At 59.8% G+C, this 85871-nt stretch carries 88 protein-coding genes, 2 tRNA genes and 1 pseudogene; 49 read left to right on the top strand and 42 right to left on the bottom strand.

What is annotated here, in order from left to right; translation table 11 throughout:
- The first annotated feature begins 170 nt into the window (after nt 1-170).
- The 4 genes from J5M73_RS27405 (at nt 171) to J5M73_RS27390 (ending at nt 3359) form a co-directional block, all read left to right on the top strand.
- On the top strand, nt 171-1523 hold the full coding sequence (locus tag J5M73_RS27405) for an LLM class flavin-dependent oxidoreductase (RefSeq protein WP_242553910.1): 1353 nt from the start codon (nt 171-173) through the stop codon (nt 1521-1523).
- A gap of 63 nt (nt 1524-1586) precedes the next feature.
- On the top strand, nt 1587-1925 hold the full coding sequence (locus J5M73_RS27400) for a YegP family protein (RefSeq protein WP_102861551.1): 339 nt from the start codon (nt 1587-1589) through the stop codon (nt 1923-1925).
- A gap of 262 nt (nt 1926-2187) precedes the next feature.
- Nucleotides 2188-2832: a hypothetical protein gene (locus tag J5M73_RS27395; RefSeq protein ID WP_207167201.1), complete on the top strand. Its 645-nt coding sequence runs from the start codon at nt 2188-2190 to the stop codon at nt 2830-2832.
- Nucleotides 2832-3359, top strand: coding sequence for a hypothetical protein (locus J5M73_RS27390; RefSeq protein WP_207816548.1), 528 nt, complete (start codon nt 2832-2834; stop codon nt 3357-3359). The genes J5M73_RS27395 and J5M73_RS27390 overlap by 1 nt, the downstream gene beginning before the upstream one ends.
- A gap of 69 nt (nt 3360-3428) precedes the next feature.
- On the opposite strand, the gene J5M73_RS27385 is transcribed toward J5M73_RS27390, so the two are convergent.
- Nucleotides 3429-4316 carry a dihydrodipicolinate synthase family protein gene (locus tag J5M73_RS27385; protein ID WP_102861554.1) on the bottom strand — a complete coding sequence of 296 codons (888 nt, stop codon included), beginning with the start codon at nt 4314-4316 and terminating at the stop codon, nt 3429-3431.
- 31 nt (nt 4317-4347) lie between these two features.
- Nucleotides 4348-5130: an aldolase gene (locus J5M73_RS27380; RefSeq protein ID WP_102878683.1), complete on the bottom strand. Its 783-nt coding sequence runs from the start codon at nt 5128-5130 to the stop codon at nt 4348-4350.
- A 161-nt stretch (nt 5131-5291) separates the two neighbouring features.
- Between J5M73_RS27380 and J5M73_RS27375 the strand changes: the two genes are divergently transcribed.
- Nucleotides 5292-5834, top strand: a complete 543-nt coding sequence (locus J5M73_RS27375) for an XRE family transcriptional regulator (protein WP_102861556.1) — start codon at nt 5292-5294, stop codon at nt 5832-5834.
- A gap of 87 nt (nt 5835-5921) precedes the next feature.
- Here J5M73_RS27375 and J5M73_RS27370 read toward each other — a convergent pair whose 3' ends face one another.
- Complete coding sequence (locus J5M73_RS27370; protein ID WP_102861727.1) at nt 5922-6941, bottom strand: DUF4917 family protein; 1020 nt, start codon at nt 6939-6941, stop codon at nt 5922-5924.
- A gap of 157 nt (nt 6942-7098) precedes the next feature.
- Between J5M73_RS27370 and yiaY the strand changes: the two genes are divergently transcribed.
- A complete protein-coding gene (gene yiaY, locus J5M73_RS27365) occupies nt 7099-8247 on the top strand; it encodes an L-threonine dehydrogenase (protein WP_102861557.1) in 1149 nt (382 codons plus the stop codon).
- Between the two features lie 51 nt (nt 8248-8298).
- On the opposite strand, the pseudogene J5M73_RS31955 reads toward yiaY, so the two are convergent.
- A pseudogene (locus J5M73_RS31955) lies at nt 8299-8430 on the bottom strand (type II toxin-antitoxin system RelE/ParE family toxin); the annotation flags it as partial.
- Between the two features lie 128 nt (nt 8431-8558).
- Between J5M73_RS31955 and J5M73_RS27360 the strand changes: the two are divergent.
- The 7 genes from J5M73_RS27360 (at nt 8559) to J5M73_RS27330 (ending at nt 14286) form a co-directional block, all read left to right on the top strand.
- The gene (locus J5M73_RS27360) at nt 8559-9296 is read left to right on the top strand and encodes a hypothetical protein (RefSeq protein ID WP_102861558.1); all 738 of its coding nucleotides are present in this window, start codon (nt 8559-8561) and stop codon (nt 9294-9296) included.
- A 10-nt stretch (nt 9297-9306) separates the two neighbouring features.
- Nucleotides 9307-10038 (top strand): hypothetical protein, encoded by a 732-nt coding sequence (locus J5M73_RS27355; protein ID WP_102861559.1) that lies wholly within the window; start codon nt 9307-9309, stop codon nt 10036-10038.
- Nucleotides 10039-10041: 3 nt separating this feature from the next.
- A complete protein-coding gene (gene fos, locus J5M73_RS27350; protein WP_102861560.1) occupies nt 10042-10458 on the top strand; it encodes a fosfomycin resistance glutathione transferase in 417 nt (138 codons plus the stop codon).
- Between the two features lie 126 nt (nt 10459-10584).
- The gene (locus J5M73_RS27345) at nt 10585-11223 is read left to right on the top strand and encodes a LysE family translocator (protein ID WP_102861561.1); all 639 of its coding nucleotides are present in this window, start codon (nt 10585-10587) and stop codon (nt 11221-11223) included.
- A gap of 108 nt (nt 11224-11331) precedes the next feature.
- A complete protein-coding gene (locus tag J5M73_RS27340; protein WP_102861562.1) occupies nt 11332-12681 on the top strand; it encodes a GGDEF domain-containing protein in 1350 nt (449 codons plus the stop codon).
- 157 nt (nt 12682-12838) lie between these two features.
- Nucleotides 12839-13363, top strand: a complete 525-nt coding sequence (locus tag J5M73_RS27335) for a DUF4142 domain-containing protein (protein WP_102861563.1) — start codon at nt 12839-12841, stop codon at nt 13361-13363.
- A 149-nt stretch (nt 13364-13512) separates the two neighbouring features.
- On the top strand, nt 13513-14286 hold the full coding sequence (locus J5M73_RS27330) for a GNAT family N-acetyltransferase (protein WP_207816547.1): 774 nt from the start codon (nt 13513-13515) through the stop codon (nt 14284-14286).
- Between the two features lie 7 nt (nt 14287-14293).
- Here J5M73_RS27330 and J5M73_RS27325 read toward each other — a convergent pair whose 3' ends face one another.
- From J5M73_RS27325 to J5M73_RS27305, 5 genes are all read right to left on the bottom strand, one after another.
- A complete protein-coding gene (locus tag J5M73_RS27325; protein WP_102861566.1) occupies nt 14294-15070 on the bottom strand; it encodes an AraC family transcriptional regulator in 777 nt (258 codons plus the stop codon).
- A 113-nt stretch (nt 15071-15183) separates the two neighbouring features.
- Nucleotides 15184-16452, bottom strand: a complete 1269-nt coding sequence (locus tag J5M73_RS27320; RefSeq protein WP_207816546.1) for an FAD/NAD(P)-binding oxidoreductase — start codon at nt 16450-16452, stop codon at nt 15184-15186.
- Nucleotides 16449-16688, bottom strand: coding sequence for a (2Fe-2S)-binding protein (locus J5M73_RS27315; RefSeq protein WP_205413463.1), 240 nt, complete (start codon nt 16686-16688; stop codon nt 16449-16451). The genes J5M73_RS27320 and J5M73_RS27315 overlap by 4 nt, the downstream gene beginning before the upstream one ends.
- Nucleotides 16679-17800: an FAD-dependent oxidoreductase gene (locus tag J5M73_RS27310; RefSeq protein WP_102861568.1), complete on the bottom strand. Its 1122-nt coding sequence runs from the start codon at nt 17798-17800 to the stop codon at nt 16679-16681. Before J5M73_RS27310 ends, J5M73_RS27315 begins: the two co-directional genes overlap by 10 nt.
- Nucleotides 17797-18729 carry a 4-hydroxyproline epimerase gene (locus tag J5M73_RS27305; protein ID WP_207816545.1) on the bottom strand — a complete coding sequence of 311 codons (933 nt, stop codon included), beginning with the start codon at nt 18727-18729 and terminating at the stop codon, nt 17797-17799. The genes J5M73_RS27310 and J5M73_RS27305 overlap by 4 nt, the downstream gene beginning before the upstream one ends.
- A gap of 264 nt (nt 18730-18993) precedes the next feature.
- On the opposite strand from J5M73_RS27305, the gene J5M73_RS27300 reads away from it, so the two are divergent.
- The 4 genes from J5M73_RS27300 to J5M73_RS27285 all read left to right on the top strand — a co-directional run bounded on the left by J5M73_RS27300 (nt 18994) and on the right by J5M73_RS27285 (nt 24359).
- Entirely contained in the window at nt 18994-19914 is a 921-nt protein-coding gene (locus tag J5M73_RS27300; protein ID WP_102861570.1) for a dihydrodipicolinate synthase family protein, read from the top strand.
- 142 nt (nt 19915-20056) lie between these two features.
- A complete protein-coding gene (locus J5M73_RS27295) occupies nt 20057-21628 on the top strand; it encodes an APC family permease (protein WP_207816544.1) in 1572 nt (523 codons plus the stop codon).
- A gap of 26 nt (nt 21629-21654) precedes the next feature.
- On the top strand, nt 21655-23229 hold the full coding sequence (locus tag J5M73_RS27290) for an aldehyde dehydrogenase (NADP(+)) (RefSeq protein WP_102861572.1): 1575 nt from the start codon (nt 21655-21657) through the stop codon (nt 23227-23229).
- A gap of 116 nt (nt 23230-23345) precedes the next feature.
- Nucleotides 23346-24359 carry an Ldh family oxidoreductase gene (locus J5M73_RS27285; RefSeq protein WP_207816543.1) on the top strand — a complete coding sequence of 338 codons (1014 nt, stop codon included), beginning with the start codon at nt 23346-23348 and terminating at the stop codon, nt 24357-24359.
- A gap of 51 nt (nt 24360-24410) precedes the next feature.
- Here the strand turns inward: J5M73_RS27285 and J5M73_RS27280 are convergent, their stop codons facing one another.
- Together J5M73_RS27280 and J5M73_RS27275 are read right to left on the bottom strand one after the other, a co-directional pair.
- Nucleotides 24411-26567 carry a TonB-dependent siderophore receptor gene (locus J5M73_RS27280; RefSeq protein WP_207816542.1) on the bottom strand — a complete coding sequence of 719 codons (2157 nt, stop codon included), beginning with the start codon at nt 26565-26567 and terminating at the stop codon, nt 24411-24413.
- Between the two features lie 52 nt (nt 26568-26619).
- A complete protein-coding gene (locus J5M73_RS27275) occupies nt 26620-26766 on the bottom strand; it encodes a hypothetical protein (RefSeq protein WP_162884111.1) in 147 nt (48 codons plus the stop codon).
- Between the two features lie 28 nt (nt 26767-26794).
- Here J5M73_RS27275 and J5M73_RS27270 point away from each other — a divergent pair, with 28 nt between their 5' ends.
- The gene (locus J5M73_RS27270; RefSeq protein WP_102861575.1) at nt 26795-27331 is read left to right on the top strand and encodes a GNAT family N-acetyltransferase; all 537 of its coding nucleotides are present in this window, start codon (nt 26795-26797) and stop codon (nt 27329-27331) included.
- Between the two features lie 66 nt (nt 27332-27397).
- Here the strand turns inward: J5M73_RS27270 and J5M73_RS27265 are convergent, their stop codons facing one another.
- Together J5M73_RS27265 and J5M73_RS27260 are read right to left on the bottom strand one after the other, a co-directional pair.
- A complete protein-coding gene (locus tag J5M73_RS27265; RefSeq protein WP_102861576.1) occupies nt 27398-27772 on the bottom strand; it encodes a hypothetical protein in 375 nt (124 codons plus the stop codon).
- A gap of 223 nt (nt 27773-27995) precedes the next feature.
- A complete protein-coding gene (locus tag J5M73_RS27260) occupies nt 27996-28283 on the bottom strand; it encodes a hypothetical protein (protein WP_102861577.1) in 288 nt (95 codons plus the stop codon).
- Between the two features lie 559 nt (nt 28284-28842).
- Here J5M73_RS27260 and J5M73_RS27255 point away from each other — a divergent pair.
- Nucleotides 28843-30618, top strand: a complete 1776-nt coding sequence (locus J5M73_RS27255) for a sensor domain-containing phosphodiesterase (RefSeq protein WP_102861578.1) — start codon at nt 28843-28845, stop codon at nt 30616-30618.
- Between the two features lie 45 nt (nt 30619-30663).
- On the opposite strand, the gene J5M73_RS27250 is transcribed toward J5M73_RS27255, so the two are convergent.
- Entirely contained in the window at nt 30664-31392 is a 729-nt protein-coding gene (locus tag J5M73_RS27250; RefSeq protein WP_102861579.1) for a class I SAM-dependent methyltransferase, read from the bottom strand.
- Between the two features lie 261 nt (nt 31393-31653).
- On the opposite strand from J5M73_RS27250, the gene J5M73_RS27245 reads away from it, so the two are divergent.
- Complete coding sequence (locus J5M73_RS27245) at nt 31654-32079, top strand: SMI1/KNR4 family protein (RefSeq protein WP_242553941.1); 426 nt, start codon at nt 31654-31656, stop codon at nt 32077-32079.
- Between the two features lie 164 nt (nt 32080-32243).
- Here the strand turns inward: J5M73_RS27245 and J5M73_RS27240 are convergent.
- The 5 genes from J5M73_RS27240 to J5M73_RS27220 all read right to left on the bottom strand — a co-directional run bounded on the left by J5M73_RS27240 (nt 32244) and on the right by J5M73_RS27220 (nt 36108).
- A tRNA-Gly gene (locus tag J5M73_RS27240) sits at nt 32244-32317 on the bottom strand.
- Between the two features lie 156 nt (nt 32318-32473).
- Nucleotides 32474-33358 (bottom strand): alpha/beta hydrolase, encoded by an 885-nt coding sequence (locus J5M73_RS27235; RefSeq protein ID WP_102861581.1) that lies wholly within the window; start codon nt 33356-33358, stop codon nt 32474-32476.
- Between the two features lie 325 nt (nt 33359-33683).
- A complete protein-coding gene (locus J5M73_RS27230) occupies nt 33684-34376 on the bottom strand; it encodes a pseudouridine synthase (protein WP_102861582.1) in 693 nt (230 codons plus the stop codon).
- A gap of 33 nt (nt 34377-34409) precedes the next feature.
- Nucleotides 34410-34628, bottom strand: a complete 219-nt coding sequence (locus J5M73_RS27225) for a cysteine-rich CWC family protein (RefSeq protein WP_102861583.1) — start codon at nt 34626-34628, stop codon at nt 34410-34412.
- Nucleotides 34621-36108 carry a sensor domain-containing diguanylate cyclase gene (locus J5M73_RS27220; RefSeq protein WP_207816541.1) on the bottom strand — a complete coding sequence of 496 codons (1488 nt, stop codon included), beginning with the start codon at nt 36106-36108 and terminating at the stop codon, nt 34621-34623. Before J5M73_RS27220 ends, J5M73_RS27225 begins: the two co-directional genes overlap by 8 nt.
- A gap of 302 nt (nt 36109-36410) precedes the next feature.
- Between J5M73_RS27220 and J5M73_RS27215 the strand changes: the two genes are divergently transcribed.
- Nucleotides 36411-36854 carry a hypothetical protein gene (locus J5M73_RS27215; RefSeq protein ID WP_115581787.1) on the top strand — a complete coding sequence of 148 codons (444 nt, stop codon included), beginning with the start codon at nt 36411-36413 and terminating at the stop codon, nt 36852-36854.
- Between the two features lie 49 nt (nt 36855-36903).
- On the opposite strand, the gene J5M73_RS27210 is transcribed toward J5M73_RS27215, so the two are convergent.
- A complete protein-coding gene (locus tag J5M73_RS27210) occupies nt 36904-38016 on the bottom strand; it encodes an enoyl-CoA hydratase/isomerase family protein (RefSeq protein WP_207816539.1) in 1113 nt (370 codons plus the stop codon).
- 133 nt (nt 38017-38149) lie between these two features.
- Between J5M73_RS27210 and ung the strand changes: the two genes are divergently transcribed.
- Entirely contained in the window at nt 38150-38842 is a 693-nt protein-coding gene (gene ung / locus J5M73_RS27205; protein WP_102861587.1) for a uracil-DNA glycosylase, read from the top strand.
- A gap of 145 nt (nt 38843-38987) precedes the next feature.
- Here the strand turns inward: ung and J5M73_RS27200 are convergent, their stop codons facing one another.
- The 5 genes from J5M73_RS27200 to J5M73_RS27180 form a co-directional block, all read right to left on the bottom strand.
- Nucleotides 38988-40019, bottom strand: a complete 1032-nt coding sequence (locus tag J5M73_RS27200; protein WP_102861588.1) for an AbrB family transcriptional regulator — start codon at nt 40017-40019, stop codon at nt 38988-38990.
- Nucleotides 40012-41526, bottom strand: coding sequence for a tripartite tricarboxylate transporter permease (locus J5M73_RS27195; protein ID WP_102861589.1), 1515 nt, complete (start codon nt 41524-41526; stop codon nt 40012-40014). The genes J5M73_RS27200 and J5M73_RS27195 overlap by 8 nt, the downstream gene beginning before the upstream one ends.
- Before the next feature lies 1 nt (nt 41527).
- Nucleotides 41528-41986: a tripartite tricarboxylate transporter TctB family protein gene (locus J5M73_RS27190; RefSeq protein WP_102861590.1), complete on the bottom strand. Its 459-nt coding sequence runs from the start codon at nt 41984-41986 to the stop codon at nt 41528-41530.
- A gap of 58 nt (nt 41987-42044) precedes the next feature.
- Nucleotides 42045-43031, bottom strand: a complete 987-nt coding sequence (locus J5M73_RS27185) for a tripartite tricarboxylate transporter substrate binding protein (RefSeq protein ID WP_102861591.1) — start codon at nt 43029-43031, stop codon at nt 42045-42047.
- A gap of 108 nt (nt 43032-43139) precedes the next feature.
- Entirely contained in the window at nt 43140-44432 is a 1293-nt protein-coding gene (locus tag J5M73_RS27180) for an OprD family porin (RefSeq protein WP_102861592.1), read from the bottom strand.
- Between the two features lie 235 nt (nt 44433-44667).
- On the opposite strand from J5M73_RS27180, the gene J5M73_RS27175 reads away from it, so the two are divergent.
- Complete coding sequence (locus J5M73_RS27175) at nt 44668-45339, top strand: response regulator (RefSeq protein WP_102861593.1); 672 nt, start codon at nt 44668-44670, stop codon at nt 45337-45339.
- A complete protein-coding gene (locus J5M73_RS27170; RefSeq protein ID WP_102861594.1) occupies nt 45332-46735 on the top strand; it encodes a sensor histidine kinase in 1404 nt (467 codons plus the stop codon). Before J5M73_RS27175 ends, J5M73_RS27170 begins: the two co-directional genes overlap by 8 nt.
- On the opposite strand, the gene J5M73_RS27165 is transcribed toward J5M73_RS27170, so the two are convergent.
- Both J5M73_RS27165 and J5M73_RS27160 read right to left on the bottom strand, forming a co-directional pair.
- The gene (locus J5M73_RS27165; RefSeq protein WP_102861595.1) at nt 46721-47542 is read right to left on the bottom strand and encodes an HDOD domain-containing protein; all 822 of its coding nucleotides are present in this window, start codon (nt 47540-47542) and stop codon (nt 46721-46723) included. The two genes, J5M73_RS27170 and J5M73_RS27165, sit on opposite strands and share 15 nt — an antisense overlap.
- Before the next feature lie 38 nt (nt 47543-47580).
- Nucleotides 47581-48522: a folate-binding protein YgfZ gene (locus J5M73_RS27160; protein WP_102861596.1), complete on the bottom strand. Its 942-nt coding sequence runs from the start codon at nt 48520-48522 to the stop codon at nt 47581-47583.
- A 149-nt stretch (nt 48523-48671) separates the two neighbouring features.
- On the opposite strand from J5M73_RS27160, the gene J5M73_RS27155 reads away from it, so the two are divergent.
- On the top strand, nt 48672-48926 hold the full coding sequence (locus J5M73_RS27155) for a succinate dehydrogenase assembly factor 2 (RefSeq protein WP_011059785.1): 255 nt from the start codon (nt 48672-48674) through the stop codon (nt 48924-48926).
- Nucleotides 48910-49362, top strand: a complete 453-nt coding sequence (locus J5M73_RS27150; RefSeq protein ID WP_102861597.1) for a protein YgfX — start codon at nt 48910-48912, stop codon at nt 49360-49362. Before J5M73_RS27155 ends, J5M73_RS27150 begins: the two co-directional genes overlap by 17 nt.
- On the opposite strand, the gene nadB is transcribed toward J5M73_RS27150, so the two are convergent.
- Nucleotides 49325-50947, bottom strand: coding sequence for an L-aspartate oxidase (gene nadB, locus J5M73_RS27145; protein WP_207816538.1), 1623 nt, complete (start codon nt 50945-50947; stop codon nt 49325-49327). The genes J5M73_RS27150 and nadB overlap by 38 nt on opposite strands.
- A gap of 558 nt (nt 50948-51505) precedes the next feature.
- Between nadB and rpoE the strand changes: the two genes are divergently transcribed.
- The 4 genes from rpoE to J5M73_RS27125 all read left to right on the top strand — a co-directional run bounded on the left by rpoE (nt 51506) and on the right by J5M73_RS27125 (nt 55325).
- Nucleotides 51506-52087 carry an RNA polymerase sigma factor RpoE gene (gene rpoE, locus J5M73_RS27140; protein ID WP_007930230.1) on the top strand — a complete coding sequence of 194 codons (582 nt, stop codon included), beginning with the start codon at nt 51506-51508 and terminating at the stop codon, nt 52085-52087.
- A gap of 31 nt (nt 52088-52118) precedes the next feature.
- On the top strand, nt 52119-52706 hold the full coding sequence (locus J5M73_RS27135) for an anti sigma-E factor RseA C-terminal domain-containing protein (protein WP_102861599.1): 588 nt from the start codon (nt 52119-52121) through the stop codon (nt 52704-52706).
- A gap of 8 nt (nt 52707-52714) precedes the next feature.
- Complete coding sequence (locus J5M73_RS27130; RefSeq protein ID WP_102861600.1) at nt 52715-53671, top strand: MucB/RseB C-terminal domain-containing protein; 957 nt, start codon at nt 52715-52717, stop codon at nt 53669-53671.
- 223 nt (nt 53672-53894) lie between these two features.
- Nucleotides 53895-55325, top strand: a complete 1431-nt coding sequence (locus J5M73_RS27125; protein ID WP_102861601.1) for a DegQ family serine endoprotease — start codon at nt 53895-53897, stop codon at nt 55323-55325.
- A gap of 75 nt (nt 55326-55400) precedes the next feature.
- Here J5M73_RS27125 and J5M73_RS27120 read toward each other — a convergent pair whose 3' ends face one another.
- Nucleotides 55401-56834, bottom strand: a complete 1434-nt coding sequence (locus tag J5M73_RS27120; protein ID WP_102861602.1) for a M48 family metalloprotease — start codon at nt 56832-56834, stop codon at nt 55401-55403.
- 233 nt (nt 56835-57067) lie between these two features.
- Between J5M73_RS27120 and J5M73_RS27115 the strand changes: the two genes are divergently transcribed.
- Both J5M73_RS27115 and J5M73_RS27110 read left to right on the top strand, forming a co-directional pair.
- The gene (locus tag J5M73_RS27115) at nt 57068-57307 is read left to right on the top strand and encodes a sulfurtransferase TusA family protein (RefSeq protein WP_011059792.1); all 240 of its coding nucleotides are present in this window, start codon (nt 57068-57070) and stop codon (nt 57305-57307) included.
- A gap of 33 nt (nt 57308-57340) precedes the next feature.
- A complete protein-coding gene (locus tag J5M73_RS27110; protein WP_102861603.1) occupies nt 57341-58411 on the top strand; it encodes an AI-2E family transporter in 1071 nt (356 codons plus the stop codon).
- 37 nt (nt 58412-58448) lie between these two features.
- Here the strand turns inward: J5M73_RS27110 and J5M73_RS27105 are convergent, their stop codons facing one another.
- Both J5M73_RS27105 and J5M73_RS27100 read right to left on the bottom strand, forming a co-directional pair.
- Entirely contained in the window at nt 58449-58922 is a 474-nt protein-coding gene (locus J5M73_RS27105) for a peroxiredoxin (protein WP_102861604.1), read from the bottom strand.
- A gap of 10 nt (nt 58923-58932) precedes the next feature.
- On the bottom strand, nt 58933-59493 hold the full coding sequence (locus J5M73_RS27100) for a glycine cleavage system protein R (RefSeq protein WP_102861605.1): 561 nt from the start codon (nt 59491-59493) through the stop codon (nt 58933-58935).
- A gap of 326 nt (nt 59494-59819) precedes the next feature.
- On the opposite strand from J5M73_RS27100, the gene dapA reads away from it, so the two are divergent.
- From dapA to J5M73_RS27060, 8 genes are all read left to right on the top strand, one after another.
- The gene (dapA, locus tag J5M73_RS27095) at nt 59820-60698 is read left to right on the top strand and encodes a 4-hydroxy-tetrahydrodipicolinate synthase (protein WP_102861606.1); all 879 of its coding nucleotides are present in this window, start codon (nt 59820-59822) and stop codon (nt 60696-60698) included.
- 17 nt (nt 60699-60715) lie between these two features.
- A complete protein-coding gene (bamC, locus tag J5M73_RS27090) occupies nt 60716-61831 on the top strand; it encodes an outer membrane protein assembly factor BamC (protein ID WP_102861607.1) in 1116 nt (371 codons plus the stop codon).
- A 4-nt stretch (nt 61832-61835) separates the two neighbouring features.
- Entirely contained in the window at nt 61836-62594 is a 759-nt protein-coding gene (locus J5M73_RS27085; protein ID WP_102861608.1) for an MBL fold metallo-hydrolase, read from the top strand.
- A 28-nt stretch (nt 62595-62622) separates the two neighbouring features.
- Nucleotides 62623-63336, top strand: coding sequence for a phosphoribosylaminoimidazolesuccinocarboxamide synthase (gene purC / locus J5M73_RS27080; protein WP_102861609.1), 714 nt, complete (start codon nt 62623-62625; stop codon nt 63334-63336).
- Nucleotides 63337-63419: 83 nt separating this feature from the next.
- Nucleotides 63420-63509, top strand: a tRNA-Ser gene (locus J5M73_RS27075).
- 391 nt (nt 63510-63900) lie between these two features.
- The gene (locus J5M73_RS27070) at nt 63901-64581 is read left to right on the top strand and encodes a hypothetical protein (RefSeq protein ID WP_207816536.1); all 681 of its coding nucleotides are present in this window, start codon (nt 63901-63903) and stop codon (nt 64579-64581) included.
- Between the two features lies 1 nt (nt 64582).
- The gene (locus tag J5M73_RS27065; protein ID WP_207816534.1) at nt 64583-65026 is read left to right on the top strand and encodes a DUF488 domain-containing protein; all 444 of its coding nucleotides are present in this window, start codon (nt 64583-64585) and stop codon (nt 65024-65026) included.
- On the top strand, nt 65023-65622 hold the full coding sequence (locus J5M73_RS27060; protein WP_207816532.1) for a DUF4326 domain-containing protein: 600 nt from the start codon (nt 65023-65025) through the stop codon (nt 65620-65622). The genes J5M73_RS27065 and J5M73_RS27060 overlap by 4 nt, the downstream gene beginning before the upstream one ends.
- A 495-nt stretch (nt 65623-66117) precedes the next feature.
- Here the strand turns inward: J5M73_RS27060 and J5M73_RS27055 are convergent, their stop codons facing one another.
- Entirely contained in the window at nt 66118-66843 is a 726-nt protein-coding gene (locus J5M73_RS27055; protein ID WP_207816530.1) for a hypothetical protein, read from the bottom strand.
- 340 nt (nt 66844-67183) lie between these two features.
- Nucleotides 67184-67621: a hypothetical protein gene (locus J5M73_RS27050; protein WP_207816527.1), complete on the bottom strand. Its 438-nt coding sequence runs from the start codon at nt 67619-67621 to the stop codon at nt 67184-67186.
- Between the two features lie 421 nt (nt 67622-68042).
- On the opposite strand from J5M73_RS27050, the gene J5M73_RS27045 reads away from it, so the two are divergent.
- The 4 genes from J5M73_RS27045 to J5M73_RS27030 are packed head-to-tail and all read left to right on the top strand — an operon-like array spanning nt 68043 to nt 70355.
- Complete coding sequence (locus J5M73_RS27045) at nt 68043-68987, top strand: hypothetical protein (protein WP_207816525.1); 945 nt, start codon at nt 68043-68045, stop codon at nt 68985-68987.
- Between the two features lie 25 nt (nt 68988-69012).
- A complete protein-coding gene (locus J5M73_RS27040; protein ID WP_207816523.1) occupies nt 69013-69378 on the top strand; it encodes a hypothetical protein in 366 nt (121 codons plus the stop codon).
- Between the two features lie 15 nt (nt 69379-69393).
- Nucleotides 69394-69882, top strand: coding sequence for a hypothetical protein (locus J5M73_RS27035; RefSeq protein ID WP_207816521.1), 489 nt, complete (start codon nt 69394-69396; stop codon nt 69880-69882).
- Nucleotides 69883-69917: 35 nt separating this feature from the next.
- Nucleotides 69918-70355 (top strand): hypothetical protein, encoded by a 438-nt coding sequence (locus J5M73_RS27030; RefSeq protein ID WP_207816519.1) that lies wholly within the window; start codon nt 69918-69920, stop codon nt 70353-70355.
- A gap of 39 nt (nt 70356-70394) precedes the next feature.
- Here the strand turns inward: J5M73_RS27030 and J5M73_RS27025 are convergent, their stop codons facing one another.
- From J5M73_RS27025 to J5M73_RS27010, 4 genes are all read right to left on the bottom strand, one after another.
- Nucleotides 70395-71927: a relaxase/mobilization nuclease domain-containing protein gene (locus J5M73_RS27025; protein ID WP_207816517.1), complete on the bottom strand. Its 1533-nt coding sequence runs from the start codon at nt 71925-71927 to the stop codon at nt 70395-70397.
- Nucleotides 71924-72328 (bottom strand): plasmid mobilization relaxosome protein MobC, encoded by a 405-nt coding sequence (mobC, locus tag J5M73_RS27020; protein WP_207816515.1) that lies wholly within the window; start codon nt 72326-72328, stop codon nt 71924-71926. The genes J5M73_RS27025 and mobC overlap by 4 nt, the downstream gene beginning before the upstream one ends.
- A 62-nt stretch (nt 72329-72390) precedes the next feature.
- Nucleotides 72391-72684, bottom strand: a complete 294-nt coding sequence (locus tag J5M73_RS27015) for a hypothetical protein (RefSeq protein ID WP_207816514.1) — start codon at nt 72682-72684, stop codon at nt 72391-72393.
- A gap of 412 nt (nt 72685-73096) precedes the next feature.
- Nucleotides 73097-74671, bottom strand: a complete 1575-nt coding sequence (locus J5M73_RS27010; RefSeq protein ID WP_207816512.1) for a tyrosine-type recombinase/integrase — start codon at nt 74669-74671, stop codon at nt 73097-73099.
- A 328-nt stretch (nt 74672-74999) separates the two neighbouring features.
- Between J5M73_RS27010 and J5M73_RS27005 the strand changes: the two genes are divergently transcribed.
- Complete coding sequence (locus J5M73_RS27005; RefSeq protein ID WP_207816508.1) at nt 75000-75191, top strand: hypothetical protein; 192 nt, start codon at nt 75000-75002, stop codon at nt 75189-75191.
- Nucleotides 75192-75308: 117 nt separating this feature from the next.
- Here J5M73_RS27005 and J5M73_RS27000 read toward each other — a convergent pair whose 3' ends face one another.
- The 5 genes from J5M73_RS27000 to J5M73_RS26980 form a co-directional block, all read right to left on the bottom strand.
- Nucleotides 75309-76097 carry an IclR family transcriptional regulator gene (locus tag J5M73_RS27000; RefSeq protein ID WP_102861610.1) on the bottom strand — a complete coding sequence of 263 codons (789 nt, stop codon included), beginning with the start codon at nt 76095-76097 and terminating at the stop codon, nt 75309-75311.
- A gap of 462 nt (nt 76098-76559) precedes the next feature.
- Nucleotides 76560-77702: an acyl-CoA dehydrogenase family protein gene (locus J5M73_RS26995; protein WP_207816507.1), complete on the bottom strand. Its 1143-nt coding sequence runs from the start codon at nt 77700-77702 to the stop codon at nt 76560-76562.
- Between the two features lie 10 nt (nt 77703-77712).
- The gene (locus J5M73_RS26990; protein ID WP_207816499.1) at nt 77713-78900 is read right to left on the bottom strand and encodes an acyl-CoA dehydrogenase family protein; all 1188 of its coding nucleotides are present in this window, start codon (nt 78898-78900) and stop codon (nt 77713-77715) included.
- Nucleotides 78901-78910: 10 nt separating this feature from the next.
- Nucleotides 78911-80095 carry an acetyl-CoA C-acyltransferase gene (locus tag J5M73_RS26985; protein WP_207816495.1) on the bottom strand — a complete coding sequence of 395 codons (1185 nt, stop codon included), beginning with the start codon at nt 80093-80095 and terminating at the stop codon, nt 78911-78913.
- Nucleotides 80096-80111: 16 nt separating this feature from the next.
- Nucleotides 80112-82232 (bottom strand): 3-hydroxyacyl-CoA dehydrogenase NAD-binding domain-containing protein, encoded by a 2121-nt coding sequence (locus J5M73_RS26980; protein WP_207816494.1) that lies wholly within the window; start codon nt 82230-82232, stop codon nt 80112-80114.
- A gap of 323 nt (nt 82233-82555) precedes the next feature.
- Between J5M73_RS26980 and J5M73_RS26975 the strand changes: the two genes are divergently transcribed.
- From J5M73_RS26975 to J5M73_RS26960, 4 genes are all read left to right on the top strand, one after another.
- Nucleotides 82556-83272, top strand: a complete 717-nt coding sequence (locus J5M73_RS26975) for a GntR family transcriptional regulator (protein ID WP_102861729.1) — start codon at nt 82556-82558, stop codon at nt 83270-83272.
- On the top strand, nt 83269-84057 hold the full coding sequence (locus tag J5M73_RS26970; RefSeq protein WP_207167224.1) for an SDR family oxidoreductase: 789 nt from the start codon (nt 83269-83271) through the stop codon (nt 84055-84057). Before J5M73_RS26975 ends, J5M73_RS26970 begins: the two co-directional genes overlap by 4 nt.
- Nucleotides 84058-84156: 99 nt before the next feature.
- Nucleotides 84157-85089, top strand: a complete 933-nt coding sequence (locus J5M73_RS26965; protein WP_102861616.1) for a 3-keto-5-aminohexanoate cleavage protein — start codon at nt 84157-84159, stop codon at nt 85087-85089.
- Between the two features lie 79 nt (nt 85090-85168).
- A partial coding sequence (locus J5M73_RS26960; protein ID WP_207816493.1) for an MFS transporter occupies nt 85169-85871 on the top strand: 703 nt, incomplete at its 3' end.

Raw genomic sequence — 85871 nt, 5'->3', positions numbered from 1 at the left:
CCACTACTTTTCCGCGACGCCGCTGGACGATGCCCAGGGCGCCTTTCTCAACGGTTATCGCGGGGTGATGCTGTTTTTGGCATTGGCGACGCTGCTGGTCTGGACTGCGGTCAGCCTGTTGCTGCGCGCCGCGCCGAGTCCGGTGGCGGCGGCCGAGGAGGGCGCCAGCCATGGCTGAGCGCGGCGGGCAGATGGGGCTGGGGGCCTTTCTCTCCGGCTCCGGGGCCCACGGCGGCAGTTGGCGCCATCCCCGGGCGGATGCCGATGCCTCGTTGAATTTCCAGCGCTACCGACACTACGCCCAGACCCTGGAGCGGGGCTGTTTCGACGCGCTGTTTCTCAACGATAACGTGGCCGTGGGGGATCTCGATCCGCGGGTGCTGGCTCGCAGTTCCCACAGCCTGCGCTGGGACCCGCTGACCCTGCTGCCCGCCCTGGCGGTGGTGACCCGGCACATCGGCCTGATCGCCACCGCCAGCACCACCTACAACGAGCCCTACAACCTGGCGCGCAAGTTTGCCTCGCTCGATCACTTGAGCGAGGGCCGGGCCGGCTGGAACCTGGTGACGGGGCTGATCGGCGGGGAGAACTTCAATCACCCCGAGCCCCCCAGCCATGCCGAACGTTATGCCCGGGCCGAGGAGTTTTTCGCGGTGGTCAGCGGCCTGTGGGACAGCTGGGCCGATGACGCCTTCCCCCGGGACAAGGCCAGCGGCCAGTGGTTGCAGCCGCACAGGATGCACCTGCTGGAGCACCGTGGCCGGCACTTCCAGGTGCAGGGACCGTTGAATGCGCCGCGTCCGCTGCAGGGCTGGCCGGTGATCGCCCAGGCCGGGTCTTCGGGCCCGGGCTGTGAGCTGGCGGCCCGCTGTGCCGAGCTGGTGTTCACCGCCCAGACCGACCTGCAACAGGCCAAGGATTTCTACGCCAGGCTCAAGGAACGACTTCCCCATTACGGTCGCCATGCCGGGCAGTTGAAGATCTTCCCGGGGATTGCGCCCACGGTTGGCCGGACCCTCAACGAGGCCGAGGAGAAGTATCAGCAGTTGCAGGAGCTGCAGGACCCGGAGGCCCAGCTCAGGGCGCTGTCCTACTTGCTGGACCTGGGCATCGACCTGTCGACACTGCCCCTGGATGCCCCAGTACCGCTGTTGGCGGACGCGGCCCCCACCGAACGCCACAAGAGCCGCCGGCAACTGGTGGTGGATCTCGTGCGTCGGGAGCGGCCAACGCTGGCGCAGCTGCTGCGCAGCCTGTCCGCCAGCGGGCACAAGGTACTGGTGGGGACGCCAGGGCAGATCGTCGATGAACTGGCGACCTGGTACGAGGAGTACGCCGCCGATGGCTTCAATGTGCTGTTCACCCACCTGCCGGGGGCCATCGACGACTTTGTGCAATTGATCACCCCGGAGCTGCAACGCCGGGGCCTGTTTCGCCAGCGTTACACGGGGCGCACCCTGCGCGAACACCTGGGGCTTGCGCGAGTGGAAAACCGATTTTTCAGTCATCGGGGCAATGGCTGAATCGCGCAAAGAGTCTTTACTTTCAAGCCGCAACGCCCATCAATCAACGCAAGGAACAACAGCATGTCCGGATGGTATGAGTTGAAGAAAAGCAGCAACGGTCAATTTCGTTTCGTGCTCAAGGCGGCCAACGCCGAGACCATTCTCACCAGCGAGCAATACACCACTCGCGCGGCCGCGGAGAACGGCATTGCCTCGGTGCAGGCCAACAGTCCCCTGGAGGAGCGCTACGAGCGCAAGAGCACCAAGGACGGCCAGCCCTATTTCACGCTGAAGGCGGCCAATCACCAGATCATCGGCAGCAGTGAAGCCTATTCATCGGAGGCGGCCCGGGACAAGGGCATCGCCAGCGTCAAAGCCAACGGTCCGAGCCACAACATCAAGGACCTGACGGGCGCCTGAACCCGGTTCGACAAGGTCTTTGCCGCTTGGTCCGATCAGGGGCCAGGCGGCCTTGCTGCAGCGCCATCGGCCCTGTGGCAGCGGGTCGCCCGCGATGGCGGCGGGCTTGGGTTCGAGCCCCTGACGGGCGCCAGCCGATTGGCGACTGAATTCTGGCGAAATGCCATCACTTGTTTTATCCTCCGCGCCCGTCAACGGGCGCTCGGCAGGCCTGGCGCATGGGTTGACGTTATCGATCATTGTCCAAGGGATCTGCGACCTCATGATTCGCCCTCTCGTATTACTCGCCGCGCTGCTGGCGCTGAGCGGTTGCTACAGCCTGTCTTCCACGAAAATCGCCGAGAGCATGCGCCCCGACTCGCAGTCGGGGGTGGCCTATGTGGTGGGCGTGGTGGGCATCTGGCCGAAGGCGGTGCACACCGCCAACGAACAGATGCTGCTGATTCGCCCACGAGGCGGTGAGGGCTTCGCCTCGGCACGCTTGTACAACCAGATCTACGGCCGCACGCCACGGGATGTGCGCGAGACTTGGCACGGCATCGGCAGCCTGTTTGTGATGCCGCTCAAACCCGGGCGCTACGAGATCTACAACCTGCACTTTGACCGCGGCAACGCCACCGCCTGGAGCCGCGAAGACTTCTCCATCCCCCTGGAACTGGAAGCCGGCAAGGCCTATTACGTTGGTGATTTCCGCGCCGGCTGCCTGTCGGCGACGGGGGCCAAATGCGTGTTTCTGCACAGTGACCATCTGGAGCGCGACGCCGCCCTGGTACGGGCCAAGTACCCGCAGGTACCGAGCCTGCAGCGGGTCGATCTAGAGAAGATGGAAGACGTCACGTCGCTGATCGTCAAGGAGCAGGGACCCAAGGCGTCAATGCTCAAAGCCATGCTATCGGGGGATCTGTAATGCGCAGTCGGTTGTTGCTGATGCTGATGCTGGGACTTGGCGGTTGCCAGACCAGCCATAGTCTCAAGTCGGCCGAGGTGGATTATCAGCAGCGGTTGCCAGCGATCAGCGTCAGTGTGATGGGAGCCATCCCTGCCGGCCTGATCCGTGACGACCTGCGTCGTCGCGGCACCTTCGAACAGGTGCAGCCGGGGTTCAGTGCCGATGGCTACAACGTGATCGTGATGGCCGACAGTGACTACTTCGGCTGGCAGAACATTCCCATGGGGCTGCTCAGTGCGATGACCTTTTTCATCGTGCCGGGCCGGGTCACCTGGGACAGCCAGGTGATGTTCCATGTCAGCCGTGGCGACCAGCCGCTGGCCAAGTATCGGGTCAGCAATCAGACCCGTTCCTGGCGCGGTTGGGCCAACCCTGATGGCAGCCAATACCAGCATGTGCAGCGCATCACCGACGACTTCATCGCGCAGATGCTGCAGGACCCGCAGTTCAAGGCCCAGGCCCCTGTGGCGCAGAACAGCCACTGAGCCACGCGTGAACGCGGCCCATGGCAAAGCCCGGACGGTGTCAGCCGCCCGGGCTTTTTGCTCAGGGTTTCAAGCCAGGGTATGCAGCAGCCTCTGCAACTGTTGGCGTGCGCCCTGGTCCAGGGCAAACACCGGCCGGCGCGGCTCGCCGGCGTTCAGCCCGGCCAGTTCCAGCCCGGCCTTGACCGTGGCCGGCAAGCCGCCCTTGAGGATGAAATCCAGCAGCGGCAGCTGGCGGTAGAACAGCTCCCGGCCGCGCTGCAGGTCGTTGTCCAGCAGCGCCTGGTAGAGGTCGAGATTGAGCTGCGGGATCAGGTTCGCCGCCGCCGTGCACCAGCCGCTGGCACCCGCGGCGAAGGCTTCCAGGGCCAGCGGGTTGCAGCCGTTGTAGAACGGCACCTGGCCTTCGCCCAGCAGGTGCAGCTTGTGCATGCGCTGGATGTCGCCGGTGCTTTCCTTGACCAGGGTGACGTTCTCCACGCTGTGGAAAATCTTCAGGATCAGCTCCACCGACATGTCGGTGCCGCTGGTGGCCGGGTTGTTGTAGAGCATGATCGGCACGCCGATGCTGGCGCCGATGGCCTGGTAGTGGGTGAGGATCTCGGCTTCGCTGAGTTTCCAGTAGGAGGTGGGCAGCACCATCACCACGTCGGCGCCCCGGGCTTCGGCAAAGCGCGCGCGGCGGATGGCCTTGGCGGTGGTCAGGTCGGAGACGCTGACGATGGTCGGCACGCGCTTGGCCACGTGGCGGATGCTGAACTCGGCGACCTGGTCCCATTCCGCGTCGCTGAGGTAGGCGCCTTCGCCGGTGCTGCCCAGGGGCGCGATGGCGTGGACGCCGGCGTCGATCATGCGGTCGATGGAGTGCCCGAGGGCATCCAGGTCCAGGCCTTCGCCGTTAGGGCCGAAGGGGGTGACGGTGTAGCCGATGATGCCGTGGATCTTGGTGGTAGGCATGGTGCAACTCCTGCAAGGCATAGGGGGTGGATCAGTTCAGGCAGTCGGCGTGTTTTTTCAGGTTTTGCCGAGCGTAATAGTTGAAGGCGGCGCCGTGGCGCTTGGGCTTGGAGATCCAGTCGTGGGCTTCGCGGCCCAGCTCAGGGAGGATCGGCTTGATGGTGCCGGCGGCCATGGCCAGCAGTTGCAGCTTGGCTGCGCGCTCGATCAGTTGGGCGATGACACAGGCTTCCTCGATGCTGGCCCCGGTGGACAGCTGACCGTGGTGGGAAAGCAGGATCGCGCGCTTGTCGCCCAGGGCCGCGGAGATGATTTCGCCTTCTTCGTTGCCCACCGGCACCCCGGGCCAGGCTTCGAGAAAGGCACAGTCCTCGTACAGCGGGCAGAGGTCCATGTGCGACACCTCAAGCGGCACTTCCAGCATCGACAGCGCGGCAACGTGGGTCGGGTGGGTGTGGATGATGCAGTTCACGTCCGGCCGGGCGCGGTACACCCAGCTGTGGAAGCGGTTGGCCGGGTTGGGCATGCCGTGGCCTTCCAGGACTTCCAGGTCTTCGTTGACCAGCAGCAGGTTGCTGGCGCTGATTTCATCGAAACCCAGGCCCAGTTGCTGGGTGTAGTAGGTGCCGGGCTGCGGACCGCGGGCGGTGATCTGCCCGGCGAGGCCCGAGTCGTGACCGTTCTCGAACAGAATGCGGCAGGTCAGGGCCAGCTTTTGCCGGTCGGTCCACGTATTATCCGCCAGGGTGTTTTGCATCTGGGTCAGGGCTTGCTTGATCAGTTGGTCCTTGGGCAGTGCTAATGTCTTGGCCATATCGGGGTCCTTGGTGAGGGTGCAATGGACGTCGGGTTTGCACTTCACCTGTTACTTGCAAGGTTGTTGGGTGAATGCGAATGACACTAAAGAGGCTATATGACACTTTGTGTCATTGGCAAGCGCCAATCGTTGTTTTCTAGATGGATTAATCGCTCCACATGTCTATCCGTTTGAAATTATTGAGAAAAAAACTTGGCGTGACCCTGGAGGCCCTGGCCGAAAAATCCGGGATGACTAAGAGTTATCTGTCGAAAGTCGAGCGTGGGTTGAACACCCCGTCGATCGCGGCGGCGCTGAAATTGGCCAAGGCGCTGAACGTCAAGGTCGAGGAACTGTTCGCCGAAGACAGCCTCAGCCTCGACAGCTACAGCCTGGTGCGCAGCGATGAGCGCCAGTCACTGGCGGCCAACGACCAGACCCCGGGCTATGCGGTGCTGGCCCATCAGGTCAGCGAGCGCAACCTGCTGCCGTTCATCATCTACCCGGCCAAAGAGTTCAGTGACAAGACCTTCAAGGAACACCTGGGGGAGGAGTTCCTGTTTGTTCATGAAGGCCAGGTGGAAGTGGATTTCATGACCGAGCGGGTGATTCTCAACCGTGGCGACGCGCTGCACTTCAACGCCCAGAAACCCCACCGCATCCGCTCCCTGGGGGATGAGCAGGCGCAGTTGCTAGTGGTGGTACACAGCAACGAAGAATGAACCCGACCACTTCCTGTAGCCGCTGCCGCAGGCTGCGAACGGGCCGCAGGCCCGCAGCGATCCCAAGGACTCCCGCGCCCGGCGCAATCAGCGTTCCACGGGCACCGACAGGGCCGGGTTGCCCAGGGCGTGGGTCTTGGAATCGAAGAAGCGCAGGTTCAACTCCAACCCTTCGAACAGCTTGGCGTAGTGGCGCTTCTGGTGCTGGATGAACGCCGCGCTGCGCGGGTAGATGGAGATCGCCAGGGTCGTGACGGCCGACTGGCGGATCGCCTGCACCAGGTGCTGGTCCTGGGGGCCGAGGTTGTGGCCGAAGATGCACAGGGCGCCGCTGTGGTCCAGCAGTTGCTGGTAGCAGAACGACAGGTAGTCCGAGCTGCGGATGGTCTTGAGCTTGTCCGCCAGGGGGCCTTCGCTGACGAACAGCGGCACGTCGTCCAGGGTCTTGAGGGTGTTGTTGATGGCGAAGCTGCCCAGCAGGGTGCCTTCGGTGGAGCTCAGCTTGCGCGCGCTGCCGTCCAGGTTGCGCACCAGGTGCAGGCCGCCGTGGAGGTAGAGCAAGCGGGTAGCGGCGCTGGAGGTGGTGCCCAGTGCGAAGGCCGGATCGGCGCCGTGAAACAGGTCATCGATGCCTTGGTTGTCGTGCTGCACCGCCCAGTAGTTGAGCAGGTCGTAGTTGCTGGTGAACACCGTGGGATAGCGTCGCAGTTCCTGGTTGATCGCCGCCAGGCTTTGCGGCTGTACCAGGCGCCAGGGGATGTGCACCGCATGCACGGTGTTGATCAGGGCTTCCTTGATCGCGTAGTAGCGGTTGCGCGGCGCCGCCGAGCTGACGGCCAGGGCCTTGTTGACCCGGCTGGTGGTTTTCAATGCGCCCAGTACCTGTTCGAAGCTGCGGGTCTGCAGGGCTTCGAAGACGCTGAGCTCGGACTGGCTCAGGGGCTTTTCTTCCACTGTGCGAGCGTTTTCGAACAGCGAGTCGTAGGCAAAGTCTTCCCAGACGGCACGGCTGGCACCGTTGCCGATCAGCAGGCCATTGAACGGTGTGCTCGTGCCCAGGGCGTTCCAGTCTTCAAGTTCGGCGTCAAATTCCTGGAAATCCGTCATCGCGGTCATTGGTCTCAAGGCAGAAGGTCATCAGGGCGCCGACTTTATCACGACCGACCCTTGAGCCAGATCAAGATCGCCCGTGACCGATGAGTCGATCCTGTCGGGCAGACATGAATCGACACCCCGCATTGGGCATTCGCCTGGAGACTTCCTCATGAGCAGCACCTTCTTCATCCCAGCCGTCAACATCATGGGCATCAATTGCCTGGACGAGGCCATGAGCGCCATTCGCAATTATGGGTTTCGCAAGGCGCTGATCGTCACCGACGTCGGCCTGGCCAAGGCCGGGGTGGCGGGCATGATCGCCGAGAAGCTGGCCATGCAGGACATCGATTCGGTGATCTTCGATGGCGCCAAGCCCAATCCGAGCATCGCCAACGTCGAGCAAGGGCTGGCGCAGTTGCAGCAGTCGCAGTGTGATTTCGTCATCTCCCTGGGCGGCGGCTCGCCCCATGATTGCGCCAAGGGCATTGCCCTGTGTGCAACCAACGGCGGACACATTGGCGACTACGAAGGGGTCGACCAGTCGAGCAAGCCACAACTGCCGTTGATTGCCATCAACACCACCGCTGGCACCGCCAGCGAGATGACCCGCTTCTGCATCATCACCGACGAGTCGCGCCACGTGAAAATGGCCATCGTCGACCGCAACGTCACGCCACTGCTGTCGGTCAACGATCCGGCGCTGATGGTGGCGATGCCCAAGGGCCTGACCGCCGCCACCGGCATGGACGCCCTGACCCACGCGGTGGAGGCCTATGTGTCCACCGCCGCCAACCCGATCACCGACGCCTGTGCGCTCAAAGCCATCAGCATGATCAGCGCGAACTTGCGCCAGGCGGTGCACGACGGCAGCGATTTGCTGGCCCGGGAGAACATGGCGTATGCGCAGTTCCTCGCCGGCATGGCCTTCAACAACGCGTCCCTGGGCTTCGTGCATGCCATGGCTCACCAGTTGGGCGGTTTCTATGACCTGCCCCATGGCGTGTGCAACGCGGTGCTGTTGCCCCATGTGCAGAGCTTCAACGCCAGCGTCTGTGCCGAGCGCCTGACCGATGTGGCCCACGCCCTGGGCGCGGATATTCGAGGCTTCAGCCCGGAGGAGGGAGCCCAGGCGGCAATCGCGGCGATTCGCGCCTTGGCTCGGGACGTGGAAATCCCCGCCGGTTTGCGGGAACTGGGCGCCAAGTTGCAGGACATTCCGCTGCTGGCGGCCAACGCCCTGAAAGACGCCTGTGGCCTGACCAACCCGCGTCCGGCGGATCAACGGCAGATCGAAGAGATTTTCCGTAGCGCGTTTTGAGGAACGGGCAGGTCCGTTTCGCTGGCAAGCCAGCTCCTACAAGTGAAGCGTTCACCAACGTGCCGGGGGCTGACGGCGGGTATGGAAAATTCGCAGAATCTGTAGCCGGTCCCCGCGCACCCGGTAGGGAATTAGGTACAGCCAGCCGGATATCACCCACCCCCGGGTGCCGGGTAGCCGGCCTGAGGATCGGCCTGAGCAATAGGCGGCCTTATTCCCGGACCCGTGCTCCCAGCGTTGAAAGCGTCGACGGGGCAGAGGATAGTGCGACCTGAAATCGCGCTGTATCCGCCTGTCACAAGGAGTCGTGAATGTTCCGTCGCTCTTCTTTGATCCCGCTTCTGGGCAGCCTGGCGCTGCTGGCCGGCACCACATCCGTCGCGGCCCAGTGCCTGCCGCCGCCCCGCAATGCCGAGGTTCCGGGCTTTTCCCTGTGCAAGGACTGGCCGGCCTTCGACGACCAGAGCATCAGCCTGCTGTCGGAACAGGTCCCGGACCCCAGCGACACCGGCAACGGTGACGGCACCTACAACCTGCAACTGGCGGTGCTGGACCGCAACAGCGGCAAGCCCCTGGCCAGTTACAGACAGCCTGTGGCTTTCGTCTCCGACGCCTTCCGCCTGGAGAGCGTGAAGCTCGACACCGGGCGCTTCCAACTGGCGCCACAAGTGCGGGCCTTTGGGGTTCGGGCTGCGTTCGAGGGCTCGTCCCGGGTCAACCCTTTCAATCAGGTCTGGCTCAGCCTGTATGTGCGCGAAGGCAGCACCCTGCGCCCGGTGCTGGAGAAGTTCCTGGCCCATTCCTACAACGGCGAATGGGATGGCCAGTGCGCCGGCGAGGGCACTGAAACCACGCGTACCCTGGAGATCGCCAAGACCCGCAGCCACGGTTATGCCGACCTGATCGTGCGTTCGGTCAGCGTCAGTACCCGGAGCGAAAAAGTCGGGGAGGAGTGCCAGTCCAAGTCCGTGACCACCAAGCCGGTGCTCATCACTCTGCATTACGACGGCCAGCGTTACGTGCTGCCCAATGGCTACAGCGGTATCTGAGGGAGTTTTGATGAAGTGGCTTGAGTCATGCGGCCTGGGCCTGGCCCTTTGTGCCGGGTTGGGGGGTGTCACGGCGGCGCAGGCGGGGTGCGACAACACGACGGGTATTCCCGGAGAGTTCTATGTCTGCAAGCCCTGGCCCGCAGAGCCGGAGCTGAGCATCAGTGCCCGGGCGACGCCCATGCCCGGGAGCCAGGCTGGCGACGTCAGCAGCTACAGCCTGGACGTATCGCTGCAGGACATCGACTCCGGTTGGACCCTGGCCAGCAACTACAAGGATAGCGCTCTGTTCTCCGATGCCGTGGCCCTGCAGGGGCTGCAGATCGACACCGGGCGCTACCGTTTGAATAAAGAGCAGCGAGCCTTTGGCCTGCGGGTTCTCTATCACCACAGCTCCAGTGCCATGCCCTACGAGAAAAGCGTGCTGACCCTGTATCGACGTGAAGACAAGGAAGTCCTGCCGCTGCTGGAAGGATTGGTGATGGATGAGAGCCACGGCGAGTTTGGCTGGGGCAGTGAGTGCGAGGGCCGCTCCCGGACCCTGCACCGGACCCTGGAAGTCGGCAGTGGCCAGCGCAACGGTTACGCCGATCTGATCGTGCGTACCCGTGAAGTCAGCACCAGGCATTTCAAGGGCCGTGATGGCTGTGAAAGCCGTGATCTGCCGCCCAGGAACACGCTGGCGACCCTGCATTATGACGGCCAGCGCTATGCGCTGAGCAAAGCCCTGAAAGGACAGTAATCGATGCTCACCGGCCTCAATCACCTGACCCTGGCGGTCAGCGACTTGCCCCGCAGCCTGGCCTTCTATCACTCGCTGTTGCAACTGCGTCTGGAGGCCACCTGGGATGCGGGAGCCTACCTGTCACTGCCGGGACTATGGCTGTGCCTTTCCCTGGACCCGCAACGGCGGGCACCGGCGGTTGCCGATTACACCCATTACGCCTTTGGCGTCGGCGCTGTGGATTTTGCAGCGCTGGTCCAGCGCCTGCGTGAGGCGCGAGTGCCGGAGTGGCGCGACAACCGCAGCGAGGGTGCGTCGTTTTATTTTCTCGATCCCGATGGGCATCGACTGGAAGCTCATGTCGGTGATTTGGCTTCGCGATTACGGGCCTGTCGCGAACATCCTTACGCTGGGATGCGCTTTTACCCCGTCGACTGAGGCGCCGCTACCGGGAAGCAGCTGACGAAAGCCGCTGGTGGCAAGGTGCCTTGATCGTGCAGAATCCGCCAGATTCGTTCTGTGCCTGGCGTTGCCGTGAGGTGCATCCGTTCTGGAGTCTTGCTGATGACCTCATCGCTGTTGCTGGCTGTTATTGCCTCGGGTTTCATTTACGCGATCACCCCCGGGCCCGGTGTCCTGGCGGTCTTCGGTATTGGCGCTTCCCGTGGTCGACAGGCTGGCGCAGGGTTTCTCTGCGGGCACTTGCTGGGGGATGTGGTCTGGTGCAGTACGGCACTGATCGCCATTGTCGGCGCCCGGGAAATCGGCAGCGACGCCTTCAACATTCTCGGGGTGCTCAGCGGTCTGTACCTGTTCTGGCTGGGGCTGCGGGCGATCCGCAGTCGTGGTGGCAATGGCGATGAGCCTCAGGGTGCAGCGCGCAATCCGTTCTGGCACGGGATCATCTTCGGCCTGACCAACCCCAAGGCTTATCCGGTGGCGGTGGCGACGTTCACCGCCCTGCTGTCCAGTCGTGCGGAGCTGCTCAGCTGGTCCATGCTTCCCGGCCTGATTGCCCTGAGCTTCCTGGGCGGTCTCGGCGCTTACGCTATTCTCATCGGCGTGGTGGGGGCGCGGCAGGTACGCAGTTGGTATCAGCGTCACGAGCTGGCGATCACCCGGGTCTGCGGGGTGATGTTCATCGGTTTCGCGATCAATGCCCTGCTGCATGCGCTGCCGGGGCTGATCGGCAACAAGGCATAACGCCGCTCGCGGAGTGCGAGGGTGGTGTTCAGCCGGTGTTCGTCACTGGCTGACCGGGCTCAAGGGATGGGTACTCAGTGCATTTTTCATGGGTAGTAGCTTTCTCTGATGGCAACCAAGAACTCCGCGCCTCTGGCGAGTTTCATCGATCTGCTTCTGGACGTCGTGTGCGCCGTAGATAGCCAGGGTCGTTTCGTATTTGTCAGTGCCGCCTGCGAGCGGGTCTTCGGCTACACCGCCGACGAGTTGATCGGCCGGCCGATGATCGAGCTGGTGCACCCGGCCGATCGTGAGCGCACCCTGCAGGCCGCCCGGGAAATCATGGGGGGCGTGCCCAAGCCCAATTTCGAGAACCGTTACCTGCGCAAGGACGGGCGGGTGGCGCACATCCTCTGGTCGGCGCGCTGGTCGGAAGTGGATCAGTTGCGCATCGCCGTGGCCCGGGACATTACCGAGCGCAAACAGGCTGAATCGAAACAGGCGGCGTTGTATGCCATTTCCGAAGCGGCCCACGCCACCGAGGACCTGCTGGTGCTGTTCAAGCATGTGCATCGGATCATCGGTGAGTGGCTGCCGGCGCTCAATTTCGTTCTGGCGCTGTACGACGAGCGCAGCGATAGCCTGAACTTTCCCTACCATGTCGATGACTGCGAAAGCAGCCCGGAACTGCCCGGGACCCTGATCGGGCGTTTCTGCGCGCAGGTGCTGCGGCACGGCCAGTCCTTGCTGCTGGCACCGGAGTGTCCGTCGAGCCGGGATTTGTGGAACCAGTTCGCCGTCGTTCAAGGTCCTCGCTGCTGGTTGGGCGTGCCACTGAATTCGCAGAAGGGCACCATCGGCGTGCTCATGGTCAAAAGTGCACCCGGTGCCCGGGGCTACGGGGAGGCAGAGCTGGAATTGCTGCAGTACGTCAGCGCCCAGCTCGCCGCGGCCATCGAACGGGCGCAACTGCATGCGCGCCTGCACTACATGGCCGAGTACGATCAACTGACTCACCTGCCTAACCGTGAGCTGCTGCGCGAGCGCTTGCGTTCAGCCCTGGCTCGGGCCCGGCGCGACTCGGGACGCATGGCCTTGCTGTATGTCGACCTGGACAAGTTCAAGGAGGTCAACGACACCTGCGGGCATGCTGTGGGCGACATGCTGCTGCAAGCGGTGGCCAATCGCCTCAAAGGCTGCGTACGGGAAACCGACACCGTGGCACGCATGGGCGGTGATGAGTTCGTGGTGCTGCTGGAGAGCGTGCAGCACAGCGACGATGCCCAGCGTGTCGCCGAGAAGATTCGCCACGCGCTCAACGAGCCGCTGCGCCTGGATGGCCATTCGCTGAATATCCTGCCGAGTATCGGCATTGGCCTGTACCCCGAACATGGCCTGGAAGAAAAGCAGCTGTTCAAGCACGCCGATGAGGCGATGTACGCGGTCAAGCGCGAGCGCAAAAGCCGCTCCAGCGCCTGAGGTCCAGGCCAGGGGCGAGGCTCTGCTTCCGGCCTGAACGACTCGCCATTCGTCGTACCACCGGCGATTTTTCTAAACCTTTGCGGCTTCGGGTTTTCCCTATGCAGGCGGGTGCTGTGGCTCCCGCCGTACTGACTTGCAAGAGGAGACTCCCAGCATGAACCCCATGGCCACCATCCTCGGTCGTGCCGGCCTGGCCCTGCTGCTCGGCCTTGGCGCCAGCAACGCCCTGGCCCAGTCCCCCGCGGCCTTTATCGACGACGCCTCGGCCAAGGGCATGGCCGATATCGAAGCCAGCCGCCTGGCGCATCAACACACCTCGTCCAGGGCGGTCAAGGAATACACCATTCAGGTGATCAACGATCGCACCACGGCCAACCAGCACCTGGCCAAAATCGCCAGGCAACTGGACCTGCCGGTGGCCCCCCGAGAGCAGGTCATGGACCAGGCCAAGCGCTTGATGCCGCCGCTACCCGAGGGGACGGATTTCGACCGTGCCTATGCCGCCAACCAGATCAAGGCCACTGAAGCGGCGATCCGACAGATCCAGCAACAGGCTCAAACCAGTGACGTGCCGCAACTCAAGGCCTTCGCCGAGGAAACCCTGCCCAAGCTGGAGAACCACCTGCAAATGGCCAGGGCCATCCAGGCCGGACGTCACACCGAGCGCTTGGATGGTTGAGTGATGATCAACTAGCGCCGTCTGCTTACACCTCAGAACATCCCTTCGCACAATAAAACAGGATTGTGCTGGAGCCGCTGGGCCTGTGGGCTTAACGTGGCCCGGGTCAGGCGGCGCATGGCGCGTCGCGAGGCTCAAGGAGGTAGCAGATGGCGCAGGTGCCCAGCGCGTCGATCATCGATCTGTATCACCAGGCGGAAGACTATTTCTTTGTTTCCATCTCGCAGTTCCATCGGCGCTTCGGCGCCGATCTGAGTGCCTATTGCACCGGGCTTGAAGCCAGCAGCCTGAATCTGTTGATGATGAAGGACCGGCCTGGCGACAACAGCGAGCAACTGGCCGAGGGCGTGGCGTTCCTGCAGCGCACCGGCATGCCGTTCTGTGTGGTGATCCCTCAGGCGCAGGTGTCGCGGGTCAGTCTGCAGTTGCAACAGCGGCACCTGATGGCCGCGGACAAGACCGCTTGCATGGTGCTCGATCTGGCGACCTACGAAGCGCAGGAGGTATCGGCGCCACTGGCGGATGTGCGTTGCACCGATGAGCATCTGGAGGATTGGGGGCTGCCGGTGCAGAGCGCGTTCGAGCCCGATGGCGGAGGCATCGAGCTGTACCTGGAGCGGCACCGGGCGGCGTTGCTGGCCGGCAGGGCTCTGCGCCATTTCACTTTGTATGTCGACCAGCGTCCGGTCAGTGCCCTGACGCTGTCCCTGGGGCCGGGGGTGGCGCGGCTGGATGATATCGGCACTTTGCGCGAGTGCCAGGGACGGGGCTATGCCACGGCGCTGATCCACTCGGTGCTGCGCCTGATCCAGGCCCAGGGCGCGAAAATCTGTGTGCTCGAGGCCTCTCTCGACGGCCTGTCGATCTACCGCAAGGTCGGCTTCACGGGCTTGTTCGACTATTGCACCTTCTGCCAGGCGTAAGTCCTGGCTACGTCGTGGCGTTGAGCCGGAACTGCCGTGGGCTGAGTCCGGTCAGGGACTTGAACTGCCGGCTGAAGGCGCTGTGATCGGTGTAGCCGCATTGCAGCGCCACCTCGGTGATCGGCTCCTGGGTCAGCAGCAGCCGTGAGGCGTGTTCCAGGCGTGCCTTGTGGATCATCTGCCGGGGCGTGAGGTGGAAGATGCGCTTGCAGTAGCGCTCCAGCTGCGCCGTGGACAGGTTGGCGATGCGGGTCAGGTCCTGCAGGCGGATGGCTTCGCTGTAGTGCTCGCGGATATGCCGGTCCACGGCCGCCAAACGCTCGTAGGCCGGATGGGTGTCACGGGCTGCCTGCAGGTCCAGGGAGATGCCGGCCATGCCGATGATCTGTCGGTCGTGTCCATACAGCGGCAGTTTGTGGGTCAGGCACCAGCCGGGTTCGCGACTGCCGTACAGGTGCAATTCCAGTTGGCCCTTGATGGTGATGCCCTGGCGCAGCACGCGCTGGTCCTGCTCGGTGTAGACCGGGCCGAGCACCGCCGGAAAGACTTCGGCGGAGGTCTTGCCGAGCAATGGCCGGATGTTCTTGAAGCCGCAGCGCTGGGCCAGGGTCAGGTTGGCGATCAGGTAGCGGGCCTGCAGGTCCTTGATGAAAAACACGGCGCTGGGAATGCAGTCCAGCAGGGGGGTGATCGGGGCCATGCTGGCCAGCAGGCTGTTGATGTCCCCGAGGGATTGGGCGGCGATGGCCCTGGGCAAGTGGTGGAGCTGTGCGCTATCGATCATCGTCGGCCTCTCTCTAGGGGGCTTGGGGGATGGGTCTGTGTCGATAAAGCCAGGGGGTACAAAAGGGCTGTGCAAGCTGGCCGGGTGTTCCCGACCAGGGTGGGTTCAGGGGCTCAGTCTGCGGCGTCGTGGCAGGTCTCGTCGAGCATCAGGGTGGCGAGCCGGGCCGGCACCAGCGGCGTTCGCGGGGCCACCATGGGCCAGTTGAACAGGCGCTGGGCGGCGCTGGCGCAGACCCGGCCCTGGCAGGCCCCCATGCCGCACCGGCTGTGCAACTTGGCGCTGGGCCAATCGGCTGCCGCCGCCACCGCAGCGTAGGGCACATCTTCGCAACGGCACAGCAGTGTCTCGGGTCGGGCCAGTTCGAGGATCTGCGGTTGCAGCTCGAAGTGACGCTGCAACTGCCTGGCAAAGGCCTGCCAGTGCTGGCGCTGGCGGATCAGGCTGGCGGCGCGGGCGCTCTGGCCGCTGGCCACGCAGCCGGCAATCTCGCCTTCGATCAGGGCCAGTTCGCTGCCACCGATGCCGGTGCATTCTCCGGCGGCAAGGACCTGGGGCAGGCTGCTGCGCTGCTGCTGGTCGACCGCAATGGCGCCGTGTTCCAGGTGACAGCCCAGATGGCTGGCCAGACGGGTATTGGGCACCAGGCCGAAGCCGCAGGCCAGGTAGTCGCAGGGGATTTCCTCGCTGCGCCGACCCTGGCGGATGCGTACCCCTTGCAGGTGCCGGTCCCCCAGGGCCTCCACCACATGGGCGTCGCAACGGTAGGCCGGGGTGGCCAGCTTCAGGGCCTGGGCCAGCTTGCTTGGCCAGCGCCACAACTGGCCGGCGAAACCCAGCACGGAGGCTGCGGTGGCCTGTTCCAGCACCCGCACCACGCGGGCGCCGGCCTGGCGTGCGGTGGCGGCGCTGGCCAGCAGCAAGGGGCCGCTGCCGGCGATCACCAGGGTTTTTCCATTCACCTGCAGGCCATTCTTCAGCAGGGCCTGCAGGCCTCCGGCACCGGTGACCCCGGGCAGGGTCCAGCCGGGAAAGGGCAGCAGCAGTTCCTGGGCACCGCAGCACAGGATCAGCTGTTCAAAGTCCACCTGCCAGGCCTGTTGCGCGTCCTCCAGCAACAGGCGCTGCGGGCCCAGGGCGGCGATGATCCGGGTGGCGCTGAGGTAGCGCAGCGTCGGGTGCTGCAGGATCTTGAAGCGCTCGGCCTGGAGAGCGGTGGGCGGGTACCCGGGGCCATTGCGCCAGATCTGTCCGCCGGCCCGCGGGTTGTCGTCGATCATCAGGATCGAGGTGGCGCTGTGGCTGGCGGCCTGGGCGGCGGCGAGTCCCGCCGGGCCGCTGCCGACTATGACGATCTGGCAGTGCAGGCGTTGGGCGCTCATTGGCTGCGCTCCACTTGCATGCCATCCCGGCACAGGGTCTGGCAGGCCAGTTGACGGTGACCGTCGATGGTCATCCGACATTCCTGGCAGATGCCCATGCCACAGAACGGCGCTCGTGGAGCACCGCTGCAGGCGGTGCGGGTATAGGGCACGCCGCTGTTGGCCACAGCGGCGGCCACCGTGAGGCCGCCGCGGACCTCCAGCGCTTGCTGATCCAGGTAGATGATCACGGGCATTCTCCAGTCAGGGCGGCGAAGCGTCCGGGCAGATAGGGGCGCGGGTCGATTGCCGGGCATTCGCAGAGCATCAGGTCCACCAGCAGCCGCGCGCTGCCGGGGGCGGTCGTCACGCCCAGGCCTTCATGGCCAACGGCCAGCCACAGGCCCGGTTGTTGCGGGTGTTCACCCAGGATCGGCAGGCCGTCCGGGCTGGCGGCGCGAAAGCCGGTCCAGGCGCGGATGCCGTTGAGCGTTGCCAGCTCTGGCAGGTATTGCACTGCCCGTTGCAGCATGGGCGCCAGTACGGCCGGTTCGACTTGAGGGTCGAGGGTGTCGAATTGTCGGGACGAGCCGATCAGCAACTGGCCGGTCGGACGCGGCTGGACGTTGAAGGCCACCGAGGTGCCGTCACTGGCGTGGGCACTGGCGGCGTAGCCCAGTTCGACCAGTTGATGCTGGACCTGTTGCGGGTAGCGGTCGGTGATCAGCAGGTGGCCCTTCTTCGGCCGCAGGGGCAGGGCCGGCAGCAGTTCCCGGGCGGCGAAGCCGTTGGCCAGCAGCACCCGGGGGGCGCGCAGGACCCGGCCGTCGTCCAGCTCCAGCTGATCGCCGGCCACCCTACGCACATGGCCGCACTGGCGCTGGATCAGTGGATGGCTGCTGAGCATCCAGTGGGCGGTGGCCGGGGCGTAGAGAATGCCGTCTCCGGGGATCTTCAGGGCGCCGCCCAGGCCCGGGCGCAGCATCGGCTCCAGCGCCGCCAGCTGCGGGCCGTCGAGCAGGTGGCCGGTGACGCCGTGGTCTGCCAGGGTCTGCTGCTTGGCTCGCGCCAGGTCCATTTCCTCGCGGTCGGCGGCCAGCCACAGGGTGCCGCAGTTGCGATAGGCACAGGCCTCGGGCAGACGTTCGCGCAACTGCCGCCACAGGCCGATGGAGTAATGACTCAGGGCCAGCTCCGCCGGGTTGTCGTCCATGGCCACAAGATGCCCCATGCCGGCCCCGGTGGCACCGCCACGGGCGTCGTCCAGTACCTGCACCCGCAGGCCGCGGCCGGCCAGTTCATGGGCGCAGGCGGCACCGATGATGCCGGCGCCGACCACGATCACGTCGGCCTCGCCCTGGGCATTCACGAGCCGATGCCCCAGGCGAACGGGTCGCTGTCATCGAGCAGCAGGGTCGCTTCGGCGCTGATGTGGGCGCTGCCACGCAGGGTGGGAATGATCCGCTCGCCGGCCTGCTCGTAGTGGGCGCTGAACTGACTGCCGATGACGCTGGCCTGGCGCCAGGTCTGGCCGGGAGCGAGCTTGCCGTCCGCCGCCAGGCAGGCCAGCTTGGCGCTGGTGCCGGTGCCGCAGGGGGAGCGGTCGTAGGCCTTGCCGGGACAGAGCACGAAGTTGCGGCTGTCGGCCTGTGGGTCGTCGGCGAACAGTTCGATGTGGTCGATGACTTCGCCCTCGGCCCCGGTCACCCCGGCGGCTTCCAGGGCCTCGCGCACGCGCCAGGTGTATTGGGTCAGGGCTTCGACATTGTCCAGGGCAATGTCCTGGCCGTGATCGCTGATCAGGAAGAACCAGTTGCCGCCCCAGGCGATATCGCCATGCACCGTGCCGTGCCCCGGCACTTGCAGCGCCACCTGGGTGCGGTAGCGATAGGCGGGGACGTTGCGCACGCTCACCGACAGATCGTCGTGCAAGGTGGCCTCCACCGTGCCCACCGGGGTTTCGATGCGGTGCACGCCGTAGTCGATGCGTCCCAGGTGGTACAGCGAACGCACCAGGCCGATGGTGCCGTGGCCGCACATGCCCAGGTAGCCGCTGTTGTTGAAAAAGATCACGCCGGCACAGGCCTCCCTGGCCTGTGGCTCGCAGAGCAGGGCCCCGACCAGCACGTCGCTGCCCCGGGGTTCGAGGACGCAGGCGCGGCGCCAGTGATCGTGCTGGCTGCGCAGGGTCTGCAGGCGCTCGGCCATGGAGCCACGGCCCAGCTCGGGAAAGCCGTCGATTACCAGGCGAGTGGGTTCACCTGCGGTGTGTGAGTCGATCACGGTTATTTTTTTCATGGCGGCACCTGACGGGAAAGAACGACAGAGTGGCCTTGGCGGGGGCGGCGTTGCTTGTGGGTTTTCGCTGTGGCAGATGACGAAATCAGCACAGTTTCGCCATGGCCGCTGTGGCGCTGGAGCTGCAATGGGGTGAGGGGCGAGTGTGCCGATTTCGTCTCTTGCAGGGGCGAAAAGCCTCAAGCTGCAAGGGGGATAAAAGGCGACTCTGGTCTGGGTTTTCAACGTCAGTCGGCCCGGCCGACCTCAAACAAGGACCAGACCATGAGCCGTAAAGCCATCCAATGGAGCGGTGTATTCCCCGCTGTGACCACTCAATTCAAAGCCGATTTCTCCCTCGACCTGCAGGCCACCCACCAGGTCATGCGCAACCTGGTGGACGACGGCGTATCCGGCCTGGTGGTGTGCGGCACCGTGGGGGAGAACACCTCCTTGAGCACCGCGGAAAAACTCTCGGTGATCGAAGTCGCCAAGGACGCCGCCGGCGGTCGGGTGCCGGTGATCGCCGGGGTGGCCGAATTCACCACCGAGTTCGCCCGCCATACGGTGCGCGAAGCGGCTCGGGTCGGGGTCGATGGGGTGATGGTGATGCCGGCCCTGGTGTACTCGGCCAAGCCCCATGAAACCGCGGCGCATTTTCGTGCGGTGGCCACCGGCACCGACCTGCCGGTGATGGTCTACAACAACCCGCCGATCTACAAGAATGACGTCACCCCCGAGGTGCTGATCGCCCTGCAGGACTGCGAGAACATCGTCTGTTTCAAGGACTCCTCCGGCGATACCCGGCGTTTCATCGATCTGCGCAACGCGGTCGGCGATCGCTTCGTGCTGTTCGCCGGTCTCGACGATGTGGTGGTCGAGAGCGTGGCGGTGGGGGCCGAGGGCTGGGTCTCGGGCATGTCCGTGGCCTTTCCCAAGGAGGGTGAGACCCTGTTCCGCCTGGCCAAGGAAAAACGCTTCGAGGAGGCCCTGGCCCTGTACCGCTGGTTCATGCCGCTGCTGCACCTGGACGCTCGTCCGGACCTGGTGCAGTGCATCAAGCTCTGTGAAGAACTGGTGGGCCGTGGCTCGTCCATCACCCGGCCGCCGCGTCTGGCGCTGCAGGGTGAAACCCTGGCCGAAGTCAAAGCCCTGGTCGCCAAGGCCCTGGCCACGCGCCCGAGCCTGCCGGACGTCGGCCTGTAGAAACGGGCCTGCAGGATTTGTCGGGTGCCCTGGGTGGGGGCATCCGCTTCTGCAATACCCCATGTGCTGCAAGCGTCGAGCGGCTCCGCCGACGTGACATTCGACTTGCCTATTCCAATAACCTCAAAAAAGGCGCAGCCCCATGTCAGGCAAAGGCAAATTCAAGAAACAACTCTCTCTGGTGGACCTGACCTTTATCGGTCTGGGTGCGATCTTCGGTTCCGGCTGGCTGTTCGCGGCCAGCCACGTTTCGGCGATTGCCGGGCCGGCGGGGATCTTTTCCTGGCTGCTGGGCGGGTTCGCCGTGCTGCTGTTGGGCATCGTTTACTGCGAGCTGGGAGCCGCCCTGCCCCGGGCTGGTGGGGTGGTGCGCTACCCGGTGTTCTCCCATGGCCCGCTGCTGGGCTACTTGATGGGTTTCATCACCCTGATCGCCTTTTCCAGCCTGGTGGCGATTGAAGTGGTGGCGGCCCGGCAATACGCCGCGGCCTGGTTCCCGGCATTGACCCACGAAGGCTCCAGCAACCCGACCATCATCGGCTGGCTGGTGCAGTTTGCCCTGTTGTGCCTGTTCTTCTGGCTCAACTACTACAGCGTCAAGACCTTCGCCAAATCCAACAACTTCATCAGCCTGTTCAAGTTCATCGTGCCGCTGCTGGTGATCGCGGTGCTGTTCACCTTCTTCAAGCCCGACAACTTCCATGTCCAGGGTTTTGCCCCGTTCGGCCTGTCGGGGATCGAGATGGCGGTTTCGGCGGGGGGCATCATCTTCGCCTACCTGGGGCTGACGCCGATCATCTCGGTGGCCAGTGAAGTGCGTAATCCCCAGCGCACCATTCCCATCGCGCTGATTCTCTCGGTGCTGCTCTCGACCTTGATCTACGGCCTGTTGCAACTGGCCTTTCTGGGCAGCATTCCCACGGAAATGCTGGCCAACGGTTGGAGCGGCATCAGCAAGGAGTTTTCTCTGCCGTACCGCGACATTGCCTTGACCCTCGGGGTCGGCTGGCTGGCCTATCTGGTGGTGGCCGACGCGGTGATCTCCCCCAGCGGCTGCGGCAACATCTACATGAACGCCACGCCGCGGGTGGTCTACGGCTGGGCCCGGACCGGGACCTTCTTCAAGGTTTTCACCCGCATCGATGAAGAGTCCGGCATCCCGCGTCCGGCGCTGTGGCTGACCTTTGGCCTGTCGGTGTTCTGGACCCTGCCGTTCCCCTCGTGGGAGGCGCTGATCAACGTGGTGTCAGCGGCCCTGGTGCTCAGTTATGCGGTGGCCCCCATCAGCGTCGCGGCGTTGCGCAAGAGTGCACCGCAGCTGGCGCGGCCGTTCCGGGTCAGCGCCTTTGCCCTGCTGGGTCCGGTGTCGTTCGTGATCGCGGCATTGATCGTCTACTGGTCCGGCTGGGGCACGGTGTCCTGGCTGCTGGGGCTGCAGATCCTGATGTTCGTGATCTACCTGCTGTGCAAACGCCTGGTGCCCACCGACCACCTGAGCCTGGGCGAGCAGTTGCGCTCATCGCTGTGGCTGATCGCCTTCTATGGGCTGACCATTGTCATTTCCTACCTGGGCAGCTTCGGCGGCATCGGCGCCCTGACTCATCCCTACGACACCCTCACCGTCACTCTCATGGCCCTGTGCATCTACTACTGGGGCGCCAATACCGGAGTGCCCAGCGCCAAGCTGGTGCTGGACGGCGATGAGGTGGAATGACCACTTTCATGCAGACGAGGTTATCCATGACTGTTACTGGACAGATGCTGATAGGTCACACCGCCGTGCTTGGCGGCCAGGGCTCGATTCATGGGCTGGCCGCCGCCAGTGGCGAGGTGTTGCAACCGGCTTTCGGTGGCGCCTCGGCCGCTGAACTTGAGCGCGCCTGTGCCCTGGCGGAGGCGGCGTTCGATCCTTATCGCCAGTTGCCGCTTGCACAGCGGGCGGCATTTCTGGAGAGCATTGCCAGCCATATTCTGGGCTTGGGCGAGGAACTGATTGAGCGCTGTCACTTGGAAACCGGCTTGCCCCGGGCTCGCCTGGAAGGTGAGCGGGGGCGCACCGTCGGCCAATTGCGCCTGTTTGCCCAGGTAGTCCGTGACGGCGGTTTTCTCGGGGTCAGGATCGACCCGGCGCAACCTGAGCGTCAGCCTCTGCCCAGGGTCGAGCTGCGCCTGCGGCATATCGGCCTGGGCCCGGTGGCGGTGTTTGGCGCGTCGAACTTTCCCCTGGCGTTTTCCGTGGCCGGCGGCGACACCGCTTCGGCCCTGGCGGCGGGTTGTCCGGTGATCGTCAAGGCCCACTCGGCGCACCCCGGTACATCAGAGTTGGTGGGGCAGGCCATTGCCCGGGCCGCACAGAGCCTGGGATTGCCCGAGGGGGTGTTTTCGCTGCTGTTCGACAGCGGCCGGGCCATCGGCCAGGGGCTGGTGGCGGACCCGCGGATCAAGGCAGTGGGGTTCACCGGCTCGCGCACGGGCGGGGTCGCGCTGATGCAGATCGCCGCATTACGTCCTGAGCCGATTCCCGTGTATGCCGAGATGAGCTCCATCAATCCGGTGCTGTTGATGCCCCAAGCCCTGGAGGCGCGGGCGGAGCAGATTGCCCCGGCGTTCGTTGCCTCACTGACCCAGGGCGCCGGGCAGTTCTGTACCAATCCGGGCTTGATCCTGGCCCTGGAAGGCTCGGCATTGCAGCGCTTTGAAAGCGCCGCCGCCGCTGCCCTAGCCACACAGGCAGCGCAGACCATGCTTACCCCAGGCATTCACCGCAGTTACTGCCAGGGCGTTGCCGCCCTGGCGGCCCATGCCCAGGTGCAGACCTTGGCCCAGGGCTTGGCGGGGCAGGGCACTCAGGCCCGAGGCGCGTTGTTCGCCACCTCGGCCGAGGCCTTCATGGGCTGCGCACAACTGCGGGAAGAGGTCTTTGGCCCGGCCTCGTTGATCGTTAGGTGCCCGGACTTTGCCGCCTTGCAACAGGTGCTGCAGAGCCTGGAGGGCCAGTTGACCATTGCGCTGCACCTGAGCGATGGCGATCACCCCCAGGTCCGCGCGCTGCTGCCGCTGTTGGAGCGCAAGGCCGGACGCCTGCTGGTCAACGGATTCGGCACTGGGGTCGAAGTGGCCCACGCCATGGTTCATGGCGGTCCGTTCCCGGCCACCTCCGACAGCCGCAGCACCTCGGTGGGCAGCCTGGCGATCCAGCGCTTTCTGCGTCCGGTGTCCTACCAGGATCTGCCTGAGGCGCTGTTGCCTGCCGAGCTGCACCGCGCCAATCCGTTGCAGGTGCGGCAACTGCTCGACGGTCAGTTCTCCGGTTGATCCGGGGCGAGACGGCGCTCCTTCTGGAGCGTGCCGCCTCGCCCGTACCTGTTGCCCCCTCCATCCACCAAGACTCTCCCACAGGAGCGTTCCCCACCAGCCATAGAGGTTCCAGAATGTCTGAATACATCACCCTGTCACTGGATGAAGTCCGCGCCCAGTCGTATCGGGTCCTTACCCATCACGGCCTGTCCGAGGCACATGCTCGGGTGATCGCCGAGGTCATCACCCAGGGCCAGCGTGACGAGTGCCACTCCCACGGTGTGTACCGCCTGCTGGGCTGCGTGCGCTCGGTACGCGAGGGCAAGATCGACCCACAGGCCGAACCCAGCGTGCGGCACATTTCCGCCGGGGTGCTGGAGGTAGATGCCCATTACGGCTACTCGTTGCTGGGCCTTCACACCGGCTTGCCGTTACTGGCGCAAAAGGCTCGCAGCCAGGGGATCGCCGCCATGGTGATCAAGCACTGTTTCCACTTCTCTGCGCTGTGGCCGGAGGTCGAGGCGATTGCCGCCAGCGGCTTGGTGGGCCTGGCGATGAACCCCAGTCACAGCTGGGTGGCCCCGGCCGGCGGCCGCCATCCGGTGTTCGGCACCAACCCCCTGGCCTTCGCCTGGCCGCGTCCGGGGGGCCACCCCTTTGTTTTTGATTTCGCCACCAGCGCCATCGCGCGTGGCGATATCGAGCTGCATGCGCGCCAGGGCACGCCGATTCCCAGCCATTGGGCCATAGATGCCCAGGGCCAACCGACCACCGATGCCAGGGCGGCGTTGCAGGGCGCCATGCAGACCTTTGGCGGCCACAAGGGGTCGGCCCTGGCGGCGATGATCGAGTTGCTAGCCGGCGCCTTGATTGGCGATCTGACCAGCGCCGAATCCATGGCGTTCGACGAGGGCGTGGGGGCGACACCTTGCCATGGCGAGCTGGTGCTGGCGTTCGATCCCCAGGTGTTTTTGGGCGAGGGTTATCAGCAGGGGCTGGAGCGGGCGGAAGGGTTGTTCGCGGCCATTGCCCAGCAAGGCGCGCGGTTGCCGTCGCAGCGGCGTTTTGAGGCCCGGGCGCGCAGCCTGGAGCAGGGGGTGCAGGTTCCCCGGGCGCTGTGGAACGACATCCAGGCCTTGCTGCCATGACGCCCTGGGGGCGATGGAATCTCCATCGCCCCCAGGGGTCTGCGGGTCATGTCAGAAGCGCAGGTTGGCCGCCAGCTCGGCGGAACGCCCGGGCGCGACGGTGGCGAACAAGCCAACGTGGGACGCGTCGTAGTAGGTCTTGTCGGTGAGGTTGAGCACGTTGAACTGCAGGTCCAGGTTCTTGTTCACCCGATAGGCCAGCATGGCGTCGTAGCGCCAGTAGGCATCGAGGCTGCGGGTGTTTTCATCGTTGGTGTAGCGCTCGCCCACATAGTTGGCGCCGGCACCGACTTTCAGGCGGTCGGTGAGCATGTAGGTGCTCCACACCGAGGCGCTGTTGGGGGCGATGAATTTCATCTGGTTGCCGTTGAAGTCGGTGTTCATGCCTGAGGCGTACTTGACCGTCTTGGCATCCAGGTAGGTGTAGCCCGCCATCACCTCCCATTGATCGGTGAGGTAACCGGTGGCCCCGACTTCAAAACCTTTCACTTCGACATCGCCATCCAGGGTCACTTCGTTGCTGATCGGGTCGTAGGTCCGGGCGTTGGTCTTCTCGGTCTTGAACACGGCTGCGGTCAGGGCCAGGCGCTCGTTGAGCAGGTCCCATTTGGTGCCCAGTTCGAGGCTGCGGCTCTTTTCCGGGTCCAGGTTGCTGAGCCGGCCACCTGCTGCGCCATCGGCGCCGCCCGACTGCCCGGCGGTTTCGCCCGAAGGGTTGAACGAGGTGCCGTAGGACAGGTAGATGCTGCCGTAGGGCAGGGGCTTGAAGACGATGCCGCTTTGGTAGGTCCACATATTGCTGCGGTTGCTCTGGCTGGGGTCCCTGACGTGATAGGCGTCGTAGCGCAGGCCCAGGTTCAGGTCCCATTGCTCGTGCAGGGCGAGGGTGTCCATCACATAGACGGCGCGGTTGTTGTGTCGGGTGACGGTGTGCTGGCCGTCGTCTCGTAGCACCGGGGCGAATGGGTCTTTTGGATTGGGGTGATTGAGGTCGCCCAGGTTGCTGTTCTTGGGGCTTGCATAACGATTCTTGACGTCGATCCGTTCGCGCGAGAACTCCAGGCCCGCGCTGTAGCTGTGGCCGATAGAGCCGGTGTCGAATGTGCCGAAGATGTCGGTCTGGTTGATCAGCGATTCGTTGACCACGTTGCGCCCGCGAGCCGCACGTTGCACGGTGTTCGCCTGTTCCTGCGCCGCCGTGGATATCGGCCGGCTCATGACGTAGTCCTGCATGCTGCGGCCCTGGCGGGTGGTGTTGCGCAGGGTCAGGTGGTCGTTGAAGTCATGTTCCAGTTGCAAGGTCGCAAGGTCTGCCGAGGTCTTGCGGAAGTCGCGCTGGGTGAAGCCATAGAAGTTGTCGCGGTCGACCTTGATCGGCTTGCCGGAGATTTCCGATACCGGGATGCCCTGGTCGGGCATGTCGTCGGTCTGCAGGTGGTAGTAGCTCAAGGTGGCGCGGGTGTCGGTGTTCAGGCCGAAGGTCACGCTCGGTGCCACGCCCCAGCGCGACACTTGCACATGATCGCGCCCGGGGGTATCGGCTTCATGCTTCATGGCGTTCAGGCGCAGGGCCATGTTCTGTTCGGGCAGGTACTGGTTGAGGTCGAGGGTGCTGCGCCGCAGATGATCGGTGCCCAGGGTCAGGCTGCCGGCGCTGAAGTTCTCCTGCTGCGGTACTTTGCTGATCAGGTTGATGGTGCCGCCGGTGGAGCCGCGTCCCGAGTAGGCCGAACCCGGGCCTTTGACGATCTCGATCTGCTCGTAGTTGAAGACTTCATGGTTCATCCGGCCGACGTCGCGGATGCCGTCGATCATGATGTCGGTGCTGGCCTCGAAGCCGCGGATGAAGGGGCGATCCCCCAGCGGCGTTCCGCCTTCCCCGGCGCCGAAGGTGATGCCCGGGGTGGTGCGCAAGGCATCGGTCAGGGTCGACACGGCACGTTCCTGCATCAGGGTGTCGGTGATGATGGTCACCGACTTCGGCGTTTCCCGCAGGGGCGCGGTGAACTTCACCGAATCCGAGGCCTCGCGCTTGTAGCCGGGCTGATGCACCCCTTGCACATGGGTTGGCGCCAGGGTGACAGGTGTCGCCTCGGTGTGACGCTTGGCGTCTTCAGCAGCGGCTCCCAGGCTGGCTTCGCTGAGGGCCATCAGACCGAGAGAGGTGGACCACAACTTCCAGGGTTGTGGGCGGGCGGGACTGGACATTGAGATAGAGCCTCCGTTTTATTTGGAAGCGATTCTCATTAGATAATTATTATCATTCAATCAGATAGTTCTGAACAATGGTGTCGAAAAGTGTATGCGTGGCTGTATACGAAGTGAGGGGCTTGATCGGGTTTGCTGTGCGGAGCGACGTGTTTTCTTGCGGCGGGCCGTTTTCTTTTTCCGCCAGCCGCTGTTTCATGGTCGGCCATCAACCCAGGAGATCACGGATGAATCTGCACTTCGAAACCCCCAACCTGATATTGCGTCCACGCACGCTCGAACACTTCGAGGCCTGCTTGCGCATGGACCTGGACCCTGAAGTCACGCGCTTCACTCCGGGGATCTGGGACGGTGGGCAATGGCATCGGGATTTCCTGCGGTCGCGTATGACCCAGGACTTTGGTGAGCGATGCGGTTATTGGGCGATCTTCGCCAAGGAGGCCCCGGACGATTTACTGGGCTGGGTCTCGTTCATTCCTTTCGACGCCGTGGGCCCGGAACTGGAGATGGGCTGGCGTCTGGTGCGGCGGGCCTGGGGCCGGGGGGTGGCCTCTGAGGCCGCCAGGCGCATTGTCGAGCACGCCTTTGCCGACCCGGAGGTCGAGCGGATTGTCGCTGATGCTCACATCGACAATGGCGCCTCGTTGGCGGTGGCTCGCAAGCTGGGTTTTCGTTTCACTCACGACGGCGAGTTCGAAGGCCTGCCAAGCCGGTTTTTCGAAATGACCCGTGAGGATTTTCATCAGCAGACAGCGACCGGTTGAAGGGCTGCTGGCTCTGGGGAGACGGGGCGCCGTTGCGTGGCGCCCCGCAATGAAGACCGTTGCCGGTCAAAGGTGACGACTGACCCACCACAACACCAGGAAGGCGATAAGCGCGGCCAGGGCTGACAGCTGGAACAGATTGATCAGCCATTTCAGGCCCAGGGGGAAGTTCTTGTAGTCGCGCACATCCAAGCCGCCATTGCGCAGAAAGAGGTGGGGCATGGCGAACATTCCGCCGATGCACACCAGCATGCACAGACGGCTGAGAGGGTCTTTGCCCAGCAGTGGCATGCGAATGGCGACGACCCGGCAACGGGCCAGGTATTTGACCATGTCATCGATCTTGAAATAGCCCAGGTAGACCTGGATCACCAGGGACACCAGTCCGGACATGACCACCAGAATCCAACCCGCGGTGTAAATATCTTTGGCGTTGCACATATCTATTCAGTGACCTCCTCAAGCTTCACGACCAGGCGTTCAGCGTCGCACTCCTCCAATGAGCCCTGGCACGCAGGGCAGCCGACCACCATAGCACCCCTGGACCAAGGAGGGGCGCAGGGCTCCCCAGGGGCAGGAGAGTTGTAGCGACCCTAGCCGGGGGCTGGCCCGGTTGCCATGAGACGAGTACCAAAGGCACGGGGGGCGTGCTGGAGGAGAGGGGTCAGAGCTTGGCGCAACGTTCCACGTCGGCCTGGGCGGTGACCTGGGTGTCGATGCCCAAACGGTACTTGCAGTAGTCGATGATCATCTGCCGGTACTCGGGCGTGAGCTTTTCCACGCGCCGGTAGTCGCCGTCATTGGCGTGGATATTGAAGAACTCCAGGCGCAGCGTCGGGGACTGCTTGATAAACCAGCGGGTGTGGGTCTCGGCTTCTTCCAGCTCGGTGTAGTAGCCGACGTTGAGCACCACCAGCAGGCCGAGGAATAGCAGGAATACGAGTTTTTTCATGGTACGGCTCCATCCATGGGCAGGGCGGCGCATGGTTCCGGCTTTGCTCATGCTTGGCAAGGGCCTGTCATGAATTGTCACGCTTGCCGCCGGCAGGTTCAGCCAGCAGACAGTCGCAGGCTGTTAAAAGATTCGGACGCCCGGCAGGAGCAGGGTAGTGACAAGGGGGCAAGAAGGTCGGGACTCTGGAACTGGCCTGATGATGCAATAGCAAAGAAAGCGATCTGCGGATCGCTTTTTTTGTCTTCGCAAGGTATGCGCCTGCCGATCTGCCAGGGTTTGCAGAGAGGGGCTCGAGCAGGACGCAATGGCCGGCAAGGTCGCTTTGTCATGGGGCGCTAGCGCTCTGGAACGGTCTTTTCAAGGTTGCTATGTATTGTTTCGGGCAATACCGTTCGTCCGACGGATGGAATTGGCAAGCACTAGTCACTGCGTCATGCTGTCGATGGATGTCGTAATGCCACCATTTTGGGCTCAACCCGTTTCCAGGTGGTGTTTTCCCCCTGCGCTGCTGAGATAGGTTTTCTGATGAGTGTGTTGATCCTGCCTGAGGCGCGGTATGCCCGATAAGGCGTTGGTCGAGGAGCAGCGCCTGGCTGCTCTGTATGCCCTGGAACTGCTGGACACGGCCCGTTGTGAGCGTTTTGATCGTATTTGTCGTCTGGCGGCGCAGTACTTCAAGGTACCCACGGCCCTGATCACTCTGGTGGATCGGGATCGCCAGTGGTTCATGTCGCGGGTGGGCTTCGTCGCCGAGCAGACCCCCATCGATCAATCGTTCTGTGCCTACACCATCAAGTCCGGCGATGTGTTTGAAGTGGAAAACGCCCGCCGGGATGTGCGCTTTCATGCCAATCCCCTGGTCACCGAAGATCCGTGCATCGGCTTTTATGCTGGCGCGCCGCTGATCACATCCACCGGCCATGCCATCGGCAGTTTGTGCGTCATCGATAAACAGCCCCAGCGCTTGAATGCCGTCGAGCGCCAGCAACTGCGGGACCTGGCGTGCCTGGTGATGGAGCAGATCGAGCACCGTCAGCGCCAGACCCGTCGCGATCCGGTCAGCAGCCTGCCCAATCGGGAGCAATTCCAGAGCGATCTGTACGACCTGGCGGAACAGCATCCTGGTGAAAAGCGCGTGCTGGTGCTGGTGGATGCGGTGGACATGACCGTGGCTCACGAGCTGACCCTGGCCATGGGCATGGCTCCGTTTGAAATCATCGTGCGCTTCCTGGCCCAGCAACTGCTCACCTACCTGGGGCGGCATGTCCGGGTGTATCACGTCTCGGTCAAGCGTTTTGGCTTTCTGCTACCGGCAGCGCCGGGCATCGAACGTTTTCTCGAAGGGCTGGTTCGGCGTTTGCGGCGCCAGCCGCCGGGCCTTGAGTTGCCGATGATTCCCGGGGTATGTGCGGGCACCGTGGAGTTCTCCACGGACCGCGACGCGGTGCCGGACGTGCTGCGCAAAGCCATGTTCGCCCTGGAGCTGGCGACCTTGAAGCGCAGCACCTGGGCGCCCTATGACGTGGTGCGGGACCAGGCCTATCGACGTGCCTTCAATCTGGCGTCGGACATCAGCGAAGCCCTCGACAGCGGACAGATCTACCTGATGTTCCAGCCGCGCTTCGCCCTGCCCGATGGTGCCCAGGTCAGCGCCGAGGCGCTGATCCGCTGGGATCACCCTTGGCTGGGACCGATTTCCCCGGCGGAATTCATTCCGGTCATGGAGCGCAACGCCCTGATCCACCGGGTGACCCATTGGGTGATCAACGCGGTGCTGGACAGGCTGCACAGCTGGAGTTCCAGCGATGTACAGCGCCTGTCGATCAACCTGTCCCCCCAGGATTTCGAGGACCAGGACATTGCCGATGTCCTCAGGGAGGCCTGCCAGCGTCACCGCATCGATCCCCGGCGCCTGGAGGTGGAGATCACTGAAGGTGCCTGGCTGCGCTCCAACCCCAAGGTGCTGGATCAGTTGAGCAAGATACGCGGCCTGGGCATGGACGTGGCCATCGATGATTTCGGTACCGGCTACAGCAACTTCGCCTACCTGCATCAGATTCCCGCCAATGTGGTGAAGCTCGACAAATCCATGGTCACGGACCTTGAGAGCAGCGCCCAGCACCAGAAGATCACCCGTTCGGTCATTGCCCTGGCCAGGGAGCTGGGCTATCGCACCGTGGCCGAGGGCATCGAGAGTTTCAAATGCCTGCAGATGCTACGGGCCTTTGGCTGCGACGAAGCCCAGGGCTATTTCCTGGCCCGGCCCATGGCCCAGGAAAAATTCCTCGCTCACAGCGGGGCCCGGCGTTTTCCGTTGCAGCAGGGCTTCTAGCAGGCAGGGCAAGCCTGCCGAGGTGGCCGCGCAACGGCGGCCGCCTCAGCGCTGGGCGGCCACCAGCAACATCATCGGTCGCTCGCGCTCTTCTTCCAGAGCCGGTTGCTCCAGCACTTGCTGGGCGCTCGGTCCCCACTCCTCGACATGGCGAATGCTGAACCCTGTGTCGATCAGGGTGTTGAGCAGAGTGCCCAGGGTCCGGTGCTGCTTGATCACGCCCTCCGCCAGCCAATGGGTCACTCGCTCGCCTTCTTGCTGGTAGCTGTCCAGCGGCCAGGATTTGCGGCCCTGGTCATCCACCTGCCAACCCGGGTTGCGCGGGGCCATGAAGATCGGGTGCTCGATGGAGAACACCAGACGTGCCCCGGGTACCAGGGCGGCATGGACCTGGGTGAACAGCCCGCGCAAGTCCTTGATGTAGTGCAGGGCCAGGGAGCTGTAGGCCAGGTCGAAGCTGCAGGCGGGCAGGCTCAGGTGTTCCAGATCGGCCCGCTGATAATCGATGTTGGGCGCCGAGGTGCTGGCGCGGGCGGTCGCCAGCATCTTTTGCGAAACGTCCAGGCCCAGTACCTGTCGGGCCCCCTGTTCGCTGGCCCAGCGGCTGAACCAGCCATAGCCGCAGCCCAGGTCCACCACCTTGAGACCGTTCATGGTGGGCAGCAGAGCTTGCAGGGCTGGCCATTCCGGTGCCGCATCGAGGCCGCCGAGGGAGCGGCCCATCTGGCTGTAGCCCTGGAAAAAGGTCGGATCGTCGTAAATATTCTGGGTCATGCAGCGTTTCCTTGAGGTTCGTGTGCAGCCGTGATGTCGGGCGGATGATGCAAAAGACGCGGCTGAGGTTTTTCCTCTGACCCGGTCACGGCGATTTTCACTCAGTGTGGGTTATGCATTATCGTGCGCCACGCCTCAAGCGATCAGCGTCGTCATCGACACCAAGCCAACCGATAGCGGTGGGTGTTCGTCTGTAAGGGCCAACCGAATCCCCCGAACCCGGGTCTGTACCCTAAGCGAGGCACCTTGGGCAAAGCGCGAGTGATAGGCACGACAATAGAGGCCATTCATGCTGCCGAGACGGCATTGGGGCGAACCTTGCCCGGGTCATTCGTGGACTGGCTGCTGGAGCACAACGGCAAGGCGCTGGGGGGGCTGGAAGTGTTTCCTGTCTTTGATGCGCGTGATCCCCGCAAGACCTGGGAGTCGATAGTCCGCCATTTCGAGCAAGGCTGGCGGGCTTGGCAAGACACTTTCTCCGGCATCGCGCTCGACTGCTCCAGCCTGCTGCCGTTCGCTCAATTTGGGACGGGCGACTATTACTGCTTCGATTACGCGGTACTGGGCGACGCCGGTGAGCCGGTCGTGGTGCTGTGGTCCCATGAGACGGGTCGAACCTGCGTCGTTGCGGATGACTATGCCGCTTTTTTGGCCAATCCCGATCAGTTGTGCCACGCACCCGGCTGATGGGCCGTTGGTACAGGTCGATGCTGAAACAGCGGCGCTCCAATGATCTGCACGAGGCTTGGGCTTGGTTCGCTAGGTTTGCTGCTGGGAGGGGAGGAGATCGTTTGAATCAACGACCTGAGAAGCTTCTACAGATATCTGCGGGAGCCCGCAGATTGGGGAAGTGGAGCGGGTGAAGGGAATCGAACCCTCGTTATCAGCTTGGGAAGCTGGAGTAATGCCATTATACGACACCCGCTCGAACGGCTGACTTTGTACCAGAAGTGGCCGGGGATTTGAAGTTTTTCTTTATCTGACTTGTGCTTGCGTGTCGGTTGAGGTCGCCACAGGTGCCTCACCCGCCAGGAAAAACAGGGTTTTTCAAGGCGGGGTGACGGCCTGTGGCGACGGGGTTTCAGATGGCCCGTGCATGCTGATCATGAACATAGTGTGGACGCGAGCGGTTGTCGTACTGGGCTGGCTTGAGGAAGCCCAGGAGTGCCTGGCGACTGTCGCGGCAGGCCGCCTTGTGTTCCATGTCGAGAAAATGCCCGGTGGCCTGGATGGTGCTGAAGCTCGCGTGCTGTACATGGTCGGCGAACAGCTTGGCGTCGTTGGCTGAGGTGTACTCGTCCCACTCACCGTTGAGAAACAGCACCGGCACCTGGATGTTCTTCGCCGCCCGCAAGTAGCACTGGCGATCGCCGTTGAGCACATGGCTGATGTGGAAGTGCATCTGCCCGTACTCATGCTCCGCCAGGCTGCTGACATGGCGATAGTTGAAGCGCTTGAACAGCGACGGCAGGTGTTTGCCGATGGTGTCGTTGACCAGGTGGCCGACGCGATGGCGGTCGAGGCTGCCGAGGTAGTCGACACCGCGCTCCAGGTAGTCGCGCATGGGTTCGTTGAGCACCGGCGAGAACGAGCTGATCACCGCCTTCTCGATGCGTCGAGGACGTTGGGACAAGGCCTGCAAGGCCGCGGCGCCGCCCCACGAGAACGACAGCACATGCTCGGCGGCGAAGTGCTCAATCAACTCCAGCAGGATCTGCCCTTCCACTTCCTTGGTGAGCATCCGTTCGTGCTTGTTGTGGGCCTTGGACCGGCCCGCGTAGGGCTGGTCGTAGAGCACCACGTTGAACTGCGGGTACAGATTCTTCACGGTCTGGGCAAAGGACGCAGTGGTGGCCATCGAGCCGTTGACCAGAATGATGGTCTTGTCTGCGGCATCTGCGCGATAGAACTCCGTGTAAACCCGATACTGACCCTGTATATCCAGCACAGCGATTTCTGGCCTCATGTCATAAGACTCCTGGCAAGCGGGTATGCGCGCAACATTGAGTGTGCACGGGCAATGTGACAGGTAGGCATACGCCTGGAATCGGAGCCCATGTCGATCCGGTAATGCAGGTCGACGGGTATTGTTATAGGCGGGCGATTTACCGGGTTGAATGCAGAGCAGGCAGGGCTCAGGCCGGCAAAAGGTTTCTTAGATGTGTATGGGTGACTCATCGGTCACATTTCGGCCGACGGACTGATTCAAGCAGGGCAACCGGGAACCTGCAAGTGCGTTGGGCAAATTGTTCGACAGCTTCTGCCCAGCGGTCATTCAGCGGGACGCGGCGTCAGATCAGGCGGATTTCGTCTGCGCTGAGGGGGCGGTATTGGCCTGGGGCAAGGCATTCATCCAGTACCAGTGGTCCCATGCGTTCGCGGTGCAGGCGCACCACCTTGTTGTTGAAGTGGCCGAACATCCGTTTGACCTGGTGATAGCGCCCCTCGACGATGCTCAGCCTGGCGCTATGAGGGCCGAGGATCTGCAATTGCGCAGGCAGGGTGGTGAGGTCCTCGAAGGCGAAATACAGACCCTGGGCGAAGGTCTCGATGTACTCGGGGCCAATCTCCTGCTCGGTTTCCACGTAGTAGAGCTTGGGCAGCTTGGTCTGCGGCTGGGTCAAGCGTCGCGACCAGCTGCCGTCGTTGGTGATCAGCATCAGCCCGGTGGTGTTGTAATCCAGGCGCCCGGCGATGTGCAGGTCCTGGGGATCCGGCTCGTGGATCAGCTCCAGCACGGTCCTGTGCTCCGGGTCGCGGGTGGCGCTGACACAGCCCATGGGCTTGTGCAGCATGAAATAACGCGCCGGCTTGCCGACCTGGAGCACTTCCTCATCCAGTTCCACGCGACTGAACTCACGGACCTCGGCCTTGGGGTCGCTGACCGGCTGCCCGTCGATGCGGATGCGGCGTTGCACCAGCAGCAGGCGCACCTGCTGACGGTTGAAGCGGGGCAGGTTGCTGAGGAAACGGTCAATGCGCATGGTGATCGGCGGTTGGGGGCAAGGTGAGGAGGTTCAGGAGCGTGGCAAGGTGCCGGCGCGCAACTGCGCTTCGACCCCGGCACAACGGGGGCACAGGCAGGAGCGGTCGCGCAGCTGTGGCGGCAAGGCTTCGATGATTGCCGGGTCGATGCTCACGCTGTAGCACCAGCAGGCTTGGTCCGCAGTACGCGGGTCGGCCAGGGTGCAGTCGTTGCGGGCACCGCAGGCCGGGCAAAGGTCAGGTTCATTCATGGCTGGAGTGGGGCATTTCCACACAGGTTCGATTGCGTCCGCTCTGCTTGGCGCGGTACATCGCATGGTCGGCACGGGACAGCAGGCTGTGCAGGGTGTCTGCCGATTGCAGAGCGGTCAAGCCGATACTGACGGTCAGTTGCAGAGGCTGCCCTTCATAGTAGTAGTGCTGTTGTTCGGTCTGCTGGCGGATCTTCTCGGCAATGACCAGGGCGGCGCTGCTCTGGGTGTCCTTGAGCAGGACAATGAACTCCTCGCCGCCCCAGCGGCAGACGATGTCGGACTGGCGCAGGCAGTCCTGCAGGTCACGGGCAAAACCGCTGAGCACCAGGTCCCCGGCCAGATGGCCGTAGGTGTCGTTGAGGCGCTTGAAGTGATCCAGGTCCAGCAGCAGGGCGCACAGTGGCGTCATGTCCCGCCGCGCTTCCTGCAGAGCCTGGGCTGCCAGCAGATCGAAGCCGCGACGATTGGGTAGGCGGGTGAGGCTGTCGAGGGTGGCCTGGGCCTCGATCTTGCGCCGGTAGCGACGCACCACGCCGCTGAGCAGGATCAGCACGATGCTGGTGACCACCAGGCAGATCAGCAGGTTCAGGTACAGCGACTGACGGATGCTGTTGAGGGCGCCGTCTTCGCGCTTGTCGACGAACAGGTACCAGTTCAGTTCGGGAATGAAACGCACATTGAGAAAGTGCCCCTGGCCCTGGGTCGAGTATTCATAGCTGCCGCTGTGGGGCTTGGGCAGTTGGGTCATGAGTTCCTTGAGGCTGTCCAGGTCATGCAGGGACTGGCCGCTGCGGGCGCCCTGGGGCCCACCGTCGGCGCCGGTAAGGACGATGCGGCCGAAGGTGTCGACGAAGTACACACTGCGCTGGTAGCGCTGCTGGTACTTGTCGATCAGCTTGATCACCGCGTCCACCGTCAAGCCCACTCCAGCCGCACCGATGAAGCGCTCCTGATAGTCGTAGACCTTGTAGTTGATGAAGAAGGTCAGTTTGTCCTGATTGGCCAGGTCCGGGTCGACGTTGATTTCATAGGGCGTGGCCATATCGCGTACGCGAAAGTACCAGGCGTCCCGGGGCTCATCGACCTTGACCTGCTTCAGCACGCCCTTGGCCTGGTAGTAGGTGAGGCTGGTGTTGGAGACGAAGAAGGCGGTGTAGGCGCCATAGTGGGTCATGACCTCGTTGAGGTAACGGGTCATCTGGGTAGGGTCGCGTTCGCCGGCTACCACCCAGTCACGCATGAAGGTGTCGCGGGCCATCATCGAGGAGATCAGGACCGGCCGTACCAGGTCCTTCTGGATTTCCGAGTACACGGTGTCGGAGGTCAGGGGCAGCTCGGTGTTGACGATGCTGTCGCGGATCGAGTCCCGGGAGGCGTAGTAGCTGAGCAGGGAAGTGGCGAGGAAGCCGCTGCCCAGCAAGGTGATCAGGACCATTACCAGCGAACGTTGCGAATACAAGGGAGAACGAAGCGGCATGGTAATTCCGTGATAGTGGCCCGATGACGCATTCTAGTGGCACGGCGCGCAAATAACTCGTTCATCAGCGCACTGAGTTGTCTCGGAATCGATACGCGGCATGGTGTTTTTCCGGCGCCGGAAATGCGACTCCGAGTCGTCCTGACAGGGCGGTTACCGGCGGTCGAAGGACTTGTATCAACGTGTTGCCAAAATCGCACCAGAAGGGGTTTTCGCGGTCAGATATTTCGTCAGTCGGCCTGTTGTCGACTGCCGCCTGCCAGCGTCGCTGGTGTGGCTTCTTCGCGGTCCAGGAGGCCGCCATGTATCGTCGACTTCTGCTTGTTGCATTACTGGGTCTGAGTCTTAGCGCGTGCGTCCCTTATTACGGTGGAGGTTCAAGCTATTACAGCTCCGAAGTCTACAGTTCTCCCTCGCCGGCCTATTACTACGGTGGTGGTTCTTCCTATTACTCCACTGGCCGCAGTTACTACGCACCGCGTTACTACCAGCCGGCACCCCGTTATTACCAGTCGGCTCCGCGTTACTACCAACCGGCTCCACGCTACTACCAGCCACCCCGGGCGGTGTACCGGCCTTATCCGAACCAGGGCTGGGGCGGGCACGATCGCCACAGTAACTGGGGCAACAACAATTGGGGCAACAACGGTGGCCATCGGGAATGGGGCGGTCACGGCGGACGTGGTGATCGTGGCCGAGGCGATCGTGACCGGGGCGACCATGGGCGAGGCGGTCGCGGCCATTGATCCCGAGTGGGCCAAAAGCCTGTAGCCGCTGTCAGCGGCTGCAGGCTTTTTAGTAATCCGTCAGGTCCGCCAGGGGATGACGGCCTTCCCAGGCCTTGTGGAAATGCGCTTGCACCACCGCCTCGGGCACGCTGTTGATATCCGACCAATGCCAATGGGGCTGATGATCCTTGTCGATCAGGCGAGCACGCACCCCTTCGGCGAATTCCGGGTGCCGGCAGCAGTTCAGGCTCAGGGTGTATTCCATCTGGAATACCTCGGCCAGGGACAGGTAGCGAGCACGGTGGATCTGCTCCCATACCAGGTGCGCGGTCAGCGGGCAGCCCTCGACCAGCGTCTTGGCCGCTCGGCTGTAGAGGGCATCGCTGTGGTTCTGCAACTGGCTGATGGCACGCCAGGCACAGGCCACGTCACTGACGTCCAGCCAGGCGTCGATCTGCTGCCGACGCGGCAGCCATTGGGCTTCGGGCAGTTGAGCCGAGGCTTCCTGCTGCAAGGCCTTGAGCAAGCTGTTGAGTTGCCTTGGCGTCTGTTCCTGCCAGTTCAACTGCAACAGCCCCTCAATCAGTGCTTCCTGTTGTTCGTCCAGCAGGAAGCGGTCGGCGAGGTTCAGGTCCAGGGCATCGCGGCCATTCATGTGGGCGCCGGTCAACCCCAGGAACAAGCCGAGCTTGCCGGGCATGCGCGAGAGGAACCAGCTGGCGCCGACGTCGGGATACAGGCCGATGCTGATTTCCGGCATTGCCAGGCGACTGCTGGGGGTGACGATACGAATCCCGGCACCTTGCAGCAGACCCATGCCACCGCCCAGCACATAACCGTGGCCCCAGCAGATCAAGGGTTTGGGATAGGTGTGCAAGCGATAGTCGAGACGGTATTCCGCGGCAAAGAAATGCCCGGCCAAGGCCGGTACTTTGCCAGGGTGATCGAGGCAAGCCTGGGCCAGGCTGCGTACCTCGCCGCCGGCACAGAAAGCCTTGGCGCCGTTACCCCGCAGCAGCACACAGACCACTTGCGGGTCCTTGGCCCAAGCATCGAGACGCTCGCTCAACTGCTGGATCATGGGCAGCGACAGGGCATTCAGGGATTTTTCCGCGTCCAGGGTGGCAATGGCGATGCGTGCGCCATCGGTGCCGGTGAGTTCTTCGACGTGCAGGTTCATCGTGACCTCGAGGGGAAATAGAAGCGCTCAGTATGATCGCTGGTAGGGAAAGTGCAGGTTCCGTGTCAGATCAATTGACAAGCGAAGTCGGCTTTCCTAGGGTGCGGCCATTGTTTTTTTCACGGGCATGGCCATGACTGCTGACGATCGTATCAAACTCGAACCGAGCTGGAAGGAAGCGCTGCGTGCCGAATTCGAGCAGCCCTACATGAGCGAACTTCGCGAATTCCTGCGCCAGGAACATGCCGCCGGCAAGGAAATCTATCCGCCGGGTCCGATGATCTTCAATGCCTTGAACTCAACGCCGCTGGACAAGGTCAAGGTGGTGATCCTCGGCCAGGACCCGTACCACGGACCGGGCCAGGCCCATGGCTTGTGTTTTTCGGTACAGCCCGGGGTGCCAGCGCCGCCCTCGCTGGTGAACATCTATAAAGAGCTCAAGCGTGACCTCAACATCGACATTCCCAACCACGGCTACCTGCAAAGCTGGGCCGACCAGGGCGTGCTGATGCTCAACACCACCATGACCGTGGAGCGGGCCAACGCGGCATCCCATGCGGGCAAGGGCTGGCAGTTTTTTACCGATCGGATCATCGAAGTGGTCAGCGAGCACCAGCCGCACCTGGTGTTCCTGTTGTGGGGTGCCCACGCCCAGAGCAAGCAGAAACTGATCGATGCCACCAAGCATCTGGTACTGACCTCGGTGCATCCTTCACCGCTGTCGGCCTACCGCGGCTTCCTCGGTTGCGGGCATTTCAGCCGCACCAACAAATACCTTGAGCAGAATGGCGAGACGCCCATCGAGTGGCGCTTGCCGCCGTTGTAACTATTGCTCGAAGGGGGGCTGCTTGGTGGCAAAACCACCTGCGACTTGAACCAAGGCATTTCTGTAGCCGCTGCCGCAGGCTGCGAACGGCCCGTAGGGACGCGGCGGTGAAGGCTGTGAACCTTGTCGCCGCCCGCGGCAGCAGCTACAGGGGGCCTTTGTTCCAGTGGCGGAACAGGGGCTCGGCGAGAAACAGTACGAACAACAACCTCATCACCTGCATGGCGGTCACCAGTGGCACCGACAGTTGCAGGGTCTCGGCCGTCAGGCTCATTTCCGCGATACCGCCGGGCATCATGCCCAATGTCAGCGAACGTAGATCCAAGTGGGTCAACACACTCAGGCCCAGGGCCGCAAGGCCGGCGATCAGCATGCTCAGGGCGGTGCCGATCAAGGTCCGTCCCATGAACGACGGCGCCCGGCGGAAGAACTGTCGATTGAAGTGACAGCCCAGGCCGCTGCCGATCAGCCATTGGCCCACCTGACTGCCGCCCTCGGGCAGGCCGATGTGCAGGTCCCAGGCGATGCTCACCGTAGCGCTGAGCAGCAAGGGGCCGAACAGCCAGGGGTTGGGTTGGTGCAGACGCTGCCAGATCCAGGCCAGCAGCGCGCCCGCGGGAAACAGCAGGGCCAGCCACTGCCAGTCCACGCTGGTGGCATGCAGGGCGGGGGTGCCTTCCCCCAGCAGATATTTGAAGGCCGCTGGAACACAGAGCACCACGGCCAGCACCCGCAGGCTCTGCCCAGCCGCCACGCGGCTGAGCACCGCTCCATTGCGCGCGCCGAGATTGACCATCTCCCCGGAGCCGCCGGGCATGCTGGAGAAAAACGCGGTGGCCCGGTCCTCTCCGGTGCGCCGCAGCAACCACACCCCGACCACGCTGGACAGGCTGGTGACCAGGGCGCCGAAGAAGATCAGGCCAAAGTGGCTCATGACCTGTTCCATCACCTGCGGCGTGAAGTGCAGGCCAATGCCGATGCCGACCACCCATTGCCCGCATTTACGGCCGCCGGGGATTTCCGCCAATTGCCAGGGCGTCAGGCAGCGCACCAGGATGATCGCCAGCAACGAGCCGACCATCCAGGGCAATGGCCAGCCGATCTGGCTGGCGAGATAACCGCCAGCCAGGCCCACCAGGGGCGTGCCCCACCATTGTCTGAAGCGGGCTTCAGACATCGGCCACGGCACGTTGCTGGGCCGAACGCTTGCGCCAGATGCGCAGCAGCGGCATGAACAGCATGAGGAGGGTCAACACCCAGACCCCGACCGTGATCGGGCTCGACCAGAGGATCTCCATCGCGCCATTGGAGATCGACAGCGCCCGGCGCAGGTTCTGCTCCATCAAGCCGCCGAGGATGAAGCCCAGCAGCACTGGCGACAGCGGGAAGTCCAGCTTGCGCAGGATGTAGCCGAAGATGCCGATACCCACCATCAGGAACAGGTCGAAGGTGGTGGCGTGCACCGCGTAGACGCCAATCCCGGTAATGATCGCGATCACCGGCACCAGGGCCCAGTTCGGCACGGCGAGGATGCGGGTGAAGAGGCGGATCATCGGGATGTTGAGGATCACCAGCATGATGTTGGCGACGAACAGCGAGGCGATCAGGCCCCAGACAATGTCCGGCTGCTGCTGAAACAGCAGTGGGCCGGGCGTGATGTTGTACAGCGACAGGGCGCCGATCATCACCGCCGTGGTGCCGGAGCCGGGAACGCCGAGGGTCAGCATCGGCACCAGGGCACCGCAGGCCGAGGCGCCGATGGCGGTTTCCGGGGCGGCCAGGCCGCGCTTGTCGCCTTCGCCGAAGGTGCCGCTGGCGCCGGCGATGCGTTTCTCGGTCATGTAGGCCACGGCGCTGGCCAGGGTCGCGCCGGCACCGGGCAGTACGCCCATGATGAAGCCCAGCAGGCCGCAGCGGATGTTCACCACGAACACCGAGGCCGCTTCCTTGAAGTTGAACATCATGCGTCCGGTGGCTTTCACCGCTTCCTGGCCGCGATGGGTCTTCTCCAGCAGCAACAGAATCTCGCTGATAGAGAACAGGCCCAGCACCAGCACCACGAACTGGATGCCGTCGGTGAGGTGGATGTTGTCCCCGGTGAAGCGGTACACGCCGCTGTTGGCGTCGATGCCCACCGCCGACAGGAACAGGCCGATCAGCGCCGCAATGAAGGTCTTAAGCGGCCGATCGCCGGCCATGCCGCCCAGGCAGACGATGGCGAACACCATCAGCACGAAGTACTCCGCCGGGCCGAAGGCGATCGCCCACTTGGCCAGCAGCGGGGCGAACAGCACCATGCCGCAGGTGGCGATGAAGGCGCCGATGAACGAGCTCCAGGCCGAGAGTGACAGGGCCACGCCCGCCAGGCCTTTGCGGGCCATGGGGTAACCGTCCAGGGTGGTCATCACGGTGGAGGCTTCGCCCGGAATGTTCAGCAGGATCGAACTGATGCGGCCGCCGTATTCGCAACCCAGGTACACCGCCGCCAACAGGATCAGCGCCGACTCCGGCGGCAGGCCCAGGGCGAAGGCAATGGGGATCAACAGGGCCACACCATTGATCGGGCCCAGGCCCGGGAGCAGGCCGACCACGGTGCCGATCAGGGTGCCGGACAGGGCGGTGACCAGGTTGTAGGGGGTCAGTGCAACGCCGAAGCCCTGGCCCAGATAACTGAGGGTATCCATATCAATTCTCCAGAACGTCGAGCAGGCCGAGGGGCAGTGGTACGTCCATGACCCGGTCGAACAACCAGTAGAGGCCGACACTGAGCAGGCTGATGATCACCAGGCTAGGCAGCCAGCGGCCGCCGTAGAGCCGTGCCATGGGTACGCCGATGAGGACACTGGCGACGATGAAACCCAGGGGTTCGAAGGTTCCGGCGAACACCAGCAGCAAGGTCACGCAGATCGTGATCTTGGTCAGGGTTTCCCGGTCCAGGGGCGGTTCATCTTCGCTGTGCTTGATGGGTGTCGGGCGAAACAGCATGTACAGCAGGGCCAGCCCCATCAGGCCGAGCATCAGCAAAGGGAAGGCCCGCGGGCCCACGGGTTCATAGGAAAAGGCCGCCTGATACGGCCAGGCCATCAGTGCCAGGCCGGCACAGGCCAGCAGCAACACCGCAGCGAAGAGACGTTGAACGAGCATGGCTAACTCCTGGGCGCGGCCCTCGATGCGCGAGGGCCGCGCCTTTAGCAAGGGACGGTCACTGGATCAGGCCGAACTCTTTGGCCAGGGTCTTGTAGTCGGCCACCTGTTTCTTCACATAGGTGTCCAACTCGGGGCCGGTCAGGGCGAAGGGGAACAGCTCGCGCTGGTCACGCAGCTTGGCGAACTCTTCGGAGGCCAGGAGCTGGTCGAAGGCATTTTTCCACCAGGCGTATTCCTCGTCGGTGACTTTCGGCCCGAGGTAGAAACCGCGTACCACCGGCCAGACGATGTCGTAGCCCTGCTCCTTGGCGGTGGGGATGTCTTTCATTTCCGGCTCGTCCAGACGCTGTTCGGAGAACACCGCCAGCAGGCGCATGTCGCCGGCCTGGATATGGGGCATGGAGTCGGAGATGTCGGTGCTGCCCACCTGGATGTGTCCGCCCAGCAGGGCGGTGGCGATTTCACCGCCGCCTTCCAGGGCGACGTAGCGCAGGTCCCGAGGGTTGATCCCGGCGGCCTTGGCGATCAGTGCGGTCTGCATCCAGTCCTGGCTGCCTACGGTGCCGCCGGAACCTATCACCACTTTGCTTGGATCTTTCTTCAGGGCTTGGACCAGATCGTCGAGGGTCTTGTAGGGCGAGTCGCTTTTCACTGCGATAGCGCCGTAGCTGGTGCCGACCGCTGCCAGCCAGCGCACCGCGCTTTCATCGAAACGGCCGAACTTGCCCTGGGCCAGGTTCAGCAGCGAACCGCTGGACCAGGCCACCAGGGTTCCGGCGTCGGCGGGACGCTGGGCCACCACGGCGTTGTAGGCCACGGCACCGACACCACCAGGCATGTAGGTGACGCGCATCGGCTTGGTGAGGAGTTTTTCGTTGACCAGGGCGCTTTGCGCCAGCTTGCAGGTCAGGTCGAAACCGCCGCCGGGGGAGGCCGGGGCGATGCATTCCGGGCGTTTGGGCTCGGCGGTCGCGGCCAGCAGTTGGCCGGCGAACAACATGCAGCCGGCGGCGAGGGCTAGTTTGCGCAGTGAAAGGTCCATGAACGTCTCCACAGGAGTTGTTGTTATCGGTATGTCCGGGTCATCCCCGACCCTTTTTCCGCAGGAGCTGGCAAGCCAGCTCCTGCGACGCAGTGTGATACGGGTGGCTTACCACAGGGCCACGCTGTAGCTCACCAGCAGGCGCACTTCATCGGCATCGCGTGCCGAATAGTTGGAACGGTAGGTGGCGTTGCGCAGGCGCACGGCGACGTCCTTGAAGGTGCCGCTTTGCACCACGTATTTGACCTCGGTGTTGCGTTCCCACTCTTTGCCGGTGTCGCCGTTTTTCAGGGCGATGTTGTCGCCGCTGAGGTAGCGGGTCATGAAGCTCAGGCCGGGAATCCCCAGCTTGGCGAAGTCGTAGTCATAGCGGGCCTGCCAGGAGCGTTCCTCGGCGCCGGCGAAGTCGTTGATCTGCACGAAGTTCACCAGGTACGGGTCGCTGCCATCGACATAGGGGAAGGCGCTGTCGCCGGACATGTGCTGGTAGCCGGCGCTGAGTTTATGTCCGTTCAGGGCATAGCTCACCAGGCCGTTGAGGGATTTGTTGTCGATCTTGCCGCCCCGGGCCTGGCCCTGGTCGTCGCTGATGGCCAGGCGCAGGTCGGTGCCGAAGGTGCCCGGTCCCATGGGCTGGGACGCTACCAGGCCGAGGAAGTGCTGGTTGTAGACATCGTCCAGTTGGGCGAAGTGGTAGCTGCCGGTGATCTTGTCGGTGAACTTGTAGTCCAGGCCGCCGAAATTGAAGTGCTTGCCGGCCACGGTGCCGGCGAAGCGGCTGTTCTTGTTGTTGAGGCGGATGTCCTCGTAGTTGCTGTCGTCGCGGTCCTTGGCCTTGTCCAGGCGCCCGCCGGTGAAGGTCAGGTTCTTGATTTCCTTGGAGGTCAGCAGGCCGCCTTCGAAGGTCTGCGGCAGGATGCGCCCGTCGTTGGGCTTGAGGATCGGTAGCTCGGGGATCAGGCTGCCGATTTTCAGTTCGGTGGCGGAGATCTTCACTTTGCCGGTCAGGCCGAGCTTGGAGTACTGGTCGGCGGCGCGTCCGTCATCATGGGTCGGCAGCAGGCCGGTGCCGGTGCGGTCGGGGCTGGAATCGAGCTTGACCCCGAGCATGCCCAGGGCGTCCAGGCCGAAACCCACGGTGCCTTCGGTGTAGCCCGACTGCAGGTTGAGCATGAAACCCTGGGCCCATTCATCGCGCTTGGATTGCTGGGCGCTGGTGCCGTCGCGAAAGTCGCGATTGAAATACATATTGCGGGTTTCGAAGGTGGCGCTGCTGTCTTCGAAGAAGGCGGCCTGGCTTAAGGGCGCGACACCGGCGAGGGCCGCGGCGCTGGCCAGGGCAGTCGGGGTCAGACGGGAAAAAAATACAGGTGTGACGGCGTGAGGGCGCGTGGACGGCATCCAGGGGTACTCCGTTATTGTTCTTATTTTGACGAAAACGCTTCGAGGCGTTTTGCGTATCAGCGGCCATCAGGGCCAGGGCAGTCGAGACTGTCCGTAGCCGGACTCTAAAGGGCCAACCTTTCGCTAACCTTTCAACGTACTTTCACGGTTTTCGGGCTTCACAGCGGCGAATGCAGCGGTACACTCCGCGCCAAAGAGCGGCGTCGATCCCCCCGGCACGAGGTAAGAAAACATGCGAGTCCTGCTCGTCGAAGACCATCTGCAACTGGCCGAAAGTGTCGCCCAGGCGCTCAAGAGCACCGGCCTGACCGTGGATGTGCTGCACGATGGCGTGGCCGCCGACCTGGCTCTGGGCAGTGAGGAATACGCCATGGCGATCCTCGATGTCGGCCTGCCGCGCCTGGACGGTTTCGAGGTGCTGGCGCGCCTGCGGGCCCGGGGCAAGAACCTGCCGGTGCTGATGCTCACTGCCCGCAGTGACGTCAAGGATCGGGTCCACGGTCTGAACCTGGGGGCCGACGATTACCTGGCCAAGCCGTTCGAACTGACCGAGCTCGAAGCCCGGGTCAAGGCGCTGTTGCGCCGTAGCGTGCTGGGGGGCGAGCGCCAGCAGCGTTGCGGAGTGCTGGCCTATGACCTGGATACCCGACGCTTCACCCTGGGCGAAGAACTGCTGACCCTGACGTCCCGCGAGCAGGCCGTGCTCGAGGCATTGATTGCCCGTCCCGGCCGGGTGATGAGCAAGGAGCAACTGGCCTCCCAGGTGTTCGGCCTGGATGAGGAGGCCAGCCCGGATGCCATCGAGATTTATGTCCACCGTCTGCGCAAGAAGCTCGATGGCCATGCAGTGGCCATCGTGACGTTCCGTGGCTTGGGTTATCTGTTGGAAAGCCGCGATGCATAGGCCCAGCAGCCTGCGCTGGCGGTTGCTGTGGAACCTGGCGCTGCTGCTGGTGGTGCTGATGCTGGCCAGCGGCTTGAGTGCCTACTGGAACGGCCGTGAGGCCGCCGACACCGCCTATGACCGCACCCTGCTGGCCTCGGCGCGGACCATTGCCGCCGGGTTGTCCCAGCGTGACGGTAGCCTCAGCGCCAATGTGCCCTATGTGGCCCTGGACACCTTTGCCTACGACAGTGCCGGGCGCATCTATTACCAGGTCAACGATATTCACCAGCAACTGATCTCCGGTTACGAAAACCTGCCTGGTCCGCCGCCGGGTACTCCGCGTACCGATGACTATCCGGCCCTGGCGCGCTTCTACGATGCCACCTATCAGGGCCAGAACGTGCGGGTGGTGAGCCTGCTCAAGGCGGTCAGCGAGCCGAACATGAACGGCATGGCGGAAATTCGCGTGGCGGAGACCGACGAGGCGCGGGTCGCCATGGCCCGTAGCTTGATGGCCGACACCTTGCTGCGCCTGGGAATGCTGGCCATGGGGGCGTTGCTGCTGGTGTGGTTTGCGGTGAGTGCCGCCTTGCGTCCGCTGGAACGTTTGCGCGGTGCGGTGGAGGAGCGCCAGCCCGATGACTTGCGGCCGCTGCCGCTGGTTTCGGTACAGCGTGAGTTGTGGCCCCTGGTGCGGGCCTTGAACCATTTCACCGAACGCCTGCGGGGGCAGTTCGAGCGCCAGGCACAGTTTATTGCCGAGGCCGCCCATGAGTTGCGAACACCGCTGGCGGCACTCAAGGCCCGTCTGGAGCTGGGGCTGCGTTCCAGCGAGCCGGACACTTGGCGTACGACCTTGGAAAGCGCGGCCCAGGGCACCGATCGCTTGACCCACCTGGCCAATCAGTTGCTGTCCCTGGCCCGGGTGGAAAATGGCGCCCGGGCGATCGCCGAGGGCGGCGCACAGTTGCTCGATCTCAGCCAGTTGGCCCGGGAACTGGGCATGGCCATGGCGCCTCTGGCCCATGCCAGGGGGGTGGCCCTGGCCCTGGAAGCCGACGAGCCGGTGTGGCTCAAGGGCGAGCCAACCCTGCTCAATGAACTGCTGAGCAACCTGGTGGACAACGCCCTGGCCCACACGCCGTCGGGCGGCAATGTGGTGCTGCGGGTATCGGCGCCGGGGGTGCTGGAGGTGGAGGACGACGGGCCGGGTATTCCCCTGGAGGATCGCGACCGGGTCTTCGAACGTTTTTACCGGCGTAATCAGCAGGTGGCCGGTTCGGGGTTGGGGCTGGCGATCGTGGGGGAAATCTGTCGCGCCCATCTGGCACAGATCAGCCTGCACGATGGCCTGCCTTCGGGGCTCAAAGTGCGGGTGAGTTTTATCGCGGGGTCAGGATCAGTAGAGCATTGAGCGGGATTCTTGCAGCTCGCTGCACATGGCCTGGTTTTCCGGGTCGATCCCCAGCTTCTTGAACGCCGGCACGCTGAAGGCGTCAATGCGCGAGAGGGAGTGATCTGTGTCTTTGTGGCAGTACAGGGTCGCCACCTGGACCAGGTCGACGTAGTCGATCCCGCTGGTCTGGCGGTTGAATTCCAGGTAGTGCCCGGGGATCTCCACCAGTTGCTCGGGGAACTCCCAGACCCGTAGCAGCTTGTCCCCCAGCAACGGGTGAATGCGTTCGATCACGTGATTGAGGCTGACCGGGTCGGAAAGCAGTTCGTAGTGGTCTTCGGCGTAGGTCAGGATCGGCAGCACGCCGATCTGGTGTACCAGTCCGCCGAGCGCTGCCTGGTCGGGCTTGAGCTGGGTGTAGCGGCGGCACAGGGCATAGCTGACTCCGGCCACTTCCAGGCTGCGGCGCCACACATCGTGCATTTTCTGTGCAACCACCTCGGAGCGGGCATTGAAGATCTGCTCCATCACCAGGCCGATGGCCAGGTTGCTGCTGTAGTTGACTCCCAGGCGGGTGATGGCGGTATGCAGGTCGGTGACTTCCTGGGCCGCCCGCAACAGTGGGCTGTTGACCACCTTGATCAGTCGCGCCGACAACGCGGTGTCGCGGCCTATCACTTTGCTCAGGGTGCTGACGCTGATTTCCGGGTCTTCGGCGGCCCGGCGAATCTGCATGGCCACCTCCGGTAGGGTTGGCAGAACCAGGTCATCGTTGTCGATGGCCTCCACCAAATCCTGTTGGACCTTTTGCGCCAGCTCAGTCATTTCAGTTCTCTAGGGTGTTGCAGGAAAGGGGGAGTCGGTCAGCGCTGGATTTCGCGATCGCGGTCCAGCTGGTACGGCAGGTCCAGCAATTGCAGACCGGGCCCTTCGAGTGCGCCCAGGTGCAGGTTGCCATCTTCTGCCGCTTCGGCCTGCAACACGGCCAGCAGTTCCACCTGGTCTTGTGCCTGGGCGGCCAGGACCACTTCACCGATGGAGCTGTTGTGGGTCGGGGAGAACAGCGGGGTGCCTGGAATGGGGAGTTCGCCGCTGGGCAATGCAAGTCGGTAGAGGCGACGCTTGAGCTTGCCCAGGTATTGCATGCGGGCGACGATTTCCTGACCGGTGTAGCAGCCTTTCTTGAAGCTGACGCCGCCCACGGCCTGGAGGTTGAGCATCTGCGGAATGAACAGTTCACGGGTCTGCGCCATGACCTGGCCGAGGCCCGCGCGGATCTGGCCCAGCAGCCACTGATTGAGCTCGCCCTGGGGCAGTTGCGCAGCCAGTTGCTGACCCAGGCTCTCGGCGCGTTCTGCCGGGACCCAGAGTTCGACGCGGTGGCTTGAGGCGCGCACCGCAATCAGACCGTCGGCGCGGACTACGGCGCCGTCTTCCTGGGGCAGTTCAAGGCCCAGGCCGCTCAGGCTGGAGTCGGCATGGCTGAGGCCGAAGCGCGCCCAGTTGGCGCTTTCATCGGTGAGCTTGGCCTTGGAGAAGACTGCGTATTTCTTCAGGTCCGCCAGTTGCGGCTCAAGCAGTTCGCTGGCCATGGCCAGCAGGCAGCCGTCACCTTCCAGGAGGATACGGAAACTGGACTGCATGCGGCCTTTCTGGTTGCAACGGGCGCCCAGGCTGGACTGGCTGTCGCTGAGGTAATTGAGGTTGCAGGTCAACTGACCCTGAAGGAATTTGCTGGCATCAGGGCCGCGGACGGCGAGGACGCCTTCGTGGGACAGGGGGCAGAAAAAAGCGGAGTCAGCCATGGTTCATCGCAGGGTAAAAAGTCTGGGGCACATCATAAGGGGGCGCCCCTGAAATGGATAGTTCACAAAGGACAGGTGGTGACCGACCAAAGCCGACTGTTCTCGTGTTCCCCGGGCTGTATACTTGCGCTCTATTTGAGGAGCGCTCCATGGTTGAAGATGTTGAACTGAATCGCCTCTACTGGCACAGCCGTCGCGGCATGCTTGAGCTGGACGTATTGCTGGTGCCGTTCGTCAGGGAGGTGTACCCGCATCTCAATGAGACCGATCGCGAGTGCTACCGCAAGTTGCTGGAGTGTGAGGATCAGGACATGTTCGGCTGGTTCATGGAACGCAGCGAGTCCGAGGATCCTGAGCTGCAGCGCATGGTTCGCATGATTCTGGACCGTGTCCAGCCCAAGTAGGCTGTTCGAGTGCCGCTGGCGTGCTTCACGGCAACTGCTGGCGGCTTACCTGCTGGCCCAGGCATTCGCTCTGGTTGCCATTTTCCTACTGAATATCCCGTCTTTGGCCAAGGTGCTGGGCATCCTGCTGTGCCAGTTGCACGGCGGCTGGGTGCTGCCTCGACAGATTTTGTTGACCCATTCCCGAGCATTCAGCCGCTTGCGGCATTCATCAGAGGGCTGGCAGCTGTGGAGTCCGGCCACGGGTTGGCAGGTGGTGCAGTTGCGGCCTGACAGCCTGGCATTGCCGCTGATCGTGGTATTGCGCTTCCGTCTGCAGGGCGAGCGCTGGGTGCGCTCCCTTTGTGTGCCGAGGGACGCGCAGACCGCCGATGAGCATCGGCGTCTGCGGGTGCGGCTCAAGTTCGGCCGGCGTAGGTGGGCGGCAGCAGAATAGTGTCGCGAGCTTCAGGCAGCAGCTGCGGATAGTCGAGGGTGTAGTGCAGGCCGCGGCTTTCCTTGCGCTCCATGGCCGAGAGAATCATCAGTTCGGCCACCTGGGCCAGGTTGCGCAACTCGATCAAGTCACGGCTGACCTTGTAGTTGCTGTAGAACTCGTCGATTTCGTCCAGTAGCAGGCGAACCCGGTGTTGAGCCCGTTGCAGGCGTTTGTTGGTCCGCACGATACCGACGTAGTCCCACATGAATCGCCGCAGTTCGTCCCAGTTGTGCGCAATGATCACGTCTTCGTCAGAGTCGGTGACCTGGCTGGCATCCCAGGCCGGCAGGGCGATGGGAATCGAGATCTGAGGCAACTGCTGGAGAATGTCGGCCGCTGCCGAGCGGGCGTAGACGAAACACTCCAGCAACGAGTTGCTGGCCATGCGGTTGGCTCCGTGGAGGCCAGTGAAACTGGTTTCGCCAATGGCATACAGGCCTGGCACATCGGTGCGCCCCTGTTGATCGACCATTACGCCGCCGCAGGTGTAGTGGGCGGCCGGCACCACTGGGATCGGCTGCCGGGTGATGTCGATGGAAAATTCCAGGCAGCGCTCATACACGGTGGGGAAGTGGGTCTTGATGAAGGCTTCCGGTTTGTGGCTGATATCCAGGTAGACGCAGTCGATCCCCAGGCGCTTCATTTCATGGTCAATGGCCCGGGCGACGATGTCCCGGGGAGCCAGTTCGGCCCGAGGGTCGAAGCGCTGCATGAAGCGTTCGCCGTTGGGCAGCTTGAGGTGGGCACCTTCACCGCGCAGGGCCTCGGTGATCAGGAAGCTCTTGGCCAGTGGGTGATACAGGCAGGTGGGGTGGAACTGGTTGAACTCCAGGTTGGCCACCCGGCAACCCGAGCGCCACGCCATGGCGATGCCATCGCCACAGGCACTGTCGGGGTTGCTGGTATAGAGGTAGACCTTGGCTGCACCGCCGGAGGCGAGGATCACGAAGCGGGCGCCGAAGGTGTCCACTTCACCCGTGCCGCGGTTGAGTACGTAGGCGCCCAGGCAGCGATCACCTTCCAGGCCCAGGCGTTTTTCGGTGATCAGGTCAACGGCAACCCGCTGCTCCAGCAGTTCGATATTGGGGTGCTGTCGGGCCTGGGCCAGCAGTGTCTTGAAAATGGCTGCGCCAGTGGCGTCTGCGGCATGGATGATCCGTCGGTGGCTGTGACCGCCTTCACGGGTCAGGTGGAACTCGAAGCCATTGTCATCGCTGCTGGCGTCTTCATCGCGGGTAAAGAGAACCCCCTGGTCGATCAACCACTGGATGGCCTCGCGGCTGTGTTCCACGGTAAATCGCACGGCATCTTCGTGGCACAGGCCGCCACCGGCGTTGAGGGTGTCATCGACATGGGATTCGACGGTATCGGTATCGTCCAGAACGGCAGCGACGCCGCCTTGGGCCCAGTAGGTCGAACCGTTGGCCAGATCGCCTTTGCTCAGGACGGCGATACGCAAGTGGCGGGGCAGTGTCAGGGCCAGACTCAAGCCTGCAGCGCCGCTGCCAATCACCAGAACATCGTGTTGAAACTGTTGGCTCATTTGAAGGATTCCGCTCAAAGCGACCCAATATGGGGTTGGCGCCAGACGCCTGAATCGGCGAGTCAAAGCAGCCACACAGCCCACTAGTATATAGAGGGGGGGATCGGCACAATAGTCGCGCCTTCATGGCGTTGTGCGACTTCGCTGAGCAAAAGCGTTGCTCTCGACCAGCCTCTACTCGCGGCGTTCAAGCTTCCGCGCGGGTTGATCGAAGAAGTAGGGCTGTTTTTCTCTTCACCGTTACACAATCTTCGTTCGGCGCAGCTATAAAGATTGGGAACTTTTGCCAAGGCCCCAAACTCAATAGAAGGTTGCCTGAAAGAAGGGACAGCGTCGGTTCTGGCCAGGGTTTGCAATCTGTCCCTTGGTGACAGAAATCGACGACAGGATTATTCGCGCAGCCGGCCTTGCCCGCGCTGCGTTTTTCGTGCGTGCCGGATCAGAGCCCGCAGGAAACTTGCTTGGAGGGGGAGAACTTTTGCGAAAAGCCCGAGTCTATGTTTGCAAGCCTGATCGATTAGTGATGCAAGCCTCCTCCGAGTTTATCGAGGAGTGTTCATGCTAACCCAGGAAGAGGATCAGCAGCTGGTCGAGCGCGTTCAGCGTGGCGACAAGCGAGCGTTCGATCTGCTCGTGCTGAAATACCAGCACAAAATTCTCGGGTTGATCGTGCGTTTCGTGCACGACACCCATGAAGCCCAGGATGTCGCACAAGAAGCCTTTATCAAGGCTTACCGTGCACTAGGTAATTTTCGGGGGGACAGCGCGTTCTATACGTGGCTGTACCGTATCGCCATCAACACGGCGAAAAACTATCTGGTTTCACGCGGCCGCCGGCCGCCGGATAGCGATGTCAGTTCTGAGGATGCGGAGTTCTATGACGGCGATCATGGCCTGAAGGATCTCGAATCGCCGGAACGTGCATTGCTGCGGGATGAGATCGAAGGCACCGTCCATCGAACCATTCAGCAACTACCTGAAGATTTGCGTACAGCCTTAACTTTACGTGAATTCGATGGTCTGAGTTACGAGGACATTGCCAGCGTCATGCAGTGTCCGGTGGGTACCGTGCGCTCCCGGATTTTCCGCGCTCGGGAAGCCATCGATAAAGCCCTGCAGCCGTTGTTGCAGGAAACCTGAGACAGCGGCGACAGCCAAGAGAGGAACCGCCATGAGTCGTGAAGCCCTGCAGGAATCGCTGTCCGCGGTGATGGATAACGAAGCGGACGAACTGGAATTGCGTCGGGTGTTGAATGCCGTCGACGAAGTAGAAACCCGTGAGACTTGGGCTCGTTATCAAATCGCCCGGGCAGCTATGCACAAGGAGTTGCTGCTTCCACGTCTGGACATCGCCGCTGCTGTTTCGGCAGCTCTGGCTGATGAGGCCGTACCAGCCAAAGCGTCCCGTGGACCTTGGCGCAGTCTGGGCCGTCTGGCGGTAGCTGCATCGGTGACTGTGGCGGTACTGGCCGGTGTGCGGCTGTACAACCAAGATGAGATCGCAGGCGTTGAACTGGCTCAGCAAGCCGCTCAACCTACCCTGGCGACTCCACAAATTAAGGGCCCTGCTGTACTGGCCGGCTACAATGAAAGCTCGGAAGCCACTGGCCCCATGGCTAATGGCGTATTGCAAGGGCAGCCAGGCTGGCACGATCAGCGTCTGCCAAGCTACCTGCGTCAGCATGCTCAACAAGCTGCACTCAAAGGCACTGAAAGCGCACTGCCTTATGCCCGTGCGGCAAGCTTGGAAAACCGCTAAGGAGGATCATGCGCGCCATACCTCTACTCTCGCTTCTGCTTAGTGGCTGGTTTGTGGTTCCAGCCCACGCCGATGAAGCCCAGGGCTGGTTGCAGCGTCTTGGGCAAGCGGAACAGCAGCAAAGCTTTCAGGGCACTTTCGTTTACGAGCGTAACGGTAGTTTTTCTACCCATAACATCTGGCATCGCGTCCAGGGTGGAGAGGTCCGTGAGCGTTTGGTTCAGCTCGATGGATCTGCTCAAGAGGTGGTGCGTGTCGATGGTCGCACCCAGTGCGTCAGCGGTACGTTGATGGCAGGGTTGGGCGATGCTCCGGACTCTGCGACCCGTGCGCTGGATCCGCAAAAGCTCAAGAATTGGTATGACCTTGCCGTTATCGGCAAGTCACGCGTGGCTGGGCGTCAGGCAGTCATCGTTTCGGTTACGCCCAGAGATCAACATCGTTATGGCTTTGAGTTGCATCTGGATCGGGAAACCGGCCTGCCGCTCAAATCCCTGTTGTTGAACGACAAGGGACAACTATTGGAGCGCTTCCAGTTCACTCGTCTGGATACTGCAGATGTTCCTGAAGATGCCGAGTTGCAAGCTGGGGCTGACTGCAAACCCGTGAGCCTGGATAGCGACAAGGCTTCGGCCATCAAGACTGCGCAAACCTGGCATTCCGACTGGCTACCTCCAGGTTTCGAGCTGACCAGTAGCTCCGCCCGCAAGGATCCGCAAACCAAGACCCTGGTCAACAGCTTACTGTATGACGACGGTTTGGCGCGGTTCTCGGTGTTCCTCGAACCACTCAACGGGGCGACGGTTACCGATACCCGCACCCAGCTTGGTCCGACTGTTGCCGTATCACGTCGCTTGACCACGCCTGAAGGCGAAATGATGGTCACCGTGGTCGGGGAAATCCCCATTGGCACTGCTGAACGTATTGCGCTGTCGATGCGTTCCGATGCCACCGCCAAGCAATGATCCTTTGTTGGTTGTGTAAGAGGTCGGTAATGCCTACTCCACAATTGAGAAGATGAAATGTTTGGTGAGCAATTTCATTTGCAAAATCCCCAAAGTTTTTTTATAGGTCAGAACCCCTCGGTTCTGACCTTATTTGTCGTTCCTGGAGCAAAAGTACCGCCCCTGCATTTTCGGTGCGACTTGCTCCATATCGCTTAACCACGCTCGTCGTAACGGGAGCCGTATGTCGATACCACGCTTGAAGTCTTACTTCACCATTCTTGCCACCGTGCTGGTGCTGGGGCAGGCCGTGTCTGCCCAGGCAGCCGAGTTGCCTGATTTCACCCAACTGGTCGAGCAGGCCTCGCCTGCTGTGGTGAATATCAGTACAACGCAGAAGCTGCCTGATCGGCGGTTTTCCAACTCGGCACAGATGCCCGAACTGGAAGGCCTGCCGCCAATGTTGCGGGAGTTCTTCGAGCGTGGCATGCCCCAGCAGCGCTCTCCGCGAGGGGACCGCCAGCGTGAAGCCCAGTCCCTGGGCTCGGGTTTCATCATTTCCCCGGATGGCTACATCCTCACCAACAATCACGTGATCGCCGATGCGGACGAGATTCTCGTGCGTCTGGCCGACCGCAGTGAATTGAAAGCCAAGCTGATAGGCACCGATCCGCGTTCCGACGTGGCGCTGTTGAAGATCGATGGCAAGGACCTGCCTGTGCTGAAGCTGGGTAAATCCCAGGACCTGAAAGCCGGGCAGTGGGTCGTGGCCATCGGTTCGCCATTTGGTTTCGACCACACCGTGACCCAGGGCATCGTCAGTGCCATTGGTCGCAGTCTTCCAAATGAAAACTACGTTCCCTTCATTCAGACCGACGTGCCGATCAACCCGGGTAACTCCGGTGGCCCGCTGTTCAACCTGGCGGGTGAAGTGGTGGGCATCAACTCGCAGATATACACCCGTTCCGGTGGCTTCATGGGGGTGTCCTTCGCGATCCCTATCGACGTGGCCATGGACGTTTCCAATCAGCTGAAAACCGGTGGCAAGGTCAGTCGTGGCTGGCTGGGCGTAGTGATTCAGGAGGTCAATAAAGACCTGGCAGAATCCTTTGGTCTGGAAAAACCTGCCGGTGCACTGGTCGCGCAGGTTCAGGACGGAGGCCCAGCGGCCAAGGGCGGCCTGCAAGTGGGGGACGTGATTCTCAGCCTCAATGGTCAACCTATTGTCATGTCGGCGGACCTGCCGCATCTGGTCGGGGCACTGAAGGCCGGAGCCAAGGCCAACCTGGAAGTGATTCGTGAAGGCAAGCGCAAGAATGTCGAGCTCACCGTGGGCGCCATTCCTGAAGAAGACAAGGATCTGAGCATGCTGCCCAAGTCCGGCGTCGAGCGCAGCAGTAACCGTCTCGGCGTAGCCGTTGTAGAGCTCAATGATGAGCAGAGAAAGGCTTTTGACCTCAAGGGTGGCGTAGTCATCAAGGAAGTCCAGGATGGCCCAGCGGCGTTGATCGGCCTGCAGCCGGGCGACGTGATCACCCACCTGAACAACCAGGCGATTACCACCGCCAAGGAGTTCACCGAAATCGCCAAGGCGCTGCCGAAGAACCGTTCGGTGTCCATGCGTGTACTGCGTCAGGGGCGAGCCAGTTTCATTACCTTCAAACTGGCCGAGTGATACGTCTGACGCCGTGCTCGCGCAGTAAAAAGCCCGCCTCGTAAGAGGCGGGCTTTTTTATGGCGCCTGGAAACATCAGCGCATCATGTCTTTGACCATCTGCTCCTGGTCCATCATCTCCCGCTGACGAGCGTCGATTCTCGACGACAGTGGGAAGTTGCTGCCGGCCCGCCGTTTGGCGAAGTCCAGTTGCTGAATGGCTTGGCGGTAGTCGCCGACCAGGGCGAAGTACTCGGCCCGGGCCTGGTGCAGGCCAATGATATTGCCCGACAGACCGCGGGTTTCCGCCACCAGATACCAGACATCCGGATCGTCCGGACGGCTTTTCAGCAAGCCTTCCAGGGCCTTTTCCGCATCCGCGGGGCGGTTCTGCTTGAGCAGCAGGTCCACTCGGATCTGATTCAGCGGGTAGTTGCCCGGGTACAGGTTGAGCATCCGCTCCACACGAGCTTGCGCATCCGGCAGGCGGTTGTTGGCCATGTCCAATTCGATCTGAGCCAGGTTGTAGGTGACATCATTGGGGGATTTGGCCAGCAGCGGCTTGAGGTTTTCCCGAGCCTCGTTCCACTGGCTGCCCTTGATCTGGGCGATGGCCAGACCGTAACGGGCAATGTCGTTCTTCGGGTTTTCATCGAGCTGGGCGCGAAAGCGCTTGGCGGCCAGGCCTGGAGATTCTTCGTAATTCAACTGCACCCGCGCACGGATCAGTTGATAGCGCAGGCTGTCCTCGGTGCCTCCGAGTTTGGCCTGTTCTGCGCGGTTACGAGTGTCGGCGATTCGCGATTCGGTGACCGGGTGCGTCAGGAGGAATTCCGGAGGCTTGGCATCGAAGCGGTATTGGCGCATCAAACGTTCGAACATGGTAGGCATCGAGCGTGGGTCGTAGCCGGCTTTCTCCAGATTGAGAATGCCGATGCGGTCGGCTTCCTGTTCGTTTTGCCGGGAAAAGCGCCGCTGTTCCTGGATGGCCGCGGCCTGGGTGCCGGCGATGGTGGCGATCCCCGCATCCCCGGCGCCGGCGGCAGCGATCACGATCCCGGCCAGCAAGGCGGCCATCATTGGCACCTGCATGCGCTGCTGAGCTTCAACTCCGCGGGCAAAGTGGCGTTGGGAAAGGTGCGCCAGTTCGTGAGCCATCACCGAGGCGTACTCTCCCTCGGTCTGGGCATTGAGAAACAGGCCACCGTTGACCCCGACAATCCCGCCGGGGGCGGCGAAGGCGTTGAGCTGCGGGCTGTTGATCAGGATGAACTCCAGGCGGCGGTCGTTGACCTGGCTGGTCTCCACCAGTTTGTAGACGCTGGTTTCGACATAGTCCTTGAGTTGCGGGTCGTTGAGTTGCGAGACCTGGCTGCGTAGCAACGCCAGCCAGGCACGGCCCAGCTGGTGTTCCTGTTGTGGAGAGACAATGGATGAACTGGCGTCACCAAGTGACGGCAGGTCGTCGGCGAAGCCCGGTGAGGCGAGCAGGCAAGCGAGCGTCAGCAGGGTAGGGCGCAATAAATTCATGCACAAAGCCTTATTCGACAAAGGCTCTACTGTAGCTGCCCGCTGGTCCGGGGACCAGATAAAGCCAGTGAAAACTCTGCGGATAAAAAAGTGCTTTCGGGTAAATTCCGACGTCTACCTCATCGAGCCTCTATCACGGCGCTACAGCGCTCTGGTTTCAGGCTTCTTTATTGCCGACGGCTTTGCCTTGCAGGGTATTCTAGGCGCCTTGAATTGATGATCGGAGTAAGCCAATGACCGATGTTGTCGCCCATGACGCCGAGCTCGATGCCAGTGGACTGAACTGCCCACTGCCACTGCTCAAGGCCAAGATGGAACTCAATCGCCTGGCCAGTGGCGCGGTGCTCAAGGTCATTGCCACCGATGCCGGGTCCCAGCGTGACTTCCGCACCTTCGCTCGCCTGGCCGGTCATACCCTGTTGCGCGAAGAGGACGAGGCCGGGGTCTATCGTTACTGGCTGAAAAAGGCCTGACGGCCGTTCACCGCTTTCATCTAAGGATCATTGATGTTCAAAGTGCTACGTGACTGGATACAGCGCTACTTCTCGGATGAAGAAGCGGTGGTGCTCGCTGTGCTGCTGTTCCTGGCCTTTACCGCTGTGCTGACCTTGGGTGGGATGCTGGCGCCAGTACTGGCGGGCATGGTCCTGGCCTACCTGATGCAGGGGCTGGTGGTGAGCCTGGAGCGCCTGCGCCTGCCCGGTGGGGCGGCGGTGGGGTTGGTGTTCGCTCTGTTCATGGGCCTGCTGCTGGTGTTCATCCTGGTGGTGGTGCCTTTGCTCTGGCACCAGTTCGTCACCCTGTTCAACGAGTTGCCGGGGATGCTCGCCAAGTGGCAGTCACTGTTGCTGCTGTTGCCCGAGCGCTATCCGCACCTGGTGTCGGACGAGCAGGTGCTGCAGGCCATCGAAGTGGCTCGGGGCGAGATCGGCAAGTTCGGTCAATGGGCGCTGACGTTCTCCCTGTCCAGCCTACCCTTGCTGGTGAACATCATGATCTACCTGGTGCTGGTGCCGATCCTGGTGTTCTTCTTCCTCAAGGACCGGGCGATGATCAGCCGTTGGGTTATCGGCTACCTGCCTCAGGAGCGGACCTTGATCACTCGGGTTGCCCACGAAATGAACCGGCAGATCGCCAACTACATCCGCGGCAAGGTCATCGAGATCGTTATTTGCGGTGGTGTGACTTATATCGCCTTCGTCGCCCTGGGCCTGAACTACGCGGCCCTGCTGGCCCTGCTGGTGGGGATTTCGGTGGTGGTGCCCTATGTCGGCGCGGTTGTGGTCACCGTGCCGGTGGCGCTGATCGCCCTGTTCCAGTGGGGCTGGAGCGACCAGTTCATCTACCTGATGGCGGTCTACGGGATCATCCAGGCCCTGGATGGCAACGTGCTGGTGCCACTGCTGTTCTCCGGTGCGGTGAACCTGCACCCGGTAGCAATCATCTGTGCGGTGCTGCTGTTTGGCGGGCTGTGGGGCTTCTGGGGGATTTTCTTTGCGATTCCCCTGGCCACGCTGTTCAAGGCTGTGCTGGATGCCTGGCCGAGGAAGGACCCGGTGGTGGCGCCTTTACTCTAGATAACGCGGGGCGGCTGATTCAGCCGCCCCGTTGGTTTCAGGCCTTGTTCAGAGCCTGGGCTGCTGCCAGTACGGCGTCGACATGGCCCGGAACCTTGACCCCGCGCCATTCCTGGCGCAGGACGCCGTCCTTGTCGATCAGGAAAGTGCTGCGGTCCACGCCCAGGTATTCCTTGCCATAGAGCTTCTTCAACTTGATCACGTCGAACAGCTGGCAGACGGCTTCGTCCTTGTCGCTGATCAGCTCGAAGGGGAACTCCTGCTTGCACTTGAAGTTCTCGTGGGACTTCAGGCTGTCGCGGGAGATGCCGAAGACCTCGGTGTTGGCGGCCTGGAAGGCGGCGTATTGATCACGAAAGCCCTGGCCCTCGGTGGTGCAGCCAGGGGTGCTGTCCTTGGGGTAGAAGTAGATCACCACTTGCTTGCCCTTGAGGCCGGACAGGCTGACGGTCTGGCCGCTGGTGGCAGGGGCCTGGAAATCAGCGACGGGTTGGTCGATAGCAACAGCCATGGGAGCTTCCTTACATGGGGTTCTGTGGGCGCCAGGGTTCGATCAGCGCATCGAGGTTCATGGCATCGGCAAAATCCAGGAACTGGTCGCGCAACCAGCTGATCTGGGTGCCGGCGGGCAGGGTCACGGTGAAGGTGGCGTTGAGCATGGTGCCCCCGGTTTGCGGAGCCTGGTAGGTATCGCAGGTGAGGTTTTCCAGTTCGACATGATGGTCGATGAAGAACTGGCACAGCTCATTGACGATGTCAGAGCGGTAGGCCGCGCTGACGTAGGCGACATAAGGCAAGGCCTGGGGACGGCTTTCCAGAGCGGCGCTGCGCACCACGTTGACCGTGAAGGCGTGCTTCTTGGCCAGGGATGGCAGGCTGCTTTCCAGGCGCGCCAGGGCGTCCCAACTGCCGGAAATCTCCAGCACCAGGGCGCTGCACTCGCCGTGTCGGGTCAGACGCGAAGTCACCACGGCACAACGGTTTTCATGGCTGGCGCGGCACAGGACGTTGGTCAGCTCCATGGGGTTGGCGCCGAGGGCACTGATGACAAGGAATTGTTCGCGAACTGTGGGGGTGGACATGCAGCATTCCTAAAGCGATGAGCGGTCGGTACTTTTTGACAAGCCAGTAGCAGGCAAGCGTTGCAAGCTGAACTTCAGGGCCTTGAACCACAAGCCGGCGACGGGCCCCGAAACGCTCGGAACACAGTCTGGCAACGCGGGAATGGGGCTTTGCAGATCCAACAGGCAGGCGATAACCCGGTTTACATGCTTATCAGTAGCGATCAAAGCCTGAAGGGTAGCGAAAACCATCGCTCAGGGGAATGCTCACGGCAAGGGACTTCGCTTGTGCAAGGAACTTGGCGCCAGTACCATTACCGCTCTCTTTTTCCGGCAGGAGCGGTTGCATGATTGCGGGCAGTATGGTGGCACTGGTCACACCCATGGATGCACAGGGAAATCTCGACTGGGACAGCCTGAGCAAACTGGTGGACTTCCACCTGCAAGAGGGCACCAACGCCATCGTGGCGGTCGGCACCACAGGTGAATCGGCCACTCTGGATGTCAACGAGCACATCGAAGTGATTCGTCGGGTGGTGGCCCAGGTTGCAGGGCGTATCCCGGTGATTGCCGGTACCGGCGCCAACTCGACGCGTGAAGCGATCGAACTGACCACCAACGCGAAGATCGCCGGCGCCGACGCCTGCCTGCTGGTGACTCCGTACTACAACAAGCCGACCCAGGAAGGCCTGTACCAGCATTTCCGCGCCATTGCCGAGGCCGTGGACATTCCGCAGATCCTCTATAACGTTCCAGGCCGTACCGCATGCGACATGCAGGCCGAGACCGTGATCCGTCTGTCCTCCGTGAAAAACATCATCGGCATCAAGGAAGCCACCGGCGACCTGCAGCGTGCCAAGGCCATCCTGGCCGGCGTGCCCGACGATTTCCTGGTGTACTCCGGCGATGACGCCACTGCCGTTGAACTGATCCTGCTGGGCGGCAAGGGCAATATCTCGGTGACCGCCAACGTCGCGCCTCGGGCCATGAGCCAGATGTGCGCCGCGGCCATGGCCGGCGACGCCGCCAAGGCCCGCGAGATCCACGAAACCCTGATGCCGCTGAACAAGACACTGTTCATCGAATCCAACCCTATTCCCGTGAAATGGGCCCTGCACGAAATGGGCTTGATGCCGGACGGTATCCGTCTGCCGCTCACCTGGCTCAGTGCCGCCTGTCACGAACCGCTGCGGCAGGCCATGCGCCAGTCCGGCGTCTTGATTTAATTGAGGAAGTACAACGCATGAAGCGAATGGCCGGACTTTCCGCACTTGCCTTGATTATCTCCAGCACCAGTGGCTGCGGTTGGATCTGGGGCCCGGAAGGCTACTTCCGTGACCGGGGTAGTGATTACCTGCAAGCGCAACAAACAGCACCAATGCAACTGCCGCCGGATGTCCAGACCGCCAAGCGTCTGGATCCGCTGCTGCCAATCCCGCGCAACGTGGCCGACGACAACGTCAAGGGCGAGTACCAGGTGCCTCGTCCGCAGCCGCTGTCGGCCATTGCCGATGCCAGCGACTACACCCTGCAGAAAAGCGGCGACTCCCGTTGGGTCATGGCTCAGCATCCGCCGGCCGAAGTCTGGCCAGTGGCAGTGCAGTTCTTCCAGGACAACGGTTTTCGCCTGGATCAGCAACGCCCGCAAACTGGCGAGTTCAGCACCCGCTGGCAGCGTTCCGACGAGCTTTCCGCTGCCGTGGCCAAGCGCCTGAGCAGCGCCGGCGTCGCCGCCGACAGCGAAACTCGCGTGCGGGTGCGCATCGAACCGGGTGTGCAGCGCAATACCAGTGAAGTCTACGTGGTCAGTGCCGAGCGTCCCGCCGGCAGCACCGCCGATGTGGAGTTCACCAACCGTTCGGTCAACACCGGCCTGGACGCCGCGCTGGTGGATGACATGCTGGCCAGCATGAGCCGTACCTCCGAGAAGGGCGGTTCGGTGTCCCTGCTGGCTGCTCGCGATTTCGATACCCCGAGCCGGGTCAGCCTCAGCGAAGACGGCAGCGGCAACCCGGTGCTGAACCTGGGCGCCGACCTCGATCGCGCCTGGTCCAGCGTGGGCCGCGCCCTGGAGCAGGGCGAATGGCGGGTTGAGGACATCAACCGCAGCCTGGGCCTGTACTACATCAACCTGGCGGAAAAGGCCGAGAAGAAGAACGATGAGCCGGGCTTCTTCGGCAAGTTGTTCGGCAGCAAGCCGGCCAAGGAAGAGATCGAAGCCCGCGCCGAGCGCTACCAGGTGCGCCTGAGCAAGGTGGGTGACAACGTCCAGGTGACTGTCGAGAAGAACATCAACACCGTGGCGCCGGCCGATGTGGCGCGCAAGGTGTTGGGCGCGATTCAGGACAACCTGGGCTGATCAGATGCGTTTCGCCGTTCTCGGCAGTGGTAGCCAAGGGAATGGCACGCTGATCGCCAGTGCTGACACTTACATCCTGGTGGATTGTGGTTTCTCCTTGCGGGAAACCGAGCGGCGCCTGCTGCGCCTGGGAGTTCATCCTTCGCAGTTGAGCGCCATCCTGGTGACCCACGAACATGCCGACCACGTGCATGGCGTGGGTTTGCTGTCTCGGCGCTACAATTTACCGGTCTACCTCAGCCAGGGCACTTTGCGCGGGATGCGCAAACCGGTTGAGGCTGCAGGTTTTGTCCGCGGTGGCGAGCAACTGCAGATTGGTACCTTGTGCATTGACGTGATTGCCGTCGCCCACGACGCCCAGGAACCTACACAGTTTGTCTTCAGCGACGGTCAGCGGCGTTTTGGCCTGCTGACCGACCTGGGTTCCTACTGTACCGGCGTACTGGAAGGCTATCGTGGCCTGGATGCCTTGATGATCGAGGCCAACCATTGCCGGGACCTGTTGGCGCGCGGTTATTACCCGTACTTTCTCAAGCAGCGGGTCGGCGGTGACCAAGGGCATTTGAACAACCATCAGGCCGCAAGCCTGGTGGCCGAATTGGGATGGCAGGACCTGCAGCATCTGGTCCTTGCTCATCTGAGCAGCAAGAACAACCTGCCGCAGCTGGCCCGGCAATGTTTTGTCGACACCCTCGGGTGCGATCCGGACTGGCTGCAATTGGCCGATCAAGATTCAGGGCTCGACTGGCGCCACATCGCCTAGCCCACCTACTTAGCAAGCGGAGCCCATCATGGAAAAACGTGAAGAACTCTACCGCGGCAAAGCCAAATCGGTTTACAAGACCGACGACGCTGACCGCTTGATCCTGCTGTTTCGCAACGACACCTCGGCGTTCGACGGCAAGCGCATCGAGCAGCTGGACCGCAAGGGGATGGTGAACAACAAGTTCAACGCCTTCATCATGCAGAAACTCGAAGCTGCCGGCGTGCCGACCCAGTTCGACAAGCTGCTGGGCGACAACGAGTGCCTGGTGAAGAAGCTCGACATGATCCCGGTGGAGTGCGTGGTGCGTAACTACGCGGCCGGCAGCCTGGTCAAGCGCCTGGGTGTGGAAGAGGGCGTGAAGCTCAATCCTTACACGTTCGAGCTGTTCCTGAAGGACGACGCCAAGGGCGACCCGTTCATCAACGAATCTCACGTTGTGGCGTTCGGCTGGGGTACCGCCGAGCAACTGGCGCGCATGAAAGAGCTGTCGCTCAAGGTCAACGAAGTCCTGAGCAAGCTGTTTGATGACGCTGGCCTGCTGCTGGTGGACTTCAAGCTGGAGTTCGGCGTGTTCAGCGACGGCTCCATCGTCCTGGGCGACGAGTTCAGCCCGGACGGCTGCCGTCTGTGGGACAAGGACACCAAGAAGAAGATGGACAAGGACCGCTTCCGCCAGGGCCTCGGTGATGTCATCGAAGCCTACGAAGAAGTCGCCCAGCGCCTGGGCGTGCCGCTGTAATCGACGCAAGCATCTGATAGCACGGAAAAAATTTGCTCGGGGGCTTCGCATCCGGCAAAGGTGCTGTTATGATGCGCGCCGTTGGAGAGATGCCAGAGTGGCCGAATGGGACGGATTCGAAATCCGTTGTACCTTCACCGGTACCTAGGGTTCGAATCCCTATCTCTCCGCCATTACAGAAAAACCTTTGTAAATCAATGAGTTACGAAGGTCTAAAAGCAGTGATTTGTAGCAGTAGTTTGTAGCAATTTTTTGCCAAGCTGCAGCGATCAAATCGCTGTTTTTTTTCGTCTGTATTTTTTAATTGAGCGACTAAGCCCTACCGTCACTTCTCATTGGTCAGCATCCTGTGTGACCGTCTATGGTGCGAAACGGCGGGGTTCGCGTCGCTTTGCATAGCACGCGAGCGAATGTGCATTCAAAGCCCCTATATTTCGGTACAGACCGTTTGACGTGCTGCGGCTCTCAGTCGGTGTAGGAAAAGATCAACCAAAGGAGGGTTGATTTGCAGCGGTGGCGAAGAGAGTATGTGAAGCACATAGCCATCACGGAAGGGGTACGCCAATGCCGCACACATTAGATATGGTCTGTCTTGCAAACTCGTGGAAGCATGGGGGGAGATGCATCGCGGGAAAAATATACGGTGGTGACCGCTCTGGCGAATGGATCAGGCCGGTAAGCCCAACCGTAGGCCACAGACAAATTACATTTGCTCAAATGACTTATGGCCAAAATCAATTTGCTCAAATATTGGACATTATTCGAATTGAATTTACTGTCCGGGAACCTGATACCTTCCAGCATGAAAATTTAATAGTATCCGGCACCGGATGGATAAAGTTGGGCAGACTCGATCAAAGAAATATACACCAATGGATTGATGCTCCAAACGCTCTTTGGAGTAATGGTGACAGCAGTGAATACGGTGAAAATGATAAAATTTCGGGGCATCGTATAGCCCTAGACCAACCGTCGTCTCTTGTAATGGTTCAACCGGATGGCGGACTGTTGAATGTATCCGTTGCAAAAGAGAGAGATGATAAAATTAAAATACGCCTTAATTTTCACTATAATGGCGTAAAATATGCGTTAACAACCACTGATCTTTGGGCACAAGATCATTTTCGTGGTCGTGGTATTGGCAATTATGAAATGCAAAACATCCAAGCGATGACAATCAGCTTAGGCGAACCATTCGCCAATGGAAATACCACGAAAATTGTCGCAGAAATTTTCAGGGGATAATATGAAGATTTTCACCATAGGTTTTACGGAGAAAAAAGCGGAACGCTTTTTCTCCTTGATAAAATTATCAGGCACAAAGCGAATAGTTGACGTTCGATTGAACAATATTTCTCAACTCTCAGGTTTTGCAAAAAGGGATGATTTGAAATATTTTCTAAAGGAGTTATGTGACGTTGATTACGTCCATTTGCCTGAGCTGGCTCCTACAAAAGAAATTTTGTCGCCATACCAAAAGAAAGAGATTTCTTGGCAGCAGTATGAAGATAAATTCCTCAATCTCATGGCAAAGCGAAACATTGAAAAACACGTAAAACCAGAAACTATTGATGAAGGGTGCTTGTTGTGCAGTGAGCATCAGCCGCATCAGTGCCATAGACGGCTGGTTGCAAATTATCTCAAGCAGGCGTGGGATCAATCTGACGCGATTGTAAAAGATTTAGTATGAGTAAAGATGCAAAAGTTTTAATTGCATATCCTATCGACTTCCTTTCATATTCGAAATTTGAAAGGAAAGTCGATAAAATTATCAGCTCTCTTGAAAAGGTAGAGCTAATTTTTGTGCGTGACGAAAACGAATTTATCGAAAAATATTCAAAGTCGAAAGTTTTGCACGTAAGGCAGTTTGGCTCGGATATAGAAGCGTTGAAAGAAGTCACACACGCCATTCTTTTTCAAGATGAGGAAAGAAATTGCTTCTTCATACTCGATAATGATTTGCGGGAAAAAGAAATACCCACAAGAATTATAAATTTGAAAATCACCAAAGTTTCTAATAAAGATAACGGTGACAGTTATGATGTTTACATCGGTAGGGGAACCCTGTGGGGCAACCCTTACCAGATGGGCAAAGAAGGCACACGCGACGAAGTTATAGCCAAGTTTGCTTATGATTTCGAAAAACGCTTTTTGAAATTACCCGAAAAATTCGATGAAAACATCGAGAAGCTTAGAGGTAAGACACTCGGTTGCCACTGCAAGCCTGCGGCATGTCATGGTGATGTAATCGCCAACTATCTCAACTCCCAAGACGATGGGCAGTGACTCGACAGCTTTACGCTTGTCGAGTGCCCAGATGCTATCTCACTCCGTGGGTATTGGCCCGGTTGTGAACGCCCGGCCAATGGTGCGTTAAAAGCCCTCGATTCCCGATCAGGGTGGTTTTGAACGCTGGGACTTGTACCAGTGTGAAAAATCGCCGGGAATGGCTTCTATGCCTGCAATAATCCGTTGCTTTGGGCATTACAGATGCACGCTTCGCGTTTGGCGTGCAGTGGCTCGCCTATTCTGGTGATCGCTTCGCTTTAAAATCAAAAGCTTGAAAAGTCAAAATAAAGGGCCTAACCCTCAATAGTCATAGTCATTACAATAAAATTCCCACTTCGTGTTTTTCTCAAAACGGATTATTTACATCAATCTTCCAAAAACCCATCAATAAATGAAAAATATTTTCGCACGAAAAACATACAAAACAGCCAAAAAAAAGAAAAAAGCCCATATTTGAGCCTTTTTATTTTTTACCCCCTAAAATCAATGTTTTTAGATTTTCATCATATCGACCATATCTCGATAGTCCTTTTTACGGTTGTTAAACGTAGCCATAAACTCAATACCATCATCTTTATACACTGGGTTAGATAATGATGGTCTAGTAGCCTTTTTCTGTTTACTGTCTTCTTCTTGATAGTCATATGGCTTTGATCCAACGATCAGCGTGAAATAGCCAATATTGACGGTAATTTTTTTGATCAACTTTCTATTTTTTACAAGTGAAATCGAAACCCTAAACTCCGTGCGGACTTCTTGAAATTTGAAAAAGTCGTCAGGTTCTAACATTCCTTCAAAAGCCATTCTCAATACTGGATCAATCTCTATCCCATTTGATGATGGTGTTTTACGGGTTATTATTCTCGTAAGTTTCTGACATTTAGACAAAGATGAAACCGGCTTAAATTTATGCGTTCTAGTGAGTTTTATAGATGCCGCATCGTAATCATACTGATCAAGATCAATGATGTGAAATTTTTTATGCGTAGCGTCTTGATATTGAGAAGATGAAAAATAGTCTTTCAATAAATATTGCACATTAGACAACGTAGATTTGTTATCTGTGATCAATAGGTGTTTTGTGCTTATATCAGCTACATGAATACCAATAACCGCTTTTGCATGACCATGTTGAAACGTTTTATCTTTACCAAAAATCGCATTCATGCAAAAAGCTTGGCTTCCTAATTCGACCGGATTAAATTTTGTATTATTCATAAATCTCCTTTTTCTATTTGTTACTTAAATTAGAACACAGAAAAAAACAATGTCAAATTAAAGGGCCTAACTATTTTGATCGATTATGCTTATTGTCTAACCCTATTTTTAAATAATGTCCGACCTTAAATATATTTTAAATTTGCTATTGACAAGTAATTTATGGCTTACGCAAGCCATAAAACGACCATTGAAAAATCGGTAAAACTCAATAATTTGCAAATTTTTCCAAAATAAAATTGACAACATTTTATTGAAAAATAAATTGTCAAAAGAAAGGGCCTAAACCTAACAGGCACAAAAAAGCCCCAGTTAAGGGGCCTCATGGTGTTGCTAGTTTTTAAATCTTTTCGGCTTTCAGCTTGTCGATCAAAGCTTCAAATGTATCAACCTCGTTTTTCTTCATCAAGTCAGCCAAAAACAAAGAGTAGGTTTTAAAACCTTTATCTTTCATAGCTTGACTAGCAATGCCTTGCTTTGACTTCTTCAAGATGAACTCAACGCCATCTATCTCAACTTTATACTTCGTCGTAGGCTCCTTTGGTGCCTTTGGTGCGTTGTCGCTCACGCTCTTGCCGGTTTTAGCCGGGGTTTCCGCTTTGTAGTAGGAAAGCACCACACCAACAAAATCAGCCTCGTTATAGCCGTGTTTCTCACGCAAAGCATCCAGTTCTTCAACCAGATCAAGCACCTTAGCTTCGTTAGCGTCAGCTTTTAGGCTTTCGATCTGTGCTTCTAACGATTTTTGTTGTGCGAGTAGGTCAAGCAATTTAGACATTTTCAACGATCCCGGTTGTGGTTTTACAGGATCATAAATAGACGAATAAAAAATGTCAAAATAAAGGGCCTAAGCTCTTAACGGTTTAGGTTTTAAGATTTTAGATCCACCAGAAGGGTTTTGACCTTCGCTTACATCTTCTTAATACATTTACGTAAGTAAATACCTTTTCTTTTCCTGAAACAGTCAAATAAGACCGCGAAAATAAGGGAATCTTGAAAATCTCGGTTAACGCTCCTTATAAAATCACGCCGTTATGGTTAACGCTTCTTATAAACCCGCATACAATAATGCTTTAAAATATGAATAAAAATTAAGCACGATAATATAGTTAACGCAAATTATAAAAATTTTCCTGTTCTTATCTTGTAATTATCTTTTTTTATGGTTTCTTATAAGTATTAACAGGTGAAAAATAACTATGAAGTATTCATTGAAAACAAAAGAGAGAAAGGTTTTTGCATTAAGCACGTTTGTATCAGTGCCAAAGGCGTTTTTAGCGTTACCACTGTTTAACGTATTTAATCAGTCAGAAGAAGTAGCCGACAAGATCACAATACCAAAATATCAAAACATGCGTGATATTGTCATGAACTCTACTTCATTAACTATGTTCAATGATTTTGAGTTTTTCCTTTTTATTCTACGCAAAGTAATAAACAGCAATAGCACTGAAATTGAGTTTGCAACCAAAGATTTAATGGACGATCTCAAAATAGCGAACAACCAACGCCCGAATTATTTAAGAATTTTTCAAGCGTCCATGATTAAACTTGGACAAATAAACGTCTCTTACAAAGAAATACGCGATGACAAAATTGTCGCTGTCGTATTTTCATTCATTGAAGGCGAGCTAGAAAAAGATAAATGCAAAATCTCGGTTTCAAAAAGATTTATTGAATTTTTTGGAAGTCTGAAAGAGCTTTACGAAATAGATCCTAGAATACTCAGCAAACTAACAAATGAATATCAAAGAATGCTTTATGTTCTGTATGTGTGTAATAGACGTAATGACGTGAATTATTTCAGCGTTGAAATGTTGAAGCAGCGTTTTAGAATCAATAGTGAAAAGATGCCGGATAAAACGTTTGTGATGAAAATAAGAAAGGCAAATGTAGCTCTTCAAAAAATGGGTTTTATCGAAGGTTTCACAGAGACAAAAAAAGAACCTGAAAAATTACGTAGTCAAACAGTTCGATTTAATGTGAGTTACAGCTATAAAACTCTTTACAGGAAAGATAAAAAAAAGGACGCGGAAGGGTTTCATATAAGTGATTTTAACGACGAAGTGAATTTCGAGATACAAGAAGAACCAAAAGCAGTAATACCGCCAGAAGACGACTATTTTGACGAAAATGATTTTTAAAATAACAAACTAAATGAGGTGTACCATGAATATAGAAAAAGGAGAACAAAAGCCGCAATCGCCGGGCTTTATCGTTGAATCGCTCACGATGAGAATTCAAGGACTTGTTCACTTGATAAAAAGTGACGTGATAAGAGCGGCTATCTCCGCAAAACTAGGCGAAGTAAAAGACATTAGAGCTTTGTATCAATTATTATCGCTAGCACAAGCGTCTATTGATAGTAGTGAACTGATTGAAAATAAGATCAAGGGCGGTCTAGTTTTCAATCCGTTTACTGGTGAGTTAATAAGTGAGCTTGATTACTCATACGCTGAAAGAGCTGTATTCGACATGATGACAAAGTTTGCGAATGAAGTCGAACCAGAAAACAACCCAAAACCTAGCGTTTAATCGATCAGGAGACAGATGAAAACAAAATTAATTCTATTAACCCTATTATTCTCAGTAAATTCGATGAGTGCAGAAAAAGCACCCGCATGGTGGAAAGACAGCAGTTGCAGTGAAGCAAGAAATAGAAATTGGCTGTACCTGATCAAAGAAGGTTATTCACGAGAAAAAGCAACAAAAAGAACCGATGATATTTTCAAATCTTGTATTTGTTCATCGGGTGATGAAACAAAATTGGCGGTTGATTCACTATTAGAAGGTCATGAAATCGAAGTTATTTCAGCAGATGGAGATAGCGTTCTAAGCGTTCCTATTAGATACGGTTACGATTTCTCGATTATGTATGTGAATACTCAGTGCTATTTGCATGTCAACAAATCGGAATTGTGCAAAAATTCTGGATTTATGAGTGAAGCACGTCAGTCATTTAGGGGCTTTGATAAATACGATTCAGGCCAAGACTTATGCGTTACAGACATTAACAATAGTTTTTTCAAGGGCGAATAACCGCATAAAACTAATAAAACAAAGGAGGAAACGAAATGAAAAGACTTACAATTTTAACAATCGCAATTTTTGCTTCAATGTCAGCTAATGCCGCTTACGTTATACGTATGCCACTTGAACAAAGTCTAGGCGGTTCGCTACCCAATCACAGCATTAAATTTAGTGATGTGGTTGAAGTTCCAGAAGTAGAAAACACACCCGCAGAGCTTTGTGATGAAAGAATTCAACCAACCATTGATTTTTTATCAGCTAATTATCCAGATGTTTTTTATAATTCGCACGATTTCAGCAGTGTGTTTTTTCCTGTTCCTACGCCCGGCTTTAGAGAAGGTTGCAAATTAACGCTTAACTTTCCAAAGTCAAAAGGGGCTAGCTGCTTAACGAATAATGATTATGCTGAATCAACGAGTAATTTAATATTGCAACGTGGTTATGATGTTGTATATATCAATTATTATGGGACATGCTCGTAATGAATATGAAGACAAAAGAAAACGCCATAAAGGCGTTTTTTATTGTGGCGTCAATTTGTTTTTGAACGTAGCTTTGCGTGTTTTTTGTTTTTCTCTGTTGCTTCTTTCAATTTGTTCTTCAAGCATGTGCATAGCAGCTAACACATCTTTTGCATTCCCATCGCTCATATCTGTGATTTTATCAATCGCACCATCAAGCACGCTAGCAGCAATTTTTACTGCTCCATTAGCGATAGTTGAAGCTGCATCTTTGCTTTCTGCATCTTTTGGTTTTTCAGCGACTTTCTCAGTCGGTAAAGCTTTGATGTTGTTTTCTTGAATTGGCTTCTTAAACGCTGGGTTTTCATTCTTCATTTTTTCGAGTTCTGCTTTATCTAGTGAAGAAGGTTTAAATCCAGAAAGTGAATAACCTTTTTTATCGAGGTTCATCATGTGGAATTGAAGCCATGCTTGACGCTTGAATGTCTCAGTACCGTTAAGGTGTAAGGTTTGCGGTTTGCCTGTCTCTGTGAGCTTCTGCAAGCCTGCTTTGATCGCCATCGGGCTGTTAGTGTTGAAGTCAGCACGTCCCGCTACTGGATCATATTCAAAAGCTTTCTTGGTCGAATTCTTGAAAAAGAAATCGTGACCATCTGGCGTATCGAATCGAGTATCTACAACGCGATTGGATTTTTTAGCTCTGCGTTCGATAATAGCTGATTGCTGATCGTGAAAGTCACCGCCAATGCTGCCCATTTTACGTATAGGAGCTGTTTTCACACCAAGACGTGCAAGCGTGTCAGAGAATGTCGGATCATCGCCAAAACGGGCTTTTAAGAGCTTGTAGGACGCTCCTATCTCAGATGCTTTGAAGATCTGACCTTCTTTCTCCAGGGAATACGCATTGTTGCCGTTGGTGATCAACGTGAAGCCATCAGCGTCAAGAAATTCAAGAAACTCGCTCGCAGTCATAGCTTTGTCAGTCGAAGCATTCACAGCTTCTTTAAATTTGGTCTTTTCTGACTTTATCCCACGATTTTCAAGCCTGTATTCGTTGGGGCCTTGTGGATTTGTCGGCATTTTTGGGTTTAGGTATTTTCTGTTTTTCACTTCTTCAAGACCATGTTTCAACTCGGCTTGATGACATAGCTTTTCAAATAGCTCGTAATCCCCATTTTTCTTAAATGGTTTACCTTTATTATCACGACTATTCCAAATCAAATGGACGTGAGTTTTTCCGTTGTCGTCTTTATCGTGAACAGCTACGCGATATTTTCTATTGTCTAAATTAAGAGCGACTTTCCAAACTGACATTGCGATTTCCAATGCTTGTTCATTAGTCAGATTGTCTTTTGGTGAAAAGCTGATGACTTCATGAACTGCTACGACCTCTTGTTTTCTTCCGGTCGCTGCTTCAAATTTATTATTGATTTGATTGAATTTTTTAACGCCTAGTTTGTTATAGTTTTTGATGCTGGTGCCATCAAATTTTGTTTCGCTACCGCTGACTAACTCGGCTTTATTCAATGCGTAGTTCATGGTGCGGCCAACGGATGCACTATCAGGCAATTTACTAATAACCTTCCTGATCATTTTGCACCTCGTTTTTTTAGAACGATTTTCTTATTTTTTGTTGAAATCAAATTGGAAAGACTGTGAAAGCGTGCATCAGCCTGTTCAATAACATTCAAGCTATCTTCGATGATCTTTCTATCCTTTTCGGTGAGGTTTTCACCTGAGTTTAATTTAGTGGCGATTTGATTTATATTATTGCCTATTGGCGTTAATTTGCCTTCGATACCTGTTAGAACAGTTTGGATTTTTTCGAGTGCTTCGAGAAAGGTAGGGTTTGTTACTTCAACTGTTTGGCCGAATCCGTCTTTAATAAATTTCTTTATCAAAGCTGTCTTGGTCATTGATAGTTTAGAGGCGATTTTGTTTAATTTTGCGATGTCTTCTTTACTAGCTCTTATTGATATTTTATCTTGTGCCATTTTTCTCCTGATCTAAATTTAATTTGGTGAACAAAGGCCGGGGCCTGTTGTTCGTGTGTTACTTAGTGTAAATTTCTCTCAGATTGAAATTTTTCGTATTCGCTATCATCAATTTCACCGTGAACTATGATGTTCATAAATAAAGTGAATGCACCAAGATAAGCGTTTTTTTCGTGCTCACTTAATTCCGATGTGAAGATATTCCCTTGCAGATAAAGGAGGAATTTTATTTTTTCAATGTCGGTTTCACCTCTTAGTATTTCTTCGGCCAATCCTGATTTCAAATTAAAGACACCTCGCAAATCGAGCATATCGATCACTGTTAATGCTTGTTCTATTTTTCCGAAATTTGTCATAGTTTAATCTCCTGTTGTTTTTTTATTTTTGAGCAATGAGCATCAGCTAATTGTTCGGGACTTGCTTTTGTTTTTACATTTTCAAACGAAGTGCGAAAATCAAGTAGGAAACGGAATGAAAAAGCACGAAGTGTTTTTCATGACCGACAAATTTAACGAAGTTAAATGTCGGACGTTTCCATTGCTTGCCTGTTCTTTAAAGACTTCATATAAATGTTGTATCATATATTTTAATGTTTTCAATAGTGTCCGACATATCTGTACGACATTGAAAGCGTCCGACAAATTAGAAAACGTCCGACATAATAAGTTTGATGATCAGACCTATTGTGTACTCCTTTACCGTTTGATTTTTAGACCGCATAAAAAAAGGCCATCCAATTGGACAGCCTTTAGTTCATTTATGGATGTTTCAATTTATATCAAGGCCGTAATCTATCTTGGAGATGGCTGCAAGTTTTTGCTGAGGACTAGGGCCTTTGCCATACACGTCGAATGTGACTGTTCCTGTTTCATGACCAATCATTGCTGCAATCGTGATGGGGGGAACATCAGCCCTATGCAGTTGGGTAATCATTGTTGCTCGTAGGCTGTGGAACACAAACTGTTCGTTGTAGCCACACGCTGTTTTCAAACGTCCAAATTGCTTGCTGTAAGCATCTGAACGAATCCCATATTTATTGCCGGCTGGGGATTTGATGAGGAAGCCATCAGTTGATTCTTTAATTAGACGTTCAATGCTTGGCTTGATGACTGGATGAACTGGGGTGTAGCGAACGCCAGCTTCTGTTTTACTTTTGTAAACGTCAAAGCTCAACACACCTTCATCGTCTATCACGTCTTCTTTTCTAAGCTGACAGATTTCTTCAATCCGTGCCCCTGAATGGGCACCAATCAAGAAGAGGTCTGTGAGAATTTCACGGTTCTTTGTTTCTTTACAAGCCAGATACAGCGTTTTCACATCAGCTATGGTGAAGGCTTTTCTTTTAAGTTTGGTTCTTTTTTCCATACGGTTGACTTCAAACTCATGCTTCTCAAAAGGAGGAACAAGGTCTTTAAATTGCGTCTTGAATCCATCATCATTCTTCATCGCCCATTTCCAGAAGCTTTGACCTGAAAATAGATATTGCTTCTTAGTTTTCGGCGTTATGTCTACAAGGCTTTCCATCCATAGGTTAACTGCTTTAAAGCTGATTTCATGATTCTGTGCTTCAAGCCAGTCTTTCAGCTTTTCAAGCCTCGAAACATGCATATCAATGGTTTTTTCAATAATACCTTTCTGCTCACGTTGATAAGTGCTGAACGTATCGAGGCGTGACTTCGTGAACGGTGATTTGATTTTGTAGTTCTTGGGGTCGTCAAGAATTGACTTGATTTCTGTGATGCTGTCCAAGCTGACAGGCAGACCGTGAGTAATTTTGTATTGGTGAATCACCTTGTTGAGTCGAACCCAGTCGTTGAACCTTTCAATTTTCTTTTCAAGCGAAAGGTCTTCGCCTTGTTCGTACCATTTTTCTTGGAAAGCCAAAAATTCCAAGTAGGGTGGTGCTGCATCCCCATCAAAATCTGACTCATACGCCTCTTTTGCGGTTCTCCAATTTTGGGCGTCTGAAATCATGTCATCTATACGACTACCCAATTGATAAAACTTCTCGGGACTGAATGTCAGCCCAAGCACGTCTTTCGTCGTCCCAGTCACTAGGTTCATCAGTCCGGCTTGGTGATGGTTGGCTATCATCGTGGATATGCCAAATGAAGCTTCTGGTAATTCTTCAGGCGTTGGGCCTGCTACCAGCTTCCTTGCATTGATGATTAACTGCTTCCAGACCTGCAGGAAGGCATATTTCTTCATCTGGGCTTCGGCTTTGCTCCCGGTCTTCAACGACTCGGTGAACTCGGTACGGTTCAGGATGTGCCTAACGTCTTTCGGGATCACAAGACGAACATGAAAGGTGCCCGACCGAAGAATCAGATTGTCAGATGCCATGTCATTACGCTACTAAGGGTTGGTGCCCGGATCATACGCTTTTTGTAGCAAAATTTTGTAGCAAAAAGGTCTGTAATGCCTGAAAATCCTATGTTAATTGGGGTTGGTGGTGAGATTCTGGAAGTCCCTATCTCTCCGCCATTATTGAACAAGACTAAGCCCCCGTAATCATTGAAGATTACGGGGGCTTTTTCGTTTCTGTGGCAGTTGTCAGGGCATTTTTAGGGCAAAAGATGCGGCATGCAGGGGCGCTCTAGTCCGCATGGTCCAGCTGGCGCGCCAGCCACTCGGCAGGAACCTAACTCCACAGCATCAGGCTCGCGAACGTATGGAGGCATTGGTTGGCACCGCGGTGCCAGTCGCCTTCGATAACCCAACATTCGCCAGCGGCGAATTCACCGGCAACCGGGATGCTCGGCTGGGTGGCCTGGCGGGCCTGGGCTTGGGTGACATTCGTCAATCTGCAGCCTTCGGCAATAGCCAGGTGATTGCTGGTCACGATAAGTGGGGTGACGAGTAACGGATGGAACGGCCCCGCTGATAACGGGGCCGGTCTCGGGTGCTTCATGGTCATTCATGGAGTACCCGATGTACCCCGGCTCGTTGCAGAAGCTGAAAATCTGCCCTGGCGTGTGCTTCAGACGCCGAGGCTTTCCAGGTCCCGGGCCAGCATCACCAACTGGTGGGCCAGGGAGCTTTCGAGTTTTTCGCTGGACAGCTGAAAGCTCGGGGCGCCGCAGGTCAGGGCCATGATGCTGCCGTCGGCCAGGCGCAGCGGCACGCCGGCGCCATTGACGTTGCGGTCCCATTCTCCCAGTGACAGGCAGAAGCCAAAGGCTTCGTATTCACGGAAGGAGTCCTCCAGGGACTTTTCCAGGGCCGGCCATTCATCTCCGACTTTTTTCGCCACTTCCCGCAGCAGATGGTCACGCTCGATTTTCGGCGTGGCCGCCAGGTAGGCCCGCCCCGCTGCGCTGGTGGCCAGGGGCAGGCGCAGTCCGGGTTCCATGCGCAGACTGGCGACCTCCGGCGGGCGGCTGCTGTCCACGTGAATCATCGACAGGCGATCGCGGCAGGTCAGGCTGACTGTGGTGTTGGTGCGCCGGGAGAACTCGTCCATGAAGGGTTTGCCCAACTGGCGAACTCGCAGGCTGGCGGAGTAGGCGTAACCCAGGGCCAGTACCGCCGAATCCAGCTGGTACTTCTCCAGGTCCTGGTTGTACTTGAGGTAGCCCAACTGCGTCAGGGTGTAGGTCAGGCGCGACACCGTGGGTTTGGGCAGGCCGGTGATGCGGGCGATGTCCTGGTTGCCGCGTACCGCGTGACCGTGGGTAAAGGCCCGCAGGACTTCCAGGCCACGGGCCAGGGCTTCGACGAACTTGCGGTCTTTGGGCGCTGGTTCCGGGGCGTCGTTCGGGTCGTGCATGGGGTCTTCCGGTAGGGGCTGGTGCCGGGCGCAATGCCAGTTGACCACACAGCGGGTTCTTGGAAACAAGAGAAAAATGTTATCCCGGAACCGCTTGAATTGAAATCGACGATTGCCTCTCGGAATGCTGTTGCACCAGGCAGGCACCTGTCTCGTCAGGCGATCACGGTCCGGTCGATCTGCCGTCTGCGCCGTACCGCCTCAGTGGCTGTCGTGACGCAGGCGGCCACGCCTGAATACGCCCTTGGCGCTGACCAGTCGTCAATCCTCGGCATCCAGCAGGTCGTCACTGGCGATAAAGAGCTTCGTGCCACCACCCCGGGTGCAGCTCACGGTGCGGACCTCGGTCCCCGGTGGCGTGCTCGCCATGTCGTTGGTGTTCAACGATAGAGTCAGGGCTCGTCGCCATCGCTCGGGGGGCGGCGTGTTGGGCCTGGGCCTGTGGTTGTCTGCCCGAGAGACTCATGGGGTCGGTGCTTGGCCGAGGGCGATGTAGCGCTGCAGGTGATGATCCTCGTCCCCCAACTGGTGGTCGATCATCACCAGCCGCTTGGCGTAATGGGCCAGTGGCAGTTCCCAGGTCATGCCGATACCGCCATGCAACTGGATGCATTCCTCTGCCACCAGGGCGCCGATGCGACCGATGCTGACCTTCGCCGCCGACAGGCTGCGTTCGCGGGTCAGGCGGTCGGCGTCGAGGGCGGCAGCGGCGTTGATCACCGCCGAACGCGCCTGCTCGATCTCCAGCAACAACACTGCCATGCGATGTTGCAGCGCCTGGAAGCTACCGATAGGACGGCCAAATTGTTGCCGGGTGCGCAGGTAGTCCAGGGTCGCCAGCTTGGCCACTTCCATGGCGCCAAGGGCTTCCGCGCAGAGCGCCAACAGGCCGCGGCCGATGGCCCGTTCGAGGATCGCGTGGCCCTGATGCAAGGGGCCCAGCAAGGCCTGTGCCGGCACTTTTGCCTGGTGCAGGCGCACTTGCGCGACGGGGCCGCTATCGAGGGTCGGGCAGGCCTGGATCTCCAGGCCCGGGGTGTCCGCCGGTACCAGGAACAGCGAGATGCCCTGGCTATCGTCCTGGGCTCCGGCCGTGCGTGCCGCGACCACCAGCAACCCGGCCTGGCGGCCGTTGAGGACCATGCTCTTGATACCGTCCAGACGCCAGCCGGCAGGGTCCGCCTCGGCGCGGCAGGCGACCCGGTGGGTTGCATAGTGGTTGCCGGGTTCTTCATGGGCCAGGGCGGCGATCAGGCTGCCGTCGATGATTGGCCCCAGGTGCATTTTCTGTTCTTCGTTACCGGCGCTGGCGAGGGCCTCGCCGGCCAGTACCGCACTGCCCAGCAGAGGTTCCACCAGCAGTCCGCGGCCTATTGCCTCGAAGACCAGGGCCAGGTCGAAGCCGCCGCCACCGAAGCCGCCGTCGGCCTCACTGAACAGGGCACCGATGACTCCCAGGTCCGCCAGCTGGCGCCAGATATCGGGGTTGAAACCCAGCTCGGACTGCAGGCTCTGCTGGCGCTTTTCCAGGTTGTATTGCTGGGTGATGAAACGATTCAAGCTGTCGGCGAGCATGCGCCGTTCTGCGCTGTGTTCGAAGTTCATGTGCACGCCCTCAGAGCCCGAGAATCATTTTCGAGATGATGTTTTTCTGGATTTCATTGGAGCCGCCAAAAATCGACAGCTTGCGATTGTTGAAGTACTGCGCCGCGGCGTTGGCCGCGAACCCGGGGCCCGCGTCCAGCGCTTCGGGGTTGGCGTCATCCAGCATGAGCCGGGCTTCGGGGCCCATGGCCCGGCGCAGCAGTGCGGTCAGTTCCTGACGGATTTGCGTGCCGCAGATCTTCAGCATCGAACTTTCCGCACCGGGAGCCCCACCCCCGGACGCGGCGGCGATCACCCGCAGGTTGGTGGTCTGCATATTGGCCAGGTCGATCTCGACCCGGGCCAGGCGGGCGGCGAACTGCGGGTCATGCAGCAGTGGCTGGCCGTTGCGGGTGCGCTGCGCGGCCAACTGCTTGACCCGTTGCAGCGCCGCCATGGACAAGCCGACCCCAGCGATATTGGTGCGCTCGTAGGTCAAGAGGTACTTGGCGCAGGTCCAGCCCTTGTGTTCCTCGCCTACCCGATTGGCCACCGGCACCCGCACGTCGGTGAAGAAGACTTCGTTGATTTCGTGATCGCCCTCCAGGGTGATGATCGGGCGTACCTCGACCCCGGGGCTGGCCATGTCGATCAGCAGGAAGCTGATGCCTTCCTGGGGCTTGGCTTCACGGTCGGTGCGTACCAGGCAGAAAATCATGTTGGCGTGCTGACCCAGGGTGGTCCAGGTCTTCTGGCCGTTGACCACATAGTGATCGCCGTCGCGCACGGCGCTGGTTTTCACTGCGGCCAGGTCCGAGCCGGCACCGGGTTCCGAATAGCCCTGGCACCACCAGTGGCGGCCGTCGAGAATCCGTGGCAGCCAATAGTCCTGCTGCTGTGGGGTGCCGTACTTGATCAGCACTGGCCCCAGCATATTGACGCCAAAGGGCACGATGCGCGGCGCATTGGCCAGCCCGCACTCCAGTTCGAAGATGAACTTTTCCACGGGGCTCCAGCCCGGTCCGCCAAAGGCTTGGGGCCAGTGGTTGGCCAGCCAGCCCCGGGCATTGAGCAGCGCATGCCATTGCTCCATGTCGGCCTTGGACAGGCGCTCGCCTGCGGCCACCTTGTCACTCAGGCCAGTGGGCAGGTGTTCGGCGAGAAAGCGTCGCACCTGGTCGCGGAAGACTTCTTCCTCTGGAGTGAAACTCAGGTCCATGGCGAGGTCCTCAATAGATTTCGAACAGCGCAGCGGCGCCCATGCCGCCGGCGATGCACATGCTGACCACGGCGTACTTCACGCCCCGCCGGCGACCCTCAAGCAGCACATGGCCGGCCAGGCGCGCGCCGGTCATGCCGAACGGGTGACCCAGGGCGATGGCTCCGCCGTTGACGTTCAGGCATTCGTCGGCAATGGCCAGCCGCTGCTGACAGTAGAGCGCCTGGGAGGCGAAGGCTTCGTTGAGTTCCCAGAGGCCGATGTCCTCGACCTTGAGGCCATGCCGGGCCAACAGCTTGGGCACCGCGAACACCGGGCCGATGCCCATTTCGTCGGGCTCGCAGCCAGCCACTGCCATGCCACGAAACACCCCCAACGGGGTCAGGTTGGCGCGGGACGCTTCCCGGGCCTCCATCAATACGCAGGCCGAGGCGCCGTCGGACAGTTGCGAGGCGTTGCCGGCGCTGATGAAACGCTCAGGGCCTTGCACCGGCTGCAGTTTGGCCAGGGCCTCGTAAGTGGTGCCGCGACGGTTGCAGGTGTCGGCCTCCACCGTGACCTGCAGCTGGCTGACCACACCGCTCTGTTTATCGGTCAGCGCCATGGTGGTGGTGCAGGGGATGATTTCCTCGCGGTAGCGGCCGGCCAGTTGTGCCGCTTCGGTCTTGCGCTGGCTCTCCACCGAGAAGCGGTCCTGGGCCTCGCGACTGATGCCATAGCGCGCGGCGACGATGTCGGCGGTTTCGATCATCGGCAGGAACAGTTCCGGCTTGTGCTGCAGGAGCCAGGGGTCGAGGTCCGGGGCGTCGCTGGCGCCACGGCCACGGATCTGGGAAATGCTCTCCACACCGCCGGCGATGATCGCTGGGACACCGTCCACCACGATGCGTCCGGCCGCCATGGCAATGGCCTGAAGCCCGGAGGCGCAAAAGCGGTTGACCGTGGTGCCGGCGATGCTGATGGGCAAGCCGGCACGGACCACTGCCAGGCGCGCGACGTTGCGCCCGGTGGTGCCTTCGCCGTAGCCGCAGCCGAGGATGGCATCTTCGATCAGCTCTGGATCGATGGCGGCCCGCTCGACCGCGGCGCGTACTGCGAAGGCGGCGAGGGTGGGGCCGGGGGTGATGTTGAATTCACCTCGATGGGCCTTGGTCAGGGGCGTGCGGGCAGTGGAGACAATGACGGCTTCGCGCATGGGACGTGCTCCTTGGTCAGTGGCTGTGATTGAGGCTGTCAAAGTTCTCGCCGCGTTCTACCAGCTGCACCAGCAAGGGTGAGGCTGTCCAGAACAGCGGATCTTCTTCGGCAAACTCGCGGATATCCGCCAGGACCTGGGGCAGGCCGTACTGGTCGGCGTACTTGAGCGGGCCCCCGCGATAGCGCGGAAAGCCGTAGCCGTGGATAAGGGTGATGTCCACGTCCAGGGGGCGCAGGGCGATGCCTTCATGCACCACGTTGGCGCCCTCGTTGATCATGGCCGCCATGTAGCGCCGCAGGATTTCCGTGTTGCTGAAGGCCCGGGGCGTGATGCCGACCCGGGCCCGCTCGGCGTCGATGATCGCCAGGACTTCCGGGTCCTGGCTGGCGCTGCGCGGGCCCTGGGCATAGAGGTAGTAGCCGCGCCCGGTTTTCTGCCCGAACCAGCCGCGCTCGCAGAGGCGGTCGGCGATCTGTACATAGCGAACCCGGGGATCACGGCTGGCGGCCTTGCGCTGGCGGGTCGCCCAGCCGATGTCGCCACCGGCCAGGTCCGCCACCTGGAAGGGGCCCATGGGGAAGCCGAAATCGCGCAGGACCTGGTCGATCTGATAGGGCGAGGCGCCGTCTTCCATCATGTAGTCAGCGGCCTGGCGATAGACCGCGAGGATGCGATTGCCGATAAATCCATCACAGACGCCAGCGCGTACCGGCACCTTGCGCAACTGTTTCGCCAGCTCGAAGGCCGTGGCGACGACCTCCGTGGCGACCTTGGCTGGCACCACGATCTCCAGCAACTTCATGATGTTGGCCGGGGAGAAGAAGTGCAGGCCGATCACGTCGGCAGGTCGCGAGACGCTCTGGGCGATGGCGTTGATGTCCAGGTAGGAGGTGTTGCTGGCGAGTACGGCGCCGGCCTTGCACACGCGATCCAGTTCGGCGAATACCGCAAGCTTGGCCGCCATGTCCTCGAACACGGCTTCGATCACCAGATCGGCCTGGGCCAGATCCCGGTAGTCGGTGCTGGCGCGGCAACGGGCCAGGGTCGCGGCTTTGTCGGCCTGGGTCAGGCGACCTTTGCCGATCAGGGTGTCGTAGACCTTCTCGACATTGCTGCGGCCGCGATTCAGGGCGTCCTGGTCGCGTTCGATCATGGTCACTTCCAGCCCCGCGTCGAGGACCGTCACGGCGATGCCGGCGCCCATGGTGCCACCGCCCACCACCCCCACTCGGGCAATGGCCCGGGGGGCTGCCGCGCGGGTCTCGGGGGCCTTGAGCACTTCCCGTTCCGCAAAAAAAGCATGCACCAGCCCGGCACGCTGCGGGCTGTCGAGGCACTCCAGAAACAGTCGGCGTTCTTCGCGCAGGCCGTCTTCGAAGGATTGATCGAGGGCCGCTTCCACGGCCTGGATGATGTGCAGCGGCGACAGCAGGCCTCGGGATTTCTGCGTGGCCTGCTGGCGGGCGGCATCTATCGCTTGGCGCTGGGCCGCTGGCTCGCTCAGGGCCTGAGCATCCCGGGTGCGTCGGACAGTGGCGCCCTGTGCCAGCAACTGGCGCATGTAGGCCAGGCCTTCGGCCAGGGCGTCATCGCTGTCCCCCAGACGGTCCACCAAACCCAGATCCAGGGCCTCCTTGGCGCTCAGATGGTGCCCGCTGAGCATCAGTTCCAGAGCCGCTTTGGCACCGATCAGGCGTGGCAGCCGCTGGGTGCCGCCGGCCCCGGGAAGCAAGCCCAGCAACACCTCTGGCAGGCCGAGCCGGGCGCTGCCGGTGGCCAGGCGGTAATGGGCGGCGAGGGCGACTTCCAGGCCTCCTCCCAGGGCCACTCCCTGGATTGCCGCCAGCACCGGTTTGCTGCTGTCCTCGATCCGCTTGACCACCTCCGGCAGCGCCGGCGCCTGGGGCGTCTTGCCGAATTCGCGAATGTCGGCGCCGCCACAGAAGTGTCGTCCTGCACCGACCAGCAGTATGGCTTCGACCGCCGGGTTGTCGTTGGCGCTGTCGATGGCCGCCAGCAGTCCGCGGCGGATCTCCACCCCCAGGGCGTTGACCGGCGGGTTGTTGAGGGTCAGCACCAGGATGTTTCCGTGTAATGCGCTTTCGACGATGGGCAGGGCTGTTTCGCAACTCATTGCAGCAGTCTCCGGGGTGAAGGGCAGCGAGAGGTCGGTGGGCGCGGTATGGCGTTGAGGGTGACCAGCAGAACATCCCAGTCACGGATAGCTTTATTCCGCTATTTGAATCACTTGGCGAAAATAATCCTGTCATCAATGAATAGCGTGGTCAATACGGAATATTGTTCCGCAGTGCGGAATTTATGAAATATTTTAGTGATGAATTTGCCCTTCATGACGGGCTGTGGATCAAATCCTAATGTTTGACATATTTGATTTGTGATCACATATTGTCGAGCACAAGAACCACAACACAGGTAGATGCCATGTCTGAAGGTCCTATATCCCAAGGCCCAATCCCCCTTCCCACGTTGCGTCAGGTTTCTCGCGATACCTTGCAGGAGCAGGTGTACCGGCAGATTCGCGAAGCCTTGATGAGTGGGCGTTTTCAGCCCGGCCAGAAGTTGACCATTCGTGGTTTGGCCGAAGCCCTGGGTTCCAGCCCCATGCCGGTGCGCGAAGCGCTGCAGCGCCTGAGCGCGGAAAATGCCTTTGAGGTCACGGAAACTTCCCGCCTGCGAGTGCGAATGATGACGCTGGAGCGTCTGCGGGAGATCCGTGATGCACGGGTGGCCCTGGAAGGGCTGCTGGCGGAAAAGGCCCTGCAGCATCTGCAAGAGGGCGATCTGCAGGAGATCACTGATCTGTGCCGGCAGATGCAGAAGGCTGCCGATGAGGTGGATGTGTCCCGTTACCTATGGACCAACTTCGCCTTTCACCGACGTATCTATGCCGTGGCCCGAGCCGAGCTGACCATGGCCGCGGTGGAGAACTTCTGGCTGCACATGGGGCCGTGTTTTGCCCTGGTGGCGCCGGACCAGGCCCACCTGCAACGTTCCATGGAAGCCCACAATCGCATCGTCGAAGCCCTGGCCACCGGCGATGGTCCGGGAGTGCGAGCGGCCGTCACCGACGACATCATGCAAGCGGCAGACTCCCTGGGCCGGCTGTTGGCCAAGAAGCCTGGTGCGGCGGCGCTCAAAGGAGGTCGGGCATGAGCATCTTGCAGCGTTTACAGCCTTACCCAGGCTTGCGGGTGATGATTTCCGGCGGCGCGGCGGGCATCGGTGAAGTGCTGGCCAGGGCCTATCTCGAAGCTGGCGCCCAGGTGCACGTCTGCGATGTCAGTGAGGCGGCCCTGGCGGCGTTCCGGGATCGCTACCCCGAGGCGCTGGCGACCCGCACCGATGTCGCTGATCCGGCACAGATCCAAGCGCTGTTCGAGCTTCAGGTGGAGCGCTTCGGCGGGCTCGATGTGCTGGTCAACAACGCTGGTATTGCCGGGCCCACGGCCGGCATCGATGCCGTCAGCGACGCCGACTGGCAGCGCACCATCGATATCAACCTGACCGCGCAGTACCGTTTTGCCCACCACGCAGTGCCGTTGCTCAAGGCTTCGGCCAACGCCCATCTGCTGCACATCGCCTCGGTGGCCGGGCGCCTGGGATATGCCTGGCGTACGCCGTATGCGGCCACCAAGTGGGCCATTGTCGGGTTGATGAAGTCTCTGGCGGCCGAGCTTGGGGCCAGCGATATCCGGGTCAATGCGCTGTTGCCGGGGATAGTCCAGGGCCCGCGCATGGACGCGGTGATTCAGGCCCGGGCCGAACAGACCGGGGTGCCGGTGGCCGAAATGCGCCAGGAGTACCTGAACAAGATCTCCCTCAAGCGCATGGTCAGCGCCGAGGACGTGGCCGCCATGGCGCTGTTTCTCTGCTCGCCGGCGGCTCGCAATATCACCGGCCAGGCGATCAGCGTCGACGGTAACGTCGAGTACCTCTAGCCGTGCCCGCGATCCGCACCGCTGAAGGTCGTCAGCGGTGAATTCCATCAGCGACACCCAGGGATTTTTTTCATCAAGAATAAAAGTCGGAGTACCGTCATGTCTGGAAAAACGCCTGTCATCATCACTTGCGCTGTCACCGGGGCGATTCATACCCCGTCCATGTCGCCGCACCTGCCGATCACCGCCGCAGAAATCGCCGCCGAGGCCATCGCTGCGGCCCAAGCCGGTGCGGCCATCGTGCACCTGCATGCCCGAGACCCGGAGGACGGGCGGCCGAGCCAGGACCCCGAACTGTTCCGGCGCTTCCTGCCGCAGATCAAGGAGGCCTGCGACGTGGTGATCAACCTCACCACCGGTGGCGCCCCCACCATGGGCGTCGAGGAGCGCCTGCAGCCGGTGCTGGAGTTCAAGCCGGAGCTGGCCTCGCTGAACATGGGCTCGATGAACTTCGGTCTGTACGAAATGCTCAACCGCTTCACCGAGTTCAAGCACGACTGGGAGCGGCCGTACCTGGAGGAGAGCGACGACCGGATCTTCCGCAATACCTTCCGCGATATCGCCCATATCCTCAGCGCCTGTGCCGAGAATCGTACCCGCTTCGAGATTGAGTGCTACGACATCGGCCATCTGTATACCGCGGCGCATTTCCTTGAGCGCGGCCTGCTCAAGGCGCCGCTGTTCATCCAGTCGGTGTTCGGCCTGCGGGGCGGAATCGGTGGTCATCCCGAGGATCTGGCGCACATGCGCCGTACCGCCGACCGGCTGTTTGGCGATGCCTATCACTGGTCGATCCTCGGCGCCGGGCGCAATCAGATTCCCCTGGCCACCATGGGCCTGGCCATGGGCAGCCATGCCCGGGTCGGCCTGGAGGACTCGCTGTGGGATGGCCCCGGCAAACTGGCGGCCAGCAACGCCGATCAGGTGCGGCGCATTCGTACGGTCATCGAAGCCCTGGGCGGTCGTGTGGCGACCCCGGATGAAGCCCGGGCCCTGCTCGGGCTCAAGGGGCGTGAGCACGTCGCGTTCTGACCCTTGAAGGTCCGTGTCAGCGGCCCTGGCTCCAGGCCCGCTGACGATCCCGCATAACAACTACAAAGGGATATGCCCCATGAACACTGCAACCACAGCAGCGCCCCGGGACCCGCAACAGCTGACCCGCCTGATGTTTCTCAAACTCATGCCGCTGTTGATCGCGGCCTATGTCCTGAGCTTTCTCGACCGCACCAACATCGCCCTGGCCAAGCACCAACTGGATGTGGACCTGGGTATTTCCGCTGCCGCCTATGGCCTGGGTGCCGGGTTGTTCTTCCTCACCTATGCGCTGTCCGAGGTGCCCAGCAACCTGATCATGCACAAGGTCGGCGCACGCTTCTGGATTGCCCGGATCATGGTCACGTGGGGGCTGATCTCCGCCGCCATGGCCTTCGTCCAGGGCGAGACCTCCTTCTATGTGCTGCGCCTGCTGCTGGGCATCGCCGAAGCCGGCCTGTTTCCCGGGGTCATGCTGTACCTGACCTACTGGTTCGACCGCCGGCAACGGGCCCGGGCTACCGGCTATTTCCTGCTGGGGGTGTGCCTGGCCAATATCATCGGCGGTCCGCTGGGCGCCGCGCTGATGAAGATGGACGGCTTGCTGGGCTGGCATGGCTGGCAGTGGATGTTCCTGCTCGAAGGGCTGCCGGCGGTGTTCTTCGCCTGGGTGGTCTGGCGGCGCCTGCCGGACCGTCCAAGCCGCGCGCCCTGGTTGAGCGCCGAGGAGGCCCGGGGCATCGAGCAGCGCCTGGCCGACGAAGCCGATGAGGGGGCAGGGC

The sequence above is a fragment of the Pseudomonas sp. 50_B genome (assembly GCF_017491625.1).
GTDB lineage: Bacteria > Pseudomonadota > Gammaproteobacteria > Pseudomonadales > Pseudomonadaceae > Aquipseudomonas > Aquipseudomonas danubii.
The sequence above is the reverse complement of the archived record's forward strand: the minus strand, read 5'-3'. Positions and strand labels throughout refer to the sequence as shown.

Bases quoted from the DNA above. Each gene is read 5' to 3' on its own strand.
- J5M73_RS27405 (WP_242553910.1), top strand. From the start codon at position 171: ATGGCTGAGCGCGGCGGGCAGATGGGGCTGGGGGCCTTTCTCTCCGGC.
- J5M73_RS27400 (WP_102861551.1), top strand. From the start codon at position 1,587: ATGTCCGGATGGTATGAGTTGAAGAAAAGCAGCAACGGTCAATTTCGT.
- J5M73_RS27395 (WP_207167201.1), top strand. From the start codon at position 2,188: ATGATTCGCCCTCTCGTATTACTCGCCGCGCTGCTGGCGCTGAGCGGT.
- J5M73_RS27390 (WP_207816548.1), top strand. From the start codon at position 2,832: ATGCGCAGTCGGTTGTTGCTGATGCTGATGCTGGGACTTGGCGGTTGC.
- J5M73_RS27385 (WP_102861554.1), bottom strand. From the start codon at position 4,316: ATGCCTACCACCAAGATCCACGGCATCATCGGCTACACCGTCACCCCC.
- J5M73_RS27380 (WP_102878683.1), bottom strand. From the start codon at position 5,130: ATGGCCAAGACATTAGCACTGCCCAAGGACCAACTGATCAAGCAAGCC.
- J5M73_RS27375 (WP_102861556.1), top strand. From the start codon at position 5,292: ATGTCTATCCGTTTGAAATTATTGAGAAAAAAACTTGGCGTGACCCTG.
- J5M73_RS27370 (WP_102861727.1), bottom strand. From the start codon at position 6,941: ATGACGGATTTCCAGGAATTTGACGCCGAACTTGAAGACTGGAACGCC.
- yiaY (WP_102861557.1), top strand. From the start codon at position 7,099: ATGAGCAGCACCTTCTTCATCCCAGCCGTCAACATCATGGGCATCAAT.
- J5M73_RS27360 (WP_102861558.1), top strand. From the start codon at position 8,559: ATGTTCCGTCGCTCTTCTTTGATCCCGCTTCTGGGCAGCCTGGCGCTG.
- J5M73_RS27355 (WP_102861559.1), top strand. From the start codon at position 9,307: ATGAAGTGGCTTGAGTCATGCGGCCTGGGCCTGGCCCTTTGTGCCGGG.
- fos (WP_102861560.1), top strand. From the start codon at position 10,042: ATGCTCACCGGCCTCAATCACCTGACCCTGGCGGTCAGCGACTTGCCC.
- J5M73_RS27345 (WP_102861561.1), top strand. From the start codon at position 10,585: ATGACCTCATCGCTGTTGCTGGCTGTTATTGCCTCGGGTTTCATTTAC.
- J5M73_RS27340 (WP_102861562.1), top strand. From the start codon at position 11,332: ATGGCAACCAAGAACTCCGCGCCTCTGGCGAGTTTCATCGATCTGCTT.
- J5M73_RS27335 (WP_102861563.1), top strand. From the start codon at position 12,839: ATGAACCCCATGGCCACCATCCTCGGTCGTGCCGGCCTGGCCCTGCTG.
- J5M73_RS27330 (WP_207816547.1), top strand. From the start codon at position 13,513: ATGGCGCAGGTGCCCAGCGCGTCGATCATCGATCTGTATCACCAGGCG.
- J5M73_RS27325 (WP_102861566.1), bottom strand. From the start codon at position 15,070: ATGATCGATAGCGCACAGCTCCACCACTTGCCCAGGGCCATCGCCGCC.
- J5M73_RS27320 (WP_207816546.1), bottom strand. From the start codon at position 16,452: ATGAGCGCCCAACGCCTGCACTGCCAGATCGTCATAGTCGGCAGCGGC.
- J5M73_RS27315 (WP_205413463.1), bottom strand. From the start codon at position 16,688: ATGCCCGTGATCATCTACCTGGATCAGCAAGCGCTGGAGGTCCGCGGC.
- J5M73_RS27305 (WP_207816545.1), bottom strand. From the start codon at position 18,729: ATGAAAAAAATAACCGTGATCGACTCACACACCGCAGGTGAACCCACT.
- J5M73_RS27300 (WP_102861570.1), top strand. From the start codon at position 18,994: ATGAGCCGTAAAGCCATCCAATGGAGCGGTGTATTCCCCGCTGTGACC.
- J5M73_RS27295 (WP_207816544.1), top strand. From the start codon at position 20,057: ATGTCAGGCAAAGGCAAATTCAAGAAACAACTCTCTCTGGTGGACCTG.
- J5M73_RS27290 (WP_102861572.1), top strand. From the start codon at position 21,655: ATGACTGTTACTGGACAGATGCTGATAGGTCACACCGCCGTGCTTGGC.
- J5M73_RS27285 (WP_207816543.1), top strand. From the start codon at position 23,346: ATGTCTGAATACATCACCCTGTCACTGGATGAAGTCCGCGCCCAGTCG.
- J5M73_RS27280 (WP_207816542.1), bottom strand. From the start codon at position 26,567: ATGTCCAGTCCCGCCCGCCCACAACCCTGGAAGTTGTGGTCCACCTCT.
- J5M73_RS27275 (WP_162884111.1), bottom strand. From the start codon at position 26,766: ATGAAACAGCGGCTGGCGGAAAAAGAAAACGGCCCGCCGCAAGAAAAC.
- J5M73_RS27270 (WP_102861575.1), top strand. From the start codon at position 26,795: ATGAATCTGCACTTCGAAACCCCCAACCTGATATTGCGTCCACGCACG.
- J5M73_RS27265 (WP_102861576.1), bottom strand. From the start codon at position 27,772: ATGTGCAACGCCAAAGATATTTACACCGCGGGTTGGATTCTGGTGGTC.
- J5M73_RS27260 (WP_102861577.1), bottom strand. From the start codon at position 28,283: ATGAAAAAACTCGTATTCCTGCTATTCCTCGGCCTGCTGGTGGTGCTC.
- J5M73_RS27255 (WP_102861578.1), top strand. From the start codon at position 28,843: ATGCCCGATAAGGCGTTGGTCGAGGAGCAGCGCCTGGCTGCTCTGTAT.
- J5M73_RS27250 (WP_102861579.1), bottom strand. From the start codon at position 31,392: ATGACCCAGAATATTTACGACGATCCGACCTTTTTCCAGGGCTACAGC.
- J5M73_RS27235 (WP_102861581.1), bottom strand. From the start codon at position 33,358: ATGAGGCCAGAAATCGCTGTGCTGGATATACAGGGTCAGTATCGGGTT.
- J5M73_RS27230 (WP_102861582.1), bottom strand. From the start codon at position 34,376: ATGCGCATTGACCGTTTCCTCAGCAACCTGCCCCGCTTCAACCGTCAG.
- J5M73_RS27225 (WP_102861583.1), bottom strand. From the start codon at position 34,628: ATGAATGAACCTGACCTTTGCCCGGCCTGCGGTGCCCGCAACGACTGC.
- J5M73_RS27220 (WP_207816541.1), bottom strand. From the start codon at position 36,108: ATGCCGCTTCGTTCTCCCTTGTATTCGCAACGTTCGCTGGTAATGGTC.
- J5M73_RS27215 (WP_115581787.1), top strand. From the start codon at position 36,411: ATGTATCGTCGACTTCTGCTTGTTGCATTACTGGGTCTGAGTCTTAGC.
- J5M73_RS27210 (WP_207816539.1), bottom strand. From the start codon at position 38,016: ATGAACCTGCACGTCGAAGAACTCACCGGCACCGATGGCGCACGCATC.
- ung (WP_102861587.1), top strand. From the start codon at position 38,150: ATGACTGCTGACGATCGTATCAAACTCGAACCGAGCTGGAAGGAAGCG.
- J5M73_RS27200 (WP_102861588.1), bottom strand. From the start codon at position 40,019: ATGTCTGAAGCCCGCTTCAGACAATGGTGGGGCACGCCCCTGGTGGGC.
- J5M73_RS27195 (WP_102861589.1), bottom strand. From the start codon at position 41,526: ATGGATACCCTCAGTTATCTGGGCCAGGGCTTCGGCGTTGCACTGACC.
- J5M73_RS27190 (WP_102861590.1), bottom strand. From the start codon at position 41,986: ATGCTCGTTCAACGTCTCTTCGCTGCGGTGTTGCTGCTGGCCTGTGCC.
- J5M73_RS27185 (WP_102861591.1), bottom strand. From the start codon at position 43,031: ATGGACCTTTCACTGCGCAAACTAGCCCTCGCCGCCGGCTGCATGTTG.
- J5M73_RS27180 (WP_102861592.1), bottom strand. From the start codon at position 44,432: ATGCCGTCCACGCGCCCTCACGCCGTCACACCTGTATTTTTTTCCCGT.
- J5M73_RS27175 (WP_102861593.1), top strand. From the start codon at position 44,668: ATGCGAGTCCTGCTCGTCGAAGACCATCTGCAACTGGCCGAAAGTGTC.
- J5M73_RS27170 (WP_102861594.1), top strand. From the start codon at position 45,332: ATGCATAGGCCCAGCAGCCTGCGCTGGCGGTTGCTGTGGAACCTGGCG.
- J5M73_RS27165 (WP_102861595.1), bottom strand. From the start codon at position 47,542: ATGACTGAGCTGGCGCAAAAGGTCCAACAGGATTTGGTGGAGGCCATC.
- J5M73_RS27160 (WP_102861596.1), bottom strand. From the start codon at position 48,522: ATGGCTGACTCCGCTTTTTTCTGCCCCCTGTCCCACGAAGGCGTCCTC.
- J5M73_RS27155 (WP_011059785.1), top strand. From the start codon at position 48,672: ATGGTTGAAGATGTTGAACTGAATCGCCTCTACTGGCACAGCCGTCGC.
- nadB (WP_207816538.1), bottom strand. From the start codon at position 50,947: ATGAGCCAACAGTTTCAACACGATGTTCTGGTGATTGGCAGCGGCGCT.
- rpoE (WP_007930230.1), top strand. From the start codon at position 51,506: ATGCTAACCCAGGAAGAGGATCAGCAGCTGGTCGAGCGCGTTCAGCGT.
- J5M73_RS27135 (WP_102861599.1), top strand. From the start codon at position 52,119: ATGAGTCGTGAAGCCCTGCAGGAATCGCTGTCCGCGGTGATGGATAAC.
- J5M73_RS27130 (WP_102861600.1), top strand. From the start codon at position 52,715: ATGCGCGCCATACCTCTACTCTCGCTTCTGCTTAGTGGCTGGTTTGTG.
- J5M73_RS27125 (WP_102861601.1), top strand. From the start codon at position 53,895: ATGTCGATACCACGCTTGAAGTCTTACTTCACCATTCTTGCCACCGTG.
- J5M73_RS27120 (WP_102861602.1), bottom strand. From the start codon at position 56,834: ATGAATTTATTGCGCCCTACCCTGCTGACGCTCGCTTGCCTGCTCGCC.
- J5M73_RS27115 (WP_011059792.1), top strand. From the start codon at position 57,068: ATGACCGATGTTGTCGCCCATGACGCCGAGCTCGATGCCAGTGGACTG.
- J5M73_RS27110 (WP_102861603.1), top strand. From the start codon at position 57,341: ATGTTCAAAGTGCTACGTGACTGGATACAGCGCTACTTCTCGGATGAA.
- J5M73_RS27105 (WP_102861604.1), bottom strand. From the start codon at position 58,922: ATGGCTGTTGCTATCGACCAACCCGTCGCTGATTTCCAGGCCCCTGCC.
- J5M73_RS27100 (WP_102861605.1), bottom strand. From the start codon at position 59,493: ATGTCCACCCCCACAGTTCGCGAACAATTCCTTGTCATCAGTGCCCTC.
- dapA (WP_102861606.1), top strand. From the start codon at position 59,820: ATGATTGCGGGCAGTATGGTGGCACTGGTCACACCCATGGATGCACAG.
- bamC (WP_102861607.1), top strand. From the start codon at position 60,716: ATGAAGCGAATGGCCGGACTTTCCGCACTTGCCTTGATTATCTCCAGC.
- J5M73_RS27085 (WP_102861608.1), top strand. From the start codon at position 61,836: ATGCGTTTCGCCGTTCTCGGCAGTGGTAGCCAAGGGAATGGCACGCTG.
- purC (WP_102861609.1), top strand. From the start codon at position 62,623: ATGGAAAAACGTGAAGAACTCTACCGCGGCAAAGCCAAATCGGTTTAC.
- J5M73_RS27070 (WP_207816536.1), top strand. From the start codon at position 63,901: ATGCCGCACACATTAGATATGGTCTGTCTTGCAAACTCGTGGAAGCAT.
- J5M73_RS27065 (WP_207816534.1), top strand. From the start codon at position 64,583: ATGAAGATTTTCACCATAGGTTTTACGGAGAAAAAAGCGGAACGCTTT.
- J5M73_RS27060 (WP_207816532.1), top strand. From the start codon at position 65,023: ATGAGTAAAGATGCAAAAGTTTTAATTGCATATCCTATCGACTTCCTT.
- J5M73_RS27055 (WP_207816530.1), bottom strand. From the start codon at position 66,843: ATGAATAATACAAAATTTAATCCGGTCGAATTAGGAAGCCAAGCTTTT.
- J5M73_RS27050 (WP_207816527.1), bottom strand. From the start codon at position 67,621: ATGTCTAAATTGCTTGACCTACTCGCACAACAAAAATCGTTAGAAGCA.
- J5M73_RS27045 (WP_207816525.1), top strand. From the start codon at position 68,043: ATGAAGTATTCATTGAAAACAAAAGAGAGAAAGGTTTTTGCATTAAGC.
- J5M73_RS27040 (WP_207816523.1), top strand. From the start codon at position 69,013: ATGAATATAGAAAAAGGAGAACAAAAGCCGCAATCGCCGGGCTTTATC.
- J5M73_RS27035 (WP_207816521.1), top strand. From the start codon at position 69,394: ATGAAAACAAAATTAATTCTATTAACCCTATTATTCTCAGTAAATTCG.
- J5M73_RS27030 (WP_207816519.1), top strand. From the start codon at position 69,918: ATGAAAAGACTTACAATTTTAACAATCGCAATTTTTGCTTCAATGTCA.
- J5M73_RS27025 (WP_207816517.1), bottom strand. From the start codon at position 71,927: ATGATCAGGAAGGTTATTAGTAAATTGCCTGATAGTGCATCCGTTGGC.
- mobC (WP_207816515.1), bottom strand. From the start codon at position 72,328: ATGGCACAAGATAAAATATCAATAAGAGCTAGTAAAGAAGACATCGCA.
- J5M73_RS27015 (WP_207816514.1), bottom strand. From the start codon at position 72,684: ATGACAAATTTCGGAAAAATAGAACAAGCATTAACAGTGATCGATATG.
- J5M73_RS27010 (WP_207816512.1), bottom strand. From the start codon at position 74,671: ATGGCATCTGACAATCTGATTCTTCGGTCGGGCACCTTTCATGTTCGT.
- J5M73_RS27005 (WP_207816508.1), top strand. From the start codon at position 75,000: ATGGAGGCATTGGTTGGCACCGCGGTGCCAGTCGCCTTCGATAACCCA.
- J5M73_RS27000 (WP_102861610.1), bottom strand. From the start codon at position 76,097: ATGCACGACCCGAACGACGCCCCGGAACCAGCGCCCAAAGACCGCAAG.
- J5M73_RS26995 (WP_207816507.1), bottom strand. From the start codon at position 77,702: ATGAACTTCGAACACAGCGCAGAACGGCGCATGCTCGCCGACAGCTTG.
- J5M73_RS26990 (WP_207816499.1), bottom strand. From the start codon at position 78,900: ATGGACCTGAGTTTCACTCCAGAGGAAGAAGTCTTCCGCGACCAGGTG.
- J5M73_RS26985 (WP_207816495.1), bottom strand. From the start codon at position 80,095: ATGCGCGAAGCCGTCATTGTCTCCACTGCCCGCACGCCCCTGACCAAG.
- J5M73_RS26980 (WP_207816494.1), bottom strand. From the start codon at position 82,232: ATGAGTTGCGAAACAGCCCTGCCCATCGTCGAAAGCGCATTACACGGA.
- J5M73_RS26970 (WP_207167224.1), top strand. From the start codon at position 83,269: ATGAGCATCTTGCAGCGTTTACAGCCTTACCCAGGCTTGCGGGTGATG.
- J5M73_RS26965 (WP_102861616.1), top strand. From the start codon at position 84,157: ATGTCTGGAAAAACGCCTGTCATCATCACTTGCGCTGTCACCGGGGCG.